The following is a 110,252-nucleotide window of genomic DNA, read 5'->3' as shown; positions in this document are numbered from 1 at the left end:
TTCACCATCGCGAAGATGAAGAAGAAGAAGGCCATCTTGCCGACCATCCACAGAGCCCCGTCCGGCAGCCCCGGGATCGGCGACAGCCAGCCACCGAAGAACAGCAGCGAGGTCAGCGCGCACATCAGGAAGATGGCGATGTATTCACCGGCCATGAACAGCAGGAAGGGCGTTGCCGAATATTCCACCTGGTAGCCGGCCACCAGTTCCGATTCCGCCTCCGGCAGGTCGAAGGGCGGGCGGTTGGTCTCGGCCAGGGCCGAGATGAAGAACAGGAAGACCATCGGGAAATGCGGCAACCAGTACCAGCTGAAGAAGCCGTAAGCACCGTCCTGCGCATCGACGATGTCGCCGAAGTTCATCGAACCGGTCGAGATGATGACGCCGATGATGATCAGACCGATGGAGACCTCGTAAGAGATCATCTGCGCCGCAGAGCGCAGCGAACCCAGGAAGGGGTATTTCGAGTTCGAGGCCCAGCCGCCCATGATCACGCCGTAGACCTCAAGCGAGGAGACCGCGAAGACATAGAGGATCGCCACGTTGATGTCGGACAGGACCCAGGTATCACCGAAGGGGATGACAGCCCAGGCGATCATCGCCAGCACGAAACTGGTCAGCGGCGCCAGCATGAAGACCGTGCGGTCCGACCCTGCCGGGATCACCACTTCCTTGACGACGTATTTCAACGCGTCTGCCACGGTCTGCAGCAGGCCGTAGATGCCGACCACGTTCGGGCCGCGCCGCATCTGGACGGCCGCCCAGATCTTGCGGTCGCCGTAGACGAGGAAAAGTAGCGACACCATCACGAAGCCCAGCACCGCAAGGCATTGCGCGAAGATGATGACAAAGGTGCCCAGAGGCGTGGCGAAGAAGTTTTCCATCAGGTCCTCACACCATCGGTATTCCGTTCTCGGCACAGGCCAGCGCCGCCACTTCGGCGTCGATGGTCTTGAGCCCGCGGGGCAGCGCTGCCGAGATGGTGTAAACCGCATCTCCACGCCATAGGCCACCCTCTTCGTAAACGGTCGTGCGCAAATGACGCGCAAAACCGTAACCCCGGATCAGCGCGTATTGCGCGGCTGCGCATTCGGCGTAATCCTTGACGTCGCCCTCGTCCCGGGCGCCGCGCATCTCGACCTCGAACTGCACCAGATCGCCGTCCAGAAGCCGGGTCTCGATCCCGGCATAGGTCGGCGTGAAAGGCGCGTCGGAGACGGCCTCTTCGGTGCAGGCCGACAGCCCGGTGGCAATCACCAGTAGCGTTATGATCGCCAAGCCGCGCAAGTTACTGCGCCGCCAGCGGCGCAGCGGCGCGATCGCGCGCCTGTTTCGACAGTTCCGCCATCAGTTCGGAGGCACGGGCGATCGGGTTGGTCAGGTAGAAATCGCGCACGGCGTAGCGGAACTCCGCATCTCCCAACTTGCCCGCCTCCAGCGGTTGCCAGTCGTTCTCGGGCACTTCGTCGATCTGCTGCAGGTGCGGCACGTCCTTGACCAGCGCCTGACGCAGTTGCGCAAGGCTGTCCCAAGGGAGCTGCGCCCCGACCTCGGCCGAAAGCGCCCGAAGAATGGCCCAGTTTTCCTTGGCCTCGCCCGGGGCGAACCCACTGCGCAGAGCGATCTGCGGACGGCCCTCGGTATTGACGAAAAGTCCCTGCTCCTCAGTGTAGGCGGCGGCAGGCAGGATCACGTCGGCGCGGTGCGCGCCACGGTCGCCGTGGCTGCCCTGGTAGATCACGAAGGCGCCTTCGCCGATCTCGACTTCGTCGGCGCCGAGGTTGTAGATCACGTCGGCCTCTTGCACGGCCTCCATGCCGCGCTCGTTCACAGCCCCCACGTCCAGCGCGCCAACGCGGCTGGCTGCGGTGTGCAGCACCAGCATCCGGCCCGACAGCGCCATGCAGGCGCCCAAAACCGCGGCGCCGTCCGCTTCGTTCAGGGCACCCTGCCCGACGATCACGATGGCATCGTCACCGGCGGTCAGATTGGACAGTGCATCGCGGCCCGCGCCACAGTCCTCGACGTCATAGGTCAGGTCGACGGCGGGGCCGACGCGCTTGACCTTGGCGCCATTGGCCCATGCCTTGCGGATACGCGCGTTCAGCACCGGCGCCTCGTCGCGCGGGTTGGTGCCGACAAGGATGATCTCACTTGCGGTGTCGATATCCTCGATGGCGACATTGCCGACATAGCCCGAACGGTTGCCCGCTGGCAGTTTGGCTCCGTCGGTCCGGCTTTCGACGGCACCGCCTTGCCCTTCGACCAGCGTTTTCAGCGAATAGATCGCCTCGACCGGGGCAAGATCGCCCACGAGGCCGGCCAGTTTCTCGGCACCCTTGATCGCCTTGGCGGCAACCCCCAGCGCCTCGGGCCAGCTTGCGGGACGCAGCTTGCCGTTTTCGCGAACATAGGGCCGATCCAGACGCTGGCGGCGCAGCCCATCCCAGACAAAGCGCGTCTTGTCAGAAATCCATTCCTCGTTCACGCCGTCATGGTTGCGCGGCAGGATCCGCATGACTTCGCGGCCCTTGGTATCGACCCGGATATTGGACCCGAGCGCGTCCATCACGTCGATGGTCTCGGTCTTGGTCAGTTCCCAGGGACGCGCGGTAAAGGCGTAGGGCTTCGACACCAGCGCGCCCACCGGGCACAGGTCGATGATGTTGCCCTGCAGGTTCGAATCGAGCGTCTCGTTCAGGTACGAGGTGATCTCGGCATCCTCACCGCGGCCGGTCTGGCCCATCTGGGTGATGCCCGCGACCTCTGTGGTGAAGCGCACGCAGCGGGTGCAGGAGATGCAGCGAGTCATGTGGGTTTCGACCAGAGGACCCAGGTCCAGGTCGTCCACCGCGCGCTTGGCCTCGCGGAACCGGCTGAAATCGACGCCGTAGGCCATCGCCTGGTCCTGCAGGTCGCATTCGCCGCCCTGGTCGCAGATCGGGCAATCCAGCGGGTGGTTGATGAGCAGGAACTCCATCACCCCCTCGCGGGCCTTCTTGACCATCGGCGAGTTGGTCCTGATTTCCGGCGGCTCGCCGTTGCGCCCCGGGCGCATGTCGCGCACCTGCATGGCGCAGGAGGCGGCCGGCTTGGGCGGACCGCCCACGACCTCGACAAGGCACATGCGGCAGTTGCCGGCGATCGACAGCCGTTCGTGATAGCAGAAGCGTGGAACTTCGATCCCGGCCTCTTCACAGGCCTGGATCAGGGTCATGGCCCCGTCCACCTCGATCTCCTGCCCGTCGATGATGATCTTTCGCGTATCGGACATGCCCGTGCCTCTCCCGTTCTTCGGCTGGCAGCGCCCGCTGGCAGGCAGGCCGCAGTCCTCGGGGTTCTATCGTGGTCCGCCGGACGATACCAGATGCAGGTGCAGCGAAAAGGCAGGAAAAAACGACGCGGCGCACGAGTTTTCTCCGTGCACCGCGTCATCGTGATCACAAAAGTTGAATATGTACCGCCCGATGGCAGTCTGCATCCGACTCATCGCAGGAAGTAACCGACCGGCCCGCTGCGTGAAATGTCGTCCCGCCCGAACTTGCACAGGGCGCGGGTGTCCTTGGGATTCACCCCCTGCGAGTTCAGCCAGGTCTCGGCCTTGCTGCGCATCCGTTTCTTTTCTTTGTCGGAATTCACGTAGTCGTCGATCTCGGTGTCGGAATAGCCCAGGGCCTTGGCGCGTTTCTCCAATGCCTTGATCTGGCGATAGGCACGAACCATGCGCGGCTGCAGGTCATCGCAATTCCTGCGGATCTCATCCGCGATCGCGATCGCCATCAGCCCGTCGTCGATTTCTCTGACCTCGCGCAGGGGCGGCTTGGCCACGGCGGGAAGCGCCAGGGTCATGCTGACGATGGAAATGAGAATCAGGCGCATACGCGGCCCTCCGTTATCAGGCTGTTGCCCTTCAGGTGGGGGCAGACGCGCCCGATATTCAATATCGACGGTCTGCCGACCTTCGTTTCGGCAAGGATCCACGCATCCGGCGCGCCTTTGCGCCCCTCAGGCCGCCTCGTCGCGACAGCTGCCCCGGAAGGTCAGGGTGTCGTCCACCACGCGCAATGTCTGCGCATCGGCATCCGGCGCCACGGTCCAGTCGATCTCGGACGTGCCGAAATACTGAATGCAGTGCTGCTTGGCCTTGTAATTGGCCGCAGCGCGCGCGCCCTCGACCGATTTCGATACTTGGTGCACGGTCACGGTAAAGACCTGCCGGTTCTTGCGTTCGGCCTTCACGACGGCGCGAAAACGCTGACCGTCGAACACCGGTTCGTCCGACTTGAAGATCCCGACGCGCCCGCAACCACCAATCGTGGCCGCGAGGGCCAGAATGCACACCACCCGAGTCATCATCTTATTGGCCTCCCCGGCACAGTACCTCGAATTGACAGAGCTGGCCGTCAGACACGGAACTCTTGGACAGGACGATTTCCGTTTGCGCCACGGGCGCCAGCGGCGCGATCGGCACAGCCGCTCCCAAAATCGATTTCATCATTCCAATCCGTGTCTTTCCTGCTCGCCTCGTGCGCATGCCAAACAGGGGCCGCGCGTCGCGCGCACTGTCGCGCCTGCCGGGCAAGAGGTCAAGGAGCGGGCGCCCCGCGCCTTGGATCGAACCGCCCCTCCCGGCCAAAACGGATCAAGGCTCAGACGGCCTCGGGCGTGCAGTGTCTTGCCCGCCACAACTGGGCCTCCGGCAGGTACGACCAGCCAAAGGCCGCCTCCGTATCGCCCTGTGTCTTGCGCATCTCCAGACGTTCCAGAGCTTCGTCCAGCGTCGGCCGGTGTCCCTTCGGCACCCACCACATGACGAAATGCTGTTCTCCCATGATCTCGAACCACTCGGCGCGACGGTCATAGAACTGCTTGTGGATGGTGCCCCAGACAAAGCGTTCCAGGCTTTCCACGTCCTCCCAGACCGTCAGGTTGGACACGAACTGCGGATCGCCATCGATCTTGGCCTCGGTGTTGCCGGTGCCCGGTTCGCCCGAGCCTTCCATCATCCAGACAAAGCCCGGCATCCGTTTGCCCAGCCCGTTGATCCGGTCGAGGTTTGCCATGAACTCGGCCACGCGCGGGTCATCAGTTGGGGCCAGTAGTCGCCCGACATTCAATTCCGCCAAGTGCATGTGATGTCCTTTCTGAAACCCAGTCGACCAAAGGTCCCGAAGCTGTAGCGCGCGGCCCCCGCCACGCCCAATGAATTATGCGGATGCAGCCCATCGCTTGCGGGCATGGGTCCAGCCGAAGGCCGCGTCGCTCTCGCCTGCCCTTGCCAGGTGGTGCAGCTTGCCCGCCGCCTCAGCGATTCCGGGACGGTGACCCTCGGGCACCCACCACATCACCAGCCGCAGCCCCTGCCCTGCGGCATCGAACCATTCCGCGCGCCGATCGTAGAACCGCCGGTGTACGGTCTGCCAGACGAAATGTTCGAGGCACGGCAGATCGCGCCAGACCGACAGGGTCGACGCGGTCCGGGGATTACCGCCCAAGGGTCCGCCCACATCCGTTTGCGCCGCGTCCATCTGGTCCTCCGGCATGTGCCAGACATAGCCCGGGCTGCGCTCCGCAACCGCAAAGACCCGATCTAGGTTATCGCGGAAATCGGCGATGCGCGGATCGTCCCAATCGTGTCTCAGAATGCCGATGTTGAACTCGGCCAGGTGCCAGCCGATCATCGGCCGTCTTTCCGACACAGATCGGAACAGGACCACGCGCCCGGTCGCTCATGCGCATCCCATAGCCGGTGGCGGACGGAAAAGACGTCGAAAGGCGGTCCCAAGTGGATCACCTCTTCGGTGGGTTCATTCGGGAATTTGTCCTGTGCCAGCGCGGTCGGCGCCAAACGAAAAAGGCCCCCCGCCGATCGGCAGGAGGCCCTGACAACATCGGAGGGTGCCACGTTTATTCCGCGGCGACGGCGCTGAGACGTCCGGTCTTCTGCGCCTTGATGCGGTCCTCGATCTCGTCGCGGAAATTGCGGATCAGGCCCTGGATCGGCCAGGCCGCGGCGTCGCCGAGCGCACAGATCGTGTGGCCCTCGACCTGCTTGGTCACGTCCCAGAGCATGTCGATCTCTTCTTCGTCGGCCTCACCCTTCACCAGCCGTTCCATCACCCGCATCATCCAGCCGGTGCCTTCGCGGCACGGGGTGCACTGGCCACAGCTTTCGTGCTTGTAGAACTTGGCCAGACGCCAGATCGCCTTGATGATGTCGGTGTCCTTGTCCATCACGATCACCGCCGCCGTGCCAAGCCCCGAGCCGAGCTCGCCGCGCAGGTAATCGAAATCCATGATCGCGTCGCGCATCTTTTCGCCGCGCACGCAAGGCACCGAGGACCCGCCGGGGATCACGGCCTTGAGGTTGTCCCAGCCGCCACGGATGCCGCCACAATGCTTGTCGATCAACTCTTCGAAGGTGATCGACATCGCCTCTTCGACGACGCAGGGGGTGTTCACATGGCCCGAGACCGCGAACAGCTTGGTGCCTTTGTTGTTGTCGCGTCCGAAGGACGAGAACCACTCGGCCCCCCGACGCAGGATCGTCGGCACGACGGCGATGGATTCGACGTTGTTCACCGTGGTCGGGCAGCCATAAAGGCCCGCGCCCGCCGGGAACGGCGGTTTCATCCGGGGCATGCCCTTCTTGCCTTCGAGGCTTTCCAGCAGGGCGGTTTCCTCACCGCAGATATAGGCGCCCGCACCGTGGTGCAGGAACAGCTCGAAATCCCAGCCCGAGCCGGCGGCGTTCTTGCCCAGCAGGCCCGCGTCATAGGCCTCGTCGATGGCGGCTTGCAGGGCCTCACGCTCGCGGATGTATTCGCCGCGGATATAGATGTAGCAGGCATGGGCCTGCATCGCGAAGCTGGCGATCAGGCAGCCTTCGATCAGCGTATGCGGATCGTGACGCATGATCTCGCGGTCCTTGCAGGTGCCCGGCTCGGATTCGTCGGCATTGACCACCAGGTAGGCCGGACGCCCGTCCGATTCCTTGGGCATGAAGGACCACTTCAGGCCGGTTGGGAAACCGGCGCCGCCACGACCACGCAGGCCCGACGCCTTCATTTCCTCGATGATCCAGTCACGCCCCTTGGCGATCAGATCCTTTGTCCCGTCCCAGTGGCCACGCTTTTTCGCGCCGTCGAGGGTGCGGTCATGCATGCCGTAGAGGTTGGTAAAGATCCGGTCCTGGTCAGCTAGCATCTCTCAATCCTTGTGTTCCTGGCGCTCCCGCCAGAGCCCGTATAACATCCACAGCGCCCAGACAAAGCCACCAATTGCAGCAAGGTCGAAAAGCGCGCGCCAGCGGTGGCTCAGGTCCACCGCTGCGCCGATCACATTTGCCGCGACCCAGCCGAGAGCCGTCCCGACGATCACCAGCGCAATGACGCGGCCTCTCCGGTTGTGGTCCTGCTTCCCGGCCATTGCCGCCTGAGCCTTATTTCACAAGTTCGGCGGCCTGCGCCACCCAGCCGTTGCGCGAGGCCCGGCCGCGTACACCGGCCAGGTTCTCGTCGACCCAGGCGACGTTTTCCCCGGTCCAGGCCGCGATCTGCGAGAAATGGTAGATCCCCTCGGCGTTCAGCGCCTCCGCCAGTTTCGGGCCGACACCGTTCAGAACGGTCAGGTCGTCTGCTTCGCCCTTGGGCGCCTTCAGCGCGGCGGGCTTGACCATCGCGGGGACGGCTTCAACCTCCGCTTCGGACGCCGGTGCGGCCGCAGGCGCGGCGGGTTCCGCGACAGGCGCCGTCTCAACCTTTTCGGGGGTGGCCACGGGGGCCGGTGCCGGTTCCGCCACAGGTTCCGCAACGTCCGCAACGGTCTCAGCCACGGTTTCCTCGACGGTCACTTCCGGTTCGGCCACCGGCTCTGCCGTGGCCTCGACCACGGTGGTCTCGGCCACGTCCTCGACCGGGGCTGCCTCTTCGGTGGTCGTCACCGAAGCCGCAACCGTCACGCCGCCCATCGGCGTGCAGATCGAGCCGAAACCCGCCGGCATTCCGGTCCAGGGCATCATGGCCAGTTTCATCATTCCCTGGCTGGCTTCCAACGCAAAGCGCGTCTGAAGCTGCATCATGCGCATCAGCGGCATAAAGTCAGGTGTCATAGAATAGATCGGGGTCGTCATGGTCACGTTCTCGCTCCACTAAACGGGCGCAGCATCCTGCGCGTGTCTTAGCGCCGTTCCTCCCCAACAGTGCCGGTGCCACGCCTGACATACTGCGCCGCGGCACGCAAGGTATGGCTTTGTCGCATCCCCGTTTCAGGCGCCGCGACAGCGGGTTTGACCACTCTGTAACCAGCAATCCGTCGCGCATGCGGCGCCTTCGGCCCCGGGCGATCAGCCGCTTGGCGTATAGGTCCAGCTGCCCCGGCGCGAGGCCAGTTCCGCCTCGCCTGCCAGCACCGTGCCGGTCTTGACCAGCGGTGCCTCGGTGGCATCGGAGCGGGCCGCGGCAGGCGCTGGTTGGGGACTTGGTTCCGCGGCCTCTTTGGTCGGGGCCGGGTCCGCCTCTGCCACGCTGTCGCCACCATAGGTCCAATTGCCCTTGCGGCTGGCAAGGTCTTCCTCTCCCGGCAAGGCGCCGCTGGGTTTGACAAGTGGCCCGTTGTCGGCGCTCTCGTGCGCTGCGGGCGCAGGCTCTGCCTCGGGGATCCTCTCCGGCTGCGGTGCCGGGGGGGCCTTGGGCTGTGGCGCAGGCCGCGTGGTGGGGGTCGGGGCCTTTGCCGCGCTGGCACAGAACAGCCTGGAGAACAGCAGCCCGAGAACGACGAGCGTCACGCCCGCCGCAATGGCCGCCTGAATCCCCATCCAGTCGCCCAGCGTCAGCAACAATACGAAAACGAGAAAGGCGGCCACGGCCGCCAATCCCCAACTCAACCTGCTGCAGTTCCCCTGCCCAGCCTGATCCTCCATGACGTTCCTCCCTGTCGCCGATATCCGGTCCTGTCTGGACCGGAGTATCACGAAAAAGGGAGGCCGCGGCTATCAGACTTTAGGACCGCGCCGCCAGCTCCTTGGCCTGCGCCACCCATTCGTCGCGGGTCGCCCGGCCCTTGAAACCCTCGAGGTTCTCGTCGACCCAGGCCAGCTCCTTGTCTGTCCAGGCCGCGACCTGGTCGAAGTGGTAGAAGCCCAGCGAGTGCAGCAGCTCTTCCAGCTTGGGTCCGACGCCCTTGATTTCCTTCAGGTCGTCCGGCTTGCCGTCACGCGGCGCGTCAAGGCCGACAGGCTTGTCCTCTGCCGCAGGCGCAGCCGGCTCTTCCGCGGGCTTGTCCTCGGAGGCCGGGGCCTCGTAGCGCCAGCTGCCCTTGCGGCTGGACAGCTCGGCCTGGCCGGGCAGCGGTGTGCTGGGCTGGACCAGGGCCTGCTCGACCTCGGCAGGTGCCTCGGCAACCTTTTCCGGCTTCGGCGCGGGTTTGGCCGGTTGCGGGGTTTCCTCTGCGGGAACCTCTGCCTCGGGGGCATGCGGCTGGTGGCTGCCACGGGTTCCCGACTGGTCGTTCCAGGGCGCCGACAGCGGCACCTCGGTGCCGTCGATGCGCTTGATCGTGTCGCCGATGTCATCGGCCAGTTGCGCGCTGGCGTTCAGCTTGATCGAACCGTTCACAAATTCGGTCAGCGACGTGATGCCCGGCTTCGGCTCCGAAGCGAAACGACCGTTCTGCGGCCCGACCTGCGGCACCTCGCCCCGCGCCAGTGCGTCGAGCAGATCGCGCAGTTTCTCGGCGGTCAGGTCCTCGTAATAGTCCTTGCCGATCTGCGCCATCGGCGCATTGGTGCAGGCGCCCAGGCATTCGACCTCTTCCCAGCTGAACTTGCCGTCCTCAGACAGCGCGTGCGGTTTGTCGGCGATTTTTTCGCGGCAGACGGCGATAAGGTCCTCGGCGCCGCAGATCATGCAGGAGGTCGTGCCGCAAATCTGGATATGCGCCAGCGAGCCGACCGGCTGCAACTGGAACATGAAGTAGAAGCTGGCCACCTCGAGCGCGCGGATATAAGCCATGTCCAGCATGTCGGCCACGGCTTCGATCGCCGGACGGCTGAGCCAGCCTTCCTGCTCCTGTGCCCGCCACAGCAGCGGGATGATGGCGCTGGCCTGACGGCCTTCGGGGTACTTGGTGATCTGCTCGCGCGCCCAGGCCAGGTTGGCGGGCGTGAAGGCAAAACTCTCGGGCTGTTCGGGGTGCAGTCGGCGCAGCATGGCTTTCGGCTTTCCGTCTTACGTCCGGCGCCAGGGCGCGGCGCCTCGGGTTTCAATCTTGCATCCGGTCCGGCCCGCTGGGCCGGTCACGTCAGGTTGCCGCCTCAGGCGCGGGCTCGGTCTTGGGGGCGCAGGCGCCGGTCTGAAGACGCACACCGCCGTTCGACAGCGGCACCGCCTGTTTCTGTTCGACCTTGTACTGCGAGATGGTCACCACCTTCTCGCGCGGCATCCCGGTCTGCAGTTCCACGGGCAGATAATCGCTTTCGTTCACGAGGTCACATCCGATCGAGGCCACAGCGGCATCAAAGGCCGCAAGGTCCTCTTCGGTGACGCCCTCGGGCAGGAAACAGCCCGAAACCAGTCCAGTCGCGACCAGGGCAAAAGCGTATCTTTTCATCGTGTCGTCCCTCGCAAAAGGCCGCGCGGCGGCGGCCCATCTTTCCCCCTCAGGGGCAATTCACCAGCCGCACCGCTCCGGCGGCCACGCCAAACTCGATCGCCCCGGAGGCAACCAGATCCCGGGCGGTATCCTTTGGGATGAAGCGGTTGTCCCCGATTGCATCGTCGGACAGTGCGCCATTGTCCCCGAACCCTGCGGGCAGGCTCTGCGCCACGGCGCCTCCTGCCTGCGGACAAAGCGCCAAGAGCGGTCGGATCACCTGTCGATCTCCCCGAAGACGACGTCCATCGTACCGATGATCGCCGCGACGTCGGCCAGCTGGTGGCCCTTGGCAACGTGATCCATCGCCTGCAGATGCAGGTAGCCCGGCGCGCGGATCTTGGACCGGTAGGGCCGGTTCGACCCATCGGCCACGAGGTAGACGCCGAATTCGCCCTTGGGCGCCTCGACGGCGGCATAAACCTCGCCCTCGGGAACGTGAAAGCCCTCGGTGTACAGCTTGAAGTGATGGATCAGGGCTTCCATCGAGCGTTTCATCTCGCCGCGTTTCGGCGGGGTGATCTTGCCGCGCGCCAGGACGTCGCCCTGCCCTTCGGGCGCGCGCAGCTTCTCGATGGCCTGCAGGATGATCTTCACGCTCTCGCGCATCTCGGCCATGCGGCAGAGATAGCGGTCATAACAATCGCCGTTCTTGCCGACCGGGATCTTGAAGTCGAACTCGTCGTAGCATTCATAGGGCTGCGCGCGGCGCAGGTCCCAGGCAAGGCCCGACCCACGCACCATGACGCCGGAAAAGCCCCATTCGTTGATCTCTTCCTCGGTCACGACGCCGATATCGGCGTTACGCTGCTTGAAGATGCGGTTTTCCGTCAGCAGGCCGTCGATATCATCCAGCACATTGGGGAATTCTTTGGCCCAGGCCTCGATATCGTCGATCAGGGCCGGCGGCAGGTCCTGGTGCACGCCACCGGGCCGGAAATAGGCCGAGTGCAGGCGCGCGCCGCAGGCCCGTTCGTAGAAGACCATCAGCTTTTCGCGTTCTTCGAAGCCCCAGAGCGGCGGCGTCAGGGCGCCCACGTCCATCGCCTGCGTGGTCACGTTCAGCAGGTGGTTCAGGACACGGCCGATTTCCGAATAGAGCACCCGAATCAACGACCCCCGCCGTGGCACCTCGACACCGGTCAGCTTTTCGATGGCCAGGCACCAGGCGTGCTCCTGGTTCATCGGCGCCACATAGTCGAGACGGTCGAAATAGGGCAGGTTCTGCAGGTAGGTCCGCGTCTCCATCAGCTTTTCGGTGCCGCGATGCAGCAGACCGATATGCGGGTCGCAACGCTCGACGATCTCGCCGTCAAGCTCCAGCACAAGACGCAGCACACCGTGCGCCGCCGGGTGTTGGGGGCCGAAGTTGATGTTGAAGTTGCGGATCTTCTGCTCGCCCGTCAGGGCGTCTTCGAAACCTTTGGAGCCGTCCATCACTTCGCCTCTTCCGTCTTTTCGTCACCGGGCAGCACGTATTGCGCGCCTTCCCAGGGGGACATGAAATCGAACTGGCGGTATTCCTGCACCAGGCTCACCGGCTCGTAGACGACGCGCTTTTGCTCTTCGTCGTAACGCACTTCGGTATAGCCCGTGGTCGGGAAATCCTTGCGCAGCGGGAAGCCGCGGAACCCGTAATCCGTCAGGATGCGGCGCAGGTCCGGATGGCCGGCAAAGAGGATGCCGAACATGTCGAAAACCTCGCGCTCGAACCAGTTGGCCGAGGGGTGAACCGACACGATCGATGGCACCATCTCATCCTCGCGGATCGCCACGCGCAGGCGGATGCGGTGGTTCTGGTACATCGACAGGAAATGATAAACCACGTCGAACCGCTTGGGCCGCTCCGGGTAGTCAACGGCGGTGATGTCCACCAGCGAGGAAAACCGGCAGGTCGCGTCCGTCTTCAGGAACTCCACGAACCCGCGGATGTTCGAAGGCGCCACATCGACGTTCAGCTCGCCATGGGTGACGTCCCAGCCGATCACGCAGTCGGGGCGCTTGGCCTCGATATGGCCGCCCAGTTCGTTCAGCAATTCGCTCATCGCACCAATGTCCCCGTCCGGCGGATTTTCTTCTGCAGCGCCATGATGCCGTAGACCAGCGCCTCTGCCGTCGGCGGGCAGCCCGGCACATAGACATCCACGGGCACCACGCGGTCACAGCCACGCACCACGCTGTAGGAGTAGTGGTAATAGCCGCCACCGTTGGCGCAGGAGCCCATCGAGATGACATAGCGCGGCTCCGGCATCTGGTCGTAGACCTTGCGCAGGGCCGGAGCCATCTTGTTGGTCAGCGTGCCGGCGACGATCATCAGGTCCGACTGGCGCGGGCTGGCGCGCGGCGCGGTCCCGAACCGTTCGAGGTCATAGCGCGGCATCGAGGAATGCATCATCTCGACGGCGCAACAGGCCAGGCCGAAGGTCATCCAGTGCAGCGAACCGGTACGCGCCCAGTTGATGATGTCCTCGGTCGAGGTCAGCAGAAAACCCTTGTCCTGAAGCTCGCGGTTCAGGGTCTGCGTGGCCACCTCGCGGTCGCCACCAGAGGTGTTCGAGCCGTAGGGGGACAGCGCGGATGGACCCGATTTCACGCGCGCGCCTTGTTGGCCGTCGCCCTGTACATCGGTCACATGGGCCTTGTCGTCGGTCATTCCCATTCCAATGCCCCCTTCTTCCATTCGTAGGCAAAGCCGATGGTCAGAACGCCCAGGAACACCATCATCGACCAGAAGCCCACCATCGAGACGTCCTTGAAGGCCACCGCCCAGGGAAACAGGAAGGCGATTTCAAGGTCGAAGATGATGAACAGGATCGAGACCAGGTAGAACCGGACGTCGAATTTCATCCGGGCATCGTCGAAGGCGTTGAACCCGCATTCGTAGGCGGAAACCTTTTCCGGGTCCGGGTTGCGCACGGCGAGGATCACCGCGGCAAGGATCAGGACAAGGCCGAGACCGATGGCAATGGCCAGAAAGACGAGGATGGGAAGATATTCCCGCAGCATCTCTTCCAAGACGTGGCTCCTTCAAGGATCGGGCGCTGTGGCGCTTGGCTTATTGTCCCTTATCGCTGCCATCTGGCAGGGTCAACACGAGGCGCGTGCATTCAAATCCCTGCGAACAAAAGGCTTTCCCTGAAATTGGCGGTTTTTCCTTTGTTGACAAAGGGATGCCGGAACAGGCGATGCTGCATGGCAGCACGCGCCGCGCGCAAGCGTCGCGCCCGACTTTGTGATCACGGGCCGAGAGGACGGGAATCCCGCCATGTTCAAGTGCCGCCACTTGCGTTAGCAGCCGGGAGCAGACAGGAAAGACAATCCCATGACCGTTCACATCCTTGCTCCCGACGACACGATTTTCAGCGTGAACCGAGACATTGCGCGCGTGGGTTTTGCGCAGCTCGGCGAAGAGGTCCGGATTTTCGCGCCCGAGGACTTCGACGACCTCACGTTTGCCGCGGGGGACATCGTCGTGGGCGGCATCCGCTATGCCCGGAAGGGCATGGAACGGCTGGGCATTCCCGTGCTGGATCTCGACAGCATACCCGAGGCGCTGATGCCCTTTGCCGGGCGGCGCATCTGGCAGTCGACGATGGCCGAGGCGCGACAGCTGGCAGGCAATGGCACGGCAATCTTCGTCAAGCCCCTGCCCGACCGGCTCAAGCTCTTTACCGGAACGCTGCTATGCAGCTTCGCCGACCTGATCCCAACGGCGCATATCCCCGACGAGGAAGCGGTAATCTGTGCCGATCCGGTGGATTTCGTGACCGAATACCGTGGCTTTGTCCTGCATGGCGACCTGATCGACCTGCGACCCTACCGGGGCGATCCGCTGTGCTTCCCTGACCCCGAGGTGATCCGCGCTGCGCTGGCCGCCCAATCGACGGCGGGTGCTCCTGCGGCCTATGCGCTGGATTTCGGGGTCACCTCTGACGGGCGGACGCTGGTGGTCGAGGTCAACGATGCCTATGCGGTTGGCGCCTACGGGCTGTCGCCAATCCGCTACGCAAGACTGATCGCGACCCGCTGGGCGGAACTGGCCGCATGACCCTGTGGCCAGGTTTCGGTGCCAGGAACCAGCGTGTCGCCCTTCACCGGATCGTTGAAATCATCACGTAGCCCGCCAATCCGCTCATCACCAGCATCACCGGGAACCAGACGGCGCGTTCTTTCTGCGACGGGGTGATTCCGTTCAGGACGGCGCTCAGCCCACTCACGCCAAGGGCGACCCAGCCGCTCCAGCGCGGCCAACCGAGGCCGGGAAAGCCCGCCGCCGACAGGATCGCCACTGCCTGGAACAAGACCACCGGAACAGAGACCGCCGCCACCACCCGCCCGGTCAGCGGCAAGGCGCCTTCGTGCCGCCCACCCTGCGTCCAGCGACCAAGCGGCGCGCCCCCGATCAACGCCAGTTGGAAGAAGACGATGGCAAGGCAGACAGTGGCATAGAGATGGGCAACCTGGATCAGCATGGCCGCCGGTCCTTCATGCCCAGGGCGCGGGCCGCTTGTCGAAAAAGGCGGCGATCCCTTCCTGCGCCTCCGATGTCTCCCAGCGGGCGGCCAGGGCGTCGATGGCCCCGTCGACCTCGGCCTCGGTGACTTCCCCCCCCAGGCGCCGCAACAACGCCTTGGCATCCCGAACCGCCCCCGGCGCACAGGCCAACGGCAAAGCGACCTCTGCCGCGACGGCCTCGTCCAATTGATCCGCCGGAACCGACCGGTTCAGCAGTCCCAGCGCCACGGCCTCGTCAGTGCCAAAGATACGTCCGTTCATGAAGATTTCCTGCGCCTTCACGGCACCCATCCGGGCCATGACATAGGGCCCGATATTGGCCGGTATCAGCCCCAGCTTGACCTCGGTCAGACCGAACTTCACCCCCTCGGCGGCCAGTGCAATGTCACACACGCAGATCAGCCCCAGCCCGCCGCCAAAGGCATTGCCCTGCACCTTGCCGATCAGGGGTTGCGGCAGCGCATAAAGCGCGCCCAATGCCTTGGCGATGCGCGAGGATTCCTCGCGCCGCGTCGCCCGGTCCATCTCGAACTGTTCGCGCATCCAGGCCAGGTCACCGCCGGCGCAAAAGGACTTGCCCTCTGCCGACAGGACAACCACTTTCACCTCCGGGTCTGCCGCCAGGCTGTGCGCCGTGGCCTCCAGCTCGGTCATCATCTGCGCGGACAGCGCATTGTGCTTGTCGGCCCGGCGCAGGCTGATCTCCGCCACGCCCCGCGTGTCGCGCGATACCCCGATCAACTCCATCTCGTCCCTTTCAATCCGTTGCCCAGCGAACCAGTCACGTCCCACGCATGGCGCCCGCCATCTGGGCGGCCTTGTCCAGGACGACACGATCCAGCCCGGTGACATAGCCCCGAGCAACCAGGTGATCGTGCACCGCCTCCGTTGCCACGTTGCCCGCCGCACCCGGCGCATAGGGGCATCCCCCCAACCCGCCGACCGCAGCATCAAAGACCCGCAAGCCTCGCGCCAGCGCCACGTCGATGTTCTCCAGCGCCCGACCGGATGTATCGTGGAAATGCCCTGCCAGCTGCGCCGCGGGCATCTCGTCCAGCACGACGGACAGCATGGCATCCACCGCCTCCGGCCGCCCCCGCCCGATGGTGTCCCCCAGAGAAACCTCGTAACAGCCCATGTCCCGCAAGGCCGCAACCACCCGGGCCACGGCCGCGGGCGCCACCGCCCCGTCGTAGGGACATTCCACCACGCAGGACACATAGCCACGCACGGGCAGTCCCGCCTCGCGCGCCGCCTCGGCCACAGGCACGAAGCGCGCCAGCCCTTCCTCGACCGTGGCGTTGATATTGGCCTTCGAGAAGCCCTCGGACGCCGCGCCGAACACCGCAACCTCGTCCGCCTTCGCCGCCAGCGCGCGCTCCAACCCCTTCAGGTTCGGCGTGAGCGCCGCGTAGGAGACGCCCCGCGCCCGCGCAATTCCCGCCAGGACCTCTCCGGAATCCGCCATCTGCGGCACCCATTTCGGACTCACGAAAGAGGCGCATTCGATCCGCCGAAACCCCGCGCCGGACAGCAGGTCCACCAGCGCCACCTTCTCCGCCGTGGGGATGGCGCGTTTCTCGTTCTGCAGCCCGTCGCGCGGGCCCACCTCGAAGATCTCGACCGTCTCGCTCATCTTCTCTCTCCGGTTCATTCCTCCGGCACCGGGTAGAAATCGCGCGCATAGAACCGCTGCGGCCCCTCACGCTTGACCGCCCGCCGGTATCCGGCCCGTTTCTCCATCCGCGCGCGATATGCCTGAAGGCGCGGAAACTCGTCCATCTCGACATAGTAAGGCGCGGCAAAAAGGTTGAACCCCATCATGATGTCCGCCGCCGAGAACCCGCCGGGCAAGAGCCAACCGGTCTCTCCCAGCGCCTCTTCCATGCCGCGCAGGGTCTGGCGCAGACGCGCCACGTGCAGCTTGACAACCACCGGTGCAGGCTTTGCCGGCGGGCGCAGGAAAACCATCTGCAGGTTCAGGTTCTCGATCAGGCTTGCCATCGTCTCGGCATAGTGGAGCCATTGCAGGAAGGCGGGGCGCTCCGGGTGATCCGGTGCGCGGGTCAGCTCCGGCGCCAGCCGCTCCGAGAGGTATTCCACGATGGCGCCGGATTCGCTCATCTCCAGCCCGTCCCATTCGATCGCCGGGATGCGGATTGCAGGAGAGACGCGCGCCAGACCGCTTTCGCGCATCTCGGGCGTGCCGATGCGGTGCTCGATCACCTCCAGCCCGCCGAACCGGTCCGGGCCGATCTCCTCGATCAGCCAGAGGACGCGAAAGCTGCGGCCGTACTGGACGTGGTGCAGGCGGATCATCCGTCTTCCCCCAGCAGCACCAGCGGCGCACCCGCCTCGACCTGATCGCCCTCGGCCACCAAGACCTCCGAGACCACGCCAGCACGGCCAGCGCGCATGGTATGCTCCATCTTCATGGCTTCCAGAACGACCAGCCGGTCGCCCTCGGCAACCTCCTGGCCCAGGCCCACATGGACAGAGACGACCCGCCCGGGCATCGGCGCCAGGGCCCCGTCCAGGGCCCCCGCCGCCGCGGCGCCCCGCGCCAGCGGGTCGGGCAGGTCAAAGCCGATCCCGTAGTGGGCAAAGACCGTCACCTGCCCCTCTGCCAGGTGCGCACCGGAAGCCGGGCTGCCGTCGAAGGACCACCCGCGCAGGCCCCGCCGTGCGTCGATCACCTGCCCCTCGACCGAGATCAGCGCCGCATCCGGCCCCTTGACCATGACGCCCACGTCGCGCTGCTCACCGGCCTGCTTCAGCACCACCCTGCGCCATTCCGGCCGCCAGAGCGCAAAGCCGGTCTCCCAGCCCGTGGCCTCTGTCAGCCCGAGTGCCGTCAGCGCCGCCTCGGCCCAGATCACCGGCGTGATCTCGGGCTGTGCGGTCAGGGCATCGATGTCGCGGGCGATCAGTCCGGTGTCCACCTCGCCCCGCGCGAACCCTGCGTGTTCCGCAAGCGCGCCCAGAAAGGCCAGGTTCGTCACCGTGCCCGCCACCCGGCTGTTGCGCAGCCCCCGCGCCAGTCGCTGAAGGGCCACGGCCCGGGTGGGCCCATGCGCCACCAGCTTGGCAATCATCGGGTCGTAATGCGGGCTGATGGCATCGCCCGCACGCACGCCGGCTTCGGCGCGCAGACCCTCGGGGAACGTGAGGTCCGACAGGGTCCCCGTGGCGGGCAGGAAACCCGCCGGCACGTCCTCGGCATAGAGCCGCGCCTCGAAAGCGTGGCCGTTGATCGCCAGGTCCTCCTGCCGTGCGGGCAGAGGTTCGCCCGCGGCGACGCGGATCTGCCATTCCACCAGGTCGACGCCACAGATTTCCTCGGTCACCGGGTGTTCCACCTGCAGGCGGGTGTTCATCTCCATGAACCAGAACCCGTCGGGGCGCAGGCCGTTCGCGCCATCGACGATGAATTCCACCGTGCCTGCGCCCTTGTAGCCGATGGCCTCGGCCGCGCGCACGGCGGCGGCCCCCATGGCGGCGCGCATCTCCTCGGTCATGCCGGGCGCGGGCGCCTCCTCGATCACCTTCTGGTGGCGGCGCTGCAGCGAGCAGTCTCGTTCGAACAGGTGCACCGCGCGCGTCCCGTCGCCAAAAACCTGCACCTCGATGTGCCGGGGCCGCTGGATGTATTTCTCGATCAGGACCGCATCATTGCCGAAGGCGGTCAGCGCCTCGGCCTTGGCCCGTTCCAGCGCATCGACGAACTCCTCCGGGTCCTCGACCAGCCGCATGCCCTTGCCGCCGCCGCCCGCAACCGCCTTGATCAGCAGAGGGTAGCCGACGCGATGCGCCTCGACCTCCAGGTGACCGGGGTCCTGGTCCTCGCCCATGTATCCGGGCACCACCGGCACGCCGGCCTCGTCCATCAGCCGCTTGGCCGCGTCCTTGAGCCCCATCTGCCGGATCGCCTGCGCCGAGGGGCCGATGAATGTCAGTCCCGCCGCCTCGACCGCCTCGACGAAATCGGGATTCTCGCTGAGAAAGCCGTAGCCGGGATGGATCGCCTGCGCGCCAGTCGCCTGCGCCGCCTCGATGATCCGGTCCGTCCTCAGGTAGCTTTGCGACGGCGCCGCTCCGCCGATACAGACCGCCTCGTCTGCCAATGTCACGTGCAACGCCTCAGCATCCACGTCCGAATGCACCGCCACCGTGCGCAGGCCCATCGCCCGGGCGGTACGGATGACACGGGCCGCGATCTCGCCCCGGTTCGCAATCAGGATGGTGTCAAACATGGTCATCGTCCCTTGCCTCCTGCCGGTGCAACGCGGAGGGCCGTGAGGGGCCAGCCCCTCACACTCCCCGGAGTATTTTCAGCCCAAAGAAACACCGACGCCGGGGCCACCGGTTTTGCGATCGTGACAAGTTTCTTGATGTCTTGCATGGTTTCCGTCCTCATCGCGATCACATCCGGAACACGCCAAAGCGCGTCTCTTCGACGGGTTTGTTCAGCGCCGCGCGCAGGGACAGTGCCAGCACCTGCCGGGTCTTGCGCGGGTCGACGATGCCGTCATCCCAGAGCCGGGCCGAGGCATACAAGGGGTGCGACTGTTCCTCGAACATCTCCAGCGTCGGGCGCTTGAACTCGGCCTCTTCCTCCTCGGACCAGGTACCGCCCGACCGTTCGATGGCGTCGCGTTTCACGGTGGCCAGCACGCCCGCCGCCTGGGCGCCACCCATCACCGAGATCCGGCTGTTGGGCCATGTCCAGAGGAACCGAGGCTGGTAGGCGCGGCCCGCCATGCCGTAGTTGCCCGCCCCGAAACTGCCGCCGACCAGCACCGTCACCTTGGGCACGGACGTGGTGGCCACCGCCGTCACCATCTTGGCGCCGTGGCGCGCGATGCCCTCGTTCTCGTACTTGCGACCCACCATGAAACCGGTGATGTTTTGCAGGAAAACCAACGGGATCCGCCGTTGCGAGCATAGCTCGACGAAATGCGCGCCCTTGGACGCGCTTTCCGAAAACAGCACGCCGTTGTTGGCGATGATCCCGACATCCATGCCCTCGAGCTTGGCGAAGCCGCAGACCAGCGTCTCGCCGAAGCGGGGCTTGAATTCGTCGAAGTAGGAGCCATCCACGATCCGTGCGATGACCTCGCGAATGTCGTAGGGCGTGCGCAGATCCGCGGGCACCACGCCCAGAAGCTCGTCCGGGTCATAGGCGGGCGCCTCGCCCTGCAGGGCCGGCGCGAGCGTGCCGCCGCCCAGCGACCCCACCGCCCGACGCGCAAGGGCCAGTGCGTGGGCGTCGTCCTCGGCCAGGTAGTCGGCCACACCAGACAGGCGCGTGTGCACGTCGCCGCCGCCAAGATCCTCGGCTGTCACAACCTCGCCGGTCGCCGCCTTGACCAATGGCGGCCCGGCCAGAAAGATCGTGCCCTGTTCCTTGACGATGATCGAGACATCCGACATCGCGGGCACATAGGCGCCGCCCGCCGTACAACTGCCCATGACCACGGCGATCTGGGCGATGCCCTTGGCCGACATCCGCGCCTGGTTGTAGAAAATCCGCCCGAAATGGTCGCGGTCGGGGAACACCTCGTCCTGGTTGGGCAGGTTGGCGCCGCCGCTGTCCACAAGGTAGACGCAGGGCAGTTCGTTTTCCTCGGCGATCTCCTGCGAACGCAGGTGTTTCTTGACGGTCATCGGGTAGTAGGTGCCGCCCTTCACGGTGGCATCGTTGCAGATCACCATGACCTGCCGTCCCTGAACCAGACCGATGCCCGCAATCACCCCCGCACAGGGCGCCGCGCCGCCGTACATGCCATGCGCAGCCGTCGTTCCGACCTCGAGGAAGGGCGATCCGGGATCGAGAAGGTTGGCCACCCTCTCGCGCGGCAGCATCTTGCCCCGGCTCAAATGCCGGTCACGTGCCTTTTCCCCGCCGCCGGACATGGCAAGCGCGGCGGCCTCCTGGATCTGGTCGAGCGCTTCGAGATGGGCCGCGCGGTTGGTTTCAAAGGCCTCTCCCGCCGTCAGCACCTGCGATTGCAGTTTCATGTCCCTGTCCCCTTGTTCATTCCTGCACGGTCTCGGCCGCCGCGCGCGCTTTCAGGTCCTTGCGGATCACCTTGCCCGTCACCGTCATCGGCAAGGCATCCAGAAAATCGATTTCCCTTGGATAGGAATAGCTTGCGAGCCGTTCTTTCACCCATTCCTGCAAGGTCGCGGCGTCGACCTCGGCGCCCGGCTTGCGGACCACATAGGCCTTGACGATCTCTGTTCGCAGCGGGTCGGGCTTGCCTACGACGCCCACAGTGGCGACAGCGGGATGGGTGAGCAGGCAGTCCTCGATTTCCGCCGGACCGATGCGATAGCCCGCAGAGGTGATGACGTCATCCTCGCGGCCCACGAAACGGATAAAGCCCTCTTCCAACGTGCCCCGATCGCCCGTCACCAGCCAGTCGCCGCGGAATTTCTCCTCCGTGGCCTCGGGCCGGTTCCAGTATTCCAGCATCATCGAGGCGCAGCCGCGCCGCACGGCGATATCGCCTTCGCCATCCACCGGCGCACCGTCCTCGGAGATCACGGCAATGTCAAAGCCCGGCACCGCCCGCCCCAGAGCGCCCGGCTTCGGATCGAAAAGCGCCGCACAGGACGAGGCCACCATGTTGCATTCGGTCTGGCCATAGAATTCGTTGATCGTGACACCCAGCGCCCCGCGCCCCCAGGCCAGCATCTCGGGCCCCAGCGGCTCGCCGCCACTGGCAACAGAGCGCAGCCCGGTGATCCGGGCGTCGGACGCCTTCAGGATGCGCAGGGCCGTTGGCGGAAAAAATACATTCCGAACAGCATGTTCCGAGATGATCCTTGTGCATTCATCGACGTCGAACCGCCGCATTCGCGCCGCGGCCACCGGCACCCCCAGCGCCAGTCCCGGCATCAGCACGTCAAACAAACCGCCGATCCAGGCCCAGTCGGCGGGCGTCCAAAGGACATCCCCCGGCTGGCCCAGGAAGTCATGGCTCATCTCCACTCCCGGCAGGTGCCCGGTCAGGACACGGTGCCCGTGCAGCGCGCCCTTGGGCGTGCCCGTCGTGCCCGAGGTGTAGATCAACACGGCGGGGGTCTCTGGCCCGCTGTCAAACGCCGGCCCCTCTGCCCCCTCTGCGGGCAGTTCGTCCTCGCGCAGAACCTCCAGGTCAAAAGGCGCCAGCATCCCGGCGCCCTCCGCGTCCGTGACCACCACGCGCGCACCGCTGTCCGACAGGCGCGACCGCAGCGCATCCTCTCGGAACAGCATGAAGAGCGGTACGGAAATCGCCCCCATCCGCCAGCAGGCCAGGTGCGCGGCAGCGCAAAGCGGCGACTGGCTGAGCAATACGCCCACCCGATCGCCCGGCCCCACGCCGCGTGCCAACAGCGCCGCCTGCACCCGCCGCGACAGAGTCGCCAGCGCGCCGTAGCTCACCGCCGCGCCGCTGGAATGATCCAGGATGGCCACGCGATCCGGGTCTTGCCGCGCCCACGCATCGCAGGCCTGTTCGGCCATGTTCAGCCGCGCCGGAAGGTCCCAGCGAAAGCCCGCGCGCAGCGCATCATATGTGGGGGCAGAGGTCAGCATCAGCCCGGCGTCACCATGCTTTCGATGTACCAGGTCTGTTCGGCGGTCTCGCGCAGCAGGCATTCGACACCGGCGGGCCCGGCGCCGGTTCCGCCGCCCCAGTGACTGCGGGCATAGGCACATTTGGCGTCACGGTAGGTGATCCATGCACGCTGCATCTCGCGCAGGGCCTCCTCTTGCGAGGGGCCAAAGCCTGCGTTTTCGATATCGGCCTGTTTCGCGTAGCGGATCGCAAAGGCGTAAGAGTCATTCAGGCGGGCGTCCCACCAGTCAAGTTCGCGCGCGTAGCAACCGCTGAGGACCATGGTGGCATAACCGTTGTCCTCGACGCAGGCCTCGGCTGCCAGCCCGATGCAACTGCGGAACTCCGCGCCCGATCCCAGGCAGCTTTCGGTTGCGCGCGGGGAAAAGACCAGGTCCTGCGCCGCGGCTGGCGTCGACAGGCCGGCCGCAACAATGGCAAAGGCAATGAATTTCATGTGCTTGGCTCCTTCATCCTGTCGCCCTCCGCCGGTTTGCCCGTGACAAGGCCGCCAAAACGGTTCACCCGGTAGACCCGCCGATCCTGACCCGTGCCGCAGCGTATGACCAGCCAGACCTCGGCCCCCGGGACCGCCGTGCAATCCGCCGCCCGTGCGCCGGTCTCGGCCATGTAGCGGGCGGCATAGCTCTCGATCGCCATGCTCTCCGTCAGGTTGGCCGCGATCCAGCCGGCCCGAAAGGCCAGCACCGCGCCCAGCGTCACCAGAACCGCCAATGGCAGCCAGAGCAGCAGCCGCATGTTCACCGGAACCGCCCCATCCTGTCGGACATGGGCGCGGCGCAACTCATCAGGACATGGCCCCCATCAGCTCGCGCCCGACCAGCATCCGGCGGATTTCCGACGTGCCCGCGCCGATCTCCATCAGCTTGGCATCGCGGAAGATCCGCGCGACCGGCGCATCGTTCAGGAAGCCCGCGCCGCCCATCGCCTGCACCGCCTGATGCGCCTGCACCATCGCCTGCTCCGAGGCGTAGAGACAGCAGGCCGCCGCATCCTGCCGGGTGACCTCGCCTCGGTCGCAGGCCTTGGCGACCTCGTAGACATAGGCGCGGGCGGAATTCATCGCCGTGTACATGTCGGCAATCTTGCCCTGCATCAGCTGAAAGTTCCCGATCGACTGGCCGAACTGCTTGCGCTCGACCATGTAGGGCATGATCTCGTCCATGCAGGCGGCCATGATGCCCAGGCCGATGCCTGCCAGCACGACCCGTTCATAGTCCAGCCCGGACATCAGCACGCGCACGCCCTTGCCCTCTTCGCCAAGGATGTTCTCGAACGGAACCTCGACATCCTCGAAGATCAGTTCGGCGGTGTTCGATCCGCGCATCCCCAGCTTGTCGAAATGCGGGCTGGTGGAAAATCCCTTCATCGACTTCTCGACGAGGAAAGCGGTGATGCCCTTGGCCCCGGCGTCCGGGTCTGTCTTGGCGTAGACCACCAGCGTGTCGGCGTCGGGGCCGTTGGTGATCCAGTACTTGTTGCCATTCAGGACAAACCGGTCGTTCCGCTTTTCGGCGCGCAGTTTCATGCTGACGACATCCGACCCGGCAGAAGGCTCTGACATGGCCAGTGCGCCCACATGCTCGCCCGAGATCAGGCCCGGCAAGTATTTCCGGCGCTGTTCGTCCGTGCCGTTCAGCTTGATCTGGTTCACGCAGAGATTGGCATGGGCGCCGTAGGAGAGCGAGACAGAGGCCGAGGCGCGCGCCACTTCCTCGACCGCGACCGTATGAGCGAGATAGCCCATGCCTGCGCCACCGTACTCCTCGGGCACGGTGATCCCCAGCAGGCCCAGGTCGCCCATCTCGCGCCACAGAACGGCGGGAAACTCGTTGCTGCGGTCGACCTCGGCCGCCATGGGCTTGACCCGCTCCTGCGCCCACTTGTGCACCATTTCCTGCAGCGCAAGCACATCCTCGCCCAGGTCAAACTTCATTGTCGCCAGAAACACGCCCGCTCCTCCCAAAGTAATGAACGCTTGTTCATTTAACGCGAGCAAGCGAGTCGGGTCAATGGGCTTGGTTGCAACAGCAGGGCCCGAAACTGCGTGCCCTTGCCGCTTGACCGCCGCCGCGCGGCTGACCTAATGGCCGCATGACCGCATCCACCTCCCCGCACGCCCCGCTCTGGCTGATGATCCTTTTGCAGGCCACGGTCTCTGCCGCCAGCATGGTGGTCGAGATCGTCGCCGGGCGCATGATCGCGCCCTATGTCGGCATGAGCCTCTACACCTGGACCGCCATTATCGCCGTGGTCCTGGCCGGCCTGTCGGTCGGGCACTGGTGGGGTGGACGGATCGCAGTGCTGGCGACGGGCCGCGCCCTGCGCCGGGCGGCCTGGTGCATGGTGGCGGCGGCGCTGGCCACCGCTGGCGCCTCTCTGCTGCTGCGCGCCACGGCAGGGCCGGTGCTGGGCGCACTGACGCATCCCCTGGCGGCGATCACGGCGATTTCCTCGCTGGCCTTCTTCCTGCCCTCACTCTTTGCCGGAGTGCCCGCGCCCATCCTCAGCGTCGCGGCGATGCGCGGGCGCCAGAAATCGGAACAGGCACTTGGGGCAATGTTCGCCGCCGGGGCCGTTGGTGCCATCGCGGGCACGCTTCTGGCCGGGTTCCTTTTCGTCGCCTGGCTCGGCTCGGTCGCCTCGCTGACTGTGATCGCGGCGGTCTACGCGGTCTCGGCCCTGGCTTGCCTAGCCCTTGCGGGCGCATCGCGCGGACAGTGGGCGACGGCGGGCGGCACCTTGGCACTGGCCCTGCTGCTGGCGGTGTCGGCGCTGCGCCTGCCTGCTGTCTGCGACCGCGAAAGCAGCTATTTCTGCATCCGTACCGTGCAGTTGTCCGAGGACGCCGAGGCGCCGGTGCGCCTGATGGTGCTGGATCACCTCGCCCACGGGATCAGCGCACGCGAAGATCCGCGCGTGATGTTCACGGACCATACCGCCATGCTGGACGCCCTGCCCCGGATGCGCATGGGGGATCGCGACTTTACCTCGTTCCATATCGGCGGCGGCTCTTACTCCGTGCCGCGCGCCTGGGCGGATCGCGGTATCACCGGCATCACCGTGGCCGAGATCGACCCGGAGGTGACCGCGCGCGCCGTGGCAGATTTCTGGTTCGACCCAGACACCGTCACCGTCCTGCACCGCGACGCGCGCATCGCGCTGCGCGACAGCGCCGCGCCCTTTGATGTCATCATCGGCGATGCCTTCACCGATATTGCCGTGCCCGAACACCTGGTCACGCGCGAGTTCTTTGAGTTGGTCCGTGACCGGCTTGCCCCGCAAGGCGTCTTTGCGATGAACCTGATCGACAGCACCGACCGGCTGGATGCGCTGGCCGCCATCGTGGAAACCCTGCGCGCGGTCTTTCCCAGCGTCGAGGTCTGGACCGAGGCACGCCCGCCTGAACCGGGAGAACGGCGGATATTCGTGCTGCTGGCGGGCGCCGGGGACAGTCCGGTGTCAACCATCACCACCCGTGCGCCGCAAGAGATCCGCTTTGCCGCGCTGGGACCGGAGTTCATCGACAGCGTGCTGACGGCCAAGGAACCGATGGTCCTGACCGACGACCACGCGCCGGTCAGCAGGCTGATGGGGCTTGATCCGGTGATCGACTGAGCGCCGCCGCCCTCAGGCCTCAGACTGAAAGACCGCGCCGACCTCGGCCCGGATGATCCGGGCGATCAGCGCGCAATCGTCCAGGCTGAAGGTCAGCGGCAGGCGCATGTCCAGAAGGCCGCGCAGGATACGGTCGGTCTGCGGCATCGGCTCGGACGGGGCATAGCGCCAGCTGTCATAGCGCGAGGTGAACCCGCTAGGCTCGGCCCCGCCGAACCACTTGAGCTCCACGCCGCGCTCGGCACAGCGCGACAGCACGTCCTGCACCGCCTCGCCGCTCCAGCCCGGCAGCAGGAACTGGATCGAAGAACCGACGTAACGCTCTTCCTGCGGCCGCCGCGGCAGGTGCAGGCCGGGCGTCCCGCGCAAGCCCTCCTCGACCACCGCATAACGGTCATTCCAGCGGTCCGCCTGGGCGTCCAGCGCCCGCAACTGGGGGCGCAGGATCGCCGCCCGCAGGTTGTCCATCCGCCCCGAGACATTGGGCGTCGTGTATTTCACACGTTCAAAGATCTCCGGCCCCGGCGCCGCGAGGTGCCGTTCATACAGCATGTAGGACCCCGACAGCATCACCGCGCGCGCCGCGATCTCCTCGTCATCGGTGACAAGCAGCCCGCCCTCGCCGGAGTTCACATGCTTGTAGGTCTGCATCGAAAAACAGCCCACGGCGCCATGACGCCCCGATGGGACACCGTTCCAGGCCGCGCCCATCGTATGCGCGCAATCCTCGATCACGGTGATCCCTGCCGCGTCGCATATCGCCATCAGGCGGTCCATGTCGCACAGGTGCCCGCGCATGTGGCTCAGCATCAGGATACGCGCGCGATCCGCCTTTGCCTCCAGGTCGTCCAGGTCGATCACCAGGTCCTCGGTCACGCCGACATAGACCGGCACGGCGCCCGCACCGGCAATCGCCCCCGGCACCGGCGCCAGCGTAAAGGCATTGGTCAGCACCGGCTCACCCGTTTGCACGCCCACAGCCCGCAAGGCGCAGCCAAGCGCATAGCCCCCCGAGGCCACCGCCAGGCAATAGCGCGCCCCGGTCTGGGCGGCGAATTCCTGTTCCAGCAGCGCCGCCTCCGCGGTCTCTCCTGCAAGGGTGTTGTATCTGTGCAGCCGCCCGCCCCGCATGACCTCGACCGCGGCGGCGATGGCCTCCTCGGGGATCGGCTCCTGCTGGGTGAATGTGCCGGTAAAACGCTCTGTCATCCGTCTTTGATGCCGCCTTGACCGGGCGCGGTCAATTCCCCTCCACGCATCAGGCGGAGCGATCCTCGGTCACGGTCAGCCGCGCCACGAGACGACGCACCAGCGGTGCAATGACCAGGACGCCGGGAAAGGCCAGCAGCCAGCTGGACAACCATGCCCCCATCCAGAGCGAGAGGATATCGGCGGTCAGACCCGCGTTCTTGAGTGTCGCGACCAGCGACACCAGCAGGGACATCAGCCCGGACAAGAGCAGGCTGAACAGCACATGGGCATATCTGGCGGGAATCATCGGCCACGTCCTTTCACGGAATTGCGGCTTGTCGTTAGCATTCCCACAGCCAAAGGACACGCGCACCGGTTCAAATCGGACCTAACCCGGCGCACAAAGCCTTCGTTTCCGACACACCGGGGGCAATCCTGTCGCGATCCGCGCAGAATCCGTGCAGACGGGGTCAAAGACTTGAGGCATGAGCGATGTCCTGAGCTTCGTCCACACCCTGCACTGGGACGACCTGCCCCAAGGCGTGCAAGCCCAGGCGAAACGGTGCCTGCGCGACCTGATCGGTGTCGCGGCGGGCGGGCTTGGCACAGACCTGTCGCGGATCATCCGCGACCACGCGGCCGAGGACATGCCGGGTACGACGCCGCTGCTTTTCGACAGCCGATCCGCCGCGCCGGCGGCGGCGGCGATGGCCGCGGGCATGACCATCGACAGCCTCGACGGGCACGACGGCTATAACCCGTCCAAGGGGCACATCGGTTGCCCCCTGCTGCCCGCGCTGCTGGTCTTTGGTCACCGGGCGCAGGTCTCGGGGCGGGACTTCCTTGCCGCTTTGGTCATGGGGTATGAATTTGGCGCCCGAGTGGCCGAGGCCCAGCACGCCACCTGCCCCGACTACCACACCTCGGGCAGCTGGGGCGCGGTGACGGCGGCAGCGGGGGGCGCGCGCCTTCTGGGACTGTCCGCCGAAAAGACGCGGCACGCGCTTGGGATCGCGGAATACCATGGACCGCGCAGCCAGATGATGCGCTGCATCGACTGGCCGACGATGGTCAAGGACGGCTCGGGCTGGGGCGCCATGTGCGGTGTCTCGGCGGTGCAGCTTGCGCAGCGCGGCTTTACCGGCGCCCCCGCGATCACGGTCGAACAGGCGCCGCAGTTCTGGACCGGATTGGGCGAGGACTGGCGCATCCTGCGGCAGTATTTCAAACCCTACCCGGTCTGCCGCTGGGCGCAGGCACCGGTCGAAGGCGTGCTGGCATTGCGGCGGGCGCATGGGCTGACCTCGGGCGAGGTCGACCGGATCGAGGTCGAGAGCTTTCACGAGGCGATCCGCCTTGCCACCGCCCGTCCCCGAACCACCGAAGAGGCGCAGTATTCGACCTCCTTCCCCTGTGCCGTGGCCATGGTGCGCGGCGCCTTGGGTCCAGAAGATCTCGACGGCGACAGCCTGCGCGACCCCGAGATCCTGCGCCTGTCCAAGGGGTTGATGATGTCCGAAGAGGCCCATGCCAACGCGGTCTTTCCTGGCACGCGACTCGCACGGGTGCGGCTGCGCCTGCGTGATGGACGCGTGCTACAAGGCGACTGGGTGCAACCGCGCTGGGATGCAGAGGCGCCGCCGACAGAGGCGGAACTGGCCGGAAAATACCGCGCCCTGGCGGAACCGATCCTGGGACCGGACCGCGCCCGGGCCATCGACAGGGCCATCGGCCAGCTTGAAGCCGAGCCGCTGTCCGCGCTGACCGATCTGCTGTACCTCGCGCCCTGACGGTCTGTCCGGTTATCCGATCAGCCGCCGCACAACGCCGGACAACTCTTCGAAATGGTCAATCACGCCTTCCGGGTTCAACGCCCTGACCGCCTGCCCCTCGGGCGCGAAGGTGACGAGGACCGAGGGCACGCCCGCCGCGGCGGCTGTCTTGCGGTCCGTGTCGCTGTCGCCGACCAAAAGGGACGCCTCACGCAGACCGCCGCAACCCTCGACAGCCGCCCAGTAGGGCGCCACGTCCGGCTTGCGTGTCGGTCCCGTGTCGGCCCCGATCAGCGAGCCGAATAGCCCGCGCACCCCCAACCGTTCCAGCAGAACCCGGGCCAGCGCCTCGGGCTTGTTGGTGCAGATGCCCACCGCGTAGTCCGCGCTGCGCAGGGCCTCGACCGCCTCGACCGCACCATCGTACAGCCGCGTATGGGTGTCGATCGCCGCGCCGTAATAATCCAGCAAATGCGGATACCAGGCGTCCACCACGGCCTCGTCCATGCGGCCCGCACGCGTCAGCCCCTCGGTCAGCATCCGCCGACCACCGCGCAATGCCACGCCTGCATCGGCGGCCGGGTCAAGGCGCACCGCCTCTCCCATCCCCTCGAAACAGGCATTGGCGGCGGCGATCAGGTCGCCGCTGGTATCCGCCAAGGTACCGTCCAGATCAAAGATTACGCATTTCTTCATTTGCCGCCCCTGCTGTCACATGCCGCAACCTGCCGTGATCCACGCCACCTTGCGCCACTCGGACACTCCGATAAAACGGGCGCGAAAAAGAGGCAATTCCGGAGCAGCCTGATGAGCACCGCCCTGATCGTACTTGCCGCAGGCAAGGGCACTCGCATGAACTCGGACCAGCCCAAGGTCCTGCACCGGATCGCGGGGGCGCCGATGCTCTGGCACGCGCTGCGCGCTGGCGCCGCGCTGGAGCCCGAGCGGACGGTGGTTGTGGGCGGACATGGGTTCGAGGCGGTGGCCAAGGCCGCCCGCGAGCATGACCCCGAACTTGCCGTGGTGGAACAGGCCGAACAACTGGGCACCGGCCACGCGGTGCGCATCGCGCTGCCCGCGCTGGACGGGTTCGAAGGCGACGTGGTGGTGCTCTACGGCGATACCCCCTTCATCTCGCCCGACACGCTGGAGGCGATGCGGGCGGCGCGCGCCACGCATGACGTCGTGGTGCTGGGGTTCGAAGCCGCGGACCCGGCGCGCTATGGGCGGCTGGTGATGGAGGGGGATGATCTGGTCAAGATCGTCGAATTCAAGGATGCCAACGATGAAGAACGCGAGATAACCCTCTGCAATTCCGGCGTGATTGCGGCCGACGCCGGCCTGTTGGCCGAGATGCTGGCCAAGGTCGGCAACGACAATGCCAGCGGCGAATACTACCTGACGGATGTGCCGGGACTTGCCCGTGCACAGGGCAAGACCGCAACTGTCGTCCGCTGCCCCGAGGCAGAGACCCTGGGCGTGAATTCGCGCACCGACCTGGCCCATGCCGAGGCCGCCTTTCAGGCCGCCGCGCGGGCAGACCTGCTGGAACTTGGCGTGACCCTGCAGGCGCCAGAGACAGTGCACCTGGCCTGGGACACCGCGATAGGCCGCGATGCCGAGATCGAGCCGAACGTGGTTTTTGGCCCCGGCGTCACGGTGGAATCCGGCGCCCGCATCCGCGCCTTTTCGCATCTCGAAGGTTGCCACGTCAGCCGTGGCGCCATCGTCGGGCCCTATGCGCGGCTGCGTCCGGGCGCCGAACTGGCCGAGGATGTGCACGTCGGCAATTTTGTCGAGGTCAAGAACGCGGTCCTCCACGAGGGGGCCAAGGCCAACCACCTGACCTATATCGGCGACGCCGAGATCGGCGAAAAGACCAACATCGGCGCGGGCACGATCACCTGCAACTATGACGGCGTGTTCAAGCATCGTACCGTGATCGGCAAACACGCCTTCATCGGTTCGGACACGATGCTGGTCGCGCCCGTCACCATTGGCGATGGTGCCATGACGGGATCGGGATCGACCATCACCTCGGACGTGCCGGCGGGGGCGCTGGCGATCGCGCGTGGCAAGCAGGAGAACAAGCCGGGACTGGCGGAAAAGCTGATGAACATGCTGCGCGCGAAAAAGGCCAAGCAGAAGGCAAGCGCCTGACCTGGCGGAATTTTTTGAGACGAGGGATTTGAGGACATGTGTGGAATCGTAGGCATTCTAGGGACCCACGAAGTGGCCCCGCAACTGGTCGAGGCGCTGCGTCGGCTGGAATACCGCGGCTATGACAGCGCCGGCATCGCCACCGTGCACGACGGCCACCTGGACCGGCGCCGCGCAATGGGCAAGCTGGTCAACCTCTCGGACGCGCTGGTGCACAACCCGCTGGCGGGGAAATCGGGCATCGGGCACACCCGCTGGGCCACCCACGGCGAACCTTCGACCGACAATGCCCATCCGCACAAGTCCGGCCCCGTGGCCGTGGTTCACAACGGAATCATAGAAAATTACAAAGAGTTACGAGACGAAGTTAAGTCTTCCGGACTGATCCCCGCGACCGACACCGACACCGAGACCATCGCGCTTTTGACCCACAGCCTGATGCAGACGGGGCTGGCGCCGGTCGATGCGGCGATGGCCTGCATCGACAAGCTGGAGGGCGCCTTTGCCCTGGCCTTTCTCTTTGACGGCGAAGAGGACCTGATGGTCGCGGCGCGCAAGGGATCGCCCCTGGCGATCGGGCATGGCGATGGGGAAATGTTCGTCGGCTCCGATGCCATCGCACTGGCCCCGCTGACGCCCCGTATCACCTACCTGGAAGAAGGCGACCGCGCGGTGCTGACCCGCGAAGGCGTCACAATCCGCGACGAGGCGGGCCGCTTGGTCAACCGCGAGATGCGCAAGGTCCAGATGGATGCCGCGCGCGTCGACAAGGCCGGGTACAAGCATTTCATGGCCAAGGAGATCGCGGAACAGCCGCAGGTCCTGTCGAATGCTCTGAACGCCTACCTGACCGACGAGGGCATCGCCCTGCCCGATCCGGGAATCGATTTTGCCGCGATCGACCGGTTGACGATGGTCGCCTGCGGCACCGCCTATTACGCCTGCCTGACCGCGAAATACTGGTTCGAACAGCTTGCGGCCCTGCCGGTCGAGGTCGATATCGCCTCCGAGTTCCGGTACCGCGAGCCGCCCGTGCTGCCCGGCACCGCCGCGCTGTTCGTCAGCCAGTCGGGCGAGACGGCGGACACGCTGGCCGCCCTGCGCTATTGCGCGGACAAGGCCGACAAGATCTTTTCCGTGGTCAATGTCCCCAACAGCTCGATCGCGCGGGAAAGCGACCTGGCGCTGCCGATTCATGCCGGAGTGGAAATCGGCGTTGCCTCGACCAAGGCCTTTACCTGCCAGTTGAACGTCCTGCTCCTGCTGGCGCTCAAGGCGGCAGAGGCGCGCGGACGGCTGACAGCCGAGGCGCGCGACGAGATCCTCAAGGGTTTGCGCGCCTTGCCGGGCACCTTCAACGCCGCATTGGACCGCGACGAGGTGATCGCGGGCGTGGCGCGCAAGCTGGCAGAGGCGCGGGACATCCTCTTCCTGGGGCGCGGCCTGATGTATCCCCTGGCGCTCGAAGGCGCCCTAAAACTTAAGGAAATAAGCTACATACACGCCGAAGCTTACGCTTCTGGAGAGCTGAAACACGGTCCTATCGCGCTGATCGACAAGCATGTGCCGGTGGTGGTCATGGCCCCCAAGGATGCGCTTTTCGAAAAGACCGTGTCGAACATGCAGGAGGTCATGGCGCGTGGCGGCAAGGTCTGTCTCGTCACCGATGCAGAAGGCGCGGCGGCAGCGGGCCAGGACGTCTGGCGCGTGGTGCAGATGCCGACGGTGCCCGACTTGCTGGCACCCATTCTCTATGCCTTGCCCGCACAGCTATTGGCCTATCACACGGCCATCGCCAAGGGGACCGACGTCGACCAGCCGCGCAACCTGGCGAAATCGGTGACGGTGGAGTGACACCCGAGCAGGCCCTCGACACCCTGCGCGCGCAGGGCGACGCGGAACGCGCCGAGGGATCGGCGCGCTATCACAAGGTGGATCGCGTTTACCTGGGCGTACCCAACCCGGTGCTGAACGACCTGGCAAAGGACTGGCGGCAAGGCATGGACGTGCCGGGCCGCGTCGCGCTGGCCGAGGCGCTCTGGGCCAGCGACATCCACGAGGCGCGCATCCTGGCCGCCAAGCTGCTGACCCAGGCCCGCCTTCGTCCCGACGAAGAGGCCTGGCGGCTGATCTGTTCCTGGGTGCCGACATTCGACGCCTGGGCGGTGGCCGATCATGCCTGCATGGCAGGCCAGCGGCGGATCATGGCGGATCTGTCCAGGCTGGACGAGGTCGAAACCTGGACCACCAGCGATCACCTCTGGACCAAACGCGGGGCGCTGGTCATCACCCTGCCGCTCGCGCATCTGAATTTCCCCAAGCCCGAGCAGGCCGCGGCCCGGACGCGCGTGATGGCCTGGGCGGCGGGCTATGTGCCTGACCAGCAGTGGTTCATCCAGAAGGCCGTGGCCTGGTGGATTCGCGAATTGTCGAAACATGACGCCGAAGCCGCGCGCGATTTCCTCGACGCACATGGCGCGGCGATGAAACCCTTTGCGCGCAAGGAGGCGGGCAAGTACCTGCCCTAGCCGCCCGCAAAGACCTTGAGCGTCGGCAGATCGGTCAACGAGGCGCCGATCAGCCGCATGGCCGCCAGCGAGATCCGGCTGCCTCCCCCCTCGATCGGGCGCAGTTCCACTTGCGAGGATTTCCCGGTGGCCGGATTTTCCACCCGGCCCTGGCGCACCGATGTCACCAGCGGTGTTTCAAGCCAGAACCCGGTCGCCGCCGGATCGCCCAGGCTGGCCACGGTTTCCCCCAGCAGTGTCTCGCCCCCCGGCTTGGGCGCAGCAGCCGCCTTCTTGCGCTCATCGGCCGTTGTCGTGTCGAACTGTTCCGCGGTGCGGGCACCCTCAGGTGGCCTGACCGCTGCTGCGCCCTCCGGCGAGGTCTGCGGCTGCGGCGCGGGTGCCTCGGCCTGCGAGCGGTCCTGAAGGAAGGGCAGTTTGCCGCAGCCCGCGGGCGCCAAGGCGGCAAAGATCAACAGTGTCTTCAGGATACCGCGCATTTGCGTCCCTCCCCGTTCATGACATTTCCTTGGGCACTCTTGCCGAATTTCCGGCCGAGGACTAGTGTCGAGAACATGACACAAACGCTCATCGATCCCTTTCAGCGCCCGATCTCCTATCTTCGGGTCTCCGTCACAGACCGCTGCGATTTCCGCTGCGTCTACTGCATGTCGGAGAACATGACCTTTCTGCCAAAGAAAGAACTGCTGACCCTCGAAGAGCTGGATCGCATGTGTTCGACCTTTGTGCGACTGGGCGTCGAGAAACTGCGCATCACCGGCGGGGAACCGCTGGTCCGCCGGGATATCATGACGTTTTTCCGCCGCATGACGCGGCACCTCGACTCCGGCGCGCTCAAAGAGCTGACGTTGACGACCAACGGTTCGCAACTGGAACGGTTTGCCGGGGATCTCTACGCGGCGGGCGTGCGGCGGGTGAATGTCTCGCTCGACACGCTGGACGAGAAGAAGTTTGCCGACGTCACCCGCTGGGGTCGCCTGCCGCAGGTCCTGCGCGGGCTGGATGCGGCGCAGGCGGCGGGCCTCCGGGTCAAGCTGAACGCGGTGGCTCTAAAGGGTTTCAACGAGGATGAACTGTTCTCGATGACCGAATGGTGCGCCGAACGCGACATGGACCTGACCTGGATCGAGGTCATGCCGATGGGCGACATCGGCAATGAGGACCGGCTGGACCAGTACTGGAAACTGACCGACCTGCGCGCGCGGCTGGCCGAGCACTATACCGTGACGGATCTGCCCGAACGCACCGGCGGCCCCGCCCGCTATGTCCGACTGGAAGAGACCGGGCAGAAGATCGGGTTCATCACGCCGCTCACGCATAACTTCTGCGAAAGCTGCAACCGGGTGCGCCTGACCTGCACGGGCGAGTTGTTCATGTGCCTGGGCCAGGAAGACAACGCCGACCTGCGCGCGGCCCTGCGCAACCATCCCGACAGCGACGAACCGCTGGAAGAAGCGATCCGCGCGGCCATCGCGCTGAAACCCAAGGGGCATGACTTCGACTATTCCCGACAGGGTGTCGATGGGCGCGTGTCCCGGCACATGAGCCACACGGGCGGCTGACGTCCGACCGATCCGGCGGAGCGGCTGCGCCGCACAGCGTGTTTGGACGAGGGGCTCTGCCCCTCGCGCTCCCCGGAGGTAGTTTCGGCCCAAAGAAACACCCAAAGATCCAATGGGTCGTTCACGTCTGTTTAAGGTCAATGCGCCAGCCTGGCAGCGCGCTACAGGCTGGAGAGCCGATGACCGTGCCCGAAGAAGCGCCCGGCAGATACCGGCATTGCTTCACGCCCGTCTCGTGCCCGCCACGAGGCGGGTGTTCTGAAACCGCCCCATGTTTCTTCTCTCTCCAAATACCTCCCGCCGGAGGCACGCGCCGCAGGCGCGACTCATCGCAGGACGTTTTCCGGCCGGCTGATCTGTCCGCCCCCCACGGGGGCCGCCACCCCCGTTGTTCCCGGCGCAGATGTCGGCAGGCCGCGGGCCACGCGCACCGCGAGATAGGCAAAGGCCTGCGCCTCCAGCATGTCGCCATCCAGGCCCGCCTTTTCCACGGATTCCACCGGACAATCCAGTCCGGCCGCCAGCATCCGCATCATCACCGGGTTCTTGCGCCCGCCCCCCGTGACCAGCACGCGGGCGGGCGGTTTCGGGCAATGCTCCATGCCTTGCATGACCGCTGCCGCCGCCATCCCGGTCATGGTTGCCGCCGCATCGGCATCCGACAATTCCCGCACGAGATCCAGCATCAGGGAAAAATCGTCCCGGTCCAGAGACTTGGGCGGCATCTTGCGGAAATAGCCTTCGTCCAGGAAAAGTTCCAGCGCGCCTTCCTCGACCCGCCCCTTGCGGGCCAGCCGCCCGTCGAGATCGCAATCGAGGCCCAACCGTTCGGCGACAAGGTCGTTGATCGGCGCATTGGCGGGCCCCGTGTCAAACGCCAACAGCGCCCCTTCGGCCTCGGGCTTGTCAACGCGGGGATCGACCCAGGTCAGGTTGCCAACACCGCCGAGGTTGAGGAAACAAAGCGGTTCGCGCGCGCCGATGTGGCGCGCGCAGGCCCAGTGGAAGAAGGGCGCCAAAGGTGCGCCTTCACCCCCCAGGGCCACGTCGGCAGAGCGGAAATCCCAGACCACCGGCTTTCCCAAAGCTTGCGCGAGCGCAGCACCGTCGCCCAGCTGATGCGTGCCGCGGCCGCGCGGCTCATGCGCCAGGGTCTGGCCATGAAACCCGACCATCTGTGCCCCCGGGAACTGCGACAGGAGTTCCACATGCGCAGATTGGATCACCTCCAGCGCAGGCTCCAGCCCCGCACCGGGCCAACGGCCCAGGGCGGACTTCAGCACCGCGCGCTCCTCTTCGGAATAGGCGCGGTATCCACTGGTGCCGAAATCGAGAATACGCATCCCATCGGTGTGCAGCATGGCCGCATCCACCCCGTCCAGCGAGGTCCCCGACATGGCGCCAAGCGCCCAGACGGCCCCATCCTTCAACATGCTCTTTCCCTCGGCCCTGCCCGCGCTTATACCTGCGCCGCGCAGTATACAGAGGCACCCGCATGACCTACCATCCCAAATCGGATTTCATGGCCGTCATGATGCAGCGCGGCTACCTGGCCGACTGCACCGACTACCAGGCGCTGGACGAGGCGCTGAGCAATGGGGTGGTGACCGCCTATATCGGCTATGACGCCACCGCGCAGTCGCTGCATGTCGGGCACCTGCTGAACATCATGATGCTGCGCTGGTTCCAGAAAACCGGGCACAAGCCGATCACGCTGATGGGCGGCGGCACCACCAAGGTGGGCGATCCCTCGTTCCGCGCCGATGAACGCCCGCTGCTGACGCCGGACCAGATCGACGCCAACATCGACGGCATGAAACAGGTCTTTGCCAAGTACCTGGAGTATGGAGAGGCCGGGAACGGCGCTCTGATGCTGAACAACGCCGAATGGCTGGACGGGCTCAACTACCTTGAGTTCCTGCGCGACATCGGCCGGCATTTCAGCGTCAACCGGATGCTGTCCTTCGAGTCGGTGAAATCGCGGCTGGACCGCGAACAATCGTTGAGCTTCCTCGAGTTCAACTACATGATCCTGCAGGCCTACGACTTCCTCGAGCTGTACCGCCGCTATGGCTGCACCTTGCAGATGGGCGGCAGCGACCAGTGGGGCAATATCGTCAACGGCATCGACCTGACCCGCCGTGTGCTGGACGAAGAGATCTATGGCCTGACCTCGCCGCTGCTCACCACCAGCGACGGGCGCAAGATGGGCAAGAGCCAGGGCGGTGCCATCTGGCTGAACTCGGACATGCTGTCCCCCTATGAGTTCTGGCAGTTCTGGCGCAACACGACCGATGCCGACGTTGGCCGCTTCCTGAAGCTCTATACCGAGCTGCCGCTGGACGAATGCGAACGCCTGGGCGCGCTGGCCGGCTCCGAGATCAACGACGCCAAGATCGTTCTGGCCAATGCGGTGACCACCCTGTGTCACGGGGCCGAAGCGGCTGCGGCGGCCGAGGCCACGGCGCGCGAAGTCTTTGAAAAAGGCGGCGTCGGGGAGGATCTGCCGACGCTGGAACTGTCGGCGGCGGATCTGGGCGATGGCATTTCCATCGTGCAGCTGATCGTCAAGTCGGGTCTCGCGAAATCCGGCAAGGAGGCCAAGCGCCTGATCGCCGAGAACGGCGCGCGCATCGACGACGCGCCGCTGACCGATGCCGGCATGATGCTGGACGCGGGCGCGCTTTCCTCTCCGGTCAAGCTGTCGGCGGGCAAGAAGCGGCACGCGCTGGTCAAGCTGGCGGAGTGAGCCGCCGGTCCCGGCCCAAAATCTCTTCGACGGTATTGATCCATGCCTCCGGTCACCGCAAGGTGGCCGGAGTAGATAGCTGTACCAAAAAGAGGTTTACTTTCATGCGATTGCCTGCCGTTCTTGTCGCTCTTTGTATGGCCTGCTCCGACGCCGGTGCCGCCGTTCTGGAAACCGACGTGACCCCGGAGATGGCCGAGATGGGCTGTACCGCGCGCCTGTCAGGCGTGATCGAAAACGGCGACCTGGAACGGATCAGGCCCTTTCTCGACCGTTCGCTTGTGGCCCATATCGACAGCCCGTCGCCGGATCACCCGCTGATCTACCGCAATTTCGCCCCGGCGGTGGATTACGGTCCGATGGCCTTTTTCTCGCACCGCCTCTGCCTGGACAGCCCGGGCGGATCGCTGACCGAAGCATTGCGGATCGTGGATTACATCCGCAAGGAAAGCGCGGACGGGAATGGCGGCCCCAGCGGCATCCAGACCGCCATCGCGCGCGGGGATCGGTGCGAAAGCGCCTGTGCCTATGTCTTTCTGGCCGGACGATTCGTGCGGTTTTCGGGCACGGCGGCCTATGAGGGGCGGTCGAACCAGTTGCTGCATCCCCTGGGCCGGCTGGGTCTGCACGCGCCGTTCCTGCGGTTCGACTCGGACCGCTATAGCCGCGCGCAGGTGCAGGAGATCTGGAAGATCGGCATGGACGCGACCTCGCTGATTTCGCGGCAGATCGCCAACGGCAACATCTTCATGTCCAGCGACCTGTTTTCCGAGATGGTGACCTATCTGCCCTCTGAGATGCTGGTCCTGGACACCGTGGGCCAGGCGGTCCGCTGGGGGATCGAGGTCGAACCCAATTCGCTGACCTACGGCGAATACCCTTTCTCACGCGGGGATTTCGAAAGCGCGATCTGCATGAACGCGGCCGAGATCGCGCCAAGCTATGTCGATCTTGTCCCGTTGCAGGACCGTCCCGCCCTGCAACGCGACGGCGACATCATCCGGTCGCGCGGTGCCTTCAGCGATTCTTTGTCCGGGCGCCGCTATGAATGCGAATTTCCGGCCAACGCATGGGAAGAGTTCCAGGCCGGCCTGAGCTATTTCGAATACTACGGAATCTCGGTGCGGCAGGGATTGTCCTGCTCCGCGCCGACGGTCAAGCTGACTGTGTCGGGAGAGTGCTACGATTGCACCATAGAGGTCGACCTGCCCTGTATCGGGATCTATCCCAATGCCGCGCCGATCAACGCCATCCACATGGACCCGCCGCAGCCCTGAGGATCAGAGCAGCGCCTGAACCACGGCCAGGGCCACAAAGGGAAGTGACAGCGCCACCGCCAGCAAGAGCGCGGCACCCGCTGTCGGGCGCGGGCGGGCCATGTCACGGGCGGGTATGCGGGGCGGATCTTGACGCAGGCGTTCGGTCATCATGAGCGGAGTTAACAGCATGGAAACTTTCCATGTCGTTAATGAGGCCCATGTCCCTGCTCTTGCCCCTGCCCCAGTCACAGGAGTTCGCGCGCGCCTGCGCCGCGCTTGGCCGGTCTCTGCGCCGCTGCCGCAACGACAGCGGGGTGGTCTGGCAGGTGCAGTCGCGCCGGTTCGGCCCGCTGGGGCGGCTGGACCTCGTGTCGCGCGGGCCGGTCGCGGCAAAACCGGGCGCGTTGGACACCTGGCTGCAAGATTGGGCGCGCTGGCACGACGGGCGGCCACTGGTGCTGAATGCCGATGGGCTGAGCGCCGGGGCGCTGCGCGCCGCCGGTTTCTGGCCTCTGGTGACGCCCGCAACGCTGGCGCTGCTGCCACTTGGCTGCGAGGCCGGGATGCGATCCGCCCTCGCACAGAAATGGCGCAACCGGCTGAACCGGGCGGAACGCTCCGGGCTCACGCTGCGTGAGACGGACCTGACCCCGGATCACTGGATCCTGACTGCCGAGGCCGCGCAGGCACGCGCCAGGGGCTATCGGGGTCTGCCACCGGCGTTCAGCGCAGCCTTTGCCCGGGCCACCCCCGGCGCTGCGCAGGTGTTTGAGGCGCTAGACAAGGGTGTGCCCGTCGCGGGCGCCGTGATGCTGAGGCACGGGCGCATGGCCACTTGGCAGATCGGCGTGACCACGCCCGAGGGACGCAGGAGCCACGCGATGAACCTGCTGCTCTGGCGCGCCATGCGGGCGCTTGCGGAGCGGGGGCATGACTGTCTCGATCTCGGCATCCTGAACTTGCAGGACGCCCCCGGGGTCACCCATTTCAAGCTGGGCACCGGCGCGCGGGTTCATCGCCTGGGCGGGACATGGCTACACCTTGGCGCGCTGGCGCCGCTGGCGCGACGCCTGCCCCTGCGGATGGCGGCATAGCCCCGCCCTATTCGCCCAGCATCCACTGCCCCTCGGGCCAGAAGGCATGAAAGGCAAAGGCGAACATCACGTCGTGCGGCAGGTCGGCACCCCCCGCGTCCCGCACCCGGACCGAGCCCACGTCGCGCCCCGCCGCGATCCGGCCCGCGTCCAGCGCCGAGGCCTGACCGGCACGCCAGGTGATGACGACCCCCGCCTCGCGCACCTCGCCTGCCTCGGCAAGCCGGTCCATCGGCCAGGCCCGGTCGCCCACGCGCACCACCCGCATCAACGGCGGGATGTCATGCGGCGGCATCTCTCCGGAATAGAGGAAGGGCCGTTTTGACGAGTCGTAGTTGCGATAGGGGTTCTGACCGTAGGGCCGGTTCCAGGCGGGTTCCGCCATGACAACCCCCTCCGCGTTGCGGTCACGGAACTGGGCAAAGCTTTCCATCCAGCTGGGTAGCGTGTCCAGTTCGACCCCGGTGAGGTCACCCACGATGCCGGTGCCGATGGCCTGCTGCCACCAGCTTTGGGTTTCGCGGTCATACATGACCATGTCCGAGTTGCGCAGCTTGCCCGAGACACCGAAGGTCAGCACCCTGTCCCCCACGCGCCGGTCGAATGTCAGCGCAGAGTTGCACAAGGGGCAGAAGGTGACGGCCACCGGCACCTCTCCGATGACGTCGTTCACGATCTCATGCCAGGTGAGATAGCGGATCGGATAGGCGCGCGGGCGCTCGCCCTCGATCACGACGGTGATGACCGGCTCGCTCCCTGGAATGCGGCTTTCCTGATCGACCGGGATGAGTTGCGGATCGGAGAGCGCCGGGATGCCATCCTTGGGCGGACCGCCCGACATGATCTCGGCCCAGTTGGTGATGGTGGTCTTTTCGAAATCCGTGTCCGGCCATTCGTGGCGCCAGAAAGACGGATCCGCGGAAACGGCAGTGGCTGCAACCGTCAAAAGGAAAGCAAGTCTGGGCAAAAGGCGCATTGGATCTCCTCCGGGCTTGCTCCGAAGGATGCCGTGAAACGTGGCCTCTGCCCAGTGGGCCGCACGCGCTTTTGAAAGCGCGTGCGTTCGGGTCACTCCTGCGTGACGGTGACCTTGACCATGCGGTCCGGCTCTCCGGTCACGGCGCCGTTGGCGCGACGGTCGCCGCGCTTGATCGCGTCGACGACGTCCATGCCCTCTGTCACCTTGCCGACGATCGTGTACTGACCATCGAGGAAGGGACCGGGCGCGAACATTATGAAGAACTGCGAGTTGGCGCTGTCGGGGTCCTGCGACCGCGCCATGCCGACGACACCGCGTTCGAAGGACATGTCGGAGAATTCAGCCTCGAGATCCGGCAGGGTCGAGCCCCCCATGCCGGCGCGGCGCATGTCGAAATCCTCGGCGCCGGTACGGCCGAACTGCACGTCCCCGGTCTGGGCCATGAAGCCGTCGATCACCCGGTGGAAGACCACGCCGTCATAGGCGCCGGCCTTGGCCAGCGCGACGATCTGGGCGGTGTGACCGGGGGCCACGTCCTCGAAGAGGTCGATGGTGATCGTGCCTTCTGCCTCACCCGCCACCCGGATCTGAAGCCCCATGTCCGCGCCTTCCGGCAAGGGTTCGAGAACCGGCTCGGCAGCGGGCGCAGGCACGACGGTGGCGCCGTCCTCGGCAGGTGCGGCAGGATCGGGGGCGGCATCCACCGCCCCAGCCCCGCCGCGCAGCACGGAATAGCAGCCCATGCCGACCAGCAGCACGGCGACCGCGAGAATTCCGCCCTTAACCCGCGACATCTGCGGCCACCTTCACCGAGATCATGCGGTCGGGATTCGCGGGCGGTTCGCCCCGCGTGATCGCATCGACATGTTCCATGCCCTCGATCACGCGGCCATACACCGTGTATTGGCCGTTCAGGAAATGGTTGTCCTTGAAGTTGATGAAGAACTGCGAGTTTGCGCTGTTGGGGTTCTGCGAGCGCGCGGCGCCAAGGGTGCCACGGTCATGCGGCAGCTTGGAGAACTCGGCCTTGAGATCCGGCAGGTCGGACCCGCCGGTGCCCGCGCGGCGCAGGTTGAAATCCTTTTCCATGTTGCCATGCGCCACGTCGCCGGTCTGGGCCATGAAGCCCTCGATCACGCGGTGAAAGCAGACATTGTCATAGGCGCCCGAACGCGCCAGTTCCTTCATGCGCGCGGCATGATCCGGTGCCACGTCGGGCAGCAGCTCGATGGTGACGGTGCCGTCCTTGAGTTCCATCAGGATGGTGTTTTCCGGGTCCTTGATATCGGCCATTGGGCTTTCTCCGTTTCTCATTTGCGACGAGAGGTAGCCTGTGACGCGGCCAAAGCCAAGACGGCGTTGACCTGCACGGCACATCGGGTCTAGTGGGCCGGGGAATTGCGACCGGAGAGTGAGAGATGGGCTGGAACACCCTTGACGACATGGACCTTGAGGGAAAGCGCGTGTTGACCCGGGTCGACATCAACGTGCCGATGGAAGACGGGGAAGTGACCGACGCTACACGGATCGAACGGATCGCGGCAACGGTGCAGACCATCCTGGACAAGGGTGGCAAGCCGGTGCTGCTGGCGCATTTCGGCCGGCCAAAGGGCGAACGGCGCGACGACATGAGCCTGCAACCGCTGATCCCGACGATGGAGGCGGTGCTGGGCGTCGAGGTTGTCTTTGCAAGCGACTGCGTCGGCCCGGCGGCGGCTGCGGTGATCGACGGGCTGGGCGAGAACCAGGTCGCCCTGCTGGAAAACACCCGTTTCCACGCGGGCGAGGAAAAGAACGACCCGGAACTGGTGGCCGGGATGGCCGCGCTTGGGGATGTCTATTGTTCCGACGCCTTTTCGGCGGCGCACCGGGCGCACGCGTCGACCACGGGGCTGGCACATGCCCTGCCCGCCTGCGCCGGTCGCCTGATGCAAGCCGAGCTGGAAGCCCTTGAGGGTGCGCTTGGCAAACCCGCGCGCCCCGTTCTGGCGGTGGTCGGCGGGGCCAAGGTCTCGACCAAGCTGGACCTCTTGGGCAACCTGGTCGAGAAGGTCGACATGCTGGTGATCGGTGGAGGCATGGCCAACACGTTTCTGGCCGCCAAGGGTATCGACGTGGGCAAGTCGCTGGCCGAACATGAAATGACCGGCACCGCGAAAGAGATCATGACCAAGGCCGAGAAGGCCGGCTGCAAGATCCTGCTGCCCACGGATGTCGTCGTTGCGCGCGAGTTCAAGGAAGGCGCCGAGAACGAGACCGTTCCGGCGGATGCCTGCCCGGCGGACGCGATGATCCTGGACGCCGGACCGGAATCCGTGGCCGCCGTGATCGCCGCGATCGACGAGGCGCAGACACTGATCTGGAACGGCCCGCTGGGCGCCTTCGAGATCGCGCCTTTCGATGCGGCCACCAACGCCGCGGCGAAACACGCTGCGGACCGCAGCGAACTGGGCAAACTGGTGTCCGTCGCGGGGGGCGGCGACACGGTCGCCGCACTGAACAAGGCCGGTGCGGCCTCCGGGTTCAGCTATATCTCGACCGCCGGGGGCGCCTTCCTGGAGTGGATGGAAGGCAAGACCCTGCCCGGCGTCGCTGCGCTGGAAGCCTGATCCCCCTTCGAGCCCGGCGGCCTACCGCTGCCGGGCCAGTTCCCGTTCCATCCTGTACAGCACCTTGATCGCCTCGGGCGCGGTCAGGGCCGTGATGTGCTTGCGCCGGTCGCCGCCCCGGAAATCGCTGAGATCGACGATCCGGATCGGCAGGCCCGCCAAACGCGTCTTGTCCTGAATCGACCCCAATCGCCAGGGTTTGCCCGTCAGCCAAGCCGACACGCTGAGCGCCGAGTCCATCTTGGAGATCAGCACGAGGAAGGGTTCGGGGAAAGGCTCGATCTTCAGCGCCTGCTGGACGAACACATCCTCGTCGATGTCCGGGCTGATCAGCGCCACGCCGCGCAAAGCCTTGAGCGATGCCTCGTCCCCGGCGATGGCCGCCTGACGCAGTGCCTCCATCGTCAATTGCGCACCCATCGAATGCGCGACCAGGGTCACGCGCCAGCCCTCGCTGGCGAGGTCCCGTAACACCTGGGCCAGCCCGTCGCGCGAGAACATCACGCTGTCACGGTCATAGACATAGCCGCGCACGCGCCCCGCAGAGGCCCAGGAATACAGGACAATCGGGATCTTGGCGTCGAAGTCATGCGCCACCTGTGCAACCCGGTAGACGGCCTCGGCGTTGCGCACGTTGAACCCGTGCACGAACAGCACGACGTCCTTGCGCCCCGGTTGCGAGGCAAAGGTCAACCCGTCGAGAAACTCGCGCTTGCCCGGATAGGGCGCGCCGTCGCGGGTGACGAAATGGCGGGCCGGATCGGGCTTGGCCGAACCGGGCCATTCGATCTCTCCCTCCTCGTGGTTGGGCGGGATCGAGATGTCGGCCCACCCATAGCGCAATTCCCGAGAGCGGGCCGCACCGAACGCCTGGCGGACCAGCTCCAGGTCACCCTCGGGGGCGAGGTTGCGGTTGGTGGCAACAAAGACACGCCGCAGGTCGATGGCCCCTGCCACGGCGCGCGGCACATGGTCGATCTCTCCCCGAGGGGCGCAGGCGGCAACGAGACCTGCCAGGAGAACGATGAATAAGCCTTTCGTCATGCGACAAAAATTTAACTGGACCGCGATTCGTTTCCAGCCCTTTGTTGCGTCAGCGCGCCAATATCAGTGCAGCGATGCATCGCCGCCCCTATGGCGCGGCCAGGTCGCGCAGCAGGCGGATCGCCTCGGGCGCAGTGAAGGCGGTGGAATGTCCCGCCCTGTCGCCGCCCGGAATGCTGCTGAGGTCGATGATCTCGACCGGCAGTTGCGCCAGCCTCGAGGGATCCTCGATCGAGCCCAGCCGCGACGGCGTGCCAGTCAAGAGGGCTGCAAGGCCCAGGGCCCGATCGCGGCGAGAGACGACAATCATGAAGGGTTCGGGGAACGGCTCGATCCGGCGCGACTGCCGCAGAAAGACATCCTCGTCGATATCGGGGCTGATCAGCGCCACGCCCATGATGCTGGTCAGCGCCCTGCCCTTGCCGGAAATCGAAATCTGCCGCAGCGTTTCCATCACCAGCTGGCTGCCCATCGAATGGGCTATGATCAGCACCCGGCGCTTGTCACGCGACAGGCCCAGCAACAGCGATTCCAGGTCGTCACGCGCAAAGATCACGCTGTCGCGGTCATAGACATAGCCGCGCGGATCACCCGCCGACGGCCAGGAGAAACTGATGACCGGGTCGTCTGTCCGGTAGTCATGCGCGATCTGCGCCAGGCGATAGACCGCCTCGGCGTTGTTCACGTTGAACCCGTGTACGAACAGCACCACGTCCGGACGCCCGCCCGGGCGGGGAAGATCACGCAAAAAGGCCAGTTGGCTGGCGTATCGTTCGCCGGACAGGGCCACGAAATGCTGCGCCGGGTCCGGGCGGTCGTTGCCCGGCCATTCGATCCGTCCTGGCTGGTGAACGGGCGGGATCGAGATGTCGATACGGCCATAACTCACCACCGGGTCGCGGCTCTCGCCGAAGGCCTGGTGCAACGCCTCTTCCGGTGACCCTTGTTCGAGGTGGCGGTTGCTGGCGATAAAGACCCGCTGCACCGCCGCGTCATAGGCTTCGGGCTTTATGCCCTGGACAAGGGAAACCATGCCGCGCGGACCGCAAGCGGCGACGGAAAGACAGATCGTCAGGACAAAGAACACGCGAGTCATGGCCGCACAATCGGGCAAACCGCATGCAAGGTCGAGACCTCTCAGCCCTCGGGAATGACAACACCTGCGTGATCGACGCGAATGACCTCGCGCAGCACATCGGCCAACCGTTCCAGACTGGCCACACGCCCCGAACTTCGCCGCCAGACCAGACCGACGGACCGGGTGAACCGCCCCTTGCGGAAGGGACGCACCGCCACGTCGCCGCGCGGCGCGCTGATTTCCGAACGGACATAAAGCGCGGGCAAAAAGCTGAGGCCCATGTTCATCGCCACCATCTGGCGCAGGGCATCGAGGCTGGTCCCCTCGTAGTCGGCGCTGAGATGCGCGCCCAGGTCACGGCAAAGCGTGGCGATCTGATCATGCAGGGCGAATGCGGGTGACAGGGACAGCACGTCCTGACCGGCCAGGTCGGTATCGCGCACCTCATCCGCCGCGGCCAGCGGGTGATCATGGGCCATCGCCACCACCAATGGCTCGCGGAACAGCCGGGTCACGGTGACGTCCCGGGCCTGAACCGGCAGTTGCGTCAGGATCGCGTCGTGCAGCCCGGCGACCAGGTCCTCTGTCAGGTCGCGCGGCGCGCCGTCCCGCAAGATCAGCTTGGCGTCCGGGTCGGCGGCATGCAGGCGACGGACCAGCCCCGGCAGAAGGTAGGGGCCGATGGTGGGCGTCGAGCCCAGCCGCAACTGCGCCGCCCTGCCCGTTCCCAGCATCTGCGCGGTGTCCACCAGCGCCTCGACCTCTTCGGCGATGCGGGCGGCACGGGCGCGCACCTCGCGACCCTCTGGGGTCAGGACGACACCGCGGCGGCGGCGTTCCACAAGGCGCAGGCCAAGCCGCTTTTCCAGTTCCGCGATCTGCAGGCTGAGCGAGGGTTGGCTGATACCTGCGCGCGTGGCGGCGCGGCCATACTGTCCGGCCTCGGCCAAAAGTAGAAAGTAGCGCAACTGGCGCAGGCTGGGGGTCTCGGGCACGATGGGCCTCCTGTTTCCCAACAAATAGGAAAAACCAATGAAAAATCATCATAGCATTGGGTTTTATCCCGATTTTGCACCCCCCATCTCGGTACCGTAACACCAGAGGAGGACCGCAAGATGAAGACAGCGAAAACCGGCACCACGTCGCTGGAGGCCCGCGTTCAGGCGCTCCGCAGCCGCCACGCCGCGCTGGAACAGGACATCGAGGCCGAACAGCGCCGCCCCCTGCCCAGCATGAGCCGCCTGCGCGCCCTGAAATCGCGAAAGCTGATGCTGAAGGACGAGATGACCTATTACAGCGGCTTGCTACAGACGCTGTCGTCAATGCATCGGGACAATCCCCAGGGGGCCGCATGACCCCCTTCGGTCCGCTGGACTTCCTGCGCGCGGCCCAGCTCCTGCGCAGCGGCGACCCGGACGATTTCGCCGAGGCGGTTCCGGGCGGCGCCCCGCCCCCGCGCCCGCCCGCCCCGAAAACCGAGTCGCCCAGGCGCTGAGTGCATGAATGCAACGCTGCAAGGACTTTTTGCAGCGCGCCGCGAATCAGGCGCCGCGCGGGATTCCCTTTCCCGCGCGGCTGTGCCACTCTCCCCTCATGCGCCCCCAAAGAGGCGCGTGTTTGAGGCAGACACATGACATCCCGTCGATCGCGCCCTTCGCTGGGGGCACTCGTCTTTTTCACCGTGACGCTGAGCCTTTCGGCCTATTTCACCTTTGCCGCCGTGCAAGGGGATTCCGGCCTGTTCCGCCGCGCGGAAATCGCCGTAGAGGGCGACAAGCTGGCCCGCGAGTTGGCCGAGCTGAACGCCGAGGTGGCGCGGATGGAAAATCTTACCCGCCGCCTGTCTGACGACTTCCTGGATCTCGACCTGCTGGACCAGCAGGCACGCGACGTACTGGGCCTGATCCGCAGCGACGAGATTGTTGTGCACTGACACCCACTTGCCTTTGCCCTTGCTCCGCCCGGCCCGCATGGCCGGACGGGTATAGGCTTTACGCCGTGCCACACCCCGCCTATCCTCGCCCAAAGTAGTTCAGCGCTGAACGAGTCCTGGGGAGGAGTGTCATGGCAGCCCGAAAGACAACGGCGAAACCCAATGTCTCGCCCGAGGAGCTGACGCAGTATTACCGCGACATGCTGCTGATCCGCCGGTTCGAGGAAAAGGCCGGCCAGCTGTACGGCATGGGGCTGATCGGCGGTTTCTGCCACCTCTACATCGGGCAGGAGGCCGTGGTGGTCGGGCTGGAGGCAGCCGCCGAAGAGGGCGACAAGCGCATCACCTCCTACCGCGATCACGGCCATATGCTGGCCTGCGGGATGGATCCGAACGGCGTGATGGCGGAACTTACCGGACGCGAGGGCGGCTATTCCAAGGGCAAGGGCGGCTCGATGCACATGTTCAGCCGCGAAAAGCACTTTTACGGCGGCCACGGTATCGTCGGCGCGCAGGTGCCCCTGGGCGCGGGTCTCGCCTTTGCCGACAAGTACAAGGGCAACGGCCGCGTAACATTCACCTATTTCGGGGATGGCGCCGCCAACCAGGGCCAGGTCTACGAGACCTTCAACATGGCCGCGCTCTGGGAACTGCCGGTGGTCTTCGTCATCGAGAACAACCAGTACGCGATGGGCACGGCGATGAAGCGGTCCACCTCGACCCCGGACATCTATCACCGTGGCAACGCCTTCGGCATCCCCGGAGAGATGGTCGACGGCATGGATGTGCTGGCGGTCAAGGCGGCGGGCGAGAAGGCGGTCAAACACTGCCGCGCGGGCAAGGGCCCCTACATCCTCGAAATCAAGACCTACCGCTATCGCGGCCATTCGATGTCGGACCCCGCCAAGTACCGCACCCGCGAAGAAGTGTCGAAAATGCGCGAGGAGCGCGATCCCATCGACCACGTCCGCGAGATGCTGGTTCAGGGCGGTCATGCCTCAGAGGAGGATCTCAAGGCCATCGACAAGGAGATCAAGGCGGTGGTCAACGCCTCTGCCGAGTTCGCCCGCGAAAGCCCGGAACCGGCGCTCGACGAGCTCTGGACCGATATCTACGCGGAGGCCACCGACTGATGCCGCATTTCGAGATCCATGTCAGCGATCCACCGCGCGCACGCGCCTTCTATGCCGGGCTATTCGGCTGGTCCTTTGACCCCATGCCGGGTGGCGAAGAGATGGACTATCACCTGGTGACCGGCGCCAACCTTGGCGCCGACCTCACCGGAGGCATGATGCGTCGCATGGGGCCGGCCCCTGCCCCGCACGGCCCGATCCGCGGCTGTACGCTGACCTTCGAGGTGGCGGATTGCGACGCCCTATATGACTGGGCACTGAACAACGGCGGCGCCGAGGCCTTGCCGCCGAAAGACTATCCCGGCATCGGGCGCGCCGCCTATGTCGAAGATGGCGAAGGCAACATCGTGGGCTTCATCACGCCCGCAACGGGGAGAGAGTGACCACATGCCAACCGAAATTCTCATGCCCGCCCTGTCCCCCACGATGGAAGAAGGCACCCTGGCCAAGTGGCTGGTCAAGGAAGGCGACACCGTCACCGCCGGCGACGTGATCGCCGAGATCGAGACCGACAAGGCCACGATGGAATTCGAGGCCGTGGACGAAGGTGTCATGGGCAAGATACTTGTCACCGAGGGCACGCAGAACGTCGCGGTGAACACGCCTATCGCCGTGCTGGTCGAAGAGGGCGAAGAGGTCCCGGACCAGGCCCGGGATCAGGCCCCGGCGGCTCAACCGGCGGAACCTGCGGCCCAGCCCGCCGCGGCGGCGCCCGAACCTGCCGCCCCGGCCAAGGTCGAGGCCGCCCGCCCCGAGCCGGACTGGCCCGACGGCACCAAGACGAAGAAACAGACGGTCCGCGAGGCCCTGCGCGACGCGATGGCCGAGGAAATGCGCCGTGACGGCGATGTCTTCCTGATGGGTGAGGAGGTTGCCGAGTACCAAGGGGCCTACAAGATCAGCCAGGGCCTGCTGGACGAGTTCGGTTCCAAGCGCGTGATCGACACGCCGATTACCGAACACGGCTTTACCGGCATCGGTGTCGGCGCCGCCTTTGGCGGCTTGCGGCCCATCGTCGAGTTCATGACCTTCAACTTCGCGATGCAGGCGATGGACCAGATCATCAACTCGGCGGCCAAGACGCTCTACATGTCCGGCGGGCAGATGGGCTGTCCCATCGTTTTTCGCGGCCCCAGCGGCGCCGCCGCCCGTGTCGGCGCCCAGCACAGCCAGGATTACGCCGCCTGGTATGCCCATATTCCCGGTCTCAAGGTCGCGATGCCCTACAGCGCCTCGGACGCCAAGGGCCTCTTGAAAAGCGCGATACGGGACCCGAACCCCGTGATCTTCCTCGAAAACGAGATCCTTTATGGCCGCAGTTTCGACGTGCCGATGCTGGAGGATTTCACCGTTCCGCTGAGCAAGGCCCGGATCTGGCGCGAAGGGTCTGACGTGACGATTGTCAGCTTCGGCATCGGCATGACCTACGCGCTGGAAGCGGCCGAGAAGCTCGCCGAAGAAGGCATCGAGGCCGAAGTCATCGACCTGCGCTGCCTGCGTCCCATCGACACGGCAACGGTGATCGCGAGCGTGCAGAAAACCAACCGCTGCGTGACCGTCGAGGAAGGCTGGCCGGTGGCGTCGATCGGCAATTACATCTCGGCAACGCTGATGCAGCAGGCCTTCGACTGGCTCGACGCACCGGTGATCAATGTCACCGGCAAGGACGTGCCCATGCCTTATGCGGCCAATCTTGAACGTCACGCGCTGGTCACCACGCCCGAGGTGATCGAGGCCGCGAAACAGGTCTGCTACCGGTGACCGGCCGCGTCGAGGTCCGGGGCCGCGACGTCGCGCGCGAGGCCTACCGCATCGAGACCGATGCCGGCGCCGCCTTCGTGCCCGAATGCCTGATGGCCAGCGCACTGCGCCCCGGCGCGCGGCCTTCGCACCAGGACGCCTACGAATGGATCGCCGCCCATCGCACGGCCTTGGCCCGCGCAGTCGACCGGCTGGCGCGCGGCGACACCCCGCGCCCGCCCTATGATATCCTGACGCTGATCGAGGCTCGCTGAGATGCGGCTTCTTCTTGGCAAAAATACCCACGTCCAGCGACTGTCACAGCGCTGAGAGGAGGATCAAAGATGCCCACGGAAATCCTCATGCCCGCCCTGTCCCCGACGATGGAGGAAGGCACGCTGGCCAAATGGTTGGTCAAGGAAGGCGACGAGGTCCGCTCCGGCGACGTGATCGCCGAGATCGAAACCGACAAGGCCACGATGGAATTCGAAGCGGTGGACGAAGGGGTGATCGGCAAGATCCTCGTGGTTGAAGGCAGTGAGGCGGTGAAGGTCAACACGCCCATCGCCGTGCTGCTGGAAGAGGGCGAAAGCGCCGAGGATTTTGCCGACGCCCCACCGGCCACGGCGCCAAAGGCGCAGGCCGGCGCGGCTGCCGAGGCGGCCCCCGCCGGGGGCCCCGAGAAAGCCGCCCCTCCACCGCCGCAGGCAGCGGACGGCACACGCATATTCGCCTCGCCGCTGGCGCGCCGGATCGCCGATCAAAAGGGCCTGGACCTTGCGCAGATCACGGGCAGCGGCCCGCGCGGGCGCATCGTCAAGGCCGATGTCGAGGCGGCAGCGGCCTCCTCTGCCCCGGTCTCCGAACCGGACAGGTCTCCGGCACAGCATGCGCCCGCGGCGCCTGCGGCACCCGCCACTACCGGTGCAAGCGCCGATGCAGTGCTCAAGACTTACGCCGACCGCCCGCACCAGGAAATCCCGCTCGACGGCATGCGCCGCACCATTGCCGCACGCCTGACCGAAGCGAAACAGACCATTCCGCATTTCTACCTGCGCCGGGACATTCGCCTCGATGCGCTCATGGCCTTCCGCAAGCAGCTGAACGACCAGCTTGCCGGTCGCGGGATCAAGCTCTCGGTCAATGACTTCATCATCAAGGCATGCGCCAACGCTCTGCAACAGGTGCCGGCCGCCAACGCTGTCTGGGCCGGGGACCGCATCCTGCAACTCGCGCCTTCCGACGTGGCCGTCGCCGTGGCCATCGAGGGCGGTCTCTTTACCCCGGTGTTGCGCGATGCCCACCAGAAAAACCTCTCGACCCTCTCCGCAGAAATGAAAGACCTCGCCGCCCGGGCGAGGGACCGAAAACTTGCCCCGCAAGAATACCAAGGGGGCAGCTTTGCCATTTCCAACCTCGGCATGATGGGGATCGAGAATTTCGACGCGGTCATCAACCCGCCGCACGGCGCCATCCTGGCCGTCGGTGCGGGCGTCAAGAAACCCGTTGTCGGAGAGAACGATCAGATCCAGGTCGCCACGGTCATGTCCGTGACACTGTCGGTGGATCACCGCGTGATCGACGGTGCGCTCGGCGCCGAGCTGCTACAGGCGATCGTCGACGGACTGGAAAACCCGCTCGCGCTGCTGGCCTGAAAACCTCGGCGGCGCCGGGACAAAGCCATTATTCCAAAATCAAAAGCGGCGCGTTTCCATGTGTACGCGCCGCTCGTTCCTATCGGATGTCCGGACGTTTCAGCTGCCCCGCAGCAATTGGTCCATGCTGATCGAGGGCTGATCGCATCCCGCCTCGCCCACGACCTTGGCAGGCACACCCGCCACGGTCGAGCAGCGTGGAACTTCTTTGAGGACCACCGAACCCGCCGCAATCCGAGAGCAGTCGCCCACTCGGATATTGCCCAGAACCTTGGCTCCCGCGCCGATCAGGACTCCATCGCCGATTTTGGGATGGCGGTCTTCTTCTTCCTTGCCGGTGCCGCCAAGCGTCACCGAATGCAGCATCGAGACGTTGTCACCCACCACAGCCGTCTCACCGATAACGATGGAATGGGCATGGTCGATCATGATCCCCTTGCCGATACGCGCGGCGGGGTGAATATCGATACCAAAGACTTCAGAGCTGCGCATCTGGAAGAAATAGGCCAGGTCACGACGTCCCTCGGTCCAGAGCCAATGGGCCACGCGATAGGCTTGCACGGCCTGGAACCCCTTGAAGAAGAGCAGCGGCTGCAGGAAACGATGGCAGGCCGGATCGCGTTCGTACGTCGCCGCGATGTCCGCCCGCGCGGACAGCGCCAGCTCTGGCGCCTCGCCATAGGCCTCGTCGCAGATCTCCCGCAGGATCTGTTCGGACATCTCGGGGTTGGCGAGCTTCAAGGAAATCCGGTAACTCAGGGCCCTGTCCAGCGTCGGATGGTGCAGGATCGAGTAATGCACGAGGCCGCCCAGCAACGGTTCGTCGATGACCGCCTGCTCGGCCTCGGTTCGAATTCTGGCCCAGACCGGGTCCAGCTCGGCCAAATGTGCGCGCGTTTCAGCCATGCCTGTCCTCCTTTGACGCCGTGACCTTATCAGATAGGCTCGCCTGATCGAAACGCAATTCCGTGATAAGGGAAATCTTCGATATGGATGAGTCTAAGGCACGCCGTTTCCGGACCCTGATCCAAGACAGGCTGCTGGCTCTCGACAAAGAAGATGCCCTCGGCCGCGACGGACAAGCGACGGTGGAACTGGATCAGCAGGCCGTCGGTCGTCTATCGCGGCAGGATGCACTATTGAACCAGTCGATGGCCAAGGCAACACAGGCACGTCGCGACGCCCAGCGCCGCGCGTTGGAAGCGGCATTGGCGCGCCTCGAAGAAGAAGACTTCGGCTACTGCGAAGATTGCGGCGAAGAGATCGCCATCAAGCGCCTCGAACTGGATTCGACCGCGATGCGCTGTATCGCCTGCGCATCTGGCCGATAAAAAGCGCACAAGGCTTCGAGCATCTTCACCTGGCAATCCAGAAAGTCCGGATCGTCGAAGCTGGATTCCCGCCCCATGTCGTGGCCCTGCGCTGCCCCCATCAGCGTCCCGTTGCCCCAGCGTCCATGCGCTCGCCCCGTTCGTCGGCAATGAAGCTCGGCAGCACAGGCTTCGTCTATCAACCGGCGGGCTAGGTCTGAACGCATTGCGGACGACACAGGCAACAAGGCCCGTGCCGCCGCTGTCACATCCCCGGGTTGTACCGGTTTCACACCGTCACCTGCAGTTCCGCAAATGGGCCGGCGCCATACCGTTCCGAGACCTGAGCCACGCGCAACGTGATGCTGCCGCCCGCGCCGTCGCCGGCCATGTCTGAAACAGTGTAGACCCATTGCCGGGTATGTACGGTCACGTCCCGAAGTACAGCCGCGCCTTGGCGCACCTGCACCTGGTAGGCTTCGCTGTCCTCGCCCAAGGGCACCTCTGCGCGGTCCCATCCGTCTCCGTCGATCCGTGTGCGCCGAATCCAGCGGACGGACAAGTCGCCGTTCGCTTGTTCCGCTTGCAGATGCGCAGGCCTGTATGGTCGCAGGCCGTTCCCTTCGAAGACATGCACCCGATGTTCGTACGACGCATGATCATAGGTCTGACTTGCCGGCCCGATCCGATAATGTCGCTCCAGCCCCCTGTGCCTGGATTTGAGCGCGATCTGTGAAGACGAGCCATCCAGCAGAACAACCCATGAACCGGCGGGCCAGTTGGGCGGCATCAAACCGTCGCTCCCCACCTGGCCGCGCAGACGGTGAGAAAGGCGCCAGCGCCCCTCTGAGATCATTTCGGCATCCCGGAACTGGAAAAGTTCCCAGTTTCCCGGCGTCCCGTCGCCGATGGCCATCAGATTGCTTCCCGCGAGGAGAGCTGCGTCGCTGATCGATTGCAGGCTTCCACTGGCCAACCGCACTTCGACCGGCGCTCCGTTATCGATCACCCCTGGTCGAGCCACGGGCAGGTCAGTTTCGGTCAGACCGACAATCGACCGTGCGGCCGCGATACCGTTCAAAGCATAGTCCGCGTCCTGGGCGGCGTCATAGATCGCCACGGAACCCGGCCAGGGTGTTGCGGTCAGCGCCAAATGGGGTGCGTGCGGCACTTCATCGCCGCTGATCAATGGCAGGTCGAGGAACACCGGCGTCACCGGCACGGCCGGCGTAAAGGGTCGGACCTGCGCCGCCTCTTCAATCATATCCGAAGGCAGCATCACATCCGGTTCGATCCGGACCGCATCGACGATCTGGTGCTCCATGATGTCAACCTTGTCGATCCGCGCCAGGGTTGGCCCACTTTGAGAAGGCAGTCGGACAATATCACCAGCGCCAAGCGAAAGTTGTGACGGGGGCAAGGCAAACCGCAAGGTATCCCGAGCGACCCTCGCCTCTGCAAGCCAGCGTTCTGCCGTCTGCCGTCCTTCACCGCGGGTCAGCGCCAGCGGCATGTCGGTTTCCGAAACCGCATGCGTCGCCTCATCAGGCAACACCGCCTCTTCTGACGCAACCTGATGATCCGCATCTGCCAGGACAAATTGCACACGCACACGCCCGGCCATTTCGGCCTCGCTTGCCCGAGTTTCCATCAGGTCGCCTTCGATCTCGTCACTGACGGCCAAGACTTCACGCGAAATCTCCACCGGCCCCAACCCCCGGCGCATCCGAAAAACAAGCGTGCCGTCCCGTTCTATGGCATCGAACCCGTAAGCCAACATCAACGGCTGCAGTGCTCGCCTCGCATCACTGACATTGGGCACGACGTATCCCCGCACGATGCCGTCCAGATCCCTCGTATCCACATCCGTCAAACCGACCCGGGAACAGATCTCTCTTACGACAGAGGCAAGGCTTCGAGTGGATAGTCGCCCGTTCAACCAGTGCCCCCGGCGATAGTTCGGCCCGTCCGACCAAAGTTCCTCTTCCGCCGGAAACCAGGGATAAGGCCGTGCATCCCAAGCCCAGACGAAACAGTGCTCGAGGTCCAGCATCTGCCCACCATAGACGGACGACACAGGGTTGTTGCCGGCGTCCCCCCAATAGCCCAGCTGAGCCTTGAGATATTGTTGCTGGATCGTCTCATCCCTGTTTCCGTTTGAATAATGCGGAAGGTTCGATTCCGAGGATTTCGGATCCAGAAACTTGTTGGGCTGGTTCGTCCCCTTGTCGATCGCGGCACATCCCAACTCCGTGAACCAGATTGGTTTGGATTCCGGCTGCCAACCGGTCGCCGTGGATTGCCTTACGCCGCCAATTCGCTCGTGGTGGGTATTGCTCCACCAGTTGCGCAGGTCCTTGTGGCGCCAGACCCAAGGTTCGCCATGCGCTCCGTCGCTGATTGGTGTGCGCACTTGCGCGTCCCGGTCGGCCTCGGACGCATATACCCAATCATACCCTTCCCCGCCTTCGATATTGGCGCGCAGGTAGTCCGGGTTGTAGATGCTCCCCCAACCCGCGTCCGCGTGCTCTTCTCCATCACGCCAGTCAGAGAGCGGCATGTAATTATCGATACCGACGAAATCTATTTCGGGATCTGACCAGAGCGGGTCCAGGTGAAAGAACAAGTCGCCAGAACCGTCATTCGGCTGATACCCGAAATACTCTGTCCAATCCGCTGCGTAACCGATCATGACCGAAGACCCCAGCAAGGCGCGACACTCAGCCGCGAGTTCCTTCAGTGCGGCTACCGCAGCAAATCCTGAGGCGCCGCGAATCTGGGTCAAACCGCGCATCTCGGAACCAATGCAGAAGGCCTCCACCCCCCCGGCCGCCGCACAAAGCGCCGCCTGGTGCAGGATAAAACGCCGATAACCCCATTCCTGCGGGCCGGAGTATCCAACCGTACCGTCCGTCACCGAGAAGTCATTTGCAGAAGCCGTGCCAAAGAAGGCCGCGACCTCCGCATCGGCCGTTGCAGTCCCGTCCGGAGAGCCAGATTGTCCGGGCGCAGTGCTCAGCGTGATCCTCCCGCGCCAAGGCAACGCGGACTGTTCCACCGCCCCGGTCCAGGGATCGGGCAATTCATTGCCGGGCATCTGGTCCATCAGGATAAAGGGGTAATACATGACCCCAAGGCCTACGGCCTGCATCTCATGGATCGCCTGGATTACGGAAGCATCGGTTGGCGTACCTCCGTAGACCGGGCGCCCGTCTCTTTGGGCCACGATCTCTGCGGAACTCCGATCAACCCCGGCGACCGACCAGGGCATTGACTTTGCCTCATATTCTGACTGCTCGACCTTGGGGCGGATAGTGCAACTGCCACAGCGCAAATCATTCCCGAACCAGCTCACGATGAGCGAGGCCGCGCCGCAATTCGGCGCCTCTTCGCGGAGTTGTTTCAGCGATGTGACAAAATCCGGCGCTTCGGAGGGCGAATTGACATTGGCGACGGCCTTGCCGTTCGCACCGATACCAAACGGGTTGTCCAAGGCGCTTGCGGCGTGCCGCATATAGACTGGATCGGTGGCGAGGGCGTATTCACCGGTCCCCGGGATCATGGCGACACCCCGAACAAGATCGGGAATTTCGCCCGACGAGGAATCCGGGCGCGTCACCTCGAAACTGAACTGCGGGACGCGGTTGCCAAAGCGGTCCAGTGGCAGGTCCTCTATGACCACATAGGCCGTACCGCGATAGGCGGGCGCCTGCCCCGCGCCTTCGACCGCCTCGATCTTGGGATCGGGCAGCTGATCCTGCGTCCCCGCGTAGACCCGCATGTTCAGGTCATCCACGGCAATCTCGGCTCCATCCGCCCAGACCCGGCCGACAGATGCGATCTGACCTTCGCAGAGCGCCAGGGCCAAGCTGACGGAGTAGCTGTGTTCCCGGATCCTGGGCTGAGGCGCTGCCCCCTTGCCAGATCCACCCGTTTCGCGGACGCTCTCTTGGAATTCGGTCGCCCAGATTACATGGCCGCCAATGCGCATACGCCCATAGACCTGCGCAATGGGCGCCCCTTCCCCGGCCCCGGTCAGCCGAAACCGGTCGATCTTGCCGGTGTCCACCGCCTCTGACCCCGCCCCAAGCAGTCGCTGGTCCAGTGAGCGGCCGATGGAGGCCCCTATGAACCGGCCAACCGCCGTCATCGACAGGCCCAGGACAGAGCCGCCGACGGTACTGCCAATTGCCGCACCTGCGGCGGAAAGAAGGATCGTCGCCATCACTCTATCTCCAAAGGAAGGGCGAAGCGGGCCACGACCCGCCGCGCCCAAGGCGCGCTCAAGGCGCTCTCGACTACGCCATGTCCGCTGTACGCATGGATGAAGCTTGCCCCCGGCCCTACCCGCGCCTGAAGGCCAAGATGTTTGGCCACCGCCCCGTCCCGCATCCGGAACAAAAGTACATCTCCCTCGGCCACATCTTCCGGGTCTTTTTCCGTCATGTGCCGGCGACCGGCCCGCCAAAGGCGTTCCTCACCCTGGGGCTCGGACCAGTCCCTGCTATAGGCGGGCACGATTGCGGGTTCTTCGCCGATCACCTCGCGCCAGACCCCACGCAACAAGCCCAGACAATCACACCCCGCACCTTTGCACGAGGCCTGGTGGACATAGGGCGTGCCGATCCAGCCCCGGGCCGCCATCACAATCCGGTTCATCTGCGGCTCCCGCCGTCCAGTCGTTTCGCATGGCTTGGATGAACCGTGATCCAGTCCTCCTCGGGCAAATCGGGGAACCCCCTGTAGTTCAGGTGGTTGCCGAACTTCAGGTGGCAGGTCTCAAAGCGCCGGTCACATCCCGCAGTCAGGCGCACCTGGTCGCCGGTCTGCGGCACTGCCCGCATCGGCTCCCAAAGCTCGATCGCCCGCTTACCATCCTTGCGCACATGGTCCCGCTTGATTGCACCGACCAACCCGTGGGCGTCACCGGTCAGGACTTCCAGCTTGCCGCGTTGGAACCATCCGGCGGAAAAGCCGGACAGACCGCCCGCCAAGAAGACTTGGTTCTGCTCTACGTCGAGCAGCGAGCCTGTATAGACATACCCACTTGACGACAGGTCAAAACCACACTCCGCATCTCCCAACACTGCCGAGCATGGCTTTTGATACACCCGTCCCACCGGACGGTTTAGCATCTCTGTCAGCCCACGAAGTTCGGCATGAAACGCTCCATCGCCACGCCGCAATTCACCAATCGCTCCGCGAAAGATGATCCGACGCGCCGAAACATCCGCCCAATTCACCAACCAAGCAACAACTTCGGCTCCATCGAAGCGGCCTGCGGCGATATCCGTTTCACTGATGGCACTGGCGCTCAAGGCGCCCATCGCCTCGGAATTGTCCACCGACAGGCCGGTTGACTGGCTAAGCGCCCTTGCCGACATACCGCTGTCGGCCTTGAAAACCAGCCCATCGAAAGCCAAGTCCTGATCGTGGTCAGTGAACCCCATGCGCAGGCCATCCTTGCGCGTCACGGCCCAGGCACGAGCGACGGTCGTCAAGCCACCGGACAGGTGGGCATTCAATTCCTCTGCGCCCATCAGACTCTTACCTCCACCACTGGAATGTCGGGAATCTGACCTGCATTGAAAGCGCCGGCACTGACATGAATGCGGTCAGTGTCGAACCTTACCGGCACGTCAAAGACGAAACCTGCACGAACCTCCTGCCCGACCCCGGGCGCGCTTTGCAGCGTCACGATGCCCGTTTCGGTCTCGACGACAAACCCCGCCCCTTCGGTCAAAGGGATACCGTCGACCTCGACCAGAACAGACCCGGCAACGGGCTTGGCCACGGGCCGGACATAACTTGCGCCACCTGACGCATATGTCTTGGACAACCGAAACCCGTTGCGCGCACCATCACCGGTTCCAATCAACTGGTCTGACGAACTTGGAACAGCGGATGGCGCGCAGGACTTGAAATCCGCCCAGTCTTTCCAGCGAAACCCGTACAACTGCCCCTGACGCGCCTCGAAAAAGGCGATCAGTTCAGCCAGATCATCGAGTGACCTCAGGCCAAGGCCCGCATCATATCGCCTGCGGGAATGTGCCCAGGGTGTATTGCGCTCTTCAAATCCAGACGTCAGAGTCACGATATCCGTGCGCCGCTCTGGCCCCCCCACCGAACCAAAGCTCAAATCGGTCGGGAATCTCACCTCGTGAAAGCTCATGGCATCCTCCTCAGCGGTTGCGCGCGCCACGGCTCAGCACCTGCCCCATACGGGCGGCGATCTGACTCTGGCTGCGCTGGAATCCCGCCACGTCCGGCGTGGAGATATTCATGACCACCGTCACCGGTCCCTGCCTGCCGCCCTCGGCGCGCACGCCAAGCTTGCCATCGGCGCCTCTGGTCAGCGGCATGATCGCCTCTGGACCAGCCTCGCCCATCAGTCCGGTGCCGCCGCGCATCGGGAAATAGGTCGGGCTTGCCACAACTCCGCCATTGGCAAAGGGCATCACCCGACCTTGCGAGAATCCTGCTCCGTCGGCAAAGGGCGAAGCGCGGCCAAAGATGCCCGACACGGCAGAGGACAAAATCCCACCAACGTGGCTGGCGACTGGCGTCACGGCCGCCTTCCAGGCCGCGTCGATCATGGACTGCGCGACCGTACGGAGCGCATCAGAAAGCTTCATGCCATCCAGAACGACCCCGTCGATGGCCCTGGCCACCCCCCGGCTCAACGTCGACTCCAGCTTGGCTGCACCGCGTCCGGTGGCTGAAAAGGTCCCGTGAATGCGTTTCAATTCGGCATCAAATTGCGCCGCCATCCCGATCGCACCACCCAAGGAGGTCTCCAGCGCCTCGACCTGGTCATCAAGATCATCGATCATGTCCCGTCACCTCGCATATCGTCAGGAAAGGCCGACATCAGTTCGGTCAACCTTTCACGTCCCATTGGTTTCGCGCCGTCTCCCTCGCCCAGCATCAGTTGCAACTCGGCGGGCGTCAGCGCCCAGAATTCCCAGGGTTTGAGGCCAAGACCCCGCATCCCCGCGCGCATGAGGGCCGGCCAGTCAAACCCCGCCATCACCGGTCTCCGGCATCATGAAGGCCCGTGCCAACAGCTCGGCTGCCGCGCGGGCCGCAGCCATTGGACCACCTTCGATTTCTGCGGACAGAAGATCGCCGGCCTGCCCTTTCCAACCCCCGCCGCGCAGCCCCGCCACGATGAGCGTCAACACGTCACGCGTGCTGAATTCTCCGGTCTCGAAACGCTGCACCAGGTCGACAAGCGATCCGGTGGACAGTCCGGCTTCAAGTTCTGCCAACGCCCCAAGCGTCAACCGCATCAGGTGGCTCTGGCCTTCGATGACCAGCACCACGTCCCCCCGCCACGGATTGCCCATGCCTTACACCGCCGTGAAACTGAGCGCGCCCGCCGAGGCCAGCGCTAACTCGTAGGTCGCCTCGCCGTCATGTGCGCCGGCGTATTCGATCGACGTCACCTGAAAAGGTCCCTCGACCGTACCGAAATCCGGGATAATGACCTGAAAGGCCGGGGTGACGCCGTCAAAGAAGATCTGGCGGGCGCGTTCGTCCGTGGCCCCGTCCTTGAACACGCCCGACCCGCTCAAGCTCGCCGATTTGACACCGGCACCTGCCAGCAGTTCCCGCCATCCACCGCTGCTTTCCAGCGTGGTCACATCGACCTGCTCGGCGTTAAAGCTGATACGCGTTGCGCGCAGTCCCGCCAGGGTTTCGAACGTGCCGCTGACGTCGACCTTGATCAGCAGGTCTTTTCCGTTCTGTGCCGTCATTGTTTCACTCCTGCGAAAAGTTTTCATTCATCATCGGGACGCGCATTCATTGCGCACCGTCGTCCTCGACCCGCGCGCGAAAGGTCAGGTCGATGCACCGCAATCCGCGGCTCTCGCGCTTGGCCTTCGCTCTCTCGAACCACAGGCCGACCAAGTGTCCCCGGGTCAGCGCCAGATCAGCACCGTGCAGCGCATCGCTGACCGCCGCCGCCGCGTCCTTGGCGGTTTGAAAACCCGACTTCGATGTCACTACCGACACGACGAACCTGTGCCAGGCTCCCGCCCCGCTCTTGTCGCCAGCGTCCTTCGCCGTCTCCGGTCCCAGCGCGACATAGATCGGCGGCAAGGTCCCCGTGGGCAGCGCGTCGTAGATGTCGCCCCCCACCAGCGCACCCAACGCCGCGTCACCCTGAAGGCGGGCAAAGACAGAAGCCTGCAAGGCGCTCGCTACCGCGTAACTCATGCCGAAAGCTCCTCCTGGCATTCGCAGATCAGGTAGAGTCCCGAGGGTTCCTGCTCGGTCACGGATTCGATCCGGAACAGCCGCGTCCCCATGCGAAACCTTTGCCCCGGCCCAGGGCGGTGAGAGTGTCCCTGCGGCGCCCCGCGCACCGTGATCCGAAACCCCCCGATTGAAATCTCGCCGGTCTCCCCCCGGGCCAGCCGCCCGGTCCGCGGCTTGACCTCGGCCCATAGCGTGCCCAGCGCCGACCAGGTTTCCTCGAACCCTCCGGCACCGTCCCCAACGCGCTGAGGCGCCTCCAGCACCAACCGCCTGTTCATCCGGCGGCTCATGCGCCCAACCCCATGCGCAACGGGCGGTAGCGGGCGATCAGGCTGGTCACGCCAAACGGCATGCATCCCTGGCTCAGCGCGGTGTCGCTACGGTACTCGTAGTAGTGCGCCGCCAGCATCAGGACCGCCTGTCTCAGGTCCGCCGGCACCGCATCGAAAGCCGCGCCGTATCCAGCGTCGAAACGGATCTCCACCGATCCCCCCGTCGGAACTCCCGGAAGACGTGTTCCAGTAGGCCGAAGCTTCGGGTCAAAGAGATCCTTCTGCAGCCGGTAACTGCCGGGGTCGATGGTTGTTGCCGCGCCGTAGGCATCGACAACAGTCACCTCCGTAACGGCCTGAACCGGCCCCACGGGCAGCCGCTGTCCTTCGCAAGAGCTCCAGCGATCAAGCGTCATCAGAAAGCCCCTGGAGATCAGAGCCTTGCTCGTCCGTCCCTCGATCGCGGCCAGCGCCGCGCGCAGGAATGAGACCAGAACCGGATCCTGCAGATCACTCTCGGTAAAACCGCTGCCCAGCAGCAGGTGGTCCTTCAAGGCATCGATCGGAAGCGCCGCCTCCGGCACCTGGGTTTCTTCCACCAACATCATGTTTCTTCTCCGAAATCCTCGACCATCCCTAGTCCGCCAGGCGGTTGGGCGCGCGCCGCCCAGGCTGCACGGGCGGAGGGGTAGCTGGACAACATGAACAGGCGCGCGCCCCAGAGAGACGGGCCCGGGGGCCCGCCTCCCATCTCATGGCCAGGCTCAGCTGACGGCGACGCGCAGCAGCTTGATGGCAGCGAAATCGCTCACGTCGCCGCCCACGCGCTTGGTGGCATAGAACAGGACGTGCGGCTTGGCGCTGAAGGGATCGCGCAGCACGCGCAGGTCCGGCCGTTCGGCGACGGTATAGCCGGCACCGAAATCACCAAAGGCGATGGGGTAGGCATCCGCCTCGACGTCTGGCATGTCTTCGACGATCAGCACCGGGTATCCCAGCAGACGCGCGGGTTCACCGGCAGCCAGACCATCGTTCCACAGGTGACGGCCATCATTGTCCTTGAGCTTGCGGATCGCCGCTGCAGTCTTCGAATTCATCACGAAGCTCGCATTGGCGCGATAGCGCGAGTCCAACGCATAGGTGACGTCGATCAGCACATCGCCGTTGCCTAGATCGCTTGCCGACCCCGATGCCTTGTACCCCAGGCTGCCCCAGGTCCAACTGTCATTCTCGACGGTCGGATGAGTCAGAAAGCCGGTCGGCTTGTCGATACCGTCGCCGTTGACAAAGGCCGCCGCCTCGGCGCGCACGAACTTGTCCGCGATCCGCGCCGCCAGCCAGTTCTCGACGTCGAAGGCACTGTCATCCAGCAGGCGCTGCGAAACCTTTGGCATCGCGTTCAACTCGTAGAGCGGGATCGAGATCCGCTCGACCGTGGGCGTCCCGGTCTCGGCGGTCGACGAGGTCTCGTTGGCCCAGCCCGCACCGGTATCGTTCTGGTCGATCAGCACGTCAAAGGACGAGGCTTCGACGTTCACCACGCTGGAAATCGCCCGGATCGAGACCTTGGAGTCCAGCTTGGACTTGATGGTCTGGGCGGTTTCGGGATCCACCAGGAACCCGCCGTCCGAGTTGATCACCGTGGACATGGCCTTGCCTTCCAGTTCAAGGCCGCGCAGGGCATCGTCGTCGCCGGTGCGCAGATAGGCGTCGAACGCCTTCAGGTGGGGGGCCTCGACCTCGGTACGGGTCGAAAGCGCCGGACGGTTCGCTTTCGCGGTCTTGTGATCCAGCATGGTCAGTCGCTCTTCCTGTTTCTGAAGCTTCTCTTCAAGGTCGGCCTGCAGGGCCTTGTAGTCCCCGATCAGTCCCGCCATCGCGGCACTCACCCGGGCGACCGGAGACAGATCTTCCCCGGTCCGAGACTTGGTCTCGGTGTCGCTCATCCTTCGTTCCCTCATGAGTGGCGCGCGTCAGCCGCCCGCCAGGTTGCGGCGCATGCCCTCTAGGGCCTCCGCCAGATCGCGCAGGGCGATGTCGTCGGGACTTTCCCCCTTGGACGCCACCCGCGCACTGGGCAGCATCGGAAAGGTCACCAGCGACACTTCCCAAAGCTCCAGTTCCGTCAGGACCCGATGGCCCTTGTCGTTCTTCGTGGCTTTCAGCGTGCGATAGCCGATAGACAACCCGTCGATGGCCCCCGCCTCGATCAGCGCCGCCGCCTCGCGGCCCCGTTCAACACTGTCGAGCAGGCGCCCCTTGACGTAGAGACCGCGTTCGTCCTCGCGGACCTCCTGCCAGATCCCGATGGGCTGCGCCGGGTCGTGCTGCCACAGCATCTTGACCGCGCGGCCTTCGCCGGCCAGCCGTTTCAGCGACCTTGCATATGCACCCCGGGCCACCACGTCGCCGCCTTGGTCGCAGGCACCAAACAACGAGGCATAGCCCTCGATGTCGCGCCCCTCGACCGTCACATCCGCATCAAAGCGGCAGAATTTATGCTCAAGTTCCATCTCGATCCCTCTGCTAGGAGCGCAGCCCGTTCCCTCAGGGCGCCGCACTCAGAAACCCCTGGAAGAGATCCGCAAGGATCACCCCCGCCACCCCGTAAACCGTCAGCCACAGCCGCCGCTCCAATCGCTCGATCAACGCCTCCAACCGTTCGAAACGGTCCGTCAGCGCATCGAACTGCAGCTTGCTGACCCGTTCATGCGCCTCCAGGCGCAGTCCCGGCGCACAGGCAAACGCCTCGTGTCGCGAACGCAGATCAGTCACTGGTGTCCTCCTCGGCCTCGACGGGCAGGCCCAGCATCCGGCGTTTCTCGGCACGGGTCAGGAAATCGGCCTGCGCCACGCGGTTCCATTGCGCATCGCGCTCTGTGGCCAGCGCCGGCACCTGGTCCATGTCGGGGGCCAGCACGACCTCCTCGCCGCTCCACGACGAGAGCCAGCGCCCGACACTCGCGGCCACCTTTGTTGCCAGCGGCAAAACCGTCTGCCGATAGAAGGCCCGGTGCGCCTCGGCGTAGTTGGCATAGGTCGCTTCTCCGGGGATCCCCAGCATCATCGGCGGCACACCGAAGGCCACGGCGATCTCTCGCGCCGCCGATTCCTTGGTTTTCTGGAACTCCATGTCCGAGGGCGAAAAGCCCATCGGCTTCCAGTCCAGCCCGCCTTCCAGCAGCATTGGCCGCCCGGCATTCCGCGCCCCCTGGTGGTGCATCTCCATCTCGGACTGCAGGCGCTCGAACTGCTCCGGGCTCAGGTGTCCCTGCCCGTCCGCCCCCGTCCAGACGATCGCGCCCGAAGGACGCGCCGCATTGTCCAGCAGCCCCTTCGACCAGCGCGAGGCCGCGTTGTGCACGTCCACCGCCTGCGCCGCCGCCTGCAGGGGCGACAATCCATAGTGATCGTCCTGCGGGTGAAAGGCCTTCACATGGCAGATCGGCGACACCGGACCCGTCACCCCAAATCGATGCTTGCGCCCGCCCACGGCGTATTCATAGGCCACCGGCCAGCCATCTGCGCCGGGCACCACGCTCATCCGGTCACTGCGCAAGACGTGCAATTCGAAGGGCAGCCCGCTTTCACCCGCGACCGCCTCCACGTAACCGTCCCCTGACAGCAGCAGCTGACCATACAATGCCTCGAACAGTTCGGCCCGCCCCTGGGCCGGGTTGGGCGCCGCCACCAGCTTGAGGATCGGGTGCTCGGCATAGCGCGTCGCATTGTCCTGCAGAACCAGGGGCAGCGCCGCCGCCGCCTCGGCGATCAGCTTGACCGCGCGGAAGCCCACCGGGTTGCCGGCAAAGGCCTGCTTGGTCAACGACACGGTATCGCGCGGGCTCCAGGCCACGCGGCCCCCGTTGAGATGCGCCACCAGGCGCCCCGTCGCCGAGGCCTTGACCTGTGGCGCGCCCTGCACCTCGTCGGCCTGTCCGCCCCGCCGCAGAAAATCGAATACCATGCCAAGTCACTCCTTTTCCCAAGGCGGCGCGCCCGGCGGCCCGCACCCGTCTCGTCCGCGCGAACCGCTGATCCGCGCGCTGCCGGTCTGTTCCGTCTTCTGATCTGGCCCGGAGGCTGCCCACCTCCGCGTCTCTTGAGGCAATCTAGAAAAACCGCCTTAAGTCCGCGTCACACCACCGTCCGGCCTAAGCGCAACACCGCAACATCAGCGCCGAACCCCATGTTGCTTTGGGCCGTAAATACTTCCGGGGAGCGCGAGGGGCTGGCCCCTCGCCCCACGCGGCCCAAAGGCCGCACGCCCCCGGACCGGCGCGCTTCTCTCCGCCGTCACCGTCACAACACCCGCATCTGCGGAGCGCGCTTCACCGGACGGGCGCCCAGCATCAGCTCGCTCAGCGCCCAGACCAGCGCATCCACCCGGTCCGGGCTGCCCGACCCGTGATAGCCATTGGGTGTCATCAGGCACATCTGCGCCTCCAGGTCTGCCAGCCCGACGGAATGCTTGATCCGCCCCTGTTCATAGAGCGCCGCCACCGGCTCGGCCCGCTGCGATTTTCCCTGCGAAGCATGCACCGACTTGTAGGCGACATAGGGATCGACCTGCCGCAAGGTGGCCTCAACCATGGCGCCGCCCTGGTTGACCTCGGCCACCACCCGGTCGGCCTGCCAACGCGCCGCCGCCTCGATAACGGCCGTCGCCCAGCCGACCGGCGACAGCCCCCGGACAGAGGCATCTTCCAGCACATAGGCCCGCCGCTCGCGCGGGTCTTCGCTGTCGACCAGTCCCGCCACGACGATCCCGCAGGCATCTGCCCGCGCCCCGGCGCCTGCCGGCGGATCCACGGCAACCACGACCCGGTCCATGTCGGGCAACCGCCCGGCGCGCGCACCGTCCAGCATCTCCCGTGTCCACAAGGCCCCGTCCACCTGGTCCAGCAACACGCCGTCCAGTTCCTGCAGGCCAAGCGACTGGCCCTCATAGCGTGCCCGCACCTCGTCGAGGAAGGTCTCGGCCAGATGCGCCTGATTGGCTTCGGTCCGCGCATGAGTCGATACCGTCGAAGGCAAGTCCAGCAATTCCTTCAGCACGCCCACGTTGCGCGGCGTCGTCGTCACGCAGACCCTTGGCGTCTCCCCCAACCGCAGCCCGAACTGCAACATGTCCCAGACATCCTGCGCCTTTTTCCACTTGGCGAATTCATCCGCCCAGGCGCCATCGAACTGCGGCCCGCGCAGCGCCTCCGGGTCCTGTGCCGAAAACACCATCGCTTCGGCTCCGTTGGGCCAGACCAGCGTCCGCCTCGTCGAGATGTATTTCGGTTTCCGGTCAGGCGGTGTGCAGTTCATGATCCCGCTATCGCCGTAGATCATCACCTCGCGCGCCTGGTCATAGGTCTCGCCGATCAGCGCGATGCGCCGGCAACGCCCCTTGTCGAGCGGCTTGGCGCCTTCGACCTGGGACCTGACCCATTCCGACCCGGCGCGGGTCTTGCCCGCGCCGCGCCCGCCCAGGATCACCCAGGTGCGCCAGTCGCCCTCTGGCGGCAACTGGTGGGCATGGGCCCAGAACTCGAAAAGGTAGGGGAGCGCCATGCGCTCCCCCTCGGACATTTCATTCAGGAACCTGTCCTTCAGAACAGCAGGCCCGGAGGCTATCCAGGCGGCACCCGACCGCAAGTCGGGCTGCCTCGAGGTCGAGTCCGTAGACATCGCTGATTCCCTCTTCCTTTCGGATGATCTCTTCAAGTTCCAACTCCGTTTCCCGGGCTGCACGCAGCCAGTACCGCAATTCGCCCAGGGCGCTGCTCGCCTCGGACTTCTTCGCCACATCCCCTCTTTTCGCCCTGTCCTGCAGTTCGCCGATCTGATCGACGAGTTCCGCAATCGTGGCCGTTGCCCGGTCACGCTGCCTGCGCAGACGCTCGCACCGCTCGCTGGCGATGATGACGATGCGCGGTTCTTCTTGTTTCTGCTTTGCACTGCTCATGCTCGACACCTTTTTTGCCTGTAGGTTGCCCCTCCTGGGTGGCAGGGCACGAAAAACGGCCCCAAGGGGTTCCCCCGGGGGCCGCCTGCCGTACCTCGTCCAGCATGTCTGAAACCATACGTTCGACCGCGCGCTGGGTCAATCGGGGGCGCGGACGCAAGCATCTGAATTCATTTACAATTATGAACCCATGATTAACGCGTGGAGAAGCGGCTTGCCGCGCCATGACAGCTCTGGCAAGACATTTCCAAGAAAGGACAACACTATGGCCCAGCTCTCTTCCCGTATCACCACGCTCAACGAAGGCGGCTCCGACGGGTGGGAGGTGTTCTACCGTGCCCGCGCGCTCGTCGCCGCGGGCGAGCCCGTGACCGAACTGACGATCGGCGAACATGACATCGGCACCGATCCCGCGATCCTTCAGGCGATTCATGACGCCGCCCTTGGCGGTCACACGGGCTATGCGATGGTCCCCGGCGTCTCTGCCCTGCGCGAGGCCGTGGCCAGCCGCATCACCCAACGCACCGGCGTGCCAACCACGCCCGACAACGTGCTCATCACCCCCGGCGGGCAGGCGGCGCTCTTTGCGGCGCACATGGCCGTGCTGACCCCCGGCGATGCCGCGCTCTACATCGACCCCTATTACGCCACATACCCCGGCACGATCCGCGCCGCCTCGGGCCGCGCGGTGCCCGTCGCCACGCAGGCCGCCGACGCATTCCTCCCGCGCGGCGACGCCATCCAGACCGCCGCCCGCGAGACCGGCGCCAAGAGCCTGCTGGTCAACACGCCCAACAACCCCACCGGCATGGTCTATCCCCGCGACACGCTCCAAGAGATCGCGCAAGCCTGCACGGACAACGATCTCTGGCTGATCTCGGACGAGGTCTACGACACCCAGGTCTGGCAAGGACAGCACGTCAGCCCGCGCAGCCTTCCGGGCATGGTGGACCGCACGCTGATTGTCGGCTCCATGTCGAAAAGCCACGCCATGACCGGGTCCCGCGCCGGCTGGATTGTCGGCCCGACAGAGGCCATCGACCGGCTGATCGACCTGGCCACCGCAACCACCTACGGCGTGCCCGGCTACATCCAGGACGGCGCGCTCTTTGCACTGGAACAGGGCGCCGGGCTCGAGGAACAGATCGCAGAACCCTTCCGCCGCCGCCGCGACCTCGCGCTGACGGTGATCGAGGGGCAGTCCACGGTCAAGGCCATCCCCGCGCAGGGCGCCATGTACCTCATGCTCGACATCCGCGCGACAGGTCTCTCGGGCCGCGACTTCGCCGAGGCCCTGCTGGACGACCACCGCATCGCCGTCATGCCGGGGGAAAGCTTTGGCAAATCCGCCGCCGGGCATATCCGCGTGGCGCTGACCGTCGCCGATGACCGGCTAGTAGAGGCGTTGCAGACCCTTTGCGCCTTTGCCGAAACCCACGCCCGCGCCCATGCCTGACCTTAGCAGGAAAAGGCTCTGCTCGGGCGCTCCTGTCGTTTCGGCCAATGTCCGCAACGCCGGATCGGCCCACCCGAGGGACTTTGTCGCCGCCGTGCTCGTCGCCACAGCCAATCCGATACCGACATGAGCGGCACGCCGATCAGTACCATCCGCAACCTGGGGCCGGCCTTCGAAAAGGCTTGCACGGCCGCGGGCATTCCCGACGCCGAAACGCTGCGCGCTCTCGGCGCGCATGAGGCCTATCGCAAGCTGCTTGTTTCCGGCGAACGCCCACATTTCATCGGCTACTACGTCCTGCACATGGCCCTTCAGGGTCGCCCCTGGAACGACTGCAAGGGCGCGGAAAAGGACGCCCTGCGCGCCCAGTTCGACGCGCTCAAGGCACAGACCACCACCGCCCCCCGGACCGCGCTCGATCGCATCCTGGACGAGATCGGCGTGATCGAACGCCGCTGACCTAGCAGACCAGCATCAGACAAACGAAAAATGCCGCCCCCGGTGTCCCGGAGGCGGCATCAATTTCAGAACTCGACGACGGCTTAGCCGACCAGTTCGAGACCCGAGAAGAAGAAGGAGATCTCTTCCTTGGCGGTTTCCGGCGCGTCGGAACCGTGGACCGAGTTCTCACCCACGGATTCTGCGAACTCGGCGCGGATGGTGCCCGGTGCGGCATCGGCGGGGTTGGTCGCGCCCATGACTTCGCGGTTCTTCAGGATCGCGCCTTCGCCTTCCAGCACCTGCACGACGACCGGCTCGGAGGCCATGAATTCGCACAGTTCATCGTAGAAGGGACGCTCGGCGTGCACGGCGTAGAACTGGCCGGCCTGCGCCTTGGTCAGCTGGATGCGCTTCTGCGCGATGATGCGCAGGCCCGCTTCTTCGAACTTGGCGTTGATCTTGCCGGTCAGGTTGCGCTTGGTGGCGTCGGGTTTGATGATCGAAAGGGTGCGTTCGGTGGCCATGTCTGTCTTCCTCGCGTTTCGGGGCCGGTTCGCCCGGCCGAATTCTGCGCTGGCGCGTAGCACGCCCCCCTCGGCTTGAAAAGCCCTGACATGGATCTGCGGCCAAGGCGGACGGCGGGCTTGCGGATCGCTCGCCACGACGGGCTCTGGCCCCTCCCCGCGGCCTCTGCTACAGCCCCGCCATGCTCAGGATCGACTCCATCGCCTATTCCGTCGAGGGCCGCCCGCTCTTCGAGGACGCCTCCGCCACCATCCCCGAGGGCCACAAGGTCGGCCTCGTCGGTCCCAACGGTGCGGGCAAGACAACGCTCTTTCGCCTGATCCGGGGCGAACTGACGCTGGACAACGGCGAAATCTCATTGCCTTCGCGCGCCCGCATCGGCGGCGTCAGCCAAGAGGTCCCGTCTTCCGAAACCTCGCTGATCGACACGGTGCTGGAGGCCGATACCGAACGTGCAGCCCTGATGGCCGAGGCGGAAACCGCCACCGACGCGCACCGTATCGCCGAGGTCCAGACCCGGCTGGCCGACATCGACGCATGGAGCGCCGAGGCCCGCGCCTCGACCATCCTGCGCGGACTGGGCTTTGACGACGCGCAGCAGAAACAGCCCTGCTCGGCCTTTTCGGGCGGCTGGCGGATGCGCGTGGCGCTGGCCGGAGTTCTGTTCGCCCAGCCCGACCTGCTGCTGCTCGACGAACCGACGAACTACCTCGATCTCGAAGGCGCGCTCTGGCTCGAGTCCTACCTCGCGCGATACCCGCACACGGTCATCGTGATTTCCCACGACCGGGGTCTGCTGAACCGCGCCGTGGGCAGCATCCTGCACCTAGAGGACCGCAAGCTGACCTACTACGGCACGCCGTACGACGGCTTTGCCAAGCTGCGTGCCGAAAAGCGCGCCCAGGCCGCCGCGATGGCGAAAAAGCAGGACCAGCGCCGCGCCCACCTGCAAAGCTTTGTCGACCGCTTCCGCGCCAAGGCCTCGAAGGCGAAACAGGCCCAGTCCCGCCTCAAGATGATCGAGCGCATGGACATGATCACCGCGCCCGAGGACGCCGCCAAGCGCGTCTTCACCTTTGCCCAACCCGATGAGCTTTCGCCCCCGATCATCAACATCGAGAGCGGCGTGACCGGCTACGACGGCAAGCCGGTGCTCAGCCGCCTGAACCTGCGCATCGACCAGGACGACCGGATCGCGCTCCTTGGCAAGAACGGCCAAGGCAAATCGACCCTGTCGAAACTCCTGTCCGACCGACTGCCCCTGATGGACGGCCGGATGAGCCGCTCATCCAAGCTGCGCATCGGCTATTTCGCCCAGCATCAGGTGGATGAACTGCATCTGGACGAAACGCCGATCCAGCATTTGCAACGGGAACGCCCGGGCACGCCACCTGCAAAGCTGCGCGCGCAACTGGCCAGCTTCGGCCTGATGGCCGCACAGGCGGAAACAGAGGTCGGGCGGCTTTCGGGTGGACAAAAGGCCCGCCTGTCACTGCTGCTGGCCACGCTCGACGCGCCGCATCTGCTGATCCTCGACGAACCGACCAACCACCTCGACATCGAAAGCCGCGAGGCGCTGGTCGAGGCGCTGACCGCCTATTCCGGCGCGGTGATCCTGGTCAGCCACGACATGCACCTCTTGTCGATGGTGGCCGACCGGCTGTGGCTGGTGGGCGATGGCACGGTCAAACCCTACGAGGACGATCTCGACGCCTATCGCGCCATGCTCTTGTCGCGCGATGCGCCGCCGAAACCGGCCAAGCCCGTCGAAAAGCCAAAGCGCCCCTCGCGCGACCAGATCCTCGACCTGCGCGCCGAGGTGCGCAAATGCGAGGATCGGGTCGGCAAACTTGAGGAAATGCGCGAGAAGCTTGCGAAAAAACTGGCCGATCCCGCGCTCTACGAGGACAGCCGCTTGGGTGAGCTGGAGACCTGGAACAAGAAATACGCCGAGGTCATGGACGGGCTGCACAAGGCCGAGGGGCTCTGGGAAAAGGCGGTCGAAAAGCTGGACTCGGCGGAAAGCGCCTAGTCCGGCATCCTGGCCCGGGCGCCGCTGCAAAGCTGGACAAGCGCCCCGCAAGCGACTAGCCCGAAGGTCATGGACACCGCCTTTCTCATCAGCGCCTTTGTCACGGTCTTCGTGATCATCGACCCGATCGGGCTGACGCCGATGTTCATCGCCCTGACGCAGGGCACGGATGCGCGGCACCGGCGCGCGGTGGCCTACCGGGCCTGCATCATCGCCTTTGGCCTGCTGACGCTTTTTGCCTTCTTCGGAGAGGCGGTGCTGGGCTTCATCGGGATCTCCATGCCCGCCTTCCGCATCGCGGGCGGCATCCTGCTGTTCATCACCGCGCTGGACATGCTGTTCGAACGCCGCACCAAGCGACGCGAGGACAAGGCCGACGAGGAAGACTTCCCCGACCCTTCGGTCTTCCCCCTCGCCATTCCGCTGATCGCCGGACCGGGGGCCATTGCCTCGATGATCCTGCTGGCGGGCGCGGCAGAGGATGCGCTGGCGATGGCCGGTGTGCTGGGTGTCATGGCCGCGGTCCTGCTGCTGGTGCTGCTGCTGTTCCTGACCGCCGGCGTGATCGAGCGGGCGCTTGGCCGCATCGGGATCAACGTGGTCACCCGCCTTTTGGGGATGCTGCTGGCCGCGCTGTCCGTGCAATTCGTGCTGGACGGGCTGCGCAATTTCGGGCTCGCCCCGGTCTGACACTGTACCTCGGGCGCGGAATGCCTATCTTTTCTGATAGACCAACCGGAGGCCAGCCATGACGGGCGACCAGATCGGAAATCTCATCTACCTCGTCTTGCTGGGCAGCGTGATCGCGGGCTGGTTTTTTGTGCAGAACCGGAGCACCCTGAACAAGTCGTTGCAATACTTGGCCGCCTGGGCGCTGATCTTTGTCGGCTTTGTCGCGATCTATGGCCTCTGGCAGGACATTCGCCAGACCGTGCAGCCGCAACAGATGGTCACCGCCAGCGAGGGGCGGATCGAACTGCCCCGCGCGCCCGACGGGCATTATTACGTCAACCTCCAAGTCAACGGCGCTCCGGTGCGCTTTGTCGTCGATACCGGCGCCACCTCGATGGTGCTGACGCGCGACGCCGCCCGGCGCGCGGGTATCGACGACCAGAATCTGCATTTCCTGACCGAGGCCATGACCGCAAACGGCGTGGTCCGCACCGCGCGCGTGACACTGGACGAGGTTTCCATCGGCCCCTTCACCGACACCCGCGTGCCCGCCTATGTGAACGGCGGCGAAATGCAGAACTCGCTCTTGGGGATGAGCTATCTCGACCGGTTCGCCAGCCTGCAGATCACCGGCGGCAAGCTGGTCCTGCAAAGATAGGCAGAAATCAACTCTCGGCCTTCTTCTCCCAGCGGCCCGATTCCTCGGACCAGTATTGCGCCTTGCAGCCCGCGCCCGTCAGGCCGCGCCACTGATCGCGGGCGCGTTGCAGCGCGGCCCCGTCGTGGCCATCGAAAAGGACACAGACCCTGTCCAGGGCGGCAACCTCCTCCGGCGTCACCTCGGCGCCGTCGATGCACATCAGGCACCCCGGGTCATTTGGCGACTTCGCCTCCAGCGTCAAAAGCACCGGCTGATCCGCGTCATGCGGGCCACCCGCAAGCCCATGCGGCAGGAACCCCTCTTCCGGCCCAAGCCAGAGTTTCTGGTCCAGCCAGTCCATCCGCTGCGCCTGCGTGCCGCGTACCGAAACACGCCAGCCGCGCGCCAGGGATTTTTCCAGCAGGTCCGGCAGAACCGCCTCCAGCGGGCGGCGGGTCAGGTGGTAGAAATACGCCTCTCCCATGCGGGTGCTCCGGGTTGCCGACCGGGGGATGGGGGTACTGCCCCCTCTGCCAAAGGCAGACTCCCCCGAGATATGTGTCAAACCAAGGAAACCGCGCCCGTCCCCGTGGACCGGCGCGCGCCCTTGTCAGCTCTCGAAACGGTCGCGCACCAGGCGATCCAGCGCCATTACGCCCCAGCCAGTCGCCCCCTTGGGCGACAGTTCTGTGTCCTTGCTGACCTGCGCCACGCCCGCGATGTCAAGGTGGATCCAGGGGGTGCCCTCCTGGACGAAGCGCTGCAGGAACTGTGCCGCGGTGATCGCGCCCGCCGGGCGGCCACCGACGTTCTTGATGTCGGCCTTCTGGCTTTTCAGCTGATCGTCATAGGCCTGCCCCAACGGCAGGCGCCAGGCACCCTCGCCCTCGGCCCCGGCCGCCTTCAGGAAATCCGCCGCCAGACCGTCGTCGTTGGAAAAGACGCCCGCGTTCTCATGACCCAGAGCGACGATGCAGGCCCCGGTCAGCGTGGCCAGGTCGATCATCGCGGCCGGTTTCTCGGTTTCCTGCGCGTGCCACATCACGTCGGCCAGCACCAGACGGCCTTCGGCATCCGTATTGATGACCTCGATGGTGTCGCCCTTCATCGAGGTGACGATGTCGCCGGGCCGCTGTGCGCGGTCGGACGGCATGTTCTCGACCAGGCCGACCATGCCCACCACATGCGCCTTGGCCTTGCGCAGGGCCAAGGCCTTCATCACGCCCGAGACCGTGCCCGCGCCGCCCATGTCCATCGTCATGCTTTCCATGCCGGCGGCGGGCTTGAGGCTGATGCCGCCGGTATCAAAGACCACGCCCTTGCCGATCAAGGCCAGCGGCGCGCCCTCGGCGCCCTTCCAGCGCATGGTCACGACCTTGGACGGCATGGCAGAGCCCATGCCCACGCCCAGCAATGCACCCATGCCAAGCTTTTCAAGCTGATCTTCCTCCAGCACCTCGACCTCCAGCCCGATCTCGCGCAATGCCTCGAGCCGGGCGGCGAATTCGACCGTGGTCAGTACGTTGGCGGGCTCCGAGACCAGGTCACGGGTGAATGCAACACCCTCGGCCACGGCGCGGGCGGCAACGTGGGCGGCCTCGGCCTCGTCGGGGGCCTTGACCATCATCACCGCAGCGGCGGGCGCCTCGGCGGGATCGGACTTGCGCGCGGTGAAGTCATAGCCGCGCAGGGCCAGGCCCAGGGCGATTTCCTCGGGCAGGCGCGTCGCCTCGACCAGCGCGGTCAGTGCCGACTTGCCCGCTGCCCTGGCCATTGTGGCCCCGGCCTTGCGGGCCTCGGCCAACGAGGGGCGGCGGGCCAGCTTGACGATCTCGACACCTTCGGCGGACAGACCCGCGGGCCAGGCCAGGCTCAGCGCCTCGCCGGCAGAGAGCTTGCCCCAGGCCTCGCTTTCGACCGCGCGCCCCAAGGCCCCCTTGGTCAGGCGGTTCAGACGCCGCGCGCCGGGGCTGAGCGTGCCCTCGGGCGTGACGAGGACGGCAAGGCGGCCCTCCGTCTGCTCGAGCCCGTCCAGGGCAACCTCGGCAAAGCTGATCGCGCGCAGATCGGTCATGGGTCATTTTCTCCTGAGCTGAGTTCCGCCCACGAGAGGTAACGCCGCCCGCACCGGTTGACCAGAGCCACCTTTCCCAATTCCGCGGGATGGGGTAGCGTGCCGCCACTGGACAGGTCTGGGGGGACCAAGCCTTTGCAGAGATTCGACAGATACGTCCTGTCGCAACTGATGGTGGTGTTTGGCTTTTTCGCCCTAGTCCTTGTGGCTGTGTATTGGGTGAACAGGGCCGTTGCGGTCTTTGACCGCCTGGTTTCCGACGGCCATTCGGTGGGCGTGGTGATGGAATTCACCGCCCTGTCGCTGCCGGCGGTGATCGCCCAGGTTTTGCCGATGGCCAGTTTCGCGGGTGCGGTCTATGTCACCAACCGTCTGAGCTCCGACAGCGAGCTGACGGTTGTGCAGGCAACCGGTTACTCCCCCTGGCGGCTGGCGCGGCCGGTGCTGATCTTCGGGATCATCGTGGCGCTGATGATGTCGGTGCTGACGCATCTTCTGGTGCCGAAATCTCTGGAACAGCTGCGCATCCGCGAAAAGGCACTGTCGGGATCGGTCAGCGCCCAGCTCTTGCGCGACGGGGTCTTTCTGCACCCTGTGGACGGCGTGACCTTTTACATCCGCGACATCACCGAACAGGGCGAATTGCGCGACGTCGTCCTGTCCGACCGTCGCACGCCCGGGCGCGACGTGACCTATACCTCGGAACAGGCCTATCTCATCAACGACGACGAAGGGCCCAAGCTGGTGATGCTGTCCGGCATGGCGCAGACAATGGATCTCGAGGACCGCCGCCTCTCGACAACGAATTTCAATGACCTCGTTTATGACGTCTCGGAACTTGTCATCGCCGGTCGACCGAACAGCCGGCGCCTGAACTACATGCCCACGTGGGAGTTGATCACCCAGCCCGTCGCCGCCGCAGAAGAGGCGCACGACACGCCCGGCGAGGCGGTCGAGGAAGGCCACCTGCGGTTTCAGCTGGCCCTGCTGGTCATGGTGGCCCCCCTGATCGGCTACGCCGCATTGATGGTGGGCGGCTTCTCGCGTTTTGGCGTGACCCGGCAGATCGTCTTTGCCATCGGCCTCTTGGTGCTGGTCAAGCTGGTCGAGAGCCTGGTGACGGACCCGGTGCGCGCCGATCACACGATGTGGCCGCTGGTCTACCTGCCCAGTCTCATCGGGCTCGCCGTGGTCTGGGTCCTGCTCTGGCAGGCGTCGCGGATCTATCGGCCAAGGCGCAGGCGCCGGCCCGTGCAGGAGGCCACGGCATGACGCTGCATTTCTACTTTGCCCGCCGCTATCTGTGGATGTTCCTGTCGGTCTTCGGGATCTTTGCCCTCTTCCAGGGCCTGCTCGACCTGATCGAGGAAATGCGCCGTTTCGACGACAGCGTCAGCTTTGGCCAGGTGGCACAGGTGACGCTGATGAAACTGCCCAGCGGCATCTATGAAATCGTGCCCTTGGTGATGATCCTCTCGACCGTTGCGCTGTTCATAGGGCTTGCGCGCTCCTCGGAGCTGGTGGTTACGCGGGCAAGTGGACGGTCCGGCGTGACCGCCTTGATGGCGCCGGTTGTGATGGCCCTGCTGATCGGCGGGCTGGTGGTCGGGCTGCTGAACCCGATCGTTTCGGCCACCTCGAAACGCTATACGGAACTGCGCGAGACCTACGAAAGCGGCAGCGCCTCTGCCCTGTCCATAGGACCCGAGGGGCTGTGGCTGCGCCAGGGCGGCGACGAAGGCCAGGCCGTGATCCATGCCGCCCGCGCCAACGCCGAGGCGACCAGCCTGTTCGAGGTCTCGATCGTCGTCTATGCCCCGGATGGCGGTCCGGCGACCCGGATCCTGGCCGATCGCGCGCACCTCTCGGATGGCTACTGGGTTCTGAACGATGCCAAGGCCTGGCCGCTGACCGCCGGCCTGAACCCCGAATCCGGCGCCAAGCTGCACGACGAGTTGCGCCTGCCGTCGACCCTGACGCAGGACAGCATCCGCGACCGGTTCGGCAAACCCTCTGCGGTGGCGATCTGGGATCTGCCCGCCTTTATACAGGGCCTTGAAGCCTCTGGGTTTTCGGCCCGCCGTTACATCGTCTGGATGCACATGGAACTGTCGCGCCCGCTGTTCCTGGTCGCGATGACCCTGATCGGCGCGGCCTTTACCATGCGGCCCACGCGCCTCGGACGGACGGGAATTGCGATCCTCTCGGCGGTCCTGCTTGGATTCGGTCTTTATTATGTGCGAAGTTTCGCCCAGATCATGGGGGAAAACGGACAACTGGCACCACTTGTTGCTGCCTGGGTGCCACCGGTTGCATCCGTTCTCCTTGCAATGGGGTTGGTCTTGCATATGGAGGACGGATGACACGCGCGCTGACATGCCTGGCCCGTCTCCTTGCGGCCGTTGCCTTTCTGAGCCTGCCCGCCTGGGCCCAGGACAGTGCCGAAGACACGGCCGACCCGGCGATGCTGGTGGCGGACGCGGTCTATGTCGAGGCCGACAATCGTCTTGTGGCCACCGGCAATGTCGAGGCCTTTCACGACGGGCTGCGGCTGACGGCAGAGCGCATCGTCTACGATCAGACCAGCGACCAGCTGATGATCGACGGGCCGATCCGGATCATCGACGCCGACGGCAATATCATCACCGCCACCTATGCCGAAATGGACCAGGGCTTTCGCAACGGCTTGCTGGCCGGGGCGCGCATGGTGCTGGACCAGCAGTTGCAACTGGCCTCCGTCGAGGCGCGCAGGGTCGACGGCCGTTTCACCCAGCTGAGCCGCGTCGCCGTCACCTCGTGCCAGGTCTGCGGCAGCAACCGCGTGCCGCTGTGGCAGATCCGCGCCTCGCGGGTGGTGCACGACCAGCTGGAACGGCAGATGTACTTTGACGACGCTCAGCTGCGCGTACTGGACGTGCCGGTGTTCTACTTTCCGAGGCTGCGCCTGCCCGACCCGACGCTGGAACGTGCCCGCGGCTTCCTGATCCCGACGATCCACAGCAGCACGTTGCTGGGGTTCGGCGTCAAGACCCCCTATTTCATCCCGATCGGGCGCCACCAGGATCTGACGCTGACGCCCTACCTGTCCTCCAAAACGCGGACGCTGGAATTCCGTTATCGGCGGGCCTATCGCAGCGGACGGCTGACGCTGCTGGGCGGGCTGACGTCGGACACGCTGATGGCTGACAGCCTCCGGGGGTATCTCTTTGCCAGCGGCGATTTTGACCTTCCAAGAGATTACAAGCTGTCCTTCAACCTCAAGTCGATTTCGGACGAGTCCTATCTCTACGACTACGACCTCGACGACAAGGACAGGCTGGCCAGCGACCTGTCGCTGTCACGGTTCCGGTACGACAGCCTCATGCAGACCAGTATCCGGAACTACCAGACGCTGCGCGACTTCGAGACGAATTCGACCCAGCCGCGCTTTATCGCCGACTACCGGTTGGAACGCCGTTTCTTTCCCGGTCTCGTCGGCGGAGAGCTGCGCCTGGCCGCGGAAACCCACGGCCACCTGCGCCAGTCCAAGAACGATACCGACGGCCCCGATGACGACGACGAAATCGATGGCCGCGACGTGATGCGCATCAACGCCGAGATGAGCTGGCGCAACCGATGGACATTGCCCGGCGGCATCCGCGCCGGCCTGTCGACGCATCTCTGGGTGGATCGCTACCTGACCGAGCAGGACGTGACCTCGGATGCCGTGGTCAGCCGGGCCATCCCCGGCGTCGCCGCGGAATTCCGCTATCCGATGCAGCGCCAGGGCGCGGGCGGCGGGCGCACCCTTCTGGAACCCGTCCTTCAATTCGGCTGGGTTGGCGGCGAACGGCTGCGCAATCCCAACGACGAAAGCACCCGGGTCGAGTTCGACGAGGCCAACCTGCTGTCCCTGTCCCGCTATCCCGCCAGTGACCGGCGCGAACACGGTGCGACACTGGCCGCCGGTATGCGCTGGCTGCACCAAGCGCCGGATGGATGGTCCGCCGCACTGACCTTTGGCAAGATCTGGCGAGAAACCGCCGATACGGATTTCTCGCGTTCCTCCGGGCTGACCGGCACGTCGTCCGATCTGCTGATCGCCGGGCGGTTTTCCAATCCCTTGGGGCTGACGCTCTCGGCGCGCGGTCTGCTGGACCATGACGGCGGCTTTTCCAAGGCCGAGGCGCGCGCAGGCTGGTCGAACACCCGCATGGACCTGGGCGCCTCCTATCTTCTGCTGGTCACGGATCCGGACGAGGACCGCGACCAGACACAATCGGAATGGACCTTCGACGGCCGGTACCAGCTGAACCGGCACTGGGCGACCTCCAGCGAGGCGCGCTACGATCTGGCGGACCAGCGGGTTGACCGGGTCGGGCTTGGGCTGCAATACCGCAACGAATGCATTCAGGTGGACTTCCAGGTGACGCGGGACTACGCCTCTTCCTCCATTGTCGACCCGTCCACCGATTTCGATCTGACCATCGCGCTGACAGGGTTCGGCGCCGGCAACAGTGGCAAGGAGTACCGCCGCACATGTTCGTTCTGACCCGTCTGTTCGCACCGTTTCTTGCGTTGGCGATTGCCGCGGCGCCGGCCCCGCTGGCCGCGCAAAACCTCTTTGCCCCGGCGATCCAGGTAAACGACAGCATCATCACCAATTACGAACTGCAGCAGCGCCGGCGCATGCTGCAGGTCCTGAGCGCCCCCGGCGACCTGACCCAGCTGGCCCGCGAGCAGCTTGTCGACGACCGGCTGCGCCTGCAGGCGGCCAGCGACAACGGTATTCGTCCGACCGACCAGGAAGTCCTGGATGGGATGGCGGAATTCGCCCGCCGTGCCGACATGAGCCGCGAACAGTTCGTCGCCGCGCTGGCCGCCGAGGGTGTGGCCGAACAGACCTTCCGCGACTTCGTGCAAGCCGGCCTCAGCTGGCGCCAGCTGGTGCAGGCGCGGTTCGGTGCCCGCGCCACCGTATCAGAGGACGAGATCGACCGCGCCCTGTCGCAGCAGGGCACCGGCAGCACCGTGCGCGTGCTGCTGTCCGAGATCATCATGCCGGTCCGCCCCGGCGAGGAAGACGTGGTGCGCGCCCGTGCCGAGCGGATTGCCCGGATCAAGAGCTTTGGCGCCTTTGCCGCCGAGGCGCGCCAGTATTCCGCCACCGCCACCCGCCAGGACGGTGGCCGCCTGCCCTGGCGTGACCTCTCCGACCTGCCGCCGCCGCTGCAACCGCTGCTGCTCGGCCTCGCCCCGGGCGAAGTGACCGACCCGATCCCGCTGGACGGCGCCATCGCGCTGTTCCAGATGCGTGACGTTCAGGAAACCGGCTATACCCCGTCCAAGGTCAGCGCCGTGGAATATGCCGCCTACTACATGCCCGGCGGGCGGTCAGCCGAGACGCTTGCCAAGGCGCGCGAGATCATTGGCCGGGTCGACCGCTGCGACGATCTGTACGGTGTCGCCAAGGGCCAGCCGCCCGAGGTTCTGGAGCGCGGCACTTTGCCGGTCGAGGACTTGCCGACCGACATCGCGCTCGAACTGTCCAAGCTGGATCCGGGCGAAGTGTCCACCGCGTTGACCCGTTCGGGCGGCCAGACGCTGGTCTTCCTGATGCTCTGCGGGCGCTCTGCCGAAATCCAGGAAGACGTGGACCGCTCGCAGATCACGCTGGGCCTGCGCAACCAGCGACTGGCCAAACTGGCCGACGGCTACCTGTCGCAGCTGCGCGCCGACGCCCTCATCGTCGAGAAATGAGCCGTCCCGTCGCGCTGAGCTGTGGCGAGCCGGCGGGCATTGGTCCGGAACTGGCCGAAGCGGTCTGGGAGGCCCTGGGCAGCGATCTTGCGTTTTTCTGGATCGGCGACCCCGCCCACCTGCCGGGAAAGGTGCCCCATGTGGTGCTGCAGGATCCCGCCGAAGCGGTGACACGCTGCGCCGAGGGCCTGCCGGTCTGGCCGATCGAGATGCCCGGCCCCCGGGTGCCGGGCACGCCGCAGGCCGCTCATGCGGCCGGTGTGATCCGGTCCATCGAGGAAGGCGTGCAGCTGGTACAGGCCGGCGCGGCCTCTGCGCTTTGCACGCTGCCCATCCACAAGCAGGCCCTGGCAGAGGGCGCCGGATTCACCTTTCCCGGCCATACAGAGTTCCTGGCCCATCTGGCGGGCGCCGACGAGGTGGTGATGATGCTGGCCTCTGACCGGCTGCGCGTGGTGCCGGTGACGATCCATATCGCCATCGCCGATGTACCCTCTGCCCTGACGCCCGAACTGCTGGAACGCCGCATCCGCATCACTCACGAGGCCCTTGTCACGCAGTTCGGCATCGCCGAGCCGCGGCTGGCCGTGGCCGGTCTGAACCCCCACGCCGGCGAAGGCGGGCGCATGGGCAAGGAGGACGCAGGACTGATCGCCCCGGTGCTGGACCGGCTGCGCGCCGAGGGCATGGACCTGCGCGGCCCGCTGCCCGCCGACACGATGTTCCACGACCGCGCCCGCGCGGGCTATGACGCCGCGATCTGCATGTACCACGACCAGGCGCTGATCCCGATCAAGACACTGGATTTCGACGAGGGCGTGAATGTCACTCTGGGGCTGCCCTTCGTGCGCACCTCGCCCGATCATGGCACCGCCTTCGACATCGCGGGCAAGGGGCTGGCCAACCCGTCCTCGACGCTGGCGGCGCTGCGCATGGCGGCACGGCTGGCATGAAGAGGGCTTTGCCCTAGGCCTATGGCCTTCACCCCAGAGGTATTTGAACAAAGAAGACGCCATGAGCCGCATCGACGACCTTCCCCCCTTGCGCGAGGTGATCGCGCAGCACCAGCTTTCGGCGCGCAAATCGCTGGGGCAGAACTTCCTGCTAGACCTGAACCTGACGGCGCGGATCGCCCGGGTTGCGGGCGACCTGAGCGAAACCGACGTTCTGGAGGTCGGCCCCGGACCCGGCGGGTTGACCCGCGGGCTGCTGGCCGAGGGCGCGCGCAAGGTCTTGGCGGTGGAAAAGGACGCGCGCTGTCTGCCCGTTCTGGAAAAGATCGCCGCGGCCTATCCCAACCGCTTGGAGGTGATCGAGGGCGACGCGCTGGAGATCGACCCCGCCACGCATCTGGCCGCGCCCTACGCGATCTGCGCCAACCTGCCCTACAACGTCGGTACGGAACTGCTGGTGCGCTGGCTGACCCCCCGTGACTGGCCGCCGGCCTGGAAATCGCTGACGCTGATGTTCCAGAAGGAAGTCGCCGAACGCATCGTGGCAGAACCCGGGTCCAAGGCCTATGGCCGTCTGGCCCTGCTGGCGCAATGGCGTTGTGATGCGCGCATCGCACTGACGTTGCCGCCGGGGGCCTTTACGCCACCGCCCAAGGTCAGCTCTGCCGTGGTGCATCTGACCGCCCTGCCCGCGCCGCGATACGAGGCGGATGCAAAAGTCCTGGAACGGGTGGTGGCGGCAGCTTTCAACCAGCGGCGCAAGATGCTGCGCGCGGCCCTGAAAGGTCTGTCAACGCAGATCGAGGATCATCTGGCCGCGGCCGGGATCCCGCCCACGGAACGCGCCGAGCGCGTTCCGCTGGAGGCCTTCTGCGCGCTGGCCCGCAGCCTCGCCGCGGACTGAGCGCCCCGGCGCCGATCTTATTCGGCGGCGTCCGGGGTCGAGCTGTCGCCTTCTGTCGGCGCGCTTGCAGCGGGCGCCTCTTCGGCCTCCGCGGCCTTCGGCTCGGGCTTTTTGCGCGGTTTGCGCGGGGCGCGCGGTTTCTTGGGCTTTTCCTCTGCCTTGGCCGGGGCCTCGGCAGCGGGAGCGGCCTCTTCCGGCGCCTTTTCGGCATCGGCCTCCTTGACGGTCTCCTTCGCCGCACCCTTCACCTCGGGCTGAGCCTCGGCGCGCGACTCGGGGGTGTCGACCAGGCCCGGCCCGTCATCCTCGGCGCCGAAATCGACCACGTCAGCGCCCATCGCGGCGGTTTCGGGCTGTTGCCGGGGGGCGCGTTCCTTGCGGGCGGGCTTGTCGGCCTTTTCAGGCTTGTCCGCGCGCTCGGGCTTGTCTGCCTTCTCGGGGCGGTCGCTCTTTTCGGCCTCGCCCCCGTCGCGCTGCTGGCGATCCCGGTCGCGTTGCGCCTGGCGTTCGCGGTTTTCCCGTTCCTGCTGTTCGCGGCGCTGTTCCTGTTCGCGCTGCGCTTCTCCCAACATCCGAAGGTAATGTTCCGCGTGCTGCTGAAAGTTCTCGGTGGCCACGCGGTCGTTGCCAAGCGCGGCGTCACGGGCCAATTGATTGTACTTGTCTATGATCTGCTGCGGCGTACCGCGCACCTTGCCCTCGGGGCCGTTGCTGTCGAACACACGGTTGACGACGTTGCCCAGCGAGTTGCGGTTGCGGTTGTTCTTGTTCCGCGAGCGGGATTTGGAAGAACGCATGTTGTCTGGTTTCCAGCCTTATTTCGACGGCTTGGTGACAGGGTACGGCGCTTCCTGCGCCAATCCGGTAGGGTCACCTTCATGTTGGCTTGTCGTTGATCGGGATTGGCGGAAGGCCATTCGACTGATCAACTGTACATGAATATGCATATGGGCCACGCAGAGACAAGTCAAAATGCCGAAAAACCGTCATATCAGGCAGGAAAATGTCTTTATGCCGGGCTGCGTGTCCCCAGCACCACCCTGTCGCGCCCCGCAAGGTCCGGGATCACCCGCACGCCGCGCAGACCGGCCTGCGTGAACAGTTTGGACACGGCCATGCCCTGGGCCGCGCCGATTTCCACGATCAGTCGCCCGCCGGGGGCCAGCACGGCGTTCAACCCCGCCAGGATGGCGCGATAGGCGCTCAGCCCGTCGCCCTCGTCGGTCAGGGCCAGGCGCGGCTCGTGTTCGCGCACCTCGGGGGCGAGAAAGGGCATCTCGTTGACCGCGATATAGGGCGGGTTCGACACCACCAGGTCGAACTCGCCGTCTTCTGGCGTCAGCGGTTCGTACCAACTGCCTTCGCGCAGGTCCGCCCGCGCCTCCAGCCCCAGCGCATTGCGGTTCCAGAAGGCCACGTTCAGCGCCGCCGGGCTGAGATCCGTGCCCAGGCCCACGGCGCCTTCGCGTTCGGCCAGCAGCGTCAGCAGGATGCAGCCGGATCCGGTGCCAAGGTCCAGAACCGTGGCAAAGGGTTCGGTCAGGGCCACCTCGATCAGGGTTTCCGTCTCGGGCCGCGGGTCCAGCGCTTCCGGCGTGACCAGGAAATCGCGTCCGTAGAAGGCGCGGCGCCCGACCAGATGGCTGACCGGCACACGGTCGGCGCGGCGCTCGACCAGGGTCAGGAACACCGCCTCCAGTTCCGGGTCGACCGGTTCGGGCAGGAACAGCGTCAGCCGCCCCGGCGGCACCTTGAGCACATGCGCCATCAGCCGCCGGGCGTCGCGGCCCGGATCGGGCACCTCTGCCGCGACCAGTCGCGCCGTGGCGCGTGCCAGCAGATCGGACCCGCGCGCCATCGGCTCAGGCCTCCATCTCGGCCAGTTGCGCGGCCTGGGCATGGGCAGTCAGCGCATCGACGATCTCGTCGAGATCACCGGCCATCACCTGTTCGAGCCGGTAGAGCGTCAGGCCGATGCGGTGATCGGTCAGACGGCCCTGCGGGAAATTGTAGGTGCGGATGCGTTCACTGCGGTCGCCCGATCCTACCTGCGCCTTGCGGTCGGCAGAGCGTTCCGCGTCGGCTTGCTGGCGCTGCTGGTCGAACAGCCGCGCGCGCAGCACCTGCATCGCGATCTCGCGGTTGCGGTGCTGGCTTTTCTCGGAACTCGTGACCACGATCCCGGTCGGAATATGGGTGATGCGCACCGCCGAATCCGTGGTGTTGACGTGTTGGCCGCCCGCGCCCGACGACCGCATGGTGTCGATCCGCAGGTCGTTCGGATCGATCCGGATGTCGACCTCTTCGGCCTCTGGCAGCACCGCAACGGTGGCCGCAGAGGTGTGGATGCGGCCACCGGATTCCGTTTCCGGCACGCGCTGAACGCGGTGCACGCCGCTTTCGTATTTCAGCCGGGCAAAGACACCCTCTCCCGCGATCCGCACCACGAGTTCGCGCACGCCGCCCAGTTCCGAGAGCTGTTCCTCGACCACCTCCCAGCGCCAGCCCTTGGCCTCGGCATAGCGCTGGTACATGCGGGCCAGGTCGCCCGCAAACAGCGCCGCCTCATCGCCGCCGGTGCCCGGGCGAATCTCCAGCATGGCAGGTCGCGCATCGGCGGCATCGCGCGGCAAGAGCGCCAGTTGAACTGCGTGCTCTGCCTCGGGCAGGCGCGCGCGCAGTTCCGGCAGTTCTTCTTCGGCCAGGGCCTTCATCTCGGGGTCGTCCAGCAGCGCCTCGGCCTCGGCGATCTCGGCCACCAACCGCTCCCACTCGGCGATCTGGCCCACCACGGGGCGCAGTTCGGCATATTCCCGGCCCAGCGCGGCAATATCGCCCTCGCCCGCCGACATGCGGGCCTCGACGTATTCCAGCCGTTCCTTGATCTGTTGGAGTCTCTCTGTCGGGATCATCCGGGATGCATTGCCCATCCCGCGAGGGCCGTCAAGACGCCCTGAACACGCACCCGCAGGGCCGGTTCGCCAACGTCCCCTTCACATATGCCGAAATGAGGCGAAGGGGACCGGTCCGCAAAGGGTCCAGATCCTCGGCTTGTCCTTGCGGGACGGTGGGCGGGGCGACGTCCCGGCAACGCCGGGACAAGCACCGACCGACGGACCGCCTCACTCCGTTCCGCGGCCCAGGCGGTCCAGCCAGTCATCCACCCGCGCCCGGTTCACGCCCAGGTCCGACTGGCCAAAGCGCGCCCGCGCCCACAATTCCAGGACCTCGCCGTTCTGGCGGACGGTGGTGTAATCCGGGAACCCCATCCACAAGGAACGCGTGATATAGGTGATCTGCCCTTCGGCGACACTGCCGGCCAAAATTTCTGTCCGGGGCGTTTCAAGGATGATTGCGTGCAGACGGGCAAAGCCGTCCTCGCCCGCCGCGATGCGACGGCGCACACCGGCGGCAAGGTCCTGATCCGCGGTAACCTGCGGATCGACGTGCCAGACCGCCGGGTCCGAAGGCGCAAGGCGGATCCAGGCCAGCCCGCCCAGGATCACAAGCAATAGGATGAGGAATACCAAGCGCACCTGCTGTCTCTATCTCCGGATTAAGCCCTGGCAGAGGGCATGCCATGCCCCCGCCCGATTCTGAAAGCCAAGGTTTCGCAACAGCCTGTCATGTCACCGTGCCCGCCGGGTCCAGCCCCAGAGGCACAGCAGTTCCATGCCGACATGCGCCGCCGCCACCGCTGTCGCCCCGGTGGTGTCGAAAGGCGGCGAGACCTCGACCACGTCACCGCCCTTGAGGTCGATGCCGGCAAGGTGACGCAGGATCACGGCCGCCTGGTGGCTGCTCAGCCCGCCCCAGACCGGCGTGCCGGTGCCGGGCGCAAAGGCCGGGTCCAGCGCGTCGATATCGAAGGTGATGTAACAGGGCTGCGCCCCTACGATCTCATGCACCCGCTCGGCGATCCGTTCGGGCCCGTCCCGGTGCACCTGCCGCGCATCGAGGATGTTGAAGCCGATGGTGTCCGGGTTGTCGGTGCGAATGCCGATCTGGACCGAACGCTCTGGCACCACGATTCCCTCTTGCGCGGCCTTGTACATGAATGTCCCGTGGTCGACCCGCGCGGCATCGTCATCGGCCCAGGTGTCCGTATGAGCATCGAACTGGATCACGCTCAACGGCCCGTGTTTCTCGGCATGGGCGCGAAGGCAGCCATGCGTGACCGAGTGATCCCCGCCCAGAACGACACAGGCCGCCCCCGCGTCCAGGATGCCGCCCACATGCTGCGCGATCCTTCCCGGCACCTCCGAGGGCATGGCATAGTCAAAGGCCATGTCGCCGTAATCCGCTATGGCGAATTCCGACAGCACGTCATAACCCCAGCCATAAGGCGCATCGCAGGGCTGCAGCAGCGAGGCCTCACGGATCGCGCGCGGCCCCAGCCGCGTGCCGGGCCGGTTGGTCACCGCCTGGTCGAAAGGCAGGCCCGTCACGGCGATGTCCACCCCCGCCAGGTCCTTGGTGTACTTGCGCCGCAGGAAGGAAGGCGCCCCGGCAAAGACGTTCTCGAAGGACGGTCCCTTGAGGTCCTCACGGGTAAAGGCGTGGTCGATCTGGCGCTTGGCGTCTTCGAGGCTCATGCGATTGGTCCTGTTGATGGCGGGGCAAGGGGGCGCTGCCCCCTCTGCGCGCGCGGCGCGCATTCACCCCCGGAGGTATTTTCGGCCCAAAGAAACACGCAGGTTCAAGCCAGCGGCAAGGCCTTTTCCACGAGGCGGGCGAAAAAGCTGGCCCCCACCGGCGCGACCTGGTCGTTGAAATCGTACTTCGGGTGGTGGCAGACCGGCGTGTCGCCCTGGCCCAGGAAGAGATAGGCGCCGGGCCGGGCCTCCAGCATGTAGGAGAAATCCTCACCCGGCATGATCGGCGGCGCGTCCAGGTCGACGGCTTCGGCGCCGACGACCTCGCGCGCGACCCCGGCCGCGAACTCTGCCTGCTCGGGATGGTTGATCGTCGGCGGGTAGCCTTCGATGTAGTCCAGTTCGGCGCTCATGCCGAAGCTCCTGGCCTGGAACTCGGCGATCTCGGCCATTCGGGACTTGACCACGGCCTGCACATCCTTGTCGAAATAGCGCACGGTGCCGTTGAGCATGGCGGTTTCGGGCACGATGTTCATGGCACTTCCGGTATGGATCTGCGTGACGCTGACCACCAGCCGGTCCAGCGCGTCCACATTGCGGCTGACGATGGTCTGGAGCGCCTGCACCATCGAGGCGGCACAGACCACCGGGTCGCGGGTCTGGAAGGGCATGGCACCATGCCCGCCCTGACCGGTGATCCTGATCGTGAATTCATCCACGCCCGCCAGCAGGGCGCCGCAATTGGTGTGCATGTGCCCCACCGCTCCGCCGGGCATGTTATGAATACCATAGACCTCTTCGATGTCGAACCGGTCCATCATGCCCTCTTCGACCATGATGCGCCCGCCGCCCTCGTTTTCCTCGGCCGGCTGGAAGATCAGTGCCACCTTGCCCGAAAAATTGCGCGTCTCGGCCAGGTATTTCGCCGCGCCCAGCAGCATGGTCGTATGCCCATCATGACCGCAGGTATGGGCCATGCCCGGCACCCTGGAGGCATGCTCGGTGCCCGAGAGATCCTCCATCGGCAGGGCGTCCATGTCCGCGCGCAGCCCGATGGTGCGCCCCGGCCCCTGCCCCTCGATGACGGCGACGACGCCGGTGCGCGCGATGCCGGTGTGGATCTCGGTAATCCCGAAGCCCTTGAGCTTCTCCACCACGAACTCCGCCGTCTTGAAACAGTCCAGTCCCAGTTCCGGGTGCTGGTGCAGGTGACGCCGCCAGGCGGTCATCTCGGGTTCGAGTGCGGCAATCGAATTGACGATGGGCATGGGCGGGTCTCCTTTGGGCCGCAGACTGCCTGCTTGGCGCGGCATTGAAAAGGGGCAGGACGGCGCAGGGTTTGCCCGGATTGAAAATGAGTATTTTTCGAGAGAAGAAGCCGAAGGAACGCGCCCTGTTTCTTCTCTCTGAAAATACTCGAAATGGCGCAGGGTTTACCCCAAAGCGTGCCGCTTCTCGATCAGCCGGGCAAAGAAACTGGCGCCGATAGGGGCCACCGCATCATTGAAGTCGAAGGCCGGATGATGCGCCGACGGACCGATCCCCTGGCCAAGGAACAGAAACGCGCCCGGACGCGCCTCCAGCATGTAGGAGAAATCCTCTGCCCCCATTTCCGGCGGCAGGTCGTCGACGACGCGCGACGAGACCTCGCGCGCGATGTCCACGGCAAAGCGGGTCTGGTCTTCGTGGTTGATGGTCGGCGGATAGCTGCGCCGGTAGTCCAGGATCCCCTCGACGCCGTAGCCCTCGGCGACACTGGTCGCGATCTGCCGGATGCGGCCTTCGGCCATGTCGCGCACCTGCGGAGCGAGGCTGCGCACGGTGCCGCCCAGGGTGACCTCCTCGGGGATGATGTTCGGGGCGCTGCCTCCGTGGAACATGGTCAGCGAGACAACCAGCGCGCCCAGCGGATCGGTATTGCGCGAGACAATGGTCTGTAGCGCATGGCCGATGGCAAGGGCGGCCGGCATCGGGTCGCGGCAGGTCTGGGGATAGGCCGCGTGGCCGCCCTGCCCCCGGATGCGCAGGGTGAAATCATCCACCGCCCCCATGATCGGCCCGGGGCAGGTCCGGAACTCTCCAAGCTCTCCGAAGGGATCGGTGTGCAGGGCATAGACCTCCTCGACGCCGAAACGGTCCATGATCCCCTCTTCGACCATGATCCGCCCGCCACCGACGCTTTCCTCGGCCGGTTGAAAGATCAGCACGACGCGTCCCGTGAAACGTCGCGTGTCGGACAGGTATTTCGCCGCGCCCAGCAGCATCGCCGTATGCCCGTCATGGCCGCAGGCGTGCATCCGCCCCGGCACGGTACTGGCCCACGGGGCGCCGGTTTCCTCCTGCATGGGCAGGGCGTCCATGTCGGCGCGCAGGCCGGTCACCGGCCCCGGCCCCTGCCCGTCGATCACCGCCACGACGCCACTCTCTGCAATGCCTTCGTGGATGTCCGTGATGCCCATCTCGCGCAGGCGCGCGACGACAAAGCGTGCCGTTTCGTGACACTCCAGGCACAGTTCCGGATGCGCATGGATATGGCGGCGCCAGCCAGACATCTCTTCGGCGGCGGCAGCGATGGAATTGATGACGGCCATGATCTTCTTTCCGAGGCGGATTCCGTGACGCGTTGCGGCGCACTGGCTGGCATACATCCCCGGCACCGAAAACGCTGCGGGAAAGACGCGCCGCGTGCTATCATTACGTTGCGTCAACCTTTGGTTGGCGTTTTTTCATTGGGGGGATAATCACCATGTCGAATACATCTTACTCCATGATTACCGTCGCCCGTTGCGACACCGCTTTCCTGTCCGACGTGCTGGGTCACCTTGGCGGATTGTGTGACGATCTGAAATCCGGGGCCGGTGCCCTGATGACCCGGTACGGGGTCATTGCAACGGGCGATCATGCCGGGCATCTCGTTCTGCTGCAGGGCTACAGCGACATGAGCGGCATCGGAAAGGCCTTCGACGTCTATGGCACCTCTGCCGCCTACGACAAGATCGTCGGCAGTGGCAAGGTTCGCGTGTTGCTGCGCAACATCCTGAAAAGCGAGGATATTGGCGTTGACGAACAGCCGACGGAGGTTCCAGCCTACGGTGTCCTGACCCGCTGGGCCTCTCCCACGCCGCAGTCCGAGCGGATCGGGCGGGTTGCTCCGCTCATGCGGCAGAACGGTGCGATGGCCATACGCCATTTCACGATCATGACAGGGTCCGCCACCGGGCACCGTCTGATGGCGACGGGCTATCCATCGATGGATGCCATCGAAAAGACCTACGCCGCGCTGAACGACACAGAGGACTACAAGGCGTTCCTGACCGAAATCGACCTCGACTCCCGCAACATCGTGCGCGTGGCAGGCTGAACCGCCGAGGCCGCGCGCCCGGTTGCTGGACTCCCGTGCCGCCTTCCTGCATCCCTTGAGCCGAAGCTCGGAGGCAAGGCGCGATGAACAAGGACCTGATCCATGACCCCAGGGGCGGAATGCCCCGCCTGCTGGAAATCATGCGGCAGCTGCGTGATCCGGAAACGGGCTGTCCCTGGGACCTGGAGCAGACCTTCGCGACCATCGCGCCCTACACGATCGAAGAGGCCTACGAGGTGTCCGACGCGATCGAGCGCGAGGCCTGGGACGAGCTGAAGGGAGAGCTGGGCGACCTGCTGTTCCAGTCGGTCTTTCACGCGCAGATGGCCGCAGAGGCCGGTCTGTTCACCTTCGACGAGGTCGCCGACGGCATGTCGGACAAGATGGTGGCGCGGCATCCGCATGTCTTCGGCGATGAAAGCCGGGACAAGAGCGCCGACCAGCAGACCCGCGACTGGGAGACGATCAAGGCCGCAGAGCGCGCCGCCAAGGCCGAAAGCGGGGTGCTGGACGGGGTGGCGCTTGGCCTGCCGGCGCTGTTGCGCGCGGTCAAACTGCAAAAGCGGGCGGCGCGCGTGGGCTTCGACTGGCCCACCACGGACGAGGTCATGGACAAGCTGCGCGAAGAGATGGACGAGTTGCGCCAGGCCGAGGATGACGCCCATCGTTTCGAGGAGTTCGGCGACCTGCTGTTCGTCATGGCCAACCTCGGCCGCCACATGGGAATCGACCCGGAGGCGGCGCTGCGGGCCGCGAATGCCAAGTTCACCCGCAGGTTCCGCGCCATCGAGGCGGCCCTGGCGGAACAGGGGCGCCGCCCCGAGGACAGCGACCTGCAAGAAATGGATTCGCTCTGGGACGCGGCCAAGGCGGTGGAAAAGGCGCAGAAAGGCTGACCGCTCAGCCGTAGCCCAGCACCAGCAGCACCAGGGGAATCGTCACGATGGCGGCCAGCGTCTGCGCCGTGACCAGGCCGGCCATCAGCGTGCCGTCCCCGCCCAGTTGCCGCGTCAGCACATAGGCCGTGGGCGCCGTGGGGATGGCGGAAAAGACCACCAGAACCAGCGCCTCGACCCCGCCGAGGCCAAAGACCAGCGCCACGCCCGCTGCCAGTACCGGCATGCCCAGAAGGCGCAGCGCAGCATTGCCGCCCACAACCAGCCCGTCCCGCCCCAACGCGCGCGGTTGCAGCGCCGCCCCCACGCAAAGCAGGCCCAGCGGCAGGCTGCCCCGCGCCAGAAGTTCCAGGAAGGTGCCGATGCCAAAGGGCAGGCCCAGGCCCAGCAGCGCCAGCGCGATCCCGACAAGACAGGCCAGGATCAGCGGGTTCTTCAGCATCGTCCGGACCAGCGCGCCGGGACGGCTCAGCACGTCGCGTTCGCTCAGCGCCATGATCGACAGCACGTTGACCACTGGCACGCAGATCGCAAGGTAGACCGCCGCCCGTTCGATGCCGACATCTCCGGCAAGGCTCGCGGTGACGGCAAGGCCGAGGTAGGTGTTGAACCGGACCGTCCCCTGCAACGCAGGCCCGAACCGGGCCGAGGGCGCCGGAAAGATCCGCCGCGCCAAGGCAAGCCCGAGCGAAGCCAGCAGGATCGTCACCAGCGCCGCCGCGCCCAGCCGCAGGATCTGCGGATCGCCCAGAGGCGCGTCGACGAGGCTGGAGACCAGCAGCGCCGGGAACAGCAGGAAATAGTTGATCCGTTCCGCCGCGGGCCAGAAGCCCGCGTCCGGGAACCCCTTGCGCGCCAGGACAAAGCCCAAGCAGATCAGGGCAAAGAGCGGCCAGATCGTGATGAAGAGCACGGGGCGGGCTACCTTGTCACTGTATACGCGGCGTCATTGCCGGGTCGGGATCAACCAACAGAAAAAACGGCGCGCCAGAAAGGCACGCCGTTCCATCCTCACCCGAACAGGTGAAAAGAGCGGCTTACTGCGCGTCCGAGATGAACTTGACCGCGTCGCCGAAGGTCTGGATGGTTTCGGCCGCGTCGTCGGGGATCTCGATGCCGAACTCTTCTTCGAAGGCCATCACCAGTTCCACGGTGTCCAGGCTGTCGGCGCCCAGATCGTCGATGAACGAGGCGGATTCGGTCACCTTTTCTTCTTCGACGCTCAGGTGCTCGACCACAATCTTCTTCACGCGATCTGCGATGTCGCTCATGTCTCTTCCTCACAAGTCTGTCGGGCATTTCGCCCATTCTGCCCTGCCCGTGGCGTGGCGTCTTTTTGCCCTGACGGGCGGCTCGATCCCCCGGCACCCCGGGTGGGCCGGATGCGTACCATGGCACGCAACCGTCCGAAAATCTGCGCGGCCTATAGCACAGGCGGCGGGGATGGCAAACGCTTTCCCACGCCGCAGCGCAACAGGCTCTGGCGCCTACAACATGGCCATGCCACCGTTGACGTGCAACGTGGTCCCCGTAACGTAAGCCGCCTCGGGGCTGGCAAGATAGAGCACGCTGGCGGCGATCTCTTCGGGCGTGCCCATGCGCCCGGTGGGAATCTGCGTCAGGATCGCGCTCTTCTGGTCGTCGGTCAGCTTGTCGGTCATCGCGGTCTCGATAAAGCCCGGCGCGACGGAGTTCACGGTGATGCCGCGGCTGGCGACCTCGTAGGCCAGCGACTTGGACATGCCCACCATGCCCGCCTTGGCGGCGGCATAGTTGCCCTGCCCGGGGTTGCCGGTGGCCCCCACGACCGAGGAGATATTCACGATCCGGCCCCAGCGCGATTTCATCATGCCGCGCATCACGCCCTTGCAGAGCTTGAAGGTGGCGGTCAGGTTCACGTCCAGCACGCTTTGCCATTCGTCGTCCGACATGCGCATGAACAGATTGTCGCGTGTGATCCCGGCGTTGTTCACCAGGATGTCGACGCTGCCCATCGCCTCGGCGGCCTGTTTCGGCAGTGCAGCGACGGCCTCGGCGTCATCCAGCTTGCAGGGCAGCACGAAGGCGCGTTCGCCCAGTTCCGCGGCCAGCGCCTCCAGCGGCTCGACACGGGTGCCCGACAGGCCCACGTTGGCGCCCGCGCCATGCAGCGCCTTGGCAATGGCCCCGCCGATGCCGCCCGAGGCCCCGGTGATCAACGCGGATTTTCCCGTCAGATCGAACATGCTTGCTTCCTCTCCTGTCATTCCTTGGTCCGGGCCTCAGCCCTGCGCGGCCTCGACGGCGGCGGTGACATCCGCCGGCGTGCCTATGTTGCGCACGGCCGCCGGGCGGTGAATGCGGCGCACCATGCCCGACAGGGCCTTGCCCGCACCGATTTCCCAGAACTCCTCGACCCCGTCCTCGACCATGCGGGCCACGGATTCGCGCCAGCGGACCGCGCCGCAGATCTGCGCCTCCAGCAGGGCGCGGATGCGATCGGGGTCGCTCACCGGCGCCGCCTCGACGTTCGAGACAACCGGAACGGCGGGTGCCTGGATCGTGACCTCGGCCAGCGCCTTTGCCATTTCCTCGGCGGCGGGCTGCATCAGGGCACAGTGGAAGGGGGCGGAGACGGGCAGCATGACCGCGCGCTTGGCACCGGCCCCCTTGGCGATCTCGACCGCGCGTTCAACGGCGCCCTTCTGGCCGGAAATCACCACCTGGCCGGGATCGTTGTCATTGGCGGCGGCGACGACATCGCCCTGCGCGGCCTCTTCGGCGACCTTGCGCACGGCGTCCAGGTCAAGGCCCAAAAGGGCCGCCATGGCGCCCTCGCCCACCGGCACGGCGGCCTGCATGGCCTGCCCGCGCTTGCGCAGCAGGCGCGCGGCATCGGCCACGGTCAGTGCCCCTGCGGCGGTCAGCGCGGAATATTCCCCCAAAGAGTGCCCGGCGACAAAGGCCGCCTTGTCGATGCCCACACCCTCTGCTTCGAGCGCGCGCATCGCGGCCATCGAGGTGGCCATCAACGCGGGCTGGGCGTTCTGGGTCAGGGTCAGGGTCTCGATCTCGCCGTCCCAGACCAGAGCGGAGAGTTTCTCCCCCAGCGCCTCGTCGACCTCGTCAAAGACGGCGCGGGCCGCCGGATAGGCCTCGGCCAGGTCGCGGCCCATGCCGATGGTCTGGGCGCCCTGCCCGGGAAAGATGAATGCGCGGCTCATGCCCCTCTCCTCACCGTGAAATTGCGTCCGCCTGCCTTACTAGCCTGCGGAGGCTTGCGCAATCACCTGAGGAGGCGGGACTGACCCGCCGGGGTCAGCCGTCCTCGCCGCGCAGGCGCAGCGACATGCCCAGGCCGCCGCTCAGCATCAGGCAGGACAAGGCCAGCTTGAACGGCATCAGGATCGGCGCATCCAGCCCCATCGGCATGACCCAGATCAGGTAGGCGGCCAGCGCCAGCACGGAGCCCGCGATCCGGCGCATCATGCCCTCGGACAGGCGCGGCAGGGAAAAGGTGGACCCAAGAGCCTGGGAAGCATTGAAGTCTGTCAGGGCCATTTGGTTCGCTCCGATTGTTGGTTAACGACAGGTTAACCGCTCGATTGTGCCCGGAATGCGGCGCCGCCGAGGAAAATCCGAGGACCGCGCGCCCCCTTGCGCCACGCCCTGATCCGTGTATACGGAGCGCTCTCTTCGCAACGACGTTTACCCGCGCAGTCTCTCGTGGGCAGGGCGCGAAGAGATTAGGCCCCTGCCCTATGAAATGCGCCATGATAGAAATGGAGTGCACATGCCGCTTTACGAGCATGTATTCATCTCGCGTCAGGATCTGTCCAACGCGCAGGCTGAAGGCCTTGTCGAACATTTCAGCACCGTTCTCGCGGACAACGGCGGCAAGGTCGTCGACAGCGAGTACTGGGGCGTCAAGACGATGGCCTACAAGATCAACAAGAACCGCAAGGGCCACTACGCCTTCCTCAAGACCGACGCACCCGCGACGGCCATTCAGGAAATGGAACGCCTGATGCGCCTGCACGACGACGTCATGCGCGTTCTCACCATCAAGGTCGACGGCCACGACGAAGGCCCCTCGATCCAGATGCAGAAACGTGATGAGCGCGACGGCCGCCGTGAGCGCCGCAACCGCGACTGATACCTGAAGAAGAGGAGATAACTCATGGCTGCAAAACCGTTTTTCCGCCGCCGCAAGGTCTGCCCCTTCTCGGGCGACAACGCACCCAAGATCGACTACAAGGACACCCGCCTGCTGCAGCGCTATGTCAGCGAACGCGGCAAGATCGTCCCGTCCCGTATCACCGCCGTTTCGGCAAAGAAGCAGCGTGAACTGGCCCGCGCCATCAAGCGCGCCCGCTTCCTCGCCCTGCTGCCCTACGCCGTGAAGTAAGGAGTCCGCATCATGCAAGTCATCCTTCTCGAACGTGTGGCCAAGCTGGGCCAGATGGGCGACGTCGTCGACGTCAAGCCCGGTTTCGCACGCAACTACCTGCTGCTTCAGGGCAAGGCGCTGACCGCCTCGAAAGAGAACATCGCGCAGTTCGAAGAGCAGAAAGCTCAGCTCGAGGCGCGCAACCTCGAGACCCGCAAAGAAGCCGAAGCCCTGGGCGAGCGCCTGGACGGACAGAAGTTCGTCGTGATTCGCTCGGCATCGGACGGCGGCAACCTCTACGGCTCCGTCACCACCCGTGACGCGGCGAACGTGGCCAGCGAGAACGGCTTCTCGATCGACCGCAAGCAGGTGATCATCCGCCAGCCGATCAAGGAACTGGGCCTGCACGAAGTCGAGGTGCACCTGCACCCCGAGGTGATGGTCGTCATCACGCTGAACGTCGCACGTTCGCCCGAAGAGGCCGAACTGCAGGAATCGGGCAAGTCGATCCAGGACCTGGCCGCCGAGGAAGAGGCCCAGGCCGAATTCGAGGTCAGCCAGCTGTTCGACGACATCGGCAGCGCTGCATCCGACGACGACGGCGATACAGCCCCCGCCCGTTCGGACGAGGCCGCCGAAGGCGACGACGACTGATCCAGCGACGCTTCGCAGGACAAAAATTCAACCGCGCCGGATTCATTCGGCGCGGTTTTTTCATTTTTATCAGCGCCTTGCCGCATCGGTACATATAAACTTCATAAATCCGTAACACCCGTTTCACGTTGCCGGATCACATCAGAGGCTGTTGGAAGCCGCCGCAACACGCGGGCGGCTTTGCCAAGTATGCAAGCTGATATGAGGCCAGCCATGAAGAAATCTGACATTGTCGATCTGTCCTGGGACGATTTCGACGAGATGCGCGACCCGCGCCCTGCCCAGACCGACTTTGATGCCGTTGTCGAACGCGCCATCTCGCGCCGCGGTTTCCTGGGTGGTGCGCTGGCCTTCGGTTCGGGTGCTGCCGTCTTCGGCGCCGGCGTCCTGAGCTCGGCCACCTCGGCCCGCGCGCAGGCCGCCGCCTTCGACTTCGAGCCGATCGACATCGCCACCGATTTCGACGTCCACGTGCCCGCAGGCTACCAGTGGAAGCCGCTGGTGCGCTGGGGCGACGCCCTGTGGTCCGAGGCCGACGGCGCCTATTCGCCGGAAACCGGCGTGCCCGCCGCAATGGCCGACAAAGTCTTTGGCGAGAACACCGACGGGATGGAACTCTTCTCCATCGACGGCAAGCAGGTCATCGCGGTGAACTCGGAATATGTGAACCCCAAGATCAACCTGCCCGCCGCCAGCGAAGGCATGCCCAAGAGCGCCGAGGAAGTGCAGCTTCTCAAGCACTTGCAGGGTGTGACCGTGATGGAAGTGGCCGACACCGGCGACGGGTATGCCGTGGTCAAGGACAGCCCCTTCAACCGCCGCATTCACCATGACACCCAGATGGTCATGGATGGCCCCGTGGCCGGCTCGGACCTGGTCAAGACGAATGCCGACCCCGAAGGCATGAGCCCGCTGGGCACCATGAACAACTGTGGCTCGGGCCGCACGCTGTGGAACACGTACCTGACCTGCGAAGAAAACTTCAACGGCTACTTCGGTGCGACCGGCGAGTACGACGCGACCGAGGGCTTCAAGCGCTATGGCATCGGTGGCGAAGGCCGCTATGCCTACGAACAGTTCGACCCGCGCTACGACCTGTCGAAAGAGCCGAACGAACCCCACCGCCACGGCTGGGTGACGGAAATCGACCCCGCCGACCCGACCAGCACCCCGGTCAAGCACACCGCCCTGGGCCGGTTCAAGCACGAGAACGCCGCGATGGTACAGGCCGCCGACGGCCGGATCGTCGTCTACATGGGCGACGACGAACGCGGCGAGTTCATGTACAAATACGTCTCGAACGGCACCTGGGCCGAGGGTGAGCCCACCGACGGCCTGCTGTCGGACGGCACACTGTATGTCGCCAAGTTCAACGACGACCAGACCGGCGAATGGCTGGCCCTGACCCCGGAAACCACCGGCATGCCGATCGAGGACATCCTCGTCCACGCGCGTATCGCCGGCTCCAAGGTCGGCGCCACCACGATGGACCGTCCGGAATGGATCGCCGCACACCCGCTCAAGGCCGAGGCCTACTGCGCCCTGACCAACAACAAGAATCGCGGCATCAAGCCCAACGCCGGTGGCGACGAAACCCCGGTTGGCGGTCCGAACCCGCGTGAGACCAACAACTATGGTCAGATCGTGCGTTGGCAGCCCGAGGGCGGCGATCACGGTGCAGACGGCTTTGCCTGGGATCTCTATGTCATGGCCGGCAACCCCGAGATCTATGACAATGCCTACGGCGGCTCGGACAATGTCACCCCGGGCAACATGTTCAACTCGCCCGACGGCATGATCTTCGACACCAAGGGCCAGCTCTGGATCCAGACCGACGGCAACTACAGCAACGAGGGTGATTTTGCCGGCATGGGCAACAACCAGATGCTGGTCGGCAACACGGACACGGGCGAAATCGCCCGCTTCCTGACCGCCCCCTACGGCGCCGAAGTGACCGGCCTGTGCTGGTCCGAGGACCGCAAGGTGGCCTTTGTCGGCATCCAGCACCCGGGTGGCTCCTGGCCCGACGGCGAAGGCAAGCCGCGCTCCTCGGTCATCGCCGTGTGGCGCGAAGACGGCGCCGCGATCGGCTGATCTGCGCTCCCTGATCGACAACGAACCGCGCGGGTCTCGTCCCGCGCGGTTTTTCTTTGCCCCCGTCTGCGGATTTGCCCTGTCGCCGCAAGCCGCCTATGACTGGACACAACCAGACAGGAGACACGCGTGACCCAGGACTACCCCGTCTATGGCCGGATCGACGGCCCCATCGTCATCATCGGCTTCGGTTCGATCGGCAAGGGCGTCTGGCCCCTGATCGAACGGCATTTCGACTATGACGCCGACAAGCTGACCGTGATCGAACCGGACGCCGGACAGGCGAATTTCCTGCGCCAGCACAAGTTGAACCACCTCCAGGTGGCGCTGACGCCCGACAACTACCGCGAGGTTCTGGGCGGGCTGTTCCCGGACGGGAAGGGGTTCTGCGTCAACCTCTCGGTCGACACCTCCTCGCTGGACCTGATGAAGTTCTGCCGCGAGATCGGCGTGCCCTACATCGACACCGTGGTCGAACCCTGGGAGGGGTACTACTTTGGCACCACCGACAACGCGGCGCGCACCAACTATGCGCTGCGGCAGGCGGTGCGCGACGAAAAGGCGGCCAATCCAGGCGGCACCACGGCGGTCAGCTGCTGCGGCGCCAACCCCGGCATGGTCAGCTGGTTCGTCAAGGAGGCGCTCTTGACGCTGGCCAAGGACACGGGCCGCGACGTCAAGGCGCCCACGGACCGCGACGGCTGGGCCAGGCTGATGCAGTCGCTGGGCGTCAAGGGCGTCCACATCGCCGAACGGGACACCCAGGCGCGCCGCCTGCCCCGCCCGCGCAATGTCTTCGTGAACACCTGGTCGGTCGAGGGGTTCATCGCCGAGGGCTTTCAACCCGCCGAACTGGGCTGGGGCACGCACGAGACATGGTTTCCGGAAAACGGCCACCGGCAGGACAGCGGCTGCCAGGCCGGGATCTGGCTGGAACGGCCCGGCGCCATCACCCGCGTCCACACCTGGTGCCCCACACCCGGCCCGCAGTTCGGATTCCTCGTCACCCATAACGAGGCGATCTCGATTTCGGATTACTACACGGTGGGCGAAGGCGCCCACCCCGAGTTCCGCCCGACCTGTCACTATGCCTATCACCCCTGCGATGACGCGGTGCTGTCGCTGCACGAGATGTTCGGCTCGGGCCAGCAGCAGGAAAAGCATCACATCCTGACCGAGGACGAGATCGTCGAAGGGATCGACGAGTTGGGCGTGCTGCTATTCGGACACGAGAAAAATGCACTTTGGTTCGGTTCACGCCTGTCCAACGACGAGGCGCGCGACCTTGCCCCCTACCAGAACGCCACCGGCCTGCAGGTGACCTCTGCGGTGCTCGCGGGCATGGTCTGGGCGCTGGAGAACCCGAACGCGGGCATCGTCGAGACGGACGAGATGGACCACGCCCGCTGTCTGGAGGTGCAACGCCCCTACCTGGGCCCGGTCGAGGCGCATTACACCGACTGGACGCCACTGCAGGACCGGTGGGAACATTTCCCCGAGGACATCGACGAAAGCGATCCCTGGCTGTTCCGGAACGTTCTGGCAAGTTGAGACCCCGTCGGGATGGGGGGGCATCCCCCATCCTCCGGATCCGCAACGAAAAAAGCCGCCCCGAGGGGCGGCTTTTCCGTGTCTTGCAAGGGCCTGACGATCACTCGTCGTCCAGCTCTTCGACGGCTTTCTGCAGCTCGTCCTTGGTGATTTCCTTTTCGGACACCTGAGCCTGTTCGGCAATGTGGTCGACGACCTTGTCCTCGAAGATCGGCGCGCGCAGCTGCTGCTGCATCTGCGGGTTCTGGCGGACGTATTCGAAGAACTCGCGCTCCTGGCCCGGGTACTGGCGGGCCTGGTTCATGATCGCCTGGGTCATCTCGGCCTCGGAGACTTCGACCTCGGCTTTCTGGCCCAGCTCGGCCAGCAGCAGGCCAAGGCGCACGCGGCGCTCGGCCAGCTTGGTGTGCTCTTCGGTCGGCTCGATCTCGGGGTGATCGTGGCCCTCGACGTCGGGGTTTTCCTCGTGCCACAGCTGATGCGCGATCTGCTTGGCCTCTGCCTCGACCAGGGTCGGCGGCAGTTCGAAGGACACCATCTCGTCCAGCTTGTCCAGCATGGCGCGCTTCATCACCTGGCGCGAGGCGCCGGCATATTCGGCCTCGAGACGCTCTCGGATCTGGTTCTTGAGGCTCTCGAGATCCTCGGCACCGAATTTCTTGGCCATCTCGTCGTTGATCTCGGCGGCCTTGGGCGCCTTCACGGCCTTCACCGTCACGTCAAAGACCGCGTCCTTGCCGGCCAGGTGCTCGGCCCCGTATTCCTCGGGGAACTTGACCTCGACGGCCTTCTCGTCACCGGCGGAGACACCGACCAGCTGCTCTTCGAAGCCGGGGATGAACGAGCCGGAGCCCAGAGCCAGCGGATAGTCCTCGGCGGCGCCGCCCTCGAAGGCTTCGCCGTCGACCTTGCCGACGAAATCGATGACCACCTGGTCGCCGTCCTCGGCCGCGCCGTCCTTGTCCTCGAAGTCCTGAGCCGAGGAGGCCAGCGATTCCAGCGCCTCGTCAACGGCGGCGTCGTCTGCCTTGACCACAAGACGCTCCAGCTCGATGCCGGAGGCGTCGAACTCGGGGACTTCGGGCAGGGCTTCGTAGGTCATTTCGACGTGGATGTCGTCGCCTTCTTTCCAGTCCTCGTTGGTCATCTTGACCTCGGGCTGCAGCGCCGGGCGGTCGCCCGACTCCTCGAAGTGCTGGTTCATCGCACCGTCGATCACTTCCTGCATGGTCTCGCCCAGCACACGCTGGCCGAACTGCTTTTTCAGCAGCGGCAGCGGCACCTTGCCCTTGCGGAAACCCTTCATCTCGATGTCGGGCTGCGCCTCTTTGAGCTTTTCGGTGACTTTCTCGTCCAGCTCGGACGCCGTCACGGTGATGGCGTAGCCGCGCTTGAGGCCTTCGTTCAGCGTCTCGGTGACCTGCATGTCTCTTCCCTCGGAATTCAAGCGCCCCGGAAACCGGGGCGCGTCTGGTCGGCGAATTTGGCACCTTCTATTGCCCGAGGCGCCTGCGCGCAAGCCGCTTTCAGGCGCTTGTGCACAGGGTTTCGGCCCGCATTCGCCGATAATACGGCAAGGCGGCGTCATGTACCGCCGCCAGCCCGGGCGCGACAGCGGGCAAGGGCCCCTCGGCCCCGGCAAAGCCGGTAGAGCGGTGGACCGCGTCGTACCAATGGCTTGCCCAGACACCGTCATCGGCATGGCCCCCGGCAGGCCAGGCCAGCATCGCCGGATCGAAGTCCAGCCCGATCGCCGCGCAAAGCGCCCTGAGCGCCGCCTCGGGGGCGCGACGGATGTCGTGGCTGTCGATCACCGCATAGCGCCAGCCGCGGGCGCGCACCCTGTCGAAGATCGCGCATTGCTGGGCAAAGCCGATGTCCGCAAGGGTCGGATTCTCACGCTTGGCGGCATAGCTGGCCAGAACGCGGGCCGGGTGGCGGATCAGAAAGACATGCACCGCCTCAGCGGCCCAGTCGAGGCTGTCGCCGTCGAGGTGGTGATGGGTCATCAGCTTGAGATAGGAATGCGCCTGCCCGCCCGGAGCGGGTGCGGCACAGCGCCGGGCGACCTCCGCCGGATCGGGAATGCCCTCGGCGATGATTTCGGCGCCCATCGGGTGGTCGATCCCTGTCCGCGACAGGTAAGCCGCGTAAAAGGGCTCATCCCAGACACCGCAGTCCGGCCTGGCCCCGAAGGCATACATCATCGCGGTCGACAGGTTGCGCGGTCCGGACCAGCAGGCGATGTTCATGGGCGATTGTCCCCGTCTTGGCAGATAGTCGTCGCGCCTTTCTGCGCCGAAACGGCGCCCGCGTCGAGCGTTGGCGGATCAGGCGACGCAGGGGCCGGCGCGCCGTATACTTTTGCCCTGCGGGCAGCCAACGAACTTGCCGTTTTCAATGCTCTTGCCAAGTCCGGGCTTGGCGATGCCGACAGCAGGACGATGAGGCGGACCTCTGGCAAACCCCGTCTTTCACCCGGCGATTCGTACAACGCGCGGGACCGAACTCACCAAACCCGTCGATAATTTGATCTATTCCCGGGCCCGGACCAGTTGATCCCAGCCCGAAGTCGCCAGTTCATGCGGACATAGTTTTCCGCATGTCCTCGACCGGAAGAAACCCGATGGCACCGCTACAGCCCTGCGCCCCCCCGAGGAAGAGGCGCGCCCGCCTTGCCCGACTGGACGCGCGATCAGTCGCGGATGGTCATGCGGTCAAGCTGCCAGATGCTGCGGGCATAGATGACTTCTGTCCGGTAGGCGCTGGAAGAGCCATAGGGGTAGATCAACCAGAGCGGCCCCTTTTCCCGGCGCGACATGGTCTTGCCATCCATCTCGTAGGCCAGGATCGGCCCGCCCTCGACCGCATCCGTGATGGGCACCGTGACCGCGTAGTCATTGATCGCCTGCGCGTCGATTTCCTGTCCTTCGGCCCCGAGGTAGTCCAGCAGGTCGTTCAGAGCGACACCCGTGAATTCCGTGGTGCCGGCCGTCCAGATCGTCTCGGTCGTGATGGTGGTTTCGCCGATGTCGCGCAGCATCTCAAGATCCAGCCGAGCCTTGCCTTCGCCGTTGGTCACGGCAATCGACCCATCGACCGTCAGGATAACGGTGCCCTGGGGTTCCGGCAGATCATCGGCCAACGCAGCGCCGGCCAGGGAAGCGGCCAGCAAAAGGACAGTGCCGGCGGCACGCATATCAGGAAAGAGCAACATGAATCAGATCCCTCGGGTTGAATCGCATCTTTGCATGACCCCTTTAACAGAGCATGTGCGAATTGGGATGAGCGCCCTATCCGTCCGGATAGGCAATAAATGGACCGGGACACCTCGGTCCCGCCAAAATGCCGATAAGGTCCGCAGCTTTCCTTTCGCGAGACTCGGCGAGGCCCCCCCGCCCGCCTCTCTTTCGGCCGTTAGCTGTCCGCTCCGCGTGCCTCGGCCATGACGCGATAGACCTCGCGCCGCGCGCGGTTGATCGCGCCCAAAGGACGGTGCGCGGGCAGGCTCGTCCAGGGCGAAAACCGCAGGGCCTCGGCCTGCGCGATCCGTTCGGCGCTGTTCTCCTGCCGGGGCAGCACGATTTCGGCCAGCGGTTCGAAGACCGCACCGGCGGCGTTCCAGTCGACACGCGCGTCCTCGACAGGCTGGCGCTCGGGATCGTCCTGTATCACCACGCCGAACATCATGCGCGCCTCGTCGGCGCCCAGGGCCTGCCAGAGCCGCCTGCCCAACCCGTTCGCGCATTGCACCGGATCGGCAGGCGCGCCCTGCCCCTGCACCCTGTATTTCACCGTCAGGTCGCCCAGCCGGTACGGCGTGGTGCTGTGATACGTAAGCGCCAGCAACGAGCCCGGCCGCCGTCCCGCAAAGGCACGCGCCGCCCGCAGGACGCGCCGGTGAAACAGCCCCAGCATGACCAGCCCGCGCAAGGCACGCATCAGCCGCAGCGGGCTGCCCCCTTTGCTGCGCAGCGCCTGAACCGGCAGGAAATGCCGGTTGAAGGGCATGTAATCCGCCATGTCCTTGCAGAAGTAGACCGGGTGATCGACCAGCACGAAGTCCTGCTCTCTCAAATGCCCCTGCCCCGGCTGCAGTTTCATGCCCGGTATCTCCAGCAGCTTGATCGCCATGCCCCGCACGTCGCGCGCCCTGTCATCCTGTTGGCCGCCGTTGGAAAAGCGCACCAGGCAGGCGTGATCGGCGCCCGGCTGAAACACGCCCTGCGCCAGCGCCTGCGGCAGGTCTGACCGCACCCGGAACCGCCCCTGCAGCAGTGCGTGATGCTTGGCGTGCTGGCCGCGTTTCACGACGCCGTCGCGCCGCGACAGCGTCTGCAGGTTGGCCCGTGTCAGACGCAGTATCTCTGCCGCCTCGTCCGCCGGAACGTGCTCATACCCCATCAAAGCGACTTGAGATAATCGAGCAGCAGCGCCTTTTCCGCGCCGGGCAGGTCCGTGCCCCAGAGATGCCCGCCATTGCCGTTGCCGGTCAGTGACGTGTCCAGCTCAAACCCCGTCTCACAGGTGAACCCGACCCGTTCCGTGTCCAGCACCGAGCACCCGCGAAAAAAGCTGACCGGCCGCGTGTCCGGTGGCGACAAAAGGTCTGCCAGCGTCGGGACAGAGCCATTGTGCAGGTAAGGCGCCCGCATCCAGATCCCGTCCAGCGGCATGTTGGCGTAGCCATCCGTGGTGCGGTAGTTGCGAAAGCGCCAGGAGTAGTTCTGGCCCACGTCACCGAAATAGCGCACCATTTCCGCATCGAACAGGTCGGTACGCTGCGGGTCCGTGCCCAGGATCGCAAGGGACGTCACCTGCCCCAGGCTGGGACTTCCCGGATCGTGGCAGCTGTCACATCCCTCGCGCTCGTAGATCGCGCGGCCCTGCGCCACCCGGTCCGCGTCCAGCGGCAAGGGCCAGTCCGGCGCCGGAAACGCCATCAGCCAGTCCGAGACCCGCTCGATCGACCGACGTTCCAGCAACCAGTCCGCGGCGCCCCCGGCCAGCGCCGCCGAGATATTGCGTTCGTCCAGCGACCGGTTGTTGCCGTCCCAGTGAAACCAGCCGTAGGTGCGCAGCCGCTGATTCCAGACCGAGGGGAAATCGACCACGCCGACACGGCTGTCGCCGGAGGGATTCAACCCCCAGCGTTCGCGCCAGAAATTGCCCGCGTCCGTACGCCCGGGCCCATGCGGCGGACGGTTGTCCATCCAGGCCAGCCGGGCCTCCAGCGTCGCGACCTCCTCGGCCAGCCGGGGAAAGACCACCCTGCGCAGCACCAGCCTGTCGACCCAACCCAGCGGCCGACCGTTCGCCTCTGCCGCCTGGATCACCGCATCGGGGGTCAGACCGGAGTCCTGCGCGGCATCGGTCAGGAACCGGATATAGGCCTGGATATCCAGCGCGTTGTTGGGCGCCCCCAGAACCAGATGCCGCGACCCGTCGATTTCATAGGTCGAGACATGGCAGGTGGCACAGTTGAAGCCGACCCGTTCGACACCGATGCGGCGCACCGAGACACCGATGGGCAGGTCCTTGCCCACTTCGCGGAGGAACCCGAACCCGGCATAGCCCTCCGGGAGTTCCTCGGCAAAGATCGTGGGCAGTTCGCGCCAGATGGCAAAGGGGAAGCCGTCAACCTCGGCCCCGATGGAGCCGTATTTGAAATGCTCGACCACATCCTCGAAATGAGTGGCTGGCCAGGGTTTTATGGTCAGCCGCTTGTATTCCAGGAACAGCGCGGCGCCCAGCAAAGCCAGGAACACGATCAGCAGCAGCCGTTTCATGATACATCTATGGCGCGAAAAAATTTGGACATAACCCCTTAAAGCTGCCACAGTTGGCCCCATTAATGAAGGTTTTATTGAAAGGGGCGTGGCCATGGGCACGGCCTCGACGAGGACACCGCGCAAGGGATTTCGCATCGACTGGGCGGTCTGGCGCCGCACCTTCCTGCAATTGACCTGCCTGCTGGTGGGCGCGATGATGTTCTACCGCGGTCTGCTGAACCTCTTTGGCTATCCCTCTCCCTGGGTCTCGCTGTTTCCGGGCACCCCGATCCTGGGCGCGCTCTGCCGGGTGCCGGAATACTGGGAACGCTGGACCTTGGGGCCGATCTTCATGGGCGGCGTGTTCGGCATCGTGCTGATGTGGCGCGAGTTGCGGATCGGCTGGTGGATCTTCACCGCGCTGAATTTCCTCGTCGGCTACTGGTTCATCTTCATTCTCGAGGACATCTGGCAGCACCACGTCCTGCCGCATATCGTCTTTTCCGCCGTCTTCCTGCCCTTCTACCCGGGCATGAAACGGTCCGAATGGCTGGCGGCGCGCATCAACGGCCTGCTGGCCCGCATCGCGGAGCTGGCCCTGTCCCAACTGACCCGCCCCTGGGTCGCGCGGTTGGTCGAGGCAGTGCCGTTCCTGCACCGCAAACTGAACGCCCTGTTGATCAACCGGATCGTGATGCAGGCGCGCCCGCGTCCACATCCCTTTTCGACGATGGCGCCCTATACCTCCTGGTCCAGCCTGACCGACAGGACCTGGGCGGGCCGTCACCTGGGTGTCAGCGAGATCGACCAGGACAGCCTGCCGGGATGGGAGGGCGACGCCGGTCTCAAACCGCTGTTCGAACGCCCCGACGGCACACAGGTGCTGTGCCCGAAATCCACCTGCCTCTTTCCCAGCTTCGCGCAGTACCTGACCGACGGGTTCCTGCGCACCCTGCCCGAAAGCATCGGCGGCGACACCCCGGACCCCGAGCGGCGCAAGCGCAATACCTCGAACCATGAGATCGACCTTTGCCCGCTTTATGGCCGCACCCCGGAACAGACCCGCCTCCTGCGCGTCCCTGACCCGGACCATGCTCATCGGGGGCTGCTGCGGTCTCAGCGGATCGACGGCGAGGAGTTCCCCGAGTTCCTCTTTGCCGGCGAAGAAATCCGGCCAGAGTTCGAAGGGCTGGACCCGCCGCTGGGCCTGACAGACCTGCTGAAATCCTGCGCCTCGGACGACCCGGCCACTGCCGCGGGCGCACGCGCCTTTCGCGACGCGCTGTTCGCTGTCGGGGGTGACCGCGTCAATTCGGTGCCGCAGGTGTCGATGATGAACACGCTTTTCCTGCGGGAACACAACCGGTTGGCGCGCGAAATCGGCGCCCGTCACCCGGACTGGGACGACACCCGCGTGTTCGAAACCGCGCGCAACGTGGTCGTTGTGCAGTTCATAAAGATCGTGGTCGAGGACTACATCAATCACATCGCCCCCTTCGCGTTGCACCTCATGGCGGATCCGTCGGTCTGCTGGCATGCGCCCTGGAACAAGCCCAACTGGATCACGACGGAATTCAGCCTGCTTTATCGCTGGCACGCGCTGATCCCCGATGCGATCACCTGGGGCGGGACGGAACACCCGGTGGGCCGCAGCTATTTCATGAACAACCTGCCACTGATCCAGACCGGTCTGAAACGCGGGTTCGAGGACATGAGCGCCCAACCCGCCGCCCGCCTTGGGCCGCGCAACACCAACGACAGCCTGCTGAACATCGAGTGGGACTCGATCCGCCAGGGGCGGATCTGCGAACTGGCCTCTTACAACCACTACCGCAGCTACCTCGGCCAGGCTCCCGCCAGGGCCTTCGACGAGGTCAGCAGCGATCCGGCGGTCGCCGCGCAGCTGGCGCGCGCCTATGGTTCTGTCGAAGAGGTGGATTTCTTTACCGGGATCTTCTGCGAGGACCGCGTGCCCGGATCGCCCCTGCCCCGCACGATCCTGTCCTTCGTCGCGCTGGATGCCTTTTCGCAGGCCCTGCCCAACCCGCTGTTGTCGGAGCACGTGTTTCCGCCGCCGCCCGGGTTCGACGAAGATCCGGCGATGGACCACCCCACCTTCACCCGCTACGGCTGGGAGCAGATTGGCGCCTGCGGATCGTTGCGTGACATCATCGCGCGCAACGTCGAGGCGCCGGAGACGCTGGGATTCATCGGCATGACGCGCCCCGGTTGGCAGGGGGAATAGCCCTGCGGCGAGGACGGCCATTAGGACAGCCATAAAAAAGCCCGCCCCTTGCAGGGCGGGCCCTTGTTTCAGTCGGGCCGCGTGTCCACGGCCGCTATTGTCGGTCGGTCCGGCGCCTCAGGCGACCAGCGCGACCTTCGCCTTATCACCCTCCGCTTTCTCCTCATCGAAAAAAGCGTCGTGGAGGCTCTTGATGGCCTTGGCCATATCGTCCCGTTCCAGGATGTATTGCGTGTCCACGTTGCGCGGTCCCTGGCTTGCGCCGACCGAATAGATGCCCGCCTGGGCAAAGCTTTCCAGCCCGCGCTGCAGAACCGACAGACCGCTGAGGTCGCGGCCCACGACCGAAACCAGCGACAGCTTGCGCGTCTTGATCTCGGCATGGGGGTAACGCTCGGCCAGATCGGACTCGACCCGGCGCAGCGCTTTCAGCGAGGTGTCAACGTAGTGCGTGACCGTGTTGGCGTTCGACACCTTGGAGACGATGCGCACGTTATGGCGCGTCAGCGCGTCAAGGATCGAGGCGTCATAGCCCTTCACACCGACCATGTCCTGTTCGAACACTTCCAGCGCGATCACG

The 110,252-nt window shown here is 65.4% G+C and carries 119 protein-coding genes (2 of these 119 cut by a window edge); 39 read left to right on the top strand and 80 right to left on the bottom strand.

From position 1 onward, the window contains the following. The 18 genes from nuoH to ACQY5B_RS09060 all read right to left on the bottom strand — a co-directional run. A protein-coding gene (gene nuoH / locus ACQY5B_RS09145) for an NADH-quinone oxidoreductase subunit NuoH (RefSeq protein ID WP_420325517.1) crosses the window boundary here: on the bottom strand, positions 1-884 show its 5' portion. Its footprint begins 154 nt before the window's first position; the window shows 884 of its 1,038 coding nt (coding positions 1-884); it begins with the start codon at positions 882-884; the stop codon falls past the left edge of the window. Positions 885-891: 7 nt separating this feature from the next. Further along, positions 892-1,287 (bottom strand): YNQ4 family lipoprotein, encoded by a 396-nt coding sequence (locus ACQY5B_RS09140; RefSeq protein WP_420325518.1) that lies wholly within the window; start codon positions 1,285-1,287, stop codon positions 892-894. A 1-nt stretch (position 1,288) separates the two neighbouring features. Then, positions 1,289-3,274 (bottom strand): NADH-quinone oxidoreductase subunit NuoG, encoded by a 1,986-nt coding sequence (gene nuoG / locus ACQY5B_RS09135; RefSeq protein ID WP_420325519.1) that lies wholly within the window; start codon positions 3,272-3,274, stop codon positions 1,289-1,291. A gap of 212 nt (positions 3,275-3,486) precedes the next feature. Further along, positions 3,487-3,879, bottom strand: coding sequence for a DUF5333 domain-containing protein (locus ACQY5B_RS09130; RefSeq protein WP_420325520.1), 393 nt, complete (start codon positions 3,877-3,879; stop codon positions 3,487-3,489). Positions 3,880-4,005: 126 nt separating this feature from the next. Beyond that, positions 4,006-4,356, bottom strand: a complete 351-nt coding sequence (locus tag ACQY5B_RS09125; RefSeq protein ID WP_420325521.1) for a hypothetical protein — start codon at positions 4,354-4,356, stop codon at positions 4,006-4,008. Positions 4,357-4,649: 293 nt separating this feature from the next. Next, positions 4,650-5,132, bottom strand: a complete 483-nt coding sequence (locus ACQY5B_RS09120) for a DUF3291 domain-containing protein (RefSeq protein WP_305968362.1) — start codon at positions 5,130-5,132, stop codon at positions 4,650-4,652. Between the two features lie 75 nt (positions 5,133-5,207). Next, positions 5,208-5,681 (bottom strand): DUF3291 domain-containing protein, encoded by a 474-nt coding sequence (locus tag ACQY5B_RS09115; protein ID WP_420325523.1) that lies wholly within the window; start codon positions 5,679-5,681, stop codon positions 5,208-5,210. Between the two features lie 226 nt (positions 5,682-5,907). Beyond that, on the bottom strand, positions 5,908-7,206 hold the full coding sequence (gene nuoF, locus ACQY5B_RS09110) for an NADH-quinone oxidoreductase subunit NuoF (protein ID WP_420325524.1): 1,299 nt from the start codon (positions 7,204-7,206) through the stop codon (positions 5,908-5,910). Positions 7,207-7,209: 3 nt separating this feature from the next. Next, positions 7,210-7,428: a DUF5337 domain-containing protein gene (locus ACQY5B_RS09105; RefSeq protein ID WP_420325525.1), complete on the bottom strand. Its 219-nt coding sequence runs from the start codon at positions 7,426-7,428 to the stop codon at positions 7,210-7,212. Between the two features lie 13 nt (positions 7,429-7,441). Then, complete coding sequence (locus tag ACQY5B_RS09100; RefSeq protein WP_420325526.1) at positions 7,442-8,110, bottom strand: helix-hairpin-helix domain-containing protein; 669 nt, start codon at positions 8,108-8,110, stop codon at positions 7,442-7,444. A 234-nt stretch (positions 8,111-8,344) separates the two neighbouring features. Next, the gene (locus tag ACQY5B_RS09095; RefSeq protein ID WP_420325527.1) at positions 8,345-8,920 is read right to left on the bottom strand and encodes a hypothetical protein; all 576 of its coding nucleotides are present in this window, start codon (positions 8,918-8,920) and stop codon (positions 8,345-8,347) included. A gap of 79 nt (positions 8,921-8,999) precedes the next feature. Beyond that, positions 9,000-10,208, bottom strand: coding sequence for an NADH-quinone oxidoreductase subunit E (locus ACQY5B_RS09090; RefSeq protein ID WP_420325528.1), 1,209 nt, complete (start codon positions 10,206-10,208; stop codon positions 9,000-9,002). Between the two features lie 91 nt (positions 10,209-10,299). After that, positions 10,300-10,608: a hypothetical protein gene (locus tag ACQY5B_RS09085; RefSeq protein WP_043143603.1), complete on the bottom strand. Its 309-nt coding sequence runs from the start codon at positions 10,606-10,608 to the stop codon at positions 10,300-10,302. Between the two features lie 49 nt (positions 10,609-10,657). Further along, positions 10,658-10,870 (bottom strand): hypothetical protein, encoded by a 213-nt coding sequence (locus ACQY5B_RS09080; protein ID WP_420325529.1) that lies wholly within the window; start codon positions 10,868-10,870, stop codon positions 10,658-10,660. Continuing rightward, complete coding sequence (locus ACQY5B_RS09075) at positions 10,867-12,087, bottom strand: NADH-quinone oxidoreductase subunit D (RefSeq protein WP_420325530.1); 1,221 nt, start codon at positions 12,085-12,087, stop codon at positions 10,867-10,869. Before ACQY5B_RS09075 ends, ACQY5B_RS09080 begins: the two co-directional genes overlap by 4 nt. After that, the gene (locus ACQY5B_RS09070) at positions 12,087-12,695 is read right to left on the bottom strand and encodes an NADH-quinone oxidoreductase subunit C (RefSeq protein WP_420325531.1); all 609 of its coding nucleotides are present in this window, start codon (positions 12,693-12,695) and stop codon (positions 12,087-12,089) included. The genes ACQY5B_RS09075 and ACQY5B_RS09070 overlap by 1 nt, the downstream gene beginning before the upstream one ends. Continuing rightward, positions 12,692-13,309 carry a NuoB/complex I 20 kDa subunit family protein gene (locus ACQY5B_RS09065; protein ID WP_420325532.1) on the bottom strand — a complete coding sequence of 206 codons (618 nt, stop codon included), beginning with the start codon at positions 13,307-13,309 and terminating at the stop codon, positions 12,692-12,694. The genes ACQY5B_RS09070 and ACQY5B_RS09065 overlap by 4 nt, the downstream gene beginning before the upstream one ends. Continuing rightward, complete coding sequence (locus tag ACQY5B_RS09060; protein ID WP_043143593.1) at positions 13,300-13,665, bottom strand: NADH-quinone oxidoreductase subunit A; 366 nt, start codon at positions 13,663-13,665, stop codon at positions 13,300-13,302. Before ACQY5B_RS09060 ends, ACQY5B_RS09065 begins: the two co-directional genes overlap by 10 nt. Positions 13,666-13,972: 307 nt before the next feature. Here ACQY5B_RS09060 and ACQY5B_RS09055 point away from each other — a divergent pair, with 307 nt between their 5' ends. Next, positions 13,973-14,698, top strand: a complete 726-nt coding sequence (locus ACQY5B_RS09055; protein ID WP_420325533.1) for an ATP-grasp domain-containing protein — start codon at positions 13,973-13,975, stop codon at positions 14,696-14,698. A gap of 43 nt (positions 14,699-14,741) precedes the next feature. Here the strand turns inward: ACQY5B_RS09055 and ACQY5B_RS09050 are convergent, their stop codons facing one another. From ACQY5B_RS09050 to ACQY5B_RS09005, 10 genes are all read right to left on the bottom strand, one after another. Then, on the bottom strand, positions 14,742-15,122 hold the full coding sequence (locus ACQY5B_RS09050; protein ID WP_420325534.1) for a hypothetical protein: 381 nt from the start codon (positions 15,120-15,122) through the stop codon (positions 14,742-14,744). A 13-nt stretch (positions 15,123-15,135) separates the two neighbouring features. Continuing rightward, positions 15,136-15,912, bottom strand: coding sequence for a crotonase/enoyl-CoA hydratase family protein (locus ACQY5B_RS09045; protein ID WP_420325535.1), 777 nt, complete (start codon positions 15,910-15,912; stop codon positions 15,136-15,138). Between the two features lie 34 nt (positions 15,913-15,946). Next, the gene (locus tag ACQY5B_RS09040) at positions 15,947-16,801 is read right to left on the bottom strand and encodes a hydroxymethylglutaryl-CoA lyase (protein WP_420325536.1); all 855 of its coding nucleotides are present in this window, start codon (positions 16,799-16,801) and stop codon (positions 15,947-15,949) included. A gap of 14 nt (positions 16,802-16,815) precedes the next feature. After that, positions 16,816-17,484, bottom strand: coding sequence for a glutathione S-transferase family protein (locus ACQY5B_RS09035; RefSeq protein ID WP_420325537.1), 669 nt, complete (start codon positions 17,482-17,484; stop codon positions 16,816-16,818). Next, positions 17,481-19,418, bottom strand: coding sequence for an ATP-binding protein (locus ACQY5B_RS09030; RefSeq protein ID WP_420328674.1), 1,938 nt, complete (start codon positions 19,416-19,418; stop codon positions 17,481-17,483). Before ACQY5B_RS09030 ends, ACQY5B_RS09035 begins: the two co-directional genes overlap by 4 nt. A gap of 169 nt (positions 19,419-19,587) precedes the next feature. Further along, positions 19,588-21,186 carry a carboxyl transferase domain-containing protein gene (locus ACQY5B_RS09025; protein WP_420325538.1) on the bottom strand — a complete coding sequence of 533 codons (1,599 nt, stop codon included), beginning with the start codon at positions 21,184-21,186 and terminating at the stop codon, positions 19,588-19,590. A 16-nt stretch (positions 21,187-21,202) separates the two neighbouring features. Continuing rightward, positions 21,203-22,750, bottom strand: coding sequence for an AMP-binding protein (locus ACQY5B_RS09020; protein ID WP_420325539.1), 1,548 nt, complete (start codon positions 22,748-22,750; stop codon positions 21,203-21,205). Next, on the bottom strand, positions 22,750-23,229 hold the full coding sequence (locus ACQY5B_RS09015; RefSeq protein ID WP_420325540.1) for a lysozyme inhibitor LprI family protein: 480 nt from the start codon (positions 23,227-23,229) through the stop codon (positions 22,750-22,752). The genes ACQY5B_RS09020 and ACQY5B_RS09015 overlap by 1 nt, the downstream gene beginning before the upstream one ends. After that, positions 23,226-23,537, bottom strand: coding sequence for a hypothetical protein (locus ACQY5B_RS09010; protein ID WP_428400334.1), 312 nt, complete (start codon positions 23,535-23,537; stop codon positions 23,226-23,228). Before ACQY5B_RS09010 ends, ACQY5B_RS09015 begins: the two co-directional genes overlap by 4 nt. A 43-nt stretch (positions 23,538-23,580) precedes the next feature. Continuing rightward, the gene (locus tag ACQY5B_RS09005; protein WP_420325541.1) at positions 23,581-24,744 is read right to left on the bottom strand and encodes an isovaleryl-CoA dehydrogenase; all 1,164 of its coding nucleotides are present in this window, start codon (positions 24,742-24,744) and stop codon (positions 23,581-23,583) included. 143 nt (positions 24,745-24,887) lie between these two features. Here ACQY5B_RS09005 and ACQY5B_RS09000 point away from each other — a divergent pair, with 143 nt between their 5' ends. After that, positions 24,888-26,411 carry a fused MFS/spermidine synthase gene (locus ACQY5B_RS09000; RefSeq protein WP_420325542.1) on the top strand — a complete coding sequence of 508 codons (1,524 nt, stop codon included), beginning with the start codon at positions 24,888-24,890 and terminating at the stop codon, positions 26,409-26,411. 12 nt (positions 26,412-26,423) lie between these two features. Here the strand turns inward: ACQY5B_RS09000 and ACQY5B_RS08995 are convergent, their stop codons facing one another. Both ACQY5B_RS08995 and ACQY5B_RS08990 read right to left on the bottom strand, forming a co-directional pair. Further along, entirely contained in the window at positions 26,424-27,620 is a 1,197-nt protein-coding gene (locus ACQY5B_RS08995; RefSeq protein WP_420325543.1) for a DegT/DnrJ/EryC1/StrS family aminotransferase, read from the bottom strand. Positions 27,621-27,669: 49 nt separating this feature from the next. Beyond that, a complete protein-coding gene (locus tag ACQY5B_RS08990; RefSeq protein ID WP_305968385.1) occupies positions 27,670-27,909 on the bottom strand; it encodes a DUF2798 domain-containing protein in 240 nt (79 codons plus the stop codon). Between the two features lie 178 nt (positions 27,910-28,087). Here ACQY5B_RS08990 and ACQY5B_RS08985 point away from each other — a divergent pair, with 178 nt between their 5' ends. After that, positions 28,088-29,392 carry an MmgE/PrpD family protein gene (locus ACQY5B_RS08985; RefSeq protein ID WP_420325544.1) on the top strand — a complete coding sequence of 435 codons (1,305 nt, stop codon included), beginning with the start codon at positions 28,088-28,090 and terminating at the stop codon, positions 29,390-29,392. 12 nt (positions 29,393-29,404) lie between these two features. On the opposite strand, the gene ACQY5B_RS08980 is transcribed toward ACQY5B_RS08985, so the two are convergent. Next, positions 29,405-30,070: an HAD-IA family hydrolase gene (locus tag ACQY5B_RS08980; RefSeq protein ID WP_420325545.1), complete on the bottom strand. Its 666-nt coding sequence runs from the start codon at positions 30,068-30,070 to the stop codon at positions 29,405-29,407. A 111-nt stretch (positions 30,071-30,181) separates the two neighbouring features. Here ACQY5B_RS08980 and glmU point away from each other — a divergent pair, with 111 nt between their 5' ends. The 3 genes from glmU to ACQY5B_RS08965 are packed head-to-tail and all read left to right on the top strand — an operon-like array spanning position 30,182 to position 34,062. After that, the gene (glmU, locus tag ACQY5B_RS08975; protein WP_420325546.1) at positions 30,182-31,534 is read left to right on the top strand and encodes a bifunctional UDP-N-acetylglucosamine diphosphorylase/glucosamine-1-phosphate N-acetyltransferase GlmU; all 1,353 of its coding nucleotides are present in this window, start codon (positions 30,182-30,184) and stop codon (positions 31,532-31,534) included. A gap of 36 nt (positions 31,535-31,570) precedes the next feature. After that, a complete protein-coding gene (gene glmS / locus ACQY5B_RS08970; protein ID WP_420325547.1) occupies positions 31,571-33,388 on the top strand; it encodes a glutamine--fructose-6-phosphate transaminase (isomerizing) in 1,818 nt (605 codons plus the stop codon). Next, positions 33,385-34,062, top strand: coding sequence for a DNA alkylation repair protein (locus ACQY5B_RS08965; RefSeq protein WP_420325548.1), 678 nt, complete (start codon positions 33,385-33,387; stop codon positions 34,060-34,062). Before glmS ends, ACQY5B_RS08965 begins: the two co-directional genes overlap by 4 nt. Here the strand turns inward: ACQY5B_RS08965 and ACQY5B_RS08960 are convergent. Next, positions 34,059-34,541 carry a hypothetical protein gene (locus ACQY5B_RS08960; RefSeq protein WP_420325549.1) on the bottom strand — a complete coding sequence of 161 codons (483 nt, stop codon included), beginning with the start codon at positions 34,539-34,541 and terminating at the stop codon, positions 34,059-34,061. The two genes, ACQY5B_RS08965 and ACQY5B_RS08960, sit on opposite strands and share 4 nt — an antisense overlap. Positions 34,542-34,616: 75 nt before the next feature. Here ACQY5B_RS08960 and moaA point away from each other — a divergent pair, with 75 nt between their 5' ends. After that, positions 34,617-35,624, top strand: a complete 1,008-nt coding sequence (gene moaA / locus ACQY5B_RS08955; RefSeq protein WP_420325550.1) for a GTP 3',8-cyclase MoaA — start codon at positions 34,617-34,619, stop codon at positions 35,622-35,624. Between the two features lie 326 nt (positions 35,625-35,950). Here moaA and ACQY5B_RS08950 read toward each other — a convergent pair whose 3' ends face one another. After that, complete coding sequence (locus ACQY5B_RS08950) at positions 35,951-37,057, bottom strand: anhydro-N-acetylmuramic acid kinase (RefSeq protein WP_420325551.1); 1,107 nt, start codon at positions 37,055-37,057, stop codon at positions 35,951-35,953. A gap of 62 nt (positions 37,058-37,119) precedes the next feature. On the opposite strand from ACQY5B_RS08950, the gene tyrS reads away from it, so the two are divergent. Together tyrS and ACQY5B_RS08940 are read left to right on the top strand one after the other, a co-directional pair. Next, the gene (gene tyrS, locus ACQY5B_RS08945) at positions 37,120-38,373 is read left to right on the top strand and encodes a tyrosine--tRNA ligase (protein WP_305968394.1); all 1,254 of its coding nucleotides are present in this window, start codon (positions 37,120-37,122) and stop codon (positions 38,371-38,373) included. Between the two features lie 104 nt (positions 38,374-38,477). Further along, positions 38,478-39,650 (top strand): hypothetical protein, encoded by a 1,173-nt coding sequence (locus tag ACQY5B_RS08940; protein ID WP_420325552.1) that lies wholly within the window; start codon positions 38,478-38,480, stop codon positions 39,648-39,650. A 3-nt stretch (positions 39,651-39,653) separates the two neighbouring features. Here ACQY5B_RS08940 and ACQY5B_RS08935 read toward each other — a convergent pair whose 3' ends face one another. Then, positions 39,654-39,803, bottom strand: coding sequence for a hypothetical protein (locus ACQY5B_RS08935; protein ID WP_424975857.1), 150 nt, complete (start codon positions 39,801-39,803; stop codon positions 39,654-39,656). 47 nt (positions 39,804-39,850) lie between these two features. On the opposite strand from ACQY5B_RS08935, the gene ACQY5B_RS08930 reads away from it, so the two are divergent. Beyond that, a complete protein-coding gene (locus ACQY5B_RS08930; RefSeq protein ID WP_420325553.1) occupies positions 39,851-40,726 on the top strand; it encodes a GNAT family N-acetyltransferase in 876 nt (291 codons plus the stop codon). 7 nt (positions 40,727-40,733) lie between these two features. On the opposite strand, the gene ACQY5B_RS08925 is transcribed toward ACQY5B_RS08930, so the two are convergent. The 3 genes from ACQY5B_RS08925 to ACQY5B_RS08915 form a co-directional block, all read right to left on the bottom strand. Further along, on the bottom strand, positions 40,734-41,702 hold the full coding sequence (locus tag ACQY5B_RS08925) for a DUF3179 domain-containing protein (protein WP_420325554.1): 969 nt from the start codon (positions 41,700-41,702) through the stop codon (positions 40,734-40,736). 92 nt (positions 41,703-41,794) lie between these two features. Then, the gene (locus tag ACQY5B_RS08920) at positions 41,795-42,304 is read right to left on the bottom strand and encodes a peptidylprolyl isomerase (RefSeq protein WP_305968535.1); all 510 of its coding nucleotides are present in this window, start codon (positions 42,302-42,304) and stop codon (positions 41,795-41,797) included. A 181-nt stretch (positions 42,305-42,485) separates the two neighbouring features. Then, on the bottom strand, positions 42,486-42,998 hold the full coding sequence (locus ACQY5B_RS08915; RefSeq protein WP_305968399.1) for a peptidylprolyl isomerase: 513 nt from the start codon (positions 42,996-42,998) through the stop codon (positions 42,486-42,488). Positions 42,999-43,123: 125 nt separating this feature from the next. Between ACQY5B_RS08915 and ACQY5B_RS08910 the strand changes: the two genes are divergently transcribed. Then, positions 43,124-44,314: a phosphoglycerate kinase gene (locus ACQY5B_RS08910; RefSeq protein ID WP_420325555.1), complete on the top strand. Its 1,191-nt coding sequence runs from the start codon at positions 43,124-43,126 to the stop codon at positions 44,312-44,314. A 21-nt stretch (positions 44,315-44,335) separates the two neighbouring features. Here the strand turns inward: ACQY5B_RS08910 and ACQY5B_RS08905 are convergent, their stop codons facing one another. The 3 genes from ACQY5B_RS08905 to ACQY5B_RS08895 form a co-directional block, all read right to left on the bottom strand. Next, positions 44,336-45,358, bottom strand: coding sequence for an alpha/beta hydrolase (locus ACQY5B_RS08905; RefSeq protein WP_305968401.1), 1,023 nt, complete (start codon positions 45,356-45,358; stop codon positions 44,336-44,338). Between the two features lie 88 nt (positions 45,359-45,446). After that, positions 45,447-46,454, bottom strand: coding sequence for an alpha/beta hydrolase (locus tag ACQY5B_RS08900; protein WP_305968402.1), 1,008 nt, complete (start codon positions 46,452-46,454; stop codon positions 45,447-45,449). Positions 46,455-46,495: 41 nt separating this feature from the next. After that, positions 46,496-47,431 (bottom strand): hydrogen peroxide-inducible genes activator, encoded by a 936-nt coding sequence (locus ACQY5B_RS08895; RefSeq protein ID WP_420325556.1) that lies wholly within the window; start codon positions 47,429-47,431, stop codon positions 46,496-46,498. A 120-nt stretch (positions 47,432-47,551) separates the two neighbouring features. Between ACQY5B_RS08895 and ACQY5B_RS08890 the strand changes: the two genes are divergently transcribed. The 8 genes from ACQY5B_RS08890 to ACQY5B_RS08855 all read left to right on the top strand — a co-directional run bounded on the left by ACQY5B_RS08890 (position 47,552) and on the right by ACQY5B_RS08855 (position 52,897). Beyond that, the gene (locus ACQY5B_RS08890; protein WP_305968404.1) at positions 47,552-47,791 is read left to right on the top strand and encodes a YdcH family protein; all 240 of its coding nucleotides are present in this window, start codon (positions 47,552-47,554) and stop codon (positions 47,789-47,791) included. Beyond that, the gene (locus ACQY5B_RS08885) at positions 47,788-47,931 is read left to right on the top strand and encodes a hypothetical protein (protein ID WP_305968405.1); all 144 of its coding nucleotides are present in this window, start codon (positions 47,788-47,790) and stop codon (positions 47,929-47,931) included. Before ACQY5B_RS08890 ends, ACQY5B_RS08885 begins: the two co-directional genes overlap by 4 nt. Positions 47,932-48,066: 135 nt before the next feature. Next, positions 48,067-48,369 (top strand): FtsB family cell division protein, encoded by a 303-nt coding sequence (locus ACQY5B_RS08880; RefSeq protein ID WP_305968406.1) that lies wholly within the window; start codon positions 48,067-48,069, stop codon positions 48,367-48,369. A 131-nt stretch (positions 48,370-48,500) separates the two neighbouring features. Then, on the top strand, positions 48,501-49,502 hold the full coding sequence (gene pdhA, locus ACQY5B_RS08875) for a pyruvate dehydrogenase (acetyl-transferring) E1 component subunit alpha (protein ID WP_420325557.1): 1,002 nt from the start codon (positions 48,501-48,503) through the stop codon (positions 49,500-49,502). Continuing rightward, positions 49,502-49,885, top strand: a complete 384-nt coding sequence (locus ACQY5B_RS08870) for a VOC family protein (RefSeq protein ID WP_420325558.1) — start codon at positions 49,502-49,504, stop codon at positions 49,883-49,885. Before pdhA ends, ACQY5B_RS08870 begins: the two co-directional genes overlap by 1 nt. 4 nt (positions 49,886-49,889) lie before the next feature. Continuing rightward, the gene (locus ACQY5B_RS08865; RefSeq protein ID WP_420325559.1) at positions 49,890-51,263 is read left to right on the top strand and encodes a pyruvate dehydrogenase complex E1 component subunit beta; all 1,374 of its coding nucleotides are present in this window, start codon (positions 49,890-49,892) and stop codon (positions 51,261-51,263) included. Further along, complete coding sequence (locus ACQY5B_RS08860) at positions 51,260-51,517, top strand: hypothetical protein (RefSeq protein WP_420325560.1); 258 nt, start codon at positions 51,260-51,262, stop codon at positions 51,515-51,517. Before ACQY5B_RS08865 ends, ACQY5B_RS08860 begins: the two co-directional genes overlap by 4 nt. Positions 51,518-51,586: 69 nt before the next feature. Further along, positions 51,587-52,897 (top strand): pyruvate dehydrogenase complex dihydrolipoamide acetyltransferase, encoded by a 1,311-nt coding sequence (locus ACQY5B_RS08855; RefSeq protein WP_420325561.1) that lies wholly within the window; start codon positions 51,587-51,589, stop codon positions 52,895-52,897. Between the two features lie 99 nt (positions 52,898-52,996). Here ACQY5B_RS08855 and cysE read toward each other — a convergent pair whose 3' ends face one another. Then, positions 52,997-53,803 carry a serine O-acetyltransferase gene (cysE, locus tag ACQY5B_RS08850; RefSeq protein WP_305968412.1) on the bottom strand — a complete coding sequence of 269 codons (807 nt, stop codon included), beginning with the start codon at positions 53,801-53,803 and terminating at the stop codon, positions 52,997-52,999. 62 nt (positions 53,804-53,865) lie between these two features. Here cysE and ACQY5B_RS08845 point away from each other — a divergent pair, with 62 nt between their 5' ends. Further along, complete coding sequence (locus ACQY5B_RS08845) at positions 53,866-54,228, top strand: TraR/DksA family transcriptional regulator (protein ID WP_420325562.1); 363 nt, start codon at positions 53,866-53,868, stop codon at positions 54,226-54,228. Here ACQY5B_RS08845 and ACQY5B_RS25375 read toward each other — a convergent pair. The 18 genes from ACQY5B_RS25375 to ACQY5B_RS08760 form a co-directional block, all read right to left on the bottom strand. Continuing rightward, complete coding sequence (locus tag ACQY5B_RS25375) at positions 54,135-54,446, bottom strand: DUF7742 family protein (protein WP_500862115.1); 312 nt, start codon at positions 54,444-54,446, stop codon at positions 54,135-54,137. The two genes, ACQY5B_RS08845 and ACQY5B_RS25375, sit on opposite strands and share 94 nt — an antisense overlap. A gap of 50 nt (positions 54,447-54,496) precedes the next feature. Continuing rightward, on the bottom strand, positions 54,497-58,432 hold the full coding sequence (locus ACQY5B_RS08840) for a baseplate multidomain protein megatron (protein ID WP_420325563.1): 3,936 nt from the start codon (positions 58,430-58,432) through the stop codon (positions 54,497-54,499). Further along, on the bottom strand, positions 58,432-58,866 hold the full coding sequence (locus tag ACQY5B_RS08835) for an NlpC/P60 family protein (RefSeq protein ID WP_420325564.1): 435 nt from the start codon (positions 58,864-58,866) through the stop codon (positions 58,432-58,434). The genes ACQY5B_RS08840 and ACQY5B_RS08835 overlap by 1 nt, the downstream gene beginning before the upstream one ends. Then, positions 58,863-59,747: a phage/gene transfer agent baseplate hub protein gene (locus ACQY5B_RS08830; RefSeq protein WP_420325565.1), complete on the bottom strand. Its 885-nt coding sequence runs from the start codon at positions 59,745-59,747 to the stop codon at positions 58,863-58,865. The genes ACQY5B_RS08835 and ACQY5B_RS08830 overlap by 4 nt, the downstream gene beginning before the upstream one ends. Next, the gene (locus tag ACQY5B_RS08825) at positions 59,747-60,379 is read right to left on the bottom strand and encodes a phage distal tail protein, Rcc01695 family (protein ID WP_421917675.1); all 633 of its coding nucleotides are present in this window, start codon (positions 60,377-60,379) and stop codon (positions 59,747-59,749) included. Before ACQY5B_RS08825 ends, ACQY5B_RS08830 begins: the two co-directional genes overlap by 1 nt. Before the next feature lie 10 nt (positions 60,380-60,389). Beyond that, positions 60,390-61,040, bottom strand: coding sequence for an RcGTA-type gene transfer agent tail tape measure protein (locus ACQY5B_RS08820; protein ID WP_420325566.1), 651 nt, complete (start codon positions 61,038-61,040; stop codon positions 60,390-60,392). Further along, entirely contained in the window at positions 61,037-61,237 is a 201-nt protein-coding gene (locus ACQY5B_RS08815) for a rcc01693 family protein (protein WP_420325567.1), read from the bottom strand. The genes ACQY5B_RS08820 and ACQY5B_RS08815 overlap by 4 nt, the downstream gene beginning before the upstream one ends. Then, a complete protein-coding gene (locus tag ACQY5B_RS08810; RefSeq protein ID WP_420325568.1) occupies positions 61,224-61,556 on the bottom strand; it encodes a gene transfer agent family protein in 333 nt (110 codons plus the stop codon). The genes ACQY5B_RS08815 and ACQY5B_RS08810 overlap by 14 nt, the downstream gene beginning before the upstream one ends. Before the next feature lie 3 nt (positions 61,557-61,559). Further along, entirely contained in the window at positions 61,560-61,967 is a 408-nt protein-coding gene (locus tag ACQY5B_RS08805) for a phage major tail protein, TP901-1 family (protein WP_420325569.1), read from the bottom strand. 46 nt (positions 61,968-62,013) lie between these two features. Then, a complete protein-coding gene (locus ACQY5B_RS08800; RefSeq protein ID WP_420325570.1) occupies positions 62,014-62,430 on the bottom strand; it encodes a DUF3168 domain-containing protein in 417 nt (138 codons plus the stop codon). Next, entirely contained in the window at positions 62,427-62,750 is a 324-nt protein-coding gene (locus ACQY5B_RS08795) for a head-tail adaptor protein (protein WP_420325571.1), read from the bottom strand. Before ACQY5B_RS08795 ends, ACQY5B_RS08800 begins: the two co-directional genes overlap by 4 nt. An 8-nt stretch (positions 62,751-62,758) precedes the next feature. After that, positions 62,759-63,352, bottom strand: coding sequence for a head-tail connector protein (locus ACQY5B_RS08790; RefSeq protein WP_420325572.1), 594 nt, complete (start codon positions 63,350-63,352; stop codon positions 62,759-62,761). Between the two features lie 156 nt (positions 63,353-63,508). After that, positions 63,509-64,690, bottom strand: coding sequence for a phage major capsid protein (locus tag ACQY5B_RS08785; RefSeq protein WP_420325573.1), 1,182 nt, complete (start codon positions 64,688-64,690; stop codon positions 63,509-63,511). A 27-nt stretch (positions 64,691-64,717) separates the two neighbouring features. Beyond that, positions 64,718-65,257 (bottom strand): HK97 family phage prohead protease, encoded by a 540-nt coding sequence (locus ACQY5B_RS08780; protein WP_305968425.1) that lies wholly within the window; start codon positions 65,255-65,257, stop codon positions 64,718-64,720. Between the two features lie 34 nt (positions 65,258-65,291). Further along, positions 65,292-65,519 carry a GTA head formation protein, RCAP_rcc01685 family gene (locus ACQY5B_RS08775; protein WP_305968426.1) on the bottom strand — a complete coding sequence of 76 codons (228 nt, stop codon included), beginning with the start codon at positions 65,517-65,519 and terminating at the stop codon, positions 65,292-65,294. Beyond that, positions 65,512-66,711 (bottom strand): phage portal protein, encoded by a 1,200-nt coding sequence (locus ACQY5B_RS08770; RefSeq protein WP_420325574.1) that lies wholly within the window; start codon positions 66,709-66,711, stop codon positions 65,512-65,514. The genes ACQY5B_RS08775 and ACQY5B_RS08770 overlap by 8 nt, the downstream gene beginning before the upstream one ends. A 335-nt stretch (positions 66,712-67,046) precedes the next feature. After that, on the bottom strand, positions 67,047-68,306 hold the full coding sequence (locus ACQY5B_RS08765) for a DNA-packaging protein (RefSeq protein ID WP_420325575.1): 1,260 nt from the start codon (positions 68,304-68,306) through the stop codon (positions 67,047-67,049). Between the two features lie 19 nt (positions 68,307-68,325). Further along, positions 68,326-68,700: a hypothetical protein gene (locus ACQY5B_RS08760; protein WP_420325576.1), complete on the bottom strand. Its 375-nt coding sequence runs from the start codon at positions 68,698-68,700 to the stop codon at positions 68,326-68,328. Positions 68,701-68,965: 265 nt separating this feature from the next. On the opposite strand from ACQY5B_RS08760, the gene ACQY5B_RS08755 reads away from it, so the two are divergent. Next, positions 68,966-70,156, top strand: coding sequence for a pyridoxal phosphate-dependent aminotransferase (locus tag ACQY5B_RS08755; RefSeq protein ID WP_420325577.1), 1,191 nt, complete (start codon positions 68,966-68,968; stop codon positions 70,154-70,156). A 126-nt stretch (positions 70,157-70,282) separates the two neighbouring features. After that, a complete protein-coding gene (locus ACQY5B_RS08750; RefSeq protein WP_420325578.1) occupies positions 70,283-70,615 on the top strand; it encodes a TfoX/Sxy family protein in 333 nt (110 codons plus the stop codon). An 83-nt stretch (positions 70,616-70,698) separates the two neighbouring features. Here the strand turns inward: ACQY5B_RS08750 and ndk are convergent, their stop codons facing one another. Further along, on the bottom strand, positions 70,699-71,121 hold the full coding sequence (gene ndk, locus ACQY5B_RS08745) for a nucleoside-diphosphate kinase (RefSeq protein ID WP_420325579.1): 423 nt from the start codon (positions 71,119-71,121) through the stop codon (positions 70,699-70,701). Positions 71,122-71,303: 182 nt separating this feature from the next. Between ndk and ACQY5B_RS08740 the strand changes: the two genes are divergently transcribed. From ACQY5B_RS08740 to ACQY5B_RS08730, 3 genes are all read left to right on the top strand, one after another. Further along, on the top strand, positions 71,304-73,154 hold the full coding sequence (locus ACQY5B_RS08740) for an ABC-F family ATP-binding cassette domain-containing protein (RefSeq protein ID WP_420325580.1): 1,851 nt from the start codon (positions 71,304-71,306) through the stop codon (positions 73,152-73,154). A gap of 69 nt (positions 73,155-73,223) precedes the next feature. Further along, entirely contained in the window at positions 73,224-73,844 is a 621-nt protein-coding gene (locus ACQY5B_RS08735) for a MarC family protein (RefSeq protein ID WP_305968434.1), read from the top strand. Between the two features lie 58 nt (positions 73,845-73,902). Next, complete coding sequence (locus ACQY5B_RS08730) at positions 73,903-74,484, top strand: TIGR02281 family clan AA aspartic protease (protein ID WP_305968435.1); 582 nt, start codon at positions 73,903-73,905, stop codon at positions 74,482-74,484. 7 nt (positions 74,485-74,491) lie between these two features. Here the strand turns inward: ACQY5B_RS08730 and ACQY5B_RS08725 are convergent, their stop codons facing one another. Both ACQY5B_RS08725 and ACQY5B_RS08720 read right to left on the bottom strand, forming a co-directional pair. Beyond that, the gene (locus ACQY5B_RS08725) at positions 74,492-74,950 is read right to left on the bottom strand and encodes a DNA polymerase III subunit chi (RefSeq protein WP_420325581.1); all 459 of its coding nucleotides are present in this window, start codon (positions 74,948-74,950) and stop codon (positions 74,492-74,494) included. A gap of 126 nt (positions 74,951-75,076) precedes the next feature. Continuing rightward, entirely contained in the window at positions 75,077-76,540 is a 1,464-nt protein-coding gene (locus tag ACQY5B_RS08720) for a leucyl aminopeptidase (RefSeq protein ID WP_305968437.1), read from the bottom strand. A 171-nt stretch (positions 76,541-76,711) separates the two neighbouring features. On the opposite strand from ACQY5B_RS08720, the gene lptF reads away from it, so the two are divergent. The 6 genes from lptF to rsmA all read left to right on the top strand — a co-directional run bounded on the left by lptF (position 76,712) and on the right by rsmA (position 84,136). Continuing rightward, positions 76,712-77,812 carry an LPS export ABC transporter permease LptF gene (gene lptF / locus ACQY5B_RS08715; protein WP_420328676.1) on the top strand — a complete coding sequence of 367 codons (1,101 nt, stop codon included), beginning with the start codon at positions 76,712-76,714 and terminating at the stop codon, positions 77,810-77,812. Beyond that, on the top strand, positions 77,809-78,903 hold the full coding sequence (gene lptG, locus ACQY5B_RS08710) for an LPS export ABC transporter permease LptG (protein ID WP_420325582.1): 1,095 nt from the start codon (positions 77,809-77,811) through the stop codon (positions 78,901-78,903). Before lptF ends, lptG begins: the two co-directional genes overlap by 4 nt. Next, positions 78,900-81,071 carry an LPS-assembly protein LptD gene (locus ACQY5B_RS08705; protein WP_420325583.1) on the top strand — a complete coding sequence of 724 codons (2,172 nt, stop codon included), beginning with the start codon at positions 78,900-78,902 and terminating at the stop codon, positions 81,069-81,071. The genes lptG and ACQY5B_RS08705 overlap by 4 nt, the downstream gene beginning before the upstream one ends. Further along, positions 81,059-82,279 carry a SurA N-terminal domain-containing protein gene (locus ACQY5B_RS08700; protein WP_420325584.1) on the top strand — a complete coding sequence of 407 codons (1,221 nt, stop codon included), beginning with the start codon at positions 81,059-81,061 and terminating at the stop codon, positions 82,277-82,279. Before ACQY5B_RS08705 ends, ACQY5B_RS08700 begins: the two co-directional genes overlap by 13 nt. Further along, a complete protein-coding gene (gene pdxA / locus ACQY5B_RS08695; RefSeq protein ID WP_420325585.1) occupies positions 82,276-83,232 on the top strand; it encodes a 4-hydroxythreonine-4-phosphate dehydrogenase PdxA in 957 nt (318 codons plus the stop codon). Before ACQY5B_RS08700 ends, pdxA begins: the two co-directional genes overlap by 4 nt. 61 nt (positions 83,233-83,293) lie before the next feature. Continuing rightward, positions 83,294-84,136 (top strand): 16S rRNA (adenine(1518)-N(6)/adenine(1519)-N(6))-dimethyltransferase RsmA, encoded by an 843-nt coding sequence (gene rsmA, locus ACQY5B_RS08690; protein WP_420325586.1) that lies wholly within the window; start codon positions 83,294-83,296, stop codon positions 84,134-84,136. Between the two features lie 17 nt (positions 84,137-84,153). Here the strand turns inward: rsmA and ACQY5B_RS08685 are convergent, their stop codons facing one another. The 7 genes from ACQY5B_RS08685 to ACQY5B_RS08655 form a co-directional block, all read right to left on the bottom strand. Then, a complete protein-coding gene (locus ACQY5B_RS08685; RefSeq protein WP_420325587.1) occupies positions 84,154-84,933 on the bottom strand; it encodes a DUF4167 domain-containing protein in 780 nt (259 codons plus the stop codon). Positions 84,934-85,145: 212 nt separating this feature from the next. Beyond that, on the bottom strand, positions 85,146-85,994 hold the full coding sequence (gene prmC, locus ACQY5B_RS08680; RefSeq protein ID WP_420325588.1) for a peptide chain release factor N(5)-glutamine methyltransferase: 849 nt from the start codon (positions 85,992-85,994) through the stop codon (positions 85,146-85,148). Positions 85,995-85,998: 4 nt separating this feature from the next. Beyond that, the gene (gene prfA / locus ACQY5B_RS08675) at positions 85,999-87,048 is read right to left on the bottom strand and encodes a peptide chain release factor 1 (RefSeq protein WP_305968446.1); all 1,050 of its coding nucleotides are present in this window, start codon (positions 87,046-87,048) and stop codon (positions 85,999-86,001) included. A 210-nt stretch (positions 87,049-87,258) separates the two neighbouring features. Continuing rightward, complete coding sequence (locus ACQY5B_RS08670) at positions 87,259-87,672, bottom strand: DUF1499 domain-containing protein (protein ID WP_305968447.1); 414 nt, start codon at positions 87,670-87,672, stop codon at positions 87,259-87,261. A 93-nt stretch (positions 87,673-87,765) separates the two neighbouring features. Next, positions 87,766-88,731 (bottom strand): agmatinase, encoded by a 966-nt coding sequence (gene speB / locus ACQY5B_RS08665; protein ID WP_420325589.1) that lies wholly within the window; start codon positions 88,729-88,731, stop codon positions 87,766-87,768. A gap of 104 nt (positions 88,732-88,835) precedes the next feature. Further along, on the bottom strand, positions 88,836-89,999 hold the full coding sequence (locus ACQY5B_RS08660) for a M20 aminoacylase family protein (protein WP_420325590.1): 1,164 nt from the start codon (positions 89,997-89,999) through the stop codon (positions 88,836-88,838). Positions 90,000-90,164: 165 nt separating this feature from the next. Then, positions 90,165-91,322 carry a M20 aminoacylase family protein gene (locus ACQY5B_RS08655; protein WP_420325591.1) on the bottom strand — a complete coding sequence of 386 codons (1,158 nt, stop codon included), beginning with the start codon at positions 91,320-91,322 and terminating at the stop codon, positions 90,165-90,167. A gap of 155 nt (positions 91,323-91,477) precedes the next feature. Here ACQY5B_RS08655 and ACQY5B_RS08650 point away from each other — a divergent pair, with 155 nt between their 5' ends. Continuing rightward, positions 91,478-92,092, top strand: coding sequence for a DUF6854 domain-containing protein (locus ACQY5B_RS08650; RefSeq protein WP_420325592.1), 615 nt, complete (start codon positions 91,478-91,480; stop codon positions 92,090-92,092). A gap of 83 nt (positions 92,093-92,175) precedes the next feature. Next, complete coding sequence (mazG, locus tag ACQY5B_RS08645) at positions 92,176-92,988, top strand: nucleoside triphosphate pyrophosphohydrolase (protein WP_305968452.1); 813 nt, start codon at positions 92,176-92,178, stop codon at positions 92,986-92,988. Positions 92,989-92,992: 4 nt separating this feature from the next. Here the strand turns inward: mazG and ACQY5B_RS08640 are convergent, their stop codons facing one another. From ACQY5B_RS08640 to ACQY5B_RS08620, 5 genes are all read right to left on the bottom strand, one after another. Further along, a complete protein-coding gene (locus ACQY5B_RS08640) occupies positions 92,993-93,901 on the bottom strand; it encodes an AEC family transporter (RefSeq protein ID WP_420325593.1) in 909 nt (302 codons plus the stop codon). 124 nt (positions 93,902-94,025) lie between these two features. Next, positions 94,026-94,259 (bottom strand): acyl carrier protein, encoded by a 234-nt coding sequence (locus tag ACQY5B_RS08635; protein ID WP_043143437.1) that lies wholly within the window; start codon positions 94,257-94,259, stop codon positions 94,026-94,028. Positions 94,260-94,475: 216 nt separating this feature from the next. Continuing rightward, entirely contained in the window at positions 94,476-95,213 is a 738-nt protein-coding gene (gene fabG / locus ACQY5B_RS08630) for a 3-oxoacyl-ACP reductase FabG (RefSeq protein WP_420325594.1), read from the bottom strand. A 36-nt stretch (positions 95,214-95,249) separates the two neighbouring features. Next, entirely contained in the window at positions 95,250-96,191 is a 942-nt protein-coding gene (gene fabD / locus ACQY5B_RS08625; protein ID WP_305968455.1) for an ACP S-malonyltransferase, read from the bottom strand. 94 nt (positions 96,192-96,285) lie between these two features. Beyond that, positions 96,286-96,528 (bottom strand): hypothetical protein, encoded by a 243-nt coding sequence (locus tag ACQY5B_RS08620; RefSeq protein WP_305968456.1) that lies wholly within the window; start codon positions 96,526-96,528, stop codon positions 96,286-96,288. A 232-nt stretch (positions 96,529-96,760) separates the two neighbouring features. Between ACQY5B_RS08620 and rpsF the strand changes: the two genes are divergently transcribed. The 5 genes from rpsF (at position 96,761) to ACQY5B_RS08595 (ending at position 101,656) form a co-directional block, all read left to right on the top strand. Next, positions 96,761-97,123 (top strand): 30S ribosomal protein S6, encoded by a 363-nt coding sequence (gene rpsF, locus ACQY5B_RS08615; protein ID WP_305968457.1) that lies wholly within the window; start codon positions 96,761-96,763, stop codon positions 97,121-97,123. A gap of 24 nt (positions 97,124-97,147) precedes the next feature. Further along, positions 97,148-97,375 carry a 30S ribosomal protein S18 gene (gene rpsR / locus ACQY5B_RS08610; protein WP_058310770.1) on the top strand — a complete coding sequence of 76 codons (228 nt, stop codon included), beginning with the start codon at positions 97,148-97,150 and terminating at the stop codon, positions 97,373-97,375. 12 nt (positions 97,376-97,387) lie between these two features. Beyond that, positions 97,388-98,011, top strand: a complete 624-nt coding sequence (gene rplI, locus ACQY5B_RS08605) for a 50S ribosomal protein L9 (RefSeq protein ID WP_305968458.1) — start codon at positions 97,388-97,390, stop codon at positions 98,009-98,011. A 213-nt stretch (positions 98,012-98,224) separates the two neighbouring features. Further along, the gene (locus tag ACQY5B_RS08600; RefSeq protein ID WP_420325595.1) at positions 98,225-100,105 is read left to right on the top strand and encodes a PhoX family protein; all 1,881 of its coding nucleotides are present in this window, start codon (positions 98,225-98,227) and stop codon (positions 100,103-100,105) included. A 129-nt stretch (positions 100,106-100,234) separates the two neighbouring features. After that, complete coding sequence (locus ACQY5B_RS08595; RefSeq protein WP_420325596.1) at positions 100,235-101,656, top strand: homospermidine synthase; 1,422 nt, start codon at positions 100,235-100,237, stop codon at positions 101,654-101,656. 100 nt (positions 101,657-101,756) lie between these two features. On the opposite strand, the gene tig is transcribed toward ACQY5B_RS08595, so the two are convergent. The 5 genes from tig to ACQY5B_RS08570 all read right to left on the bottom strand — a co-directional run bounded on the left by tig (position 101,757) and on the right by ACQY5B_RS08570 (position 107,445). After that, a complete protein-coding gene (gene tig / locus ACQY5B_RS08590) occupies positions 101,757-103,082 on the bottom strand; it encodes a trigger factor (protein WP_305968461.1) in 1,326 nt (441 codons plus the stop codon). Between the two features lie 100 nt (positions 103,083-103,182). Further along, complete coding sequence (locus ACQY5B_RS08585) at positions 103,183-103,908, bottom strand: sulfotransferase-like domain-containing protein (protein ID WP_420325597.1); 726 nt, start codon at positions 103,906-103,908, stop codon at positions 103,183-103,185. 443 nt (positions 103,909-104,351) lie between these two features. Continuing rightward, positions 104,352-104,873 carry a putative pterin-binding protein gene (locus tag ACQY5B_RS08580; RefSeq protein WP_420325598.1) on the bottom strand — a complete coding sequence of 174 codons (522 nt, stop codon included), beginning with the start codon at positions 104,871-104,873 and terminating at the stop codon, positions 104,352-104,354. A 200-nt stretch (positions 104,874-105,073) separates the two neighbouring features. Beyond that, entirely contained in the window at positions 105,074-106,060 is a 987-nt protein-coding gene (locus tag ACQY5B_RS08575; protein WP_420325599.1) for a catalase, read from the bottom strand. Next, the gene (locus ACQY5B_RS08570) at positions 106,060-107,445 is read right to left on the bottom strand and encodes a c-type cytochrome (RefSeq protein ID WP_421917677.1); all 1,386 of its coding nucleotides are present in this window, start codon (positions 107,443-107,445) and stop codon (positions 106,060-106,062) included. Before ACQY5B_RS08570 ends, ACQY5B_RS08575 begins: the two co-directional genes overlap by 1 nt. Positions 107,446-107,539: 94 nt before the next feature. Here ACQY5B_RS08570 and ACQY5B_RS08565 point away from each other — a divergent pair, with 94 nt between their 5' ends. Beyond that, on the top strand, positions 107,540-109,672 hold the full coding sequence (locus ACQY5B_RS08565; RefSeq protein ID WP_420328677.1) for a peroxidase family protein: 2,133 nt from the start codon (positions 107,540-107,542) through the stop codon (positions 109,670-109,672). Positions 109,673-109,789: 117 nt separating this feature from the next. Here the strand turns inward: ACQY5B_RS08565 and ACQY5B_RS08560 are convergent, their stop codons facing one another. Continuing rightward, a protein-coding gene (locus tag ACQY5B_RS08560) for an aspartate kinase (protein WP_420325601.1) crosses the window boundary here: on the bottom strand, positions 109,790-110,252 show its 3' portion. It continues 971 nt past the right edge of the window; only the last 463 of its 1,434 coding nucleotides appear in the window; its start codon lies off the right edge, out of view — the gene reads right to left on this strand; its stop codon occupies positions 109,790-109,792.

The organism is Antarctobacter sp. (genome assembly GCF_965277915.1).
Lineage (GTDB): Bacteria > Pseudomonadota > Alphaproteobacteria > Rhodobacterales > Rhodobacteraceae > Antarctobacter.
The sequence above is the reverse complement of the archived record's forward strand: the minus strand, read 5'-3'. Positions and strand labels throughout refer to the sequence as shown.

Bases quoted from the DNA above. Each gene is read 5' to 3' on its own strand.
- ACQY5B_RS08985 (WP_420325544.1), top strand. From the start codon at position 28,088: ATGAGCGATGTCCTGAGCTTCGTCCACACCCTGCACTGGGACGACCTG.
- ACQY5B_RS08840 (WP_420325563.1), bottom strand. From the start codon at position 58,432: ATGGCGACGATCCTTCTTTCCGCCGCAGGTGCGGCAATTGGCAGTACC.
- prfA (WP_305968446.1), bottom strand. From the start codon at position 87,048: ATGATCCCGACAGAGAGACTCCAACAGATCAAGGAACGGCTGGAATAC.
- ACQY5B_RS09070 (WP_420325531.1), bottom strand. From the start codon at position 12,695: ATGAGCGAATTGCTGAACGAACTGGGCGGCCATATCGAGGCCAAGCGC.
- ACQY5B_RS09125 (WP_420325521.1), bottom strand. From the start codon at position 4,356: ATGATGACTCGGGTGGTGTGCATTCTGGCCCTCGCGGCCACGATTGGT.
- ACQY5B_RS08580 (WP_420325598.1), bottom strand. From the start codon at position 104,873: ATGTTGCTCTTTCCTGATATGCGTGCCGCCGGCACTGTCCTTTTGCTG.
- ACQY5B_RS08660 (WP_420325590.1), bottom strand. From the start codon at position 89,999: ATGCCCATCGTCAATTCGATTGCCGCACTCGAACCCGAGATGACCGCC.
- ACQY5B_RS08780 (WP_305968425.1), bottom strand. From the start codon at position 65,257: ATGGAACTTGAGCATAAATTCTGCCGCTTTGATGCGGATGTGACGGTC.
- speB (WP_420325589.1), bottom strand. From the start codon at position 88,731: ATGAGCCTCGAAGACGCCAAGCGCCAGATCGACCACGCCTTTACCCGT.
- ACQY5B_RS08655 (WP_420325591.1), bottom strand. From the start codon at position 91,322: ATGGCCGTCATCAATTCCATCGCTGCCGCCGCCGAAGAGATGTCTGGC.
- lptF (WP_420328676.1), top strand. From the start codon at position 76,712: ATGGTGGTGTTTGGCTTTTTCGCCCTAGTCCTTGTGGCTGTGTATTGG.
- nuoF (WP_420325524.1), bottom strand. From the start codon at position 7,206: ATGCTAGCTGACCAGGACCGGATCTTTACCAACCTCTACGGCATGCAT.
- ACQY5B_RS08880 (WP_305968406.1), top strand. From the start codon at position 48,067: ATGACATCCCGTCGATCGCGCCCTTCGCTGGGGGCACTCGTCTTTTTC.
- ACQY5B_RS09090 (WP_420325528.1), bottom strand. From the start codon at position 10,208: ATGCTGCGCCGACTGCACCCCGAACAGCCCGAGAGTTTTGCCTTCACG.
- ACQY5B_RS08585 (WP_420325597.1), bottom strand. From the start codon at position 103,908: ATGAACATCGCCTGCTGGTCCGGACCGCGCAACCTGTCGACCGCGATG.
- ACQY5B_RS08870 (WP_420325558.1), top strand. From the start codon at position 49,502: ATGCCGCATTTCGAGATCCATGTCAGCGATCCACCGCGCGCACGCGCC.
- ACQY5B_RS08575 (WP_420325599.1), bottom strand. From the start codon at position 106,060: ATGGGGTATGAGCACGTTCCGGCGGACGAGGCGGCAGAGATACTGCGT.
- cysE (WP_305968412.1), bottom strand. From the start codon at position 53,803: ATGGCTGAAACGCGCGCACATTTGGCCGAGCTGGACCCGGTCTGGGCC.
- ACQY5B_RS08755 (WP_420325577.1), top strand. From the start codon at position 68,966: ATGGCCCAGCTCTCTTCCCGTATCACCACGCTCAACGAAGGCGGCTCC.
- ndk (WP_420325579.1), bottom strand. From the start codon at position 71,121: ATGGCCACCGAACGCACCCTTTCGATCATCAAACCCGACGCCACCAAG.
- ACQY5B_RS08570 (WP_421917677.1), bottom strand. From the start codon at position 107,445: ATGAAACGGCTGCTGCTGATCGTGTTCCTGGCTTTGCTGGGCGCCGCG.
- ACQY5B_RS09085 (WP_043143603.1), bottom strand. From the start codon at position 10,608: ATGAAAAGATACGCTTTTGCCCTGGTCGCGACTGGACTGGTTTCGGGC.
- ACQY5B_RS08915 (WP_305968399.1), bottom strand. From the start codon at position 42,998: ATGGCCGATATCAAGGACCCGGAAAACACCATCCTGATGGAACTCAAG.
- ACQY5B_RS08725 (WP_420325581.1), bottom strand. From the start codon at position 74,950: ATGGGAGAGGCGTATTTCTACCACCTGACCCGCCGCCCGCTGGAGGCG.
- ACQY5B_RS08995 (WP_420325543.1), bottom strand. From the start codon at position 27,620: ATGACAGAGCGTTTTACCGGCACATTCACCCAGCAGGAGCCGATCCCC.
- ACQY5B_RS09045 (WP_420325535.1), bottom strand. From the start codon at position 15,912: ATGGAGTTGATCGGGGTATCGCGCGACACGCGGGGCGTGGCGGAGATC.
- ACQY5B_RS08720 (WP_305968437.1), bottom strand. From the start codon at position 76,540: ATGACCGATCTGCGCGCGATCAGCTTTGCCGAGGTTGCCCTGGACGGG.
- ACQY5B_RS08925 (WP_420325554.1), bottom strand. From the start codon at position 41,702: ATGCGCCTTTTGCCCAGACTTGCTTTCCTTTTGACGGTTGCAGCCACT.
- ACQY5B_RS08565 (WP_420328677.1), top strand. From the start codon at position 107,540: ATGGGCACGGCCTCGACGAGGACACCGCGCAAGGGATTTCGCATCGAC.
- ACQY5B_RS08890 (WP_305968404.1), top strand. From the start codon at position 47,552: ATGAAGACAGCGAAAACCGGCACCACGTCGCTGGAGGCCCGCGTTCAG.
- ACQY5B_RS09020 (WP_420325539.1), bottom strand. From the start codon at position 22,750: ATGCTGACCTCTGCCCCCACATATGATGCGCTGCGCGCGGGCTTTCGC.
- ACQY5B_RS08760 (WP_420325576.1), bottom strand. From the start codon at position 68,700: ATGAGCAGTGCAAAGCAGAAACAAGAAGAACCGCGCATCGTCATCATC.
- ACQY5B_RS09035 (WP_420325537.1), bottom strand. From the start codon at position 17,484: ATGATCCGCCTGCACCACGTCCAGTACGGCCGCAGCTTTCGCGTCCTC.
- glmU (WP_420325546.1), top strand. From the start codon at position 30,182: ATGAGCACCGCCCTGATCGTACTTGCCGCAGGCAAGGGCACTCGCATG.
- ACQY5B_RS08795 (WP_420325571.1), bottom strand. From the start codon at position 62,750: ATGAACAGGCGGTTGGTGCTGGAGGCGCCTCAGCGCGTTGGGGACGGT.
- rpsR (WP_058310770.1), top strand. From the start codon at position 97,148: ATGGCTGCAAAACCGTTTTTCCGCCGCCGCAAGGTCTGCCCCTTCTCG.
- ACQY5B_RS08635 (WP_043143437.1), bottom strand. From the start codon at position 94,259: ATGAGCGACATCGCAGATCGCGTGAAGAAGATTGTGGTCGAGCACCTG.
- ACQY5B_RS08930 (WP_420325553.1), top strand. From the start codon at position 39,851: ATGTCCCTGCTCTTGCCCCTGCCCCAGTCACAGGAGTTCGCGCGCGCC.
- ACQY5B_RS08620 (WP_305968456.1), bottom strand. From the start codon at position 96,528: ATGGCCCTGACAGACTTCAATGCTTCCCAGGCTCTTGGGTCCACCTTT.
- ACQY5B_RS08735 (WP_305968434.1), top strand. From the start codon at position 73,224: ATGGACACCGCCTTTCTCATCAGCGCCTTTGTCACGGTCTTCGTGATC.
- ACQY5B_RS08855 (WP_420325561.1), top strand. From the start codon at position 51,587: ATGCCCACGGAAATCCTCATGCCCGCCCTGTCCCCGACGATGGAGGAA.
- ACQY5B_RS08785 (WP_420325573.1), bottom strand. From the start codon at position 64,690: ATGAGCGACACCGAGACCAAGTCTCGGACCGGGGAAGATCTGTCTCCG.
- ACQY5B_RS09115 (WP_420325523.1), bottom strand. From the start codon at position 5,681: ATGATCGGCTGGCACCTGGCCGAGTTCAACATCGGCATTCTGAGACAC.
- ACQY5B_RS09050 (WP_420325534.1), bottom strand. From the start codon at position 15,122: ATGCTGATCCAGGTTGCCCATCTCTATGCCACTGTCTGCCTTGCCATC.
- ACQY5B_RS08820 (WP_420325566.1), bottom strand. From the start codon at position 61,040: ATGATCGATGATCTTGATGACCAGGTCGAGGCGCTGGAGACCTCCTTG.
- rplI (WP_305968458.1), top strand. From the start codon at position 97,388: ATGCAAGTCATCCTTCTCGAACGTGTGGCCAAGCTGGGCCAGATGGGC.
- ACQY5B_RS09025 (WP_420325538.1), bottom strand. From the start codon at position 21,186: ATGAAACTGCAATCGCAGGTGCTGACGGCGGGAGAGGCCTTTGAAACC.
- ACQY5B_RS09075 (WP_420325530.1), bottom strand. From the start codon at position 12,087: ATGGACGGCTCCAAAGGTTTCGAAGACGCCCTGACGGGCGAGCAGAAG.
- fabG (WP_420325594.1), bottom strand. From the start codon at position 95,213: ATGTTCGATCTGACGGGAAAATCCGCGTTGATCACCGGGGCCTCGGGC.
- ACQY5B_RS09040 (WP_420325536.1), bottom strand. From the start codon at position 16,801: ATGAGCGAGACGGTCGAGATCTTCGAGGTGGGCCCGCGCGACGGGCTG.
- ACQY5B_RS09130 (WP_420325520.1), bottom strand. From the start codon at position 3,879: ATGCGCCTGATTCTCATTTCCATCGTCAGCATGACCCTGGCGCTTCCC.
- ACQY5B_RS08865 (WP_420325559.1), top strand. From the start codon at position 49,890: ATGCCAACCGAAATTCTCATGCCCGCCCTGTCCCCCACGATGGAAGAA.
- nuoG (WP_420325519.1), bottom strand. From the start codon at position 3,274: ATGTCCGATACGCGAAAGATCATCATCGACGGGCAGGAGATCGAGGTG.
- ACQY5B_RS08810 (WP_420325568.1), bottom strand. From the start codon at position 61,556: ATGGGCAATCCGTGGCGGGGGGACGTGGTGCTGGTCATCGAAGGCCAG.
- ACQY5B_RS09095 (WP_420325527.1), bottom strand. From the start codon at position 8,920: ATGGAGGATCAGGCTGGGCAGGGGAACTGCAGCAGGTTGAGTTGGGGA.
- moaA (WP_420325550.1), top strand. From the start codon at position 34,617: ATGACACAAACGCTCATCGATCCCTTTCAGCGCCCGATCTCCTATCTT.
- ACQY5B_RS08825 (WP_421917675.1), bottom strand. From the start codon at position 60,379: ATGAGCTTTCACGAGGTGAGATTCCCGACCGATTTGAGCTTTGGTTCG.
- ACQY5B_RS08905 (WP_305968401.1), bottom strand. From the start codon at position 45,358: ATGACGAAAGGCTTATTCATCGTTCTCCTGGCAGGTCTCGTTGCCGCC.
- ACQY5B_RS08885 (WP_305968405.1), top strand. From the start codon at position 47,788: ATGACCCCCTTCGGTCCGCTGGACTTCCTGCGCGCGGCCCAGCTCCTG.
- ACQY5B_RS08740 (WP_420325580.1), top strand. From the start codon at position 71,304: ATGCTCAGGATCGACTCCATCGCCTATTCCGTCGAGGGCCGCCCGCTC.
- ACQY5B_RS09100 (WP_420325526.1), bottom strand. From the start codon at position 8,110: ATGACACCTGACTTTATGCCGCTGATGCGCATGATGCAGCTTCAGACG.
- ACQY5B_RS08950 (WP_420325551.1), bottom strand. From the start codon at position 37,057: ATGTTGAAGGATGGGGCCGTCTGGGCGCTTGGCGCCATGTCGGGGACC.
- ACQY5B_RS08960 (WP_420325549.1), bottom strand. From the start codon at position 34,541: ATGCGCGGTATCCTGAAGACACTGTTGATCTTTGCCGCCTTGGCGCCC.
- mazG (WP_305968452.1), top strand. From the start codon at position 92,176: ATGAACAAGGACCTGATCCATGACCCCAGGGGCGGAATGCCCCGCCTG.
- ACQY5B_RS08800 (WP_420325570.1), bottom strand. From the start codon at position 62,430: ATGAGTTACGCGGTAGCGAGCGCCTTGCAGGCTTCTGTCTTTGCCCGC.
- ACQY5B_RS08600 (WP_420325595.1), top strand. From the start codon at position 98,225: ATGAAGAAATCTGACATTGTCGATCTGTCCTGGGACGATTTCGACGAG.
- ACQY5B_RS08730 (WP_305968435.1), top strand. From the start codon at position 73,903: ATGACGGGCGACCAGATCGGAAATCTCATCTACCTCGTCTTGCTGGGC.
- ACQY5B_RS09055 (WP_420325533.1), top strand. From the start codon at position 13,973: ATGACCGTTCACATCCTTGCTCCCGACGACACGATTTTCAGCGTGAAC.
- tyrS (WP_305968394.1), top strand. From the start codon at position 37,120: ATGACCTACCATCCCAAATCGGATTTCATGGCCGTCATGATGCAGCGC.
- ACQY5B_RS08700 (WP_420325584.1), top strand. From the start codon at position 81,059: ATGTTCGTTCTGACCCGTCTGTTCGCACCGTTTCTTGCGTTGGCGATT.
- ACQY5B_RS08910 (WP_420325555.1), top strand. From the start codon at position 43,124: ATGGGCTGGAACACCCTTGACGACATGGACCTTGAGGGAAAGCGCGTG.
- rpsF (WP_305968457.1), top strand. From the start codon at position 96,761: ATGCCGCTTTACGAGCATGTATTCATCTCGCGTCAGGATCTGTCCAAC.
- rsmA (WP_420325586.1), top strand. From the start codon at position 83,294: ATGAGCCGCATCGACGACCTTCCCCCCTTGCGCGAGGTGATCGCGCAG.
- ACQY5B_RS08650 (WP_420325592.1), top strand. From the start codon at position 91,478: ATGTCGAATACATCTTACTCCATGATTACCGTCGCCCGTTGCGACACC.
- lptG (WP_420325582.1), top strand. From the start codon at position 77,809: ATGACGCTGCATTTCTACTTTGCCCGCCGCTATCTGTGGATGTTCCTG.
- glmS (WP_420325547.1), top strand. From the start codon at position 31,571: ATGTGTGGAATCGTAGGCATTCTAGGGACCCACGAAGTGGCCCCGCAA.
- ACQY5B_RS08685 (WP_420325587.1), bottom strand. From the start codon at position 84,933: ATGCGTTCTTCCAAATCCCGCTCGCGGAACAAGAACAACCGCAACCGC.
- ACQY5B_RS08990 (WP_305968385.1), bottom strand. From the start codon at position 27,909: ATGATTCCCGCCAGATATGCCCATGTGCTGTTCAGCCTGCTCTTGTCC.
- ACQY5B_RS09120 (WP_305968362.1), bottom strand. From the start codon at position 5,132: ATGCACTTGGCGGAATTGAATGTCGGGCGACTACTGGCCCCAACTGAT.
- ACQY5B_RS09000 (WP_420325542.1), top strand. From the start codon at position 24,888: ATGACCGCATCCACCTCCCCGCACGCCCCGCTCTGGCTGATGATCCTT.
- ACQY5B_RS08815 (WP_420325567.1), bottom strand. From the start codon at position 61,237: ATGGCGGGGTTTGACTGGCCGGCCCTCATGCGCGCGGGGATGCGGGGT.
- fabD (WP_305968455.1), bottom strand. From the start codon at position 96,191: ATGAGCCGCGCATTCATCTTTCCCGGGCAGGGCGCCCAGACCATCGGC.
- ACQY5B_RS09015 (WP_420325540.1), bottom strand. From the start codon at position 23,229: ATGAAATTCATTGCCTTTGCCATTGTTGCGGCCGGCCTGTCGACGCCA.
- ACQY5B_RS08805 (WP_420325569.1), bottom strand. From the start codon at position 61,967: ATGACGGCACAGAACGGAAAAGACCTGCTGATCAAGGTCGACGTCAGC.
- ACQY5B_RS08705 (WP_420325583.1), top strand. From the start codon at position 78,900: ATGACACGCGCGCTGACATGCCTGGCCCGTCTCCTTGCGGCCGTTGCC.
- pdhA (WP_420325557.1), top strand. From the start codon at position 48,501: ATGGCAGCCCGAAAGACAACGGCGAAACCCAATGTCTCGCCCGAGGAG.
- ACQY5B_RS08935 (WP_424975857.1), bottom strand. From the start codon at position 39,803: ATGATGACCGAACGCCTGCGTCAAGATCCGCCCCGCATACCCGCCCGT.
- ACQY5B_RS08835 (WP_420325564.1), bottom strand. From the start codon at position 58,866: ATGAACCGGATTGTGATGGCGGCCCGGGGCTGGATCGGCACGCCCTAT.
- prmC (WP_420325588.1), bottom strand. From the start codon at position 85,994: ATGGCGCGCGGGTCCGATCTGCTGGCACGCGCCACGGCGCGACTGGTC.
- ACQY5B_RS08790 (WP_420325572.1), bottom strand. From the start codon at position 63,352: ATGATGTTGGTGGAAGAAACCCAGGTGCCGGAGGCGGCGCTTCCGATC.
- ACQY5B_RS08770 (WP_420325574.1), bottom strand. From the start codon at position 66,711: ATGGTATTCGATTTTCTGCGGCGGGGCGGACAGGCCGACGAGGTGCAG.
- ACQY5B_RS08980 (WP_420325545.1), bottom strand. From the start codon at position 30,070: ATGAAGAAATGCGTAATCTTTGATCTGGACGGTACCTTGGCGGATACC.
- tig (WP_305968461.1), bottom strand. From the start codon at position 103,082: ATGCAGGTCACCGAGACGCTGAACGAAGGCCTCAAGCGCGGCTACGCC.
- ACQY5B_RS08830 (WP_420325565.1), bottom strand. From the start codon at position 59,747: ATGGGCGCAGAGGAATTGAATGCCCACCTGTCCGGTGGCTTGACGACC.
- ACQY5B_RS09065 (WP_420325532.1), bottom strand. From the start codon at position 13,309: ATGGGAATGACCGACGACAAGGCCCATGTGACCGATGTACAGGGCGAC.
- ACQY5B_RS09030 (WP_420328674.1), bottom strand. From the start codon at position 19,418: ATGTTTGACACCATCCTGATTGCGAACCGGGGCGAGATCGCGGCCCGT.
- pdxA (WP_420325585.1), top strand. From the start codon at position 82,276: ATGAGCCGTCCCGTCGCGCTGAGCTGTGGCGAGCCGGCGGGCATTGGT.
- ACQY5B_RS08765 (WP_420325575.1), bottom strand. From the start codon at position 68,306: ATGGCGCTCCCCTACCTTTTCGAGTTCTGGGCCCATGCCCACCAGTTG.
- ACQY5B_RS08750 (WP_420325578.1), top strand. From the start codon at position 70,283: ATGAGCGGCACGCCGATCAGTACCATCCGCAACCTGGGGCCGGCCTTC.
- ACQY5B_RS08920 (WP_305968535.1), bottom strand. From the start codon at position 42,304: ATGGGGCTTCAGATCCGGGTGGCGGGTGAGGCAGAAGGCACGATCACC.
- ACQY5B_RS08900 (WP_305968402.1), bottom strand. From the start codon at position 46,454: ATGACTCGCGTGTTCTTTGTCCTGACGATCTGTCTTTCCGTCGCCGCT.
- ACQY5B_RS09105 (WP_420325525.1), bottom strand. From the start codon at position 7,428: ATGGCCGGGAAGCAGGACCACAACCGGAGAGGCCGCGTCATTGCGCTG.
- ACQY5B_RS08940 (WP_420325552.1), top strand. From the start codon at position 38,478: ATGCGATTGCCTGCCGTTCTTGTCGCTCTTTGTATGGCCTGCTCCGAC.